This window comes from Pseudomonas sp. UBA3149, assembly GCF_002364655.1.
Lineage (GTDB): Bacteria > Pseudomonadota > Gammaproteobacteria > Pseudomonadales > Pseudomonadaceae > Chryseomonas > Chryseomonas luteola.
Map to the genome: position 1 here is coordinate 1 of NZ_DEYV01000012.1, position 114,664 is coordinate 114,664.

103 protein-coding genes and 1 pseudogene (1 of these 104 cut by a window edge) are annotated in these 114,664 nt (G+C 56.7%); 70 read left to right on the top strand and 34 right to left on the bottom strand.

Annotated elements, in window-relative coordinates:
* Positions 1-503: 503 nt before the first annotated feature.
* Entirely contained in the window at positions 504-2,504 is a 2,001-nt protein-coding gene (locus B3729_RS09475) for an autotransporter outer membrane beta-barrel domain-containing protein (protein WP_286787718.1), read from the top strand.
* A 49-nt stretch (positions 2,505-2,553) separates the two neighbouring features.
* Complete coding sequence (locus tag B3729_RS09480; protein WP_286787719.1) at positions 2,554-3,384, top strand: alpha/beta fold hydrolase; 831 nt, start codon at positions 2,554-2,556, stop codon at positions 3,382-3,384.
* A gap of 179 nt (positions 3,385-3,563) precedes the next feature.
* On the opposite strand, the gene B3729_RS09485 is transcribed toward B3729_RS09480, so the two are convergent.
* The 4 genes from B3729_RS09485 to B3729_RS09500 all read right to left on the bottom strand — a co-directional run bounded on the left by B3729_RS09485 (position 3,564) and on the right by B3729_RS09500 (position 6,848).
* Positions 3,564-4,352 (bottom strand): nucleotidyltransferase domain-containing protein, encoded by a 789-nt coding sequence (locus B3729_RS09485; protein WP_286787720.1) that lies wholly within the window; start codon positions 4,350-4,352, stop codon positions 3,564-3,566.
* Between the two features lie 491 nt (positions 4,353-4,843).
* Positions 4,844-5,602 carry an outer membrane beta-barrel protein gene (locus tag B3729_RS09490; RefSeq protein WP_122041516.1) on the bottom strand — a complete coding sequence of 253 codons (759 nt, stop codon included), beginning with the start codon at positions 5,600-5,602 and terminating at the stop codon, positions 4,844-4,846.
* A 491-nt stretch (positions 5,603-6,093) separates the two neighbouring features.
* Complete coding sequence (locus B3729_RS09495; RefSeq protein WP_286787721.1) at positions 6,094-6,528, bottom strand: hypothetical protein; 435 nt, start codon at positions 6,526-6,528, stop codon at positions 6,094-6,096.
* Positions 6,529-6,536: 8 nt separating this feature from the next.
* Complete coding sequence (locus B3729_RS09500; protein WP_286787722.1) at positions 6,537-6,848, bottom strand: hypothetical protein; 312 nt, start codon at positions 6,846-6,848, stop codon at positions 6,537-6,539.
* A 389-nt stretch (positions 6,849-7,237) separates the two neighbouring features.
* Here B3729_RS09500 and rtcR point away from each other — a divergent pair, with 389 nt between their 5' ends.
* Positions 7,238-8,845: an RNA repair transcriptional activator RtcR gene (gene rtcR, locus B3729_RS09505; protein WP_286787723.1), complete on the top strand. Its 1,608-nt coding sequence runs from the start codon at positions 7,238-7,240 to the stop codon at positions 8,843-8,845.
* A 55-nt stretch (positions 8,846-8,900) separates the two neighbouring features.
* On the opposite strand, the gene B3729_RS09510 is transcribed toward rtcR, so the two are convergent.
* The 4 genes from B3729_RS09510 to B3729_RS09525 all read right to left on the bottom strand — a co-directional run bounded on the left by B3729_RS09510 (position 8,901) and on the right by B3729_RS09525 (position 11,288).
* A complete protein-coding gene (locus B3729_RS09510) occupies positions 8,901-9,449 on the bottom strand; it encodes an RNA 2'-phosphotransferase (RefSeq protein ID WP_286787724.1) in 549 nt (182 codons plus the stop codon).
* A 96-nt stretch (positions 9,450-9,545) separates the two neighbouring features.
* Positions 9,546-10,223 (bottom strand): DUF799 domain-containing protein, encoded by a 678-nt coding sequence (locus tag B3729_RS09515; RefSeq protein ID WP_122041520.1) that lies wholly within the window; start codon positions 10,221-10,223, stop codon positions 9,546-9,548.
* Between the two features lie 10 nt (positions 10,224-10,233).
* Positions 10,234-10,593, bottom strand: coding sequence for a DUF4810 domain-containing protein (locus B3729_RS09520; RefSeq protein WP_074821817.1), 360 nt, complete (start codon positions 10,591-10,593; stop codon positions 10,234-10,236).
* Positions 10,594-10,616: 23 nt separating this feature from the next.
* Positions 10,617-11,288 (bottom strand): CsgG/HfaB family protein, encoded by a 672-nt coding sequence (locus B3729_RS09525; protein ID WP_286787725.1) that lies wholly within the window; start codon positions 11,286-11,288, stop codon positions 10,617-10,619.
* Positions 11,289-12,005: 717 nt separating this feature from the next.
* Between B3729_RS09525 and B3729_RS09530 the strand changes: the two genes are divergently transcribed.
* Together B3729_RS09530 and B3729_RS09535 are read left to right on the top strand one after the other, a co-directional pair.
* Positions 12,006-12,893, top strand: coding sequence for a manganese catalase family protein (locus B3729_RS09530; protein WP_286787726.1), 888 nt, complete (start codon positions 12,006-12,008; stop codon positions 12,891-12,893).
* Between the two features lie 198 nt (positions 12,894-13,091).
* Positions 13,092-13,625 (top strand): ankyrin repeat domain-containing protein, encoded by a 534-nt coding sequence (locus B3729_RS09535; RefSeq protein ID WP_074821821.1) that lies wholly within the window; start codon positions 13,092-13,094, stop codon positions 13,623-13,625.
* Positions 13,626-13,677: 52 nt separating this feature from the next.
* Here the strand turns inward: B3729_RS09535 and rtcA are convergent, their stop codons facing one another.
* Positions 13,678-14,694: an RNA 3'-terminal phosphate cyclase gene (gene rtcA, locus B3729_RS09540; RefSeq protein WP_074821822.1), complete on the bottom strand. Its 1,017-nt coding sequence runs from the start codon at positions 14,692-14,694 to the stop codon at positions 13,678-13,680.
* 58 nt (positions 14,695-14,752) lie between these two features.
* Positions 14,753-15,973: an RtcB family protein gene (locus tag B3729_RS09545; protein WP_286787727.1), complete on the bottom strand. Its 1,221-nt coding sequence runs from the start codon at positions 15,971-15,973 to the stop codon at positions 14,753-14,755.
* 471 nt (positions 15,974-16,444) lie between these two features.
* Between B3729_RS09545 and B3729_RS09550 the strand changes: the two genes are divergently transcribed.
* From B3729_RS09550 to B3729_RS09610, 13 genes are all read left to right on the top strand, one after another.
* Complete coding sequence (locus B3729_RS09550) at positions 16,445-17,590, top strand: pectate lyase family protein (protein ID WP_286787728.1); 1,146 nt, start codon at positions 16,445-16,447, stop codon at positions 17,588-17,590.
* A gap of 175 nt (positions 17,591-17,765) precedes the next feature.
* Positions 17,766-18,905 carry a pectate lyase family protein gene (locus B3729_RS09555; RefSeq protein ID WP_286787729.1) on the top strand — a complete coding sequence of 380 codons (1,140 nt, stop codon included), beginning with the start codon at positions 17,766-17,768 and terminating at the stop codon, positions 18,903-18,905.
* 260 nt (positions 18,906-19,165) lie between these two features.
* Positions 19,166-20,308, top strand: a complete 1,143-nt coding sequence (locus B3729_RS09560) for a pectate lyase family protein (protein WP_010795917.1) — start codon at positions 19,166-19,168, stop codon at positions 20,306-20,308.
* A 453-nt stretch (positions 20,309-20,761) separates the two neighbouring features.
* Positions 20,762-22,219, top strand: a complete 1,458-nt coding sequence (locus B3729_RS09565) for an alginate export family protein (RefSeq protein ID WP_286787730.1) — start codon at positions 20,762-20,764, stop codon at positions 22,217-22,219.
* 28 nt (positions 22,220-22,247) lie between these two features.
* On the top strand, positions 22,248-23,495 hold the full coding sequence (gene mhpT, locus B3729_RS09570) for a 3-(3-hydroxy-phenyl)propionate transporter MhpT (RefSeq protein ID WP_219650983.1): 1,248 nt from the start codon (positions 22,248-22,250) through the stop codon (positions 23,493-23,495).
* A 9-nt stretch (positions 23,496-23,504) separates the two neighbouring features.
* Complete coding sequence (locus tag B3729_RS09575; protein WP_286787731.1) at positions 23,505-24,068, top strand: DUF3237 domain-containing protein; 564 nt, start codon at positions 23,505-23,507, stop codon at positions 24,066-24,068.
* A gap of 172 nt (positions 24,069-24,240) precedes the next feature.
* Positions 24,241-25,071: a p-hydroxycinnamoyl CoA hydratase/lyase gene (locus B3729_RS09580; RefSeq protein ID WP_010795913.1), complete on the top strand. Its 831-nt coding sequence runs from the start codon at positions 24,241-24,243 to the stop codon at positions 25,069-25,071.
* A 106-nt stretch (positions 25,072-25,177) separates the two neighbouring features.
* Positions 25,178-26,629, top strand: coding sequence for an aldehyde dehydrogenase (locus B3729_RS09585; RefSeq protein WP_286787732.1), 1,452 nt, complete (start codon positions 25,178-25,180; stop codon positions 26,627-26,629).
* A gap of 122 nt (positions 26,630-26,751) precedes the next feature.
* The gene (locus B3729_RS09590; protein WP_286787733.1) at positions 26,752-28,650 is read left to right on the top strand and encodes a feruloyl-CoA synthase; all 1,899 of its coding nucleotides are present in this window, start codon (positions 26,752-26,754) and stop codon (positions 28,648-28,650) included.
* The gene (locus tag B3729_RS09595) at positions 28,647-29,168 is read left to right on the top strand and encodes a DUF3237 domain-containing protein (protein ID WP_286787734.1); all 522 of its coding nucleotides are present in this window, start codon (positions 28,647-28,649) and stop codon (positions 29,166-29,168) included. Before B3729_RS09590 ends, B3729_RS09595 begins: the two co-directional genes overlap by 4 nt.
* A gap of 9 nt (positions 29,169-29,177) precedes the next feature.
* Positions 29,178-30,425, top strand: a complete 1,248-nt coding sequence (locus B3729_RS09600) for a thiolase family protein (RefSeq protein ID WP_286787735.1) — start codon at positions 29,178-29,180, stop codon at positions 30,423-30,425.
* A 9-nt stretch (positions 30,426-30,434) separates the two neighbouring features.
* The gene (locus B3729_RS09605) at positions 30,435-32,171 is read left to right on the top strand and encodes an acyl-CoA dehydrogenase family protein (RefSeq protein ID WP_286787736.1); all 1,737 of its coding nucleotides are present in this window, start codon (positions 30,435-30,437) and stop codon (positions 32,169-32,171) included.
* Positions 32,172-32,438: 267 nt separating this feature from the next.
* Positions 32,439-33,857, top strand: coding sequence for a sugar porter family MFS transporter (locus tag B3729_RS09610; protein ID WP_074821845.1), 1,419 nt, complete (start codon positions 32,439-32,441; stop codon positions 33,855-33,857).
* 15 nt (positions 33,858-33,872) lie between these two features.
* Here the strand turns inward: B3729_RS09610 and B3729_RS09615 are convergent, their stop codons facing one another.
* Positions 33,873-34,310, bottom strand: coding sequence for a MarR family winged helix-turn-helix transcriptional regulator (locus tag B3729_RS09615; protein ID WP_230382266.1), 438 nt, complete (start codon positions 34,308-34,310; stop codon positions 33,873-33,875).
* A 438-nt stretch (positions 34,311-34,748) separates the two neighbouring features.
* Here B3729_RS09615 and putA point away from each other — a divergent pair, with 438 nt between their 5' ends.
* A complete protein-coding gene (putA, locus tag B3729_RS09620) occupies positions 34,749-38,726 on the top strand; it encodes a trifunctional transcriptional regulator/proline dehydrogenase/L-glutamate gamma-semialdehyde dehydrogenase (protein ID WP_286787737.1) in 3,978 nt (1,325 codons plus the stop codon).
* 55 nt (positions 38,727-38,781) lie between these two features.
* On the opposite strand, the gene arcC is transcribed toward putA, so the two are convergent.
* The 4 genes from arcC to arcD are packed head-to-tail and all read right to left on the bottom strand — an operon-like array spanning position 38,782 to position 43,466.
* Positions 38,782-39,711, bottom strand: a complete 930-nt coding sequence (gene arcC, locus B3729_RS09625) for a carbamate kinase (protein ID WP_286787738.1) — start codon at positions 39,709-39,711, stop codon at positions 38,782-38,784.
* 11 nt (positions 39,712-39,722) lie between these two features.
* On the bottom strand, positions 39,723-40,733 hold the full coding sequence (locus B3729_RS09630) for an ornithine carbamoyltransferase (RefSeq protein WP_286787739.1): 1,011 nt from the start codon (positions 40,731-40,733) through the stop codon (positions 39,723-39,725).
* A gap of 37 nt (positions 40,734-40,770) precedes the next feature.
* Entirely contained in the window at positions 40,771-42,027 is a 1,257-nt protein-coding gene (gene arcA / locus B3729_RS09635; RefSeq protein WP_286787740.1) for an arginine deiminase, read from the bottom strand.
* A 14-nt stretch (positions 42,028-42,041) separates the two neighbouring features.
* Positions 42,042-43,466 (bottom strand): arginine-ornithine antiporter, encoded by a 1,425-nt coding sequence (gene arcD / locus B3729_RS09640; protein WP_150346534.1) that lies wholly within the window; start codon positions 43,464-43,466, stop codon positions 42,042-42,044.
* Between the two features lie 260 nt (positions 43,467-43,726).
* Between arcD and B3729_RS09645 the strand changes: the two genes are divergently transcribed.
* Positions 43,727-44,086, top strand: coding sequence for a DUF5064 family protein (locus B3729_RS09645; RefSeq protein ID WP_286787741.1), 360 nt, complete (start codon positions 43,727-43,729; stop codon positions 44,084-44,086).
* A gap of 15 nt (positions 44,087-44,101) precedes the next feature.
* Here B3729_RS09645 and B3729_RS09650 read toward each other — a convergent pair whose 3' ends face one another.
* Complete coding sequence (locus tag B3729_RS09650; RefSeq protein WP_286787742.1) at positions 44,102-45,001, bottom strand: LysR substrate-binding domain-containing protein; 900 nt, start codon at positions 44,999-45,001, stop codon at positions 44,102-44,104.
* 147 nt (positions 45,002-45,148) lie between these two features.
* Here B3729_RS09650 and B3729_RS09655 point away from each other — a divergent pair, with 147 nt between their 5' ends.
* From B3729_RS09655 to B3729_RS09705, 11 genes are all read left to right on the top strand, one after another.
* Entirely contained in the window at positions 45,149-46,639 is a 1,491-nt protein-coding gene (locus B3729_RS09655; protein WP_286787743.1) for an aldehyde dehydrogenase family protein, read from the top strand.
* Between the two features lie 179 nt (positions 46,640-46,818).
* A complete protein-coding gene (locus B3729_RS09660; protein ID WP_010795896.1) occupies positions 46,819-48,099 on the top strand; it encodes an NAD(P)/FAD-dependent oxidoreductase in 1,281 nt (426 codons plus the stop codon).
* 279 nt (positions 48,100-48,378) lie between these two features.
* The gene (locus B3729_RS09665) at positions 48,379-49,500 is read left to right on the top strand and encodes a branched-chain amino acid ABC transporter substrate-binding protein (RefSeq protein ID WP_010795895.1); all 1,122 of its coding nucleotides are present in this window, start codon (positions 48,379-48,381) and stop codon (positions 49,498-49,500) included.
* Positions 49,501-49,599: 99 nt separating this feature from the next.
* Complete coding sequence (locus B3729_RS09670) at positions 49,600-50,514, top strand: ABC transporter permease subunit (protein WP_010795894.1); 915 nt, start codon at positions 49,600-49,602, stop codon at positions 50,512-50,514.
* Positions 50,515-50,518: 4 nt separating this feature from the next.
* Positions 50,519-51,796, top strand: coding sequence for a high-affinity branched-chain amino acid ABC transporter permease LivM (livM, locus tag B3729_RS09675; protein ID WP_286787744.1), 1,278 nt, complete (start codon positions 50,519-50,521; stop codon positions 51,794-51,796).
* Positions 51,793-52,668, top strand: a complete 876-nt coding sequence (locus B3729_RS09680) for an ATP-binding cassette domain-containing protein (protein WP_286787745.1) — start codon at positions 51,793-51,795, stop codon at positions 52,666-52,668. Before livM ends, B3729_RS09680 begins: the two co-directional genes overlap by 4 nt.
* Positions 52,665-53,381 (top strand): ABC transporter ATP-binding protein, encoded by a 717-nt coding sequence (locus B3729_RS09685; RefSeq protein ID WP_286787746.1) that lies wholly within the window; start codon positions 52,665-52,667, stop codon positions 53,379-53,381. The genes B3729_RS09680 and B3729_RS09685 overlap by 4 nt, the downstream gene beginning before the upstream one ends.
* A 90-nt stretch (positions 53,382-53,471) precedes the next feature.
* Positions 53,472-54,404 carry an ornithine cyclodeaminase family protein gene (locus tag B3729_RS09690; protein WP_181123619.1) on the top strand — a complete coding sequence of 311 codons (933 nt, stop codon included), beginning with the start codon at positions 53,472-53,474 and terminating at the stop codon, positions 54,402-54,404.
* A 734-nt stretch (positions 54,405-55,138) separates the two neighbouring features.
* Complete coding sequence (locus B3729_RS09695; RefSeq protein ID WP_286787747.1) at positions 55,139-55,900, top strand: SDR family oxidoreductase; 762 nt, start codon at positions 55,139-55,141, stop codon at positions 55,898-55,900.
* Between the two features lie 812 nt (positions 55,901-56,712).
* Positions 56,713-58,458 (top strand): glycoside hydrolase family 5 protein, encoded by a 1,746-nt coding sequence (locus B3729_RS09700; protein ID WP_286787748.1) that lies wholly within the window; start codon positions 56,713-56,715, stop codon positions 58,456-58,458.
* A gap of 1,034 nt (positions 58,459-59,492) precedes the next feature.
* A complete protein-coding gene (locus B3729_RS09705) occupies positions 59,493-60,425 on the top strand; it encodes a glycoside hydrolase family 5 protein (RefSeq protein WP_286787749.1) in 933 nt (310 codons plus the stop codon).
* A gap of 57 nt (positions 60,426-60,482) precedes the next feature.
* Here B3729_RS09705 and B3729_RS09710 read toward each other — a convergent pair whose 3' ends face one another.
* Complete coding sequence (locus tag B3729_RS09710; protein WP_286787750.1) at positions 60,483-61,106, bottom strand: hypothetical protein; 624 nt, start codon at positions 61,104-61,106, stop codon at positions 60,483-60,485.
* Between the two features lie 334 nt (positions 61,107-61,440).
* Between B3729_RS09710 and B3729_RS09715 the strand changes: the two genes are divergently transcribed.
* The 4 genes from B3729_RS09715 to B3729_RS09730 all read left to right on the top strand — a co-directional run bounded on the left by B3729_RS09715 (position 61,441) and on the right by B3729_RS09730 (position 65,609).
* Positions 61,441-62,727 carry an alanine/glycine:cation symporter family protein gene (locus B3729_RS09715; RefSeq protein WP_150348569.1) on the top strand — a complete coding sequence of 429 codons (1,287 nt, stop codon included), beginning with the start codon at positions 61,441-61,443 and terminating at the stop codon, positions 62,725-62,727.
* 132 nt (positions 62,728-62,859) lie between these two features.
* A complete protein-coding gene (gene dmeF / locus B3729_RS09720; RefSeq protein ID WP_010795883.1) occupies positions 62,860-63,810 on the top strand; it encodes a CDF family Co(II)/Ni(II) efflux transporter DmeF in 951 nt (316 codons plus the stop codon).
* A 59-nt stretch (positions 63,811-63,869) separates the two neighbouring features.
* The gene (chrA, locus tag B3729_RS09725) at positions 63,870-65,219 is read left to right on the top strand and encodes a chromate efflux transporter (RefSeq protein WP_286787751.1); all 1,350 of its coding nucleotides are present in this window, start codon (positions 63,870-63,872) and stop codon (positions 65,217-65,219) included.
* Between the two features lie 36 nt (positions 65,220-65,255).
* On the top strand, positions 65,256-65,609 hold the full coding sequence (locus B3729_RS09730; RefSeq protein WP_239383362.1) for a rhodanese-like domain-containing protein: 354 nt from the start codon (positions 65,256-65,258) through the stop codon (positions 65,607-65,609).
* Positions 65,610-65,695: 86 nt separating this feature from the next.
* On the opposite strand, the gene ahpF is transcribed toward B3729_RS09730, so the two are convergent.
* A complete protein-coding gene (gene ahpF, locus B3729_RS09735; protein WP_010795880.1) occupies positions 65,696-67,252 on the bottom strand; it encodes an alkyl hydroperoxide reductase subunit F in 1,557 nt (518 codons plus the stop codon).
* A gap of 121 nt (positions 67,253-67,373) precedes the next feature.
* Positions 67,374-67,937, bottom strand: a complete 564-nt coding sequence (gene ahpC / locus B3729_RS09740) for an alkyl hydroperoxide reductase subunit C (RefSeq protein WP_122041560.1) — start codon at positions 67,935-67,937, stop codon at positions 67,374-67,376.
* 465 nt (positions 67,938-68,402) lie between these two features.
* On the opposite strand from ahpC, the gene B3729_RS09745 reads away from it, so the two are divergent.
* Both B3729_RS09745 and nhaA read left to right on the top strand, forming a co-directional pair.
* Positions 68,403-69,491: an AI-2E family transporter gene (locus B3729_RS09745; protein WP_286787907.1), complete on the top strand. Its 1,089-nt coding sequence runs from the start codon at positions 68,403-68,405 to the stop codon at positions 69,489-69,491.
* A 36-nt stretch (positions 69,492-69,527) separates the two neighbouring features.
* Positions 69,528-70,703 carry a Na+/H+ antiporter NhaA gene (gene nhaA / locus B3729_RS09750; RefSeq protein WP_010795877.1) on the top strand — a complete coding sequence of 392 codons (1,176 nt, stop codon included), beginning with the start codon at positions 69,528-69,530 and terminating at the stop codon, positions 70,701-70,703.
* A gap of 33 nt (positions 70,704-70,736) precedes the next feature.
* On the opposite strand, the gene B3729_RS09755 is transcribed toward nhaA, so the two are convergent.
* Positions 70,737-71,030 (bottom strand): YciI family protein, encoded by a 294-nt coding sequence (locus tag B3729_RS09755; protein ID WP_010795876.1) that lies wholly within the window; start codon positions 71,028-71,030, stop codon positions 70,737-70,739.
* A 394-nt stretch (positions 71,031-71,424) separates the two neighbouring features.
* Between B3729_RS09755 and B3729_RS09760 the strand changes: the two genes are divergently transcribed.
* From B3729_RS09760 to B3729_RS09775, 4 genes are all read left to right on the top strand, one after another.
* Positions 71,425-72,489, top strand: coding sequence for a hypothetical protein (locus B3729_RS09760; protein ID WP_286787752.1), 1,065 nt, complete (start codon positions 71,425-71,427; stop codon positions 72,487-72,489).
* 135 nt (positions 72,490-72,624) lie between these two features.
* Positions 72,625-73,680, top strand: a complete 1,056-nt coding sequence (locus B3729_RS09765; RefSeq protein ID WP_286787753.1) for a hypothetical protein — start codon at positions 72,625-72,627, stop codon at positions 73,678-73,680.
* Positions 73,681-73,780: 100 nt separating this feature from the next.
* Positions 73,781-75,154: a hypothetical protein gene (locus B3729_RS09770; protein WP_286787754.1), complete on the top strand. Its 1,374-nt coding sequence runs from the start codon at positions 73,781-73,783 to the stop codon at positions 75,152-75,154.
* 157 nt (positions 75,155-75,311) lie between these two features.
* A complete protein-coding gene (locus tag B3729_RS09775) occupies positions 75,312-76,661 on the top strand; it encodes a hypothetical protein (RefSeq protein WP_286787755.1) in 1,350 nt (449 codons plus the stop codon).
* 21 nt (positions 76,662-76,682) lie between these two features.
* On the opposite strand, the gene B3729_RS09780 is transcribed toward B3729_RS09775, so the two are convergent.
* Positions 76,683-77,387 (bottom strand): aspartate/glutamate racemase family protein, encoded by a 705-nt coding sequence (locus tag B3729_RS09780; RefSeq protein ID WP_286787756.1) that lies wholly within the window; start codon positions 77,385-77,387, stop codon positions 76,683-76,685.
* A 209-nt stretch (positions 77,388-77,596) separates the two neighbouring features.
* Here B3729_RS09780 and B3729_RS09785 point away from each other — a divergent pair, with 209 nt between their 5' ends.
* The 6 genes from B3729_RS09785 (at position 77,597) to B3729_RS09810 (ending at position 83,773) form a co-directional block, all read left to right on the top strand.
* A complete protein-coding gene (locus B3729_RS09785) occupies positions 77,597-78,004 on the top strand; it encodes an ExbD/TolR family protein (protein ID WP_010795870.1) in 408 nt (135 codons plus the stop codon).
* A gap of 3 nt (positions 78,005-78,007) precedes the next feature.
* Entirely contained in the window at positions 78,008-78,796 is a 789-nt protein-coding gene (locus B3729_RS09790) for an energy transducer TonB (RefSeq protein ID WP_286787757.1), read from the top strand.
* A 22-nt stretch (positions 78,797-78,818) separates the two neighbouring features.
* Positions 78,819-81,101: a TonB-dependent receptor gene (locus B3729_RS09795; RefSeq protein WP_286787758.1), complete on the top strand. Its 2,283-nt coding sequence runs from the start codon at positions 78,819-78,821 to the stop codon at positions 81,099-81,101.
* 33 nt (positions 81,102-81,134) lie between these two features.
* Positions 81,135-81,785: a MotA/TolQ/ExbB proton channel family protein gene (locus B3729_RS09800; RefSeq protein WP_286787759.1), complete on the top strand. Its 651-nt coding sequence runs from the start codon at positions 81,135-81,137 to the stop codon at positions 81,783-81,785.
* A gap of 61 nt (positions 81,786-81,846) precedes the next feature.
* Entirely contained in the window at positions 81,847-83,091 is a 1,245-nt protein-coding gene (locus B3729_RS09805; protein ID WP_286787760.1) for a phospholipase D-like domain-containing protein, read from the top strand.
* A 58-nt stretch (positions 83,092-83,149) separates the two neighbouring features.
* Positions 83,150-83,773, top strand: coding sequence for a phosphatase PAP2 family protein (locus tag B3729_RS09810; RefSeq protein WP_074821944.1), 624 nt, complete (start codon positions 83,150-83,152; stop codon positions 83,771-83,773).
* On the opposite strand, the gene B3729_RS09815 is transcribed toward B3729_RS09810, so the two are convergent.
* The 5 genes from B3729_RS09815 to B3729_RS09835 all read right to left on the bottom strand — a co-directional run bounded on the left by B3729_RS09815 (position 83,745) and on the right by B3729_RS09835 (position 86,852).
* The gene (locus B3729_RS09815; protein ID WP_286787761.1) at positions 83,745-84,218 is read right to left on the bottom strand and encodes a hypothetical protein; all 474 of its coding nucleotides are present in this window, start codon (positions 84,216-84,218) and stop codon (positions 83,745-83,747) included. The genes B3729_RS09810 and B3729_RS09815 overlap by 29 nt on opposite strands.
* 49 nt (positions 84,219-84,267) lie before the next feature.
* Complete coding sequence (gene ureG, locus B3729_RS09820; protein WP_010795863.1) at positions 84,268-84,882, bottom strand: urease accessory protein UreG; 615 nt, start codon at positions 84,880-84,882, stop codon at positions 84,268-84,270.
* Positions 84,883-84,895: 13 nt separating this feature from the next.
* On the bottom strand, positions 84,896-85,567 hold the full coding sequence (locus tag B3729_RS09825) for an urease accessory protein UreF (RefSeq protein WP_286787762.1): 672 nt from the start codon (positions 85,565-85,567) through the stop codon (positions 84,896-84,898).
* The gene (gene ureE / locus B3729_RS09830) at positions 85,564-86,064 is read right to left on the bottom strand and encodes an urease accessory protein UreE (protein ID WP_019367365.1); all 501 of its coding nucleotides are present in this window, start codon (positions 86,062-86,064) and stop codon (positions 85,564-85,566) included. Before ureE ends, B3729_RS09825 begins: the two co-directional genes overlap by 4 nt.
* Before the next feature lie 95 nt (positions 86,065-86,159).
* Complete coding sequence (locus B3729_RS09835) at positions 86,160-86,852, bottom strand: TetR family transcriptional regulator (protein ID WP_019367364.1); 693 nt, start codon at positions 86,850-86,852, stop codon at positions 86,160-86,162.
* A gap of 222 nt (positions 86,853-87,074) precedes the next feature.
* Here B3729_RS09835 and B3729_RS09840 point away from each other — a divergent pair, with 222 nt between their 5' ends.
* The gene (locus tag B3729_RS09840) at positions 87,075-88,382 is read left to right on the top strand and encodes an MFS transporter (protein ID WP_286787763.1); all 1,308 of its coding nucleotides are present in this window, start codon (positions 87,075-87,077) and stop codon (positions 88,380-88,382) included.
* An 85-nt stretch (positions 88,383-88,467) separates the two neighbouring features.
* Here the strand turns inward: B3729_RS09840 and B3729_RS09845 are convergent, their stop codons facing one another.
* The 3 genes from B3729_RS09845 to B3729_RS09855 form a co-directional block, all read right to left on the bottom strand.
* Entirely contained in the window at positions 88,468-88,983 is a 516-nt protein-coding gene (locus tag B3729_RS09845) for a hypothetical protein (RefSeq protein ID WP_010795858.1), read from the bottom strand.
* 154 nt (positions 88,984-89,137) lie between these two features.
* Positions 89,138-90,037 carry an alpha/beta hydrolase gene (locus B3729_RS09850; protein WP_286787764.1) on the bottom strand — a complete coding sequence of 300 codons (900 nt, stop codon included), beginning with the start codon at positions 90,035-90,037 and terminating at the stop codon, positions 89,138-89,140.
* A 476-nt stretch (positions 90,038-90,513) separates the two neighbouring features.
* Entirely contained in the window at positions 90,514-91,044 is a 531-nt protein-coding gene (locus B3729_RS09855; RefSeq protein ID WP_286787908.1) for a GNAT family N-acetyltransferase, read from the bottom strand.
* Positions 91,045-91,162: 118 nt separating this feature from the next.
* Between B3729_RS09855 and B3729_RS09860 the strand changes: the two genes are divergently transcribed.
* From B3729_RS09860 to B3729_RS09925, 14 genes are all read left to right on the top strand, one after another.
* Positions 91,163-91,681 carry a Rho termination factor N-terminal domain-containing protein gene (locus tag B3729_RS09860; protein ID WP_122041579.1) on the top strand — a complete coding sequence of 173 codons (519 nt, stop codon included), beginning with the start codon at positions 91,163-91,165 and terminating at the stop codon, positions 91,679-91,681.
* Positions 91,678-92,061, top strand: coding sequence for a DUF3140 domain-containing protein (locus B3729_RS09865; RefSeq protein WP_239383347.1), 384 nt, complete (start codon positions 91,678-91,680; stop codon positions 92,059-92,061). Before B3729_RS09860 ends, B3729_RS09865 begins: the two co-directional genes overlap by 4 nt.
* A complete protein-coding gene (locus B3729_RS09870) occupies positions 92,061-92,489 on the top strand; it encodes a VOC family protein (protein WP_019367358.1) in 429 nt (142 codons plus the stop codon). Before B3729_RS09865 ends, B3729_RS09870 begins: the two co-directional genes overlap by 1 nt.
* Positions 92,490-92,663: 174 nt before the next feature.
* Positions 92,664-93,800 (top strand): gluconokinase, GntK/IdnK-type, encoded by a 1,137-nt coding sequence (locus B3729_RS09875; protein ID WP_286787765.1) that lies wholly within the window; start codon positions 92,664-92,666, stop codon positions 93,798-93,800.
* A gap of 65 nt (positions 93,801-93,865) precedes the next feature.
* Positions 93,866-95,143 carry a TRAP transporter large permease gene (locus tag B3729_RS09880; protein WP_286787766.1) on the top strand — a complete coding sequence of 426 codons (1,278 nt, stop codon included), beginning with the start codon at positions 93,866-93,868 and terminating at the stop codon, positions 95,141-95,143.
* 63 nt (positions 95,144-95,206) lie between these two features.
* Positions 95,207-96,223 (top strand): TRAP transporter substrate-binding protein, encoded by a 1,017-nt coding sequence (locus tag B3729_RS09885; protein WP_286787767.1) that lies wholly within the window; start codon positions 95,207-95,209, stop codon positions 96,221-96,223.
* A gap of 228 nt (positions 96,224-96,451) precedes the next feature.
* The gene (gene ssuE / locus B3729_RS09890) at positions 96,452-97,036 is read left to right on the top strand and encodes an NADPH-dependent FMN reductase (RefSeq protein ID WP_074821979.1); all 585 of its coding nucleotides are present in this window, start codon (positions 96,452-96,454) and stop codon (positions 97,034-97,036) included.
* 95 nt (positions 97,037-97,131) lie between these two features.
* A complete protein-coding gene (locus B3729_RS09895; RefSeq protein ID WP_286787768.1) occupies positions 97,132-98,106 on the top strand; it encodes a sulfonate ABC transporter substrate-binding protein in 975 nt (324 codons plus the stop codon).
* Positions 98,103-99,092, top strand: a complete 990-nt coding sequence (locus B3729_RS09900; RefSeq protein ID WP_286787769.1) for an aliphatic sulfonate ABC transporter substrate-binding protein — start codon at positions 98,103-98,105, stop codon at positions 99,090-99,092. Before B3729_RS09895 ends, B3729_RS09900 begins: the two co-directional genes overlap by 4 nt.
* Positions 99,089-99,229, top strand: coding sequence for a hypothetical protein (locus B3729_RS09905; RefSeq protein WP_286787770.1), 141 nt, complete (start codon positions 99,089-99,091; stop codon positions 99,227-99,229). Before B3729_RS09900 ends, B3729_RS09905 begins: the two co-directional genes overlap by 4 nt.
* A gap of 68 nt (positions 99,230-99,297) precedes the next feature.
* Positions 99,298-100,461: an FMNH2-dependent alkanesulfonate monooxygenase gene (gene ssuD / locus B3729_RS09910; RefSeq protein ID WP_010795842.1), complete on the top strand. Its 1,164-nt coding sequence runs from the start codon at positions 99,298-99,300 to the stop codon at positions 100,459-100,461.
* 9 nt (positions 100,462-100,470) lie between these two features.
* A complete protein-coding gene (ssuC, locus tag B3729_RS09915) occupies positions 100,471-101,262 on the top strand; it encodes an aliphatic sulfonate ABC transporter permease SsuC (RefSeq protein ID WP_010795841.1) in 792 nt (263 codons plus the stop codon).
* The gene (ssuB, locus tag B3729_RS09920; protein WP_286787771.1) at positions 101,259-102,062 is read left to right on the top strand and encodes an aliphatic sulfonates ABC transporter ATP-binding protein; all 804 of its coding nucleotides are present in this window, start codon (positions 101,259-101,261) and stop codon (positions 102,060-102,062) included. The genes ssuC and ssuB overlap by 4 nt, the downstream gene beginning before the upstream one ends.
* 19 nt (positions 102,063-102,081) lie before the next feature.
* Complete coding sequence (locus tag B3729_RS09925) at positions 102,082-102,297, top strand: TOBE domain-containing protein (RefSeq protein ID WP_010795839.1); 216 nt, start codon at positions 102,082-102,084, stop codon at positions 102,295-102,297.
* Between the two features lie 82 nt (positions 102,298-102,379).
* Here B3729_RS09925 and B3729_RS09930 read toward each other — a convergent pair.
* A pseudogene (locus B3729_RS09930) lies at positions 102,380-106,523 on the bottom strand (CheR family methyltransferase).
* Between the two features lie 252 nt (positions 106,524-106,775).
* On the bottom strand, positions 106,776-107,393 hold the full coding sequence (gene trhA, locus B3729_RS09935) for a PAQR family membrane homeostasis protein TrhA (protein ID WP_286787772.1): 618 nt from the start codon (positions 107,391-107,393) through the stop codon (positions 106,776-106,778).
* Positions 107,394-107,747: 354 nt separating this feature from the next.
* Between trhA and B3729_RS09940 the strand changes: the two genes are divergently transcribed.
* Together B3729_RS09940 and B3729_RS09945 are read left to right on the top strand one after the other, a co-directional pair.
* Complete coding sequence (locus B3729_RS09940; RefSeq protein ID WP_010795836.1) at positions 107,748-107,966, top strand: cold-shock protein; 219 nt, start codon at positions 107,748-107,750, stop codon at positions 107,964-107,966.
* Positions 107,967-108,046: 80 nt separating this feature from the next.
* Positions 108,047-108,397: a DUF3509 domain-containing protein gene (locus B3729_RS09945; RefSeq protein WP_286787773.1), complete on the top strand. Its 351-nt coding sequence runs from the start codon at positions 108,047-108,049 to the stop codon at positions 108,395-108,397.
* Positions 108,398-108,513: 116 nt separating this feature from the next.
* On the opposite strand, the gene B3729_RS09950 is transcribed toward B3729_RS09945, so the two are convergent.
* Positions 108,514-108,723, bottom strand: coding sequence for a cold-shock protein (locus tag B3729_RS09950; protein WP_010795833.1), 210 nt, complete (start codon positions 108,721-108,723; stop codon positions 108,514-108,516).
* 530 nt (positions 108,724-109,253) lie between these two features.
* Between B3729_RS09950 and B3729_RS09955 the strand changes: the two genes are divergently transcribed.
* A complete protein-coding gene (locus B3729_RS09955; RefSeq protein WP_286787774.1) occupies positions 109,254-109,463 on the top strand; it encodes a cold-shock protein in 210 nt (69 codons plus the stop codon).
* A gap of 54 nt (positions 109,464-109,517) precedes the next feature.
* The gene (locus B3729_RS09960) at positions 109,518-109,784 is read left to right on the top strand and encodes a hypothetical protein (RefSeq protein ID WP_286787775.1); all 267 of its coding nucleotides are present in this window, start codon (positions 109,518-109,520) and stop codon (positions 109,782-109,784) included.
* Positions 109,785-110,473: 689 nt separating this feature from the next.
* On the opposite strand, the gene B3729_RS09965 is transcribed toward B3729_RS09960, so the two are convergent.
* Positions 110,474-110,647, bottom strand: coding sequence for a general stress protein (locus tag B3729_RS09965; protein WP_010795829.1), 174 nt, complete (start codon positions 110,645-110,647; stop codon positions 110,474-110,476).
* Positions 110,648-110,920: 273 nt separating this feature from the next.
* Between B3729_RS09965 and B3729_RS09970 the strand changes: the two genes are divergently transcribed.
* The 4 genes from B3729_RS09970 (at position 110,921) to B3729_RS09985 (ending at position 114,263) form a co-directional block, all read left to right on the top strand.
* Positions 110,921-111,502: an alpha/beta hydrolase gene (locus tag B3729_RS09970; RefSeq protein ID WP_286787776.1), complete on the top strand. Its 582-nt coding sequence runs from the start codon at positions 110,921-110,923 to the stop codon at positions 111,500-111,502.
* 58 nt (positions 111,503-111,560) lie between these two features.
* Positions 111,561-112,199, top strand: coding sequence for a peroxiredoxin (locus B3729_RS09975; RefSeq protein WP_010795827.1), 639 nt, complete (start codon positions 111,561-111,563; stop codon positions 112,197-112,199).
* A gap of 231 nt (positions 112,200-112,430) precedes the next feature.
* A complete protein-coding gene (locus B3729_RS09980; RefSeq protein WP_286787909.1) occupies positions 112,431-113,873 on the top strand; it encodes an ATPase domain-containing protein in 1,443 nt (480 codons plus the stop codon).
* Between the two features lie 27 nt (positions 113,874-113,900).
* Positions 113,901-114,263 carry a response regulator gene (locus B3729_RS09985; RefSeq protein WP_074822007.1) on the top strand — a complete coding sequence of 121 codons (363 nt, stop codon included), beginning with the start codon at positions 113,901-113,903 and terminating at the stop codon, positions 114,261-114,263.
* Between the two features lie 12 nt (positions 114,264-114,275).
* Here the strand turns inward: B3729_RS09985 and B3729_RS09990 are convergent, their stop codons facing one another.
* Positions 114,276-114,664 carry the 3' end of a cation:proton antiporter gene (locus tag B3729_RS09990; protein WP_219651032.1) on the bottom strand. The gene runs 961 nt beyond the window's last position, so only the last 389 of its 1,350 coding nucleotides appear in the window; the start codon falls outside the window, past its right edge — the gene reads right to left on this strand; the stop codon is at positions 114,276-114,278.

The following is a 114,664-nucleotide window of genomic DNA, read 5'->3' on the forward strand; positions in this document are numbered from 1 at the left end:
GGTTTTGTTAGCGGCTCTTAGCTAATGGCTTCTATAGTTGGTCTTATGAGGGTATTGACTCACCTTTGAGTCTTAATGGTACTCGTACTTCAGCTAATAGCAGTGATGTGCTTGGTCTTTCTATATATAGCACTAATATAAATGGCTCATTGATTAGTAACGGAAACTATAATCTGTCAGGCTTTCGTGCAGGCGCAATAGCTTTGGATAGACTTCAGGATAGCGATTTTTATGGCGGAGCCAGCGTCATACAGGGAGATGTAGTCAATAATGGCGTTATAACAATTTCGCAATCTGATTATACAAGCGGTATAGAAATTGGTAATAGCAAGATATTAGGCTCTGTGATCAATGCTGGCACTATTAAAGTTATAGATCCGATAGAAGATGCTGACGCGGAGGGTCTTTATTTACATGGAACTGAGATAGCTGGCGATGTTATTAACAGTGGCTCCATTGATGTTACTTCAAGATATGCTTATGGATTGATTGTAGATTCTCATTTGGATCAATCGTTGAGTATTGGTGGAAGGCTATTAAATACTGGGATCATTCGTGCGCAGGGTGAGGATGCCTATGGTTTAACTATAGAGGCGCCAACCTTATCCTTAAGGATTGAAAACCAAGGGCTTATTCAATCTTTCGGTGAAAAAAGTAGAGCATTAGCGCTTTATGATGGACAAATTGATTCATTAGTCAACAGCGGTACTATTCAGGCGCTGGGCGCTGAATCAACAGGTATTTATATTGATGGCGTTCCCTTTACTCAAGCTCTACCTGTTACTCAACGCGACATTATCAATACAGGCACTATCGAAGCTGATGATGTAGCTATCCGTGTGACCAGTGAACAGGCTGTCCCGTTTGAAATCAACCAGCGCGCCGGCCTGATCAAGGGCGGTCAGACGACGATTAATGGCGGTAGCCTTGCAACCCTTAACTGGACCGGTGGGCGTATCGACGGCGATGTGCTGGATATGGCTGCTGTTAATGTTTTAGGCAGCGCTCAGTACAGTGGCGGGACTATCGCCGCGCCGCGTGTCGATATTGCATCGGGTGGCTCGTTGAATCTTGAGCAGGCAGGCTCGTCGATCAACGGCGATTTGCAGGTTGCCTCAGGTGGCACTATCGATATGCGTCTTTCCAATGCGGTTGATCCCAGCGCGGCGTACCTGACCGTTAACGGTAAGGCGGCATTTGCATCGAGTTCCAGCATTGCCTTAAGTGCAAAGCCGCAGGACTTTACGCCAAGTGCTTCGGGTACGCAGTACACCTTGGTCAAGGCCACGCAGGTGCAGGATAACGGGCTGCGTGTTGCCAGCGCGTCCTCCTTATTGAAGGTGGACAGTTACGCGACGGACGCCCAGACCGTTAACGCAGTGGTCAGCCTGAAGGAAGATAAGCAGGTCGACGCTGATCTGGCCAATGTGGGCGCATCGCAGAACGCGCGTGACGCCGTCAATAACTTCAAGAACAGCACTATCGGCGGGTTGACGGCAAGCGATCCGGTGTTCAAGGCGTTTGCCAATGCAGGGTCCGAGGAGGCGCTAGCACGCCTGGCTGAGCGGTTGAGCCCGGAGGTTAACCGTGGCTCTGTCCAGGCGGCGGTTGCAGGCCAGAACTTGGTCAATAGCGCTATTGGCAGTCGAGTCAGGGGTATGCGCTCGGGGCTTTCGTCCGGAGATGTGCTGACCGAGACAGGTGTTTGGGTTCAAGGCTTGAGCAATACGTCCGATCAGGATCAGCGTGATGGCGTTGCGGGCTACTCGGCTAACAGTTCCGGCATTGCTGTTGGGGCTGACGGTAAGCTCAATGAGCGTACAACGGTAGGTGTTGCCTATAGCTACCTCAACTCTAACGTAACGTCCGATACGGGTAATAAAACGGATGTGAAGGGGAATGCCTTTACGTTGTACGGCAGCTATGACTGGCAGAACTGGTTCGTTGACGGCAGTTTGACTTATGGTCGTAACGATAACGATGGCAAGCGCTATATCGCCGATACGGTTGCCAAGGGTAGCTACGACAGTGAACTGTTCGGACTGAATGCGCTTGCAGGTTATTCCTATACGTTTGCCGGGCAGTGGTTGCTCGAACCGCGCGTGGCTGCGCGCTATAGCAACGTCAAAATTGATGGCTATAGTGAAAAGGGCTCTTCAGCAGCGCTGCGTAATAACGCACAGCGTTATGAAGTAGGTGAGCTAGGTGCAGGTCTGCGTGTAGCGGCTGATTTCCCGCTGGCGCAAGGCAACCTTCAACCTGAAGCCACACTGATGGCCTACCACGATTTCATTGGTGATCGTGTCAGTGGTACTTCATCGTTCCTGCTCGGTGGTACGCCTTTCGTTACGACGGGAGCTTCTCCTGTTCGTGATACCTATGAGGCTGGTGTAGGGGTTAATTATCAGCTGGGAGCCGTCAGTGTGGGTGCGAATTACAACTACACGGCAAAGACAGGCTACCAGTCTGATACCTTCCTCTTGAAGGCGCGCTACGCATTCTAATGAGTACAGGCGGCCTGCTGATCCAGCAGGCCGCCTGATAGGTAGTTTCATGTTGGCGTCTTTTTACCGCACTTTGGGCGTATTGCTTGTTATCGCTCTGCTGGGCGGCTGCACAAGTCCACGAGAGCAGCTTGGCGGCCTAGCTGAACAAGCAGGCTATCGACTTGAGACACTCTCCACTCAAGCATTCCCTTTGCAGGCAGTCTTGCCTGCACATTTCAATCCCAGATCCGTTTTGCGTGTTTACCTTGAGGGAGACGGGCATGCCTGGGCTACCGCCTCCCAACCTAGTCTTGACCCCACCCCCCATGGGTTGTTGATGGCGCGCTTGGCGATGTCAGATCCCGGTGGCGCAGTTTATTTGGCGCGGCCGTGTCAGTTCATAATGTCTAATGGCTGCTCTACTGCAGTCTGGACGAGCCAGCGGTTCAGCCAGGCGGTTATCAGTAGCATGAGCGTGGCGCTGGATGCCTTGAAGGTGCGTACGCAAGCAACGAAGGTAGAGTTGGTAGGGTATTCAGGCGGTGCTGCTGTCGCGCTGTTACTGGCTGGGCAGCGTAACGATGTTGTGAGTATTCAGACATTGGCGGGCAATCTGGACCCTGTCGCCTGGACTGAGTGGCACCAATTAAGCCCTATGTCCGGCTCACTTGATCCATTGAGTTATAAAGCGCGATTACGCAGCATTCCGCAGCGGCATTTGGTAGGTAGTCGCGATACTGTTGTGCCCTGGCAATTGTCGAAAGCGTTCGCTGGCAAGTTTGGAAATCAAGCGTGTATCTCCATTATTACCGTTGAGGCTGATCATAATGAGGGTTGGGAAGCGGCCTGGCGAGCCTGGGAAGGAAAGCCGCTTCCTTGTCATAGGACTTCTGAATGACTTGGTTATATACCTACCGATCAGGACCGACTCCTGTCGGTAAGCATGGCGTCAACGCTAGACGTCCATGTGCTTAAAATAAGGTAGAGCGGTAGGGGAGATCGAGCGTATCTGGCATCTTGAATGAGGCGGCCAATGGGCCGCCTGCACGGGTGGTTCAAGAGCTGCGCCACCAAGTGTTATGCATGGCGCCTCACGACGTCCCGCAGGTAGTCATCCAGTAGGCGACTATCTTCTGCGGTTCGCTCCAGGACGGGCACAGGACGTTCCAGTTGCTCTTCGATGAAAGCATGCAGAGCGGGTCGGCGAGGGCCGTAAGTAGCCTCGTCGGCGTTTCGCTTCAGTGCAAGCAGCTCGTCTATTTCAGCAAGCAGAGCCTGGTCATCCACCGTACATAACAGCTCATGAAACGTCATAGGCGGTCGTCCGAGACCCTGATCGATCCAGCGTACGGCCAGTAGAGGACGCAGTACATAGAAGTATTTTTTGAAGCGAACCGTTTCATTCTGCAGATAGCCTCGAAAGTTTTTCTTGGCCATTGAAAGGTAATGGTTACGAGCTGCTGGTGGACTGTAAAACGCTTCGGCTAATGTGTTGAGCCGCGCTGTTTCCGCTGGCTCGCTACGATACACCAATGGTGAATCGAGCCATTCAAGCAGGGTTGGATTGGATTTGCGCAGAAGACCGAGTGCTTTGCGCAGCTCCCAGCCACTGATATCCAGTTCATCGCTCAAGGGGCGTTCAATAACGTCCCGCGGGGCGTCAACCTGTATGAACCAGTCGGGTTTTTCCACGTAGATAAAGCGTACATCGTAGTCGCTATCGCGCGAGGCAAAACCCCAGGCCCGACTGCCTGACTCACAGGCATACAAAACGGTAACGTTGCGCTCTCGCTCCAGCTGAGCAAGCTCTTGCAAAACGCGAGTACGCATTTCAGTGGATAGTGGGTGACGTTCAGTGCTTTCCATGGCAAGAGTCCTTCAGATGGGAGCTTTATGCTCGAGTGAATGCTCCATCAAATCCAACGGAAATAAAAATGTAAAGACCGAACGGAGCGTGTGTATGAGCAAGGCTGACCAAAGGCCATTACCTATACGTTAGGAAGGTAAGGGGTGTTATTGAAAAAAAACATTAAGAAACTTACCTGACTGAAAAGCTAAAGGCATGGACTTCTGGCTTAATACTGAATGAATAATGGTCTTGAGTTAGCCAGTATAGGAATCATTTGACAAGCAATTGTGGCCTCGGTAAGCCAGCACGCTGTTTATAAAGGTTGGCCAATCGATATCAATTAGATCGGCGTGTATTAGTGATGTACAACTTTTGTAATGTTGTTTGTAAAATGGTGATTCAATTAATTATTGATCGAAGTCTTTCGGCAGAGTAAGCGATATCTCATTAAGAACGAAACCCGAGTTTCCTCGGGTTTCGTCGAATACGATAGGCGTATAGCCAAACGTTAGAAAGCCAGCGCTACTTTTGCACCGTATTCATTGGCCTTGAGTTTGACATCGTCGGCGACGTCGAGGTTGTTCTTGAGTTTGTATTCATTATGAACATAGTAAACGCCGACCATGACAGGCATGGAGTTGGCACCTTGGTTGAACAGTACGCTCATCTCGGCGTATGGATTGGTGCGGTCGCGAAGATCAACGCGGTCGCTGCCTACATCTTCAACTTTGAGGCGAGCCCGGGCGTTGAGCGTGCGGCGTGCACCGGCTTCCAGGCGGAAGGTTGTCGCCTCATCAAATTGATGGTTATAGCCCAGTGCAGCCTTGGCAAATGCACCTTTGGTGGTCAGCTTGACATCTTCGCCACTGGTATCAGGCTCATAGCGTGTCCAGCCATAGCCGCCACCTACCAGAGCATCAAGATAGTTGGTGTTGTCGATGGCCATGCGCCAGCCAAGATCGACATCGCCTTGAGCTTCCTTGAGTTTATTGCTGTGTCTTTCACCAAACTTAACCTTGGCTTCGCCTTGATAAATGAAGCCTTCCTCACCGGTCATCTTGTTACCAAAGTTATAGAAGACGCCTCCTTTGCCCATATGGGTTTTATCGGAGCCTACGTCAGACTCAAGTTTATATTTGCTGTAGCTACCTAATACACCCAGATTAGAAATGGGGCCGGTATCAGCGGCCATTACATAGGATGAAGCAATGGTAAGAGCGGCTACGGCAGAGGTCTGAACCCAGCGGGCTCCAAAAAAAGGAAACATGATCAACTCTCCTAGGCAAAGCAGTAAATCGCAAAAGGCGCGTGTTACGAATAGCGGTTTTTCTATAAGTTCAAAAAACTAGACGATATGCGCTAATAATCAAGGTAATATAGTTAATATTTAACTTGTGGTATGGTTAAATAGGTTTCTGCTATTTATTTTGATGTCAAAATGATTTGCTCTGTACAGTTACATGCATGGCTGCATACACATTAAAATCAAGTAGAGTGCCGCTTATAAGCGGCTTATAAAAAGCAACATAATTAATGAATATTAGCCATGAACCGGACAGTTCATTTAAGTGCAAACACAAGCGGCAAAACGTTAACTAAAGGTAATCGCGCGACGAATGGCGCGAGAGGCTAACGGAGAGAAGCGGAATACCGGGGGTGAAGAAAGCTGAGGTTGAACAGAAAGAGTACGTGGTTGATCGGTATCGTTTCCTTTTGGATGCCACCGCTATGGTCAGCATCCAGAAGAGGACTGAAGCGTTAGAACGCTACGCCGACTTTTGCACCGTATTCGTCATGCTTGAGCTTGACGTTATCGGCCAAGGCCAGGCGATCCTTCAACTTGTCCTTGTGGTGCTCGTAGTACAGACCTGCTGTAATCGGCAGACCTTTGCCATTCTGGTTGAACAGCATATCCATCTCCGCATAAGGGTTGGTGCGGTCATGGATATCTACACTTTCGCTGCCTTCATGCTGGACATGCAAACGGGCGCGCTCATTCAGCTGACGACGCACACCGCCTTCCAGACGCACGGTGGTGTTGTCGAAGGCATGGTTATAACCCAGGGCTGCCTTGGCGAAAGGCCCTTTTGCACTCAGGCGTAGATCATTGCCGCTGGTATCAGGCTCATAGCGAGACCAGTCGTAACCTGCACCGACAAGCGCATCGACATAATTCTGGTTATCGATTGCCATTCTCCAGCCTAGATCAGCTGGCCACGACCTTCCTTGAGGCGATTGCTGTGCTTCTCGCCAAACTTGGCTTCAACGCCTGCCTGATAGATAAGGCCTTCGCCGCCGGTCATCTTGTTGCCGTAGTTATAGAACACGCCAGCTTTAGGCAAATGTCCATTTTGCGAGCCCAGGTTGGACTTCAGCTTGTACTGATCATAGCTGCCAGTGATACCGGCTGTAGAAATAGGGCCGCTGGTGTCTGCCATAGCGTGAAAAGAAAAGGCAGCCAATACAGAAAAAATAGAAGAATGAATCCAGCGATTGCGTGCTTTGACAGTCATAAAGACGCTCCTGAACATGATGCTATAATATTACATAGCAAGCTCGCTTTAATTTAGAATAAGGTTAATGACAATAATAGTTAGCTATCTAATTGATAAGTGGTTATCGATTGACTGGGTTAAGGTCGGCGCCTCCATACTGCTAGCGCCGAAGCGATAGCGCCTTGACGTAAGTGATACGAGAGTGGCGTTCGGCAGGAAACATTCCAAGTTTCTCTGCATCCCAGCAGTAAGAAAGCCAGAAGGTTATGATCCCGTTCTGCGCACAAACGACGGGTGCCTGACAGGCTTTGGGGACGGTTCTGCTAAGCCCGGCCGCTTGATCCATTGAGACGTCAGGGCCGGAACCTGTTTAGTATTGGTCACTTCGCTTAATAAATGAGATAGGGATGTCAGGCAAAAGAACAGTTGCCATTGGTTTTATCGGCTCGACGCTAGATCGGGTAGGCCAGGGCGCCAATCGCTGGAGTAAATGGCGTCCAACGGTTGGGCTATGCCAGCAGCAGGATCTGCTTGTCCACAGGCTTGAGCTGATTCATGGCACTGATGCGCGAGATGTGAACCTTGCCGAGCGGCTGAGAGAAGATATCCATCAGGTGTCGCCGGAAACCGAGGTGCACCTGCATGCCTTGTCGCTACGTAATCCCTGGGATTTCGAAGAGGTGTATGGCGCACTGCATGACTTTGCGGTGGGCTATGCCTTTGATACCGAGCATGAGGACTATCTCGTGCATATCACGACGGGCACACATGTCGCGCAGATCTGCTGGTTTCTGTTGACCGAGGCCCGCTACTTGCCTGCAAGACTCATTCAAACGTCACCCGCCAGGCGTCGTGATGAAAGCAATGAGGTATCAGGAACCCATGCGCTGATCGACCTTGACCTGTCTCGCTATGACCGTATCGCTACCCGGTTTCAGCATGAGCGCCTGGAGGGTCTGGCCTTTCTCAAGTCAGGCATTGCAACACGGAATATGGCCTTTAACCGGACCATCGAGCAGATCGAGCGCGTCGCCTTACGTTCCAAGGCACCTCTGTTGCTAATAGGGCCTACAGGGGCTGGCAAATCTTTTCTGGCGCGCCGCATTTATGAGCTCAAGCGCAGCCGACATCAGGTGGATGGACGCTTTGTCGAGGTCAACTGTGCCACGCTCAGGGGCGACGGTGCGATGTCTACCCTGTTTGGTCATGCAAGGGGGGCCTTTACTGGCGCACAGAGCGCGCGCGAAGGGCTACTTCGTGCGGCTGACGGCGGTGTATTGTTTCTGGATGAAATTGGTGAACTGGGCCTCGATGAGCAGGCCATGTTGCTCAAGGCGGTCGAGGAAAAGCGCTTCTTTCCGCTGGGCTCGGATAGAGAAGTGACCAGTGATTTTCTACTGATGGCGGGCACGCATCGGGACTTGCGCAGCCGCGTAGCGGAAGGGCTTTTCCGTGAAGATCTGTTTGCCCGCATCAATCTCTGGACGTTCGACTTACCCGGGTTGGCGGGGCGGCGAGAGGACATTGAGCCCAACATTGACTTTGAGCTGGAGCGTCACGCTCGGGAGCAAGGACGCCTGGTGCGCTTCAATCTGGAAGCGCGGCGTCGTTACCTGAATTTTGCCATTTCCAGCGAGGCTGCATGGAGCGGCAACTTCCACGAGCTATCCGCCTCCATTACACGCATGGCGACTCTGGCGGACAGCGGACGAATCGATGAGGCAAACGTGCAAGAGGAGATCGACCGGCTGCGCCGTGCCTGGGGGCTTCAGTCGTCAAGCGATGGGCTGGATCTGCTTCTGGGCGACCGGGCCGAGGAAATGGACCTCTTTGATCGTCTGCAGCTCGCGTCTGTCATCCGCATCTGCCAGCAGGCGGATAGCCTGTCTGACGCGGGGCGTCGACTGTTCGGCGTCTCACGACAGGCCAAGGCCCAGCCGAACGATGCCGATCGGTTACGCAAATATCTGGCGAAGTTCGGCTTGGAGTGGGGGCAGGTAAAAAAGGGGACGTGAAGCGGACATGTATTTCCCAAAATGAGCCGTGAGGCGTGTTATCAGCCAGCTGTGCTCATGGCTCTGAAATAAAATCAGCAGGCACATGCTCTACCAGCCAGACGCCATTGTCAGCCTGAAAGAATCGATGGCCCTGTTGATGCATATCCAGGGCTCTGATAACCAGCACTACCGGCTGGCCATAACGCTTGCCGACATTGATGGCAGTATCGGTATTATCAGAAAGATGAACGTGGTGGCGTGAGCCTGGAATCAAACCTTTCTTTCGTATCGATTCCAGAAAACGGACAGCTGTACCGTGGTACAAGCGTTCGGGCGGTACTTTTTGGATATGCTGAAGAGTGACCTGTGAGGTGGAGTGACCTTGAGCCGCCCGTATACGCGTTCCGTCGGGCGATAAGCTGAAGCGCTTTTTATCGTTGCCAACCACAACTTCTCGTATCAGGTGCTCGTTGAGTTCTCGGCCATGTCTGGCCGCGCCTGCGATCAACGTGGTGATCTCAACCCAACCTTCGCTATCGAGCGCTATGCCGATTGCCTGAGGCTCATGCCTGAGGACGTAACTCAGAAATTTGCTCGTTTCGATAAGCCTCTGATTGCTCATCGAGTCCTCCATTCAGCTGCGTGTATTTCAGCGTAGGCGGGGTAATACAGGCATTGGGCGGTATTGTCTGGCAATCCGCCCAATAAGAGGCTCTGACTAGCGTCCTGCCATGGGCTCATGGCCGTAGCTGGGCGAGTGCGGGCCTACCAGGATGCCGTTGGGACGGCCAGCCGACAGCAAACGAAGGCTAGTGATTCCGGCAATTTCATGGCCTTTATCGCTGATCGAGTTCGCAATCTGGTTTATAGCGGCTGTGATCAGTAAACCAATCAGACCGCCACCGCTGTTCTGCTGCTGCTCGGCTGTACTTGCGCTTGCTGCACCTTGCCAAAGCAATTTGCCGCTGCGCAAATCGACGAGTTTGGCGGAAGCCGTTACAACCGTCTCACTGCTGATGATGGCATATGTACTGCCATAGCGGCTGACCTCTACATACATGGCAGCATCTGCGCCAAAGATTTCACGAAGCTTGGCAGGCGGTGCCGCCTGCATTTCGTCAGGGGTTAGCAGGCCATTTTCCTTGAAGGTTTCATCCACGAGGGCGACAGGTAAAACGTAATAACCGGCTTCGGCCAGAGGGTAGGTCAGCTGTGAGAGTACACTGTATGTCGCCTTCACATCGGGCGACTTGTTTACGGGCGGCAGAATGACAATGGAAGCCGGTTTGCTTTCCTTGAAGGCCGTGTAGTCATAGGGCTGCTGCTGGTTAGCGCAACCTGCCAGCAAGCCGAAAGCAGACAGGATAAACAACGCTTTGAGATAAAAACTGCGCATGGGATAGCTCCTACTTCTTGAAGTTGCGCATCAGGAAGTCCATGTACGCAGTGGACTCTGGAAACAAGGTCTTTTCAGTTTCAAATTGCTGGCGGACCTGATCCATTTTGCCTACTTCGGCGTAGAGCATGCCTAGCTGTGCGTGATAACCAGGCGCAGGCGTTAGGCCTTTGGAGCGGGCTTGTTGCAAACCGGCCTCCATCGCGATGATTTGCTGTTCAGGGCCGGTTTCTTTGGTGAAGTGCTGATATACCTGATCCTGATAGCCAGGCCAGTAATAAAGCGATTTGGGCTGTTCAGCACAACCGCTCAACAGCGCGATCAAGGTAAGCGACAACAATGCAGCGCAGGGCTGTAAAACGCTTTTCATATCTATTCCTTAGAACGTAAAGCTTATTGCTCGGGCTTCCAGGCACCGCTATCAATCCCTTCAACCAGGCGGTTGACTGCTTCGCGAATGGCCAGGTCCAGTACCTTGCCGTTCAGCGTCGAGTCGTAACTGGCTGTCCCGCCAAAGCCAACCACTTCCCGGTTGGACAGGCTGTACTCACCGGCACCCTGGGTTGAGTAAACCACTTCGGACGTACGAACATTGACGATATTGAGGTTGACCTTGGCATAGGCAATTTGTGATTTGGCGCGACCAAGAATGCCAAAGAGCTGTTGGTCGCCTACTTCCTTGCGGCCAAATTCTGTTACGTCACCGGTAACCACATAATCAGCACCACGCAGTTGTTGGCCCTTTTTCGAGAGGGTACTTTCCTGCGCTATTTCACTCATGTTGTCACGGTCCAGTACATTGAACCGGTTGGACTGCTGAAGGTGAGTCACCAGAATGGTTTTAGCTTGACCGCCGAGACGATCGACACCATCTGAAAACAAGCCCCGCATATAGCTTGAGCGGTTGTCGAATTTACCTACGGAAACAGGCTGGCGTATGCCTTGGTAGACACTTTGAGCGGAGGTCACCTTGGCAACCTCCAAGGTCCGGGATTCTTCGGTTGCGCAGCCAGACATTAGAGCCGACAAGCTAATGGCGCTTGCAATCAAAACCTTCTTTTTCATGTACTTCTCTTTACTGAAGTTGAGGCTATTACCATCACTCCGTCTGTGCGTAGTAATAACCGTAGGCGAGCAGATCACACTGCTCTAGCGTTTGCCGTATGCAACGAAGAAAGAGAGGTAGGGATGTATTCGCTGGAATTGCCAGGGATAAGCGGCAATCGAGAATCAAGAAACCTGACCAATCCTTGGCTGATTAGCATCCTGCTAGAGAAGGGAATTTGTGAAGTCTATCAACCTTCTTAAAACATATTAGGTTGTGCTTCGACGAATGGAGCAGATGAAGTCATAGACGGAGCAGCAATAGGAGAAGCCGTGAAAGATTTGTCTCAATCAGTGACTGATAGGTCTGTTTTCGAACAAGTAAGTCACGAGGTAGGGAAAGATTTCAGCCGACCAGCGGCAGAGAGAATTAAAGGATAAAAAGCGCCATTTAAAGCCTGCTTATCATGACACGGAAACGCCTTGCAGGCTCCGAAAATACTGGCCTAAAGCCGCTTCGCTGCGTTTACTCAATAAGACTTTCTAATTAGCTTGATAGATAAAAGCATTCAGGCTAATGGTCGCCTGCTCTGAACTATCTGGAGCCAAACTGCCTCCACTTCTACAGAGCCTGTACATGACGTCGTTAAGCAGGCTCCTACACCATTGGTGTTATCAAAATCAAAAAGGAAGTAGTGGGATAAGGACAGCGTGATTAAATCTGGATAGGAGAGCTGTATGTTCGTTCATAACAAACGACTTCAGTATACCGTTCGTGTAGCTGGTCCCAACCCGGGCCTGGCCAATCTAATGCTTGAGCAGTTTGGCGGTCCTCAAGGCGAACTCGCGGCTGCGATGCGCTATTTCACCCAGGGTCTGGCCGAAGACGATGCAGGTCGTAAAGATATGCTGATGGATATCGCGACCGAAGAGCTTAGCCACCTGGAAATTATTGGCTCCATCGTCGGTATGTTGAACAAGGGCAACAAAGGCCAACTGGCCGAAGGCATCGAAGAAGAAGCCGAGTTGTACCGTAGCATCACCGGAGCGGGTAACGATTCTCACATTACATCTGTTTTGTACGGTGGCGGCGCACCGCTCACCAACTCTGCAGGTGTACCGTGGACAGCAGCTTATATCGATACCATCACTGAGCCGACTGCTGACCTGCGCTCTAACATCGCAGCAGAAGCGCGTGCGAAGATTGTGTATGAGCGCCTGATCAACCTCACTGACGACGTAGGCGTGAAAGATGCCTTACAGTTCCTGATGACGCGCGAAATCGCTCACCAGAAGTCCTTCGAGAAAGCTCTGCACTCCATGCAGCCGAACTTCCCGCAGGGCAAGCTGCCAGGCAAGCCGGAATTTGCCAGCGTGTACTTCAGCATGTCCCAGGGCGAAGGCGATATGCGTGGCCCTTGGAACCAGGGTGGCGAGTGGGAATACGTAGAAAGCCCGCAGCCTGCTGTTGATGGCGGTGATGGCCTGGCTACTGTCAATCTGCCTGCCAAAGACATGAAAGTGGTCGAGCAGCTGGTCAAGCGCACAGCGTCCGATCCGGCCAGCAACCCTCTGACTGGGGCTGATCTGGGCTCTGGTATGGCTACGCAGAAGAAAGAAGTCTGACGCTTTTCTGCCAGATGATTACCCGTGCATGGCTTGGCTGTGGTCTGACACCACACCCTGCCATGCAGGGTTCTTATGTAAAACCTTACGTGAGCCGATAGATACGTTCTTCACCCCGGCACTCATCAGGACGAATTAAAATGGCGGAACGCAGTCGCAATAAACGGCACTGTTATTACCGCATATCAAGGAAGCGAGATGACTGAAGAAAACCGCGACGCACAACTTTCCGAAGACCAGGCGATTGAGTTCGCCCATCAAGTACTCGATTTGGCGCGCAGTGGCGATGCAGTCACATTGGGCAAGCTGCTGAATAAGGGGCTGCCCCCCAACCTACGCACCAGTAAAGGTGACACACTGCTAATGCTGGCCAGCTACCATGGACAGCTTGATGCGGTACGTACATTGCTCGATCATGGCGCTGACCCGAATATCTGCAACGATAACGGCCAGAGTCCTATTGCGGGTGCAGCCTTCAAGGGCAATCTGCCAATGGTAAAGCTGTTGGTTGAGCAGGGTGCCGATGTGGAAGGCGTGTCCCCGGATGGCAAGACCGCACTGATGATGGCTGCGATGTTCAATCGGGCCGAAATCGCCGAATACCTGATCGAAAAAGGCGCCAATATTAACGCCCAGGATGCTAACGGTGTAACGCCTCTTGCAGCTGCACAACGTATGGGCGCGCCTGAAACGGTTGCGTTGCTGGAACGAATTCAAGAGCTGCAAAAGTAGGCAGCCTGTTTATGAAAAAGGCGCCTGTCAGGCGCCTTTTTTGGTTTCGGGCCTATGATTCTAACCGTACCTGATAGCACTCATCGCTCAATGGTTCGATTACGATGCGGACCGGGCAGAACCGCTGGATGACCTCGGCATTACTACGCAAATGCTCAGACGCATGCAGGCAGGTGAAACGGCCACTGCCCGCCAACAACAGGGGGAGCAAGAGCTGGTCCGCCAGATGTTCGCCTACGGCAGCGCCGCTGCGCTCGAAGGCGAGCAGTTCATCAATGGCGTGATTGGCGACTTGTTCTGCCCTGACGCGGCTTTGCCCGAACGCAGCAAACACCTCGGTAACCGCCTCGTACTGTTGCTCGATTAGCACTACATTTCCAGGCCCCTGCGCCTTCTGTAGCTGAACGGTATGCAGGTTGTCCTGAGACCAGCCCAAACGTTGTGTTACTTGGTTCAGCTCGCGCGTGCCTATCGACTCGGGCAGGCCCGCCAGAAGCGCTTGCGCCTGCTGGCTGACCAATTGACCACGGTCTTCCAATATCAGCGGACTCAACCTGCTGGGTTGGATCACTACCGTCATCTCACCTCCACCCGCAGGAGCAAAGCCATGACGGATTAGGTCCAGCTCTATATGGGCGCCCATCCGTTTCAGTAGCGGCAGCCATGCTTTTTGCAGGAAGTCGACTGGCGGTGCAGCAGGGTTGTGCGTTCCGCCTTTCAGTCTCAGGCGACTGGGAGCAGGTGCCTTGAGCAGGGCGGGCAACACGGTCTGCAGGACAAGTACACAGCTGCCTGCCGTGCTGATGGCAAATTCATAATTACCACCCTTGATTGCGCCAGGCTGAAAACGCAGACTCAGCGAGCCCAGCTCCGCACCCTCAAGCGTCGCATCGCATATCGCGGCGGCCGCTTGCACGGCCGTCAGGTGCTGGCGAAGCAAGCCAGGACGGCTCCGTTTCGCACGAATATTAATGATACTGAACGGCTGGCCGGTGATCATGGACAGGCTCAAGGCGCTACGCAGGATCTGACCACCGCCAATCGACCCGTCCAATTGTAGTTCTTCCATGGTTAAAACCTTCTTTGTCGTGCAGTTCAATCTGCTTTCATTCGTCCAGTGAAGCTGATCAGCCTTTGACGCATACCACCTGACGCAGAGTGTGCACCACTTCCACCAAGCTGCGCTGGGCTTCCATTACACGGTCGATGTCTTTATAGGCCATCGGGATCTCATCGATGACGTTGGCATCCTTTCGGCATTCCACATGTGCGGTAGCGCGTACCTGGTCCTCGACCGTAAACAGGTTCTTGGCCTTGGTCCGGCTCATGGTTCGTCCGGCGCCATGGCTGCAGGAACAGAATGACTCCTCATTGCCCAGGCCGCGAACGATAAAGCTCTTGGCACCCATGGAGCCGGGAATGATGCCCAATTCGCCCTTCTTGGCTGATACCGCCCCTTTGCGGGTAATCAGTACCTCCTGACCGAAATGCTGTTCTTTCTGCACGTAGTTATGGTGGCAGTTGACCGCTTCCAGGTTTGCCTCAAACGGCTTGGTGATGACCTTTCGGGCCGCATCGATCACTGCGTGCATCATCAGGGCGCGGTTCTGTTTGGCAAAGTCCTGCGCCCAGGCGACAGCCTCGACATAATCGTTGTAGTGCTTGCTGCCCTCCTCGAAGTACGCCAAGTCTTTATCGGGGAGATTGGCAATGTGCTGTTGCATGTCTTTTTTTGCCAGCTCGATGAACAGATTGCCAATGGCGTTGCCAACACCACGCGAGCCGCTATGCAGCATGAACCAGACCCGCTGGGCTTCGTCCAGGCAGACCTCGATAAAATGGTTCCCGGTACCCAAAGTACCCAGGTGGTTGCGGTTATTGGTCTTTTCCAGTTTCGGGTATTTATCGGTAATGGCCTTGAAACGCTTGGCCAGGCTGGACCAAGCATGATCGGCCATATCAGGTACGTTCTGCCAGGCGCCCTGGTCGCGGCGGCCAAAGGTCTTGCCGTGGGGAACGGCCTTTTCGATGGCGCTGCGTAGCGGTTGCAGATTGTCAGGCAGGTCTGAAGCCATCAGGGACGTACGCGCCGCGATCATTCCGCAGCCGATGTCGACGCCCACCGCCGCAGGGATAATGGCACCCACGGTTGGGATAACGCTACCGATAGTGGAGCCTTTACCCAGGTGGACATCCGGCATTACTGCCAGATGTTTGGAGATGAACGGCATCTTGGCTGTATTCATCAGTTGCTGTTTGGCATCGCCTTCGACCGGGACGCCTTCGGTCCACATCTTGATAGGCTTGCCGTTGGCTACTTCAAGAAGCTGATAGTTCTGCTTGTCCATTTCTACGCTACTCCATGGGTTGTCTGTGAGATGCAGGCAAACACGCTGCAACCTTCATATCCCTGGGTATAGCAGAGGGCGTGCCATTGTTTTAAAAGCGCTTGTCTTTAACTTTAACTTATTGAAATTTAAGGATTTTGTTGAAATTTTTTGAGAGAGGGCTGCTTGGTCTCTTCTGATTTACGATATTTTTATCTATCACCTTATAAATTTATATAGCCATGGCTTCCCTCTACCTTACGTCTCATGATTTAGTCATCCGGCATCTTGAGATGACGCCTCTGTTCGTTCATCAGCCGACCAGCTGTCGGTAAAACTTATCTTGGGCAGTTGCTTTACAAGAGATTAAGATGGACTATTGTGGTATGACGACATACAGAATATAACTATCGTCTAGAGTCACATCTAAGGTTTTATTGCGTAATTTTGTTGTAAGCGGCAATTCCATACTAATAAAAACAGGAAGCTGGTATGACAACTAAGTCTATTCTGCGGGCTAGATCTACATGGGTAACAGGCGCGTTATTGCTGGCAGTCAGCACGAGCAGTCTGGCAGCCCATATGCGCGAAGTGGCGACGTCCGGCTGGGCAACCCAGAACGGTGGTACACGTGGAGGCTCTGCCGCCATGGGAACCGATATCTATACCGTACGTTCTGCCACCGAGCTCAAACAGGCGCTAAGTGCAAACGCTGCAAGCAGTGGGCGCATCATCAAGATTGTCGGAACGATCGATATCAGCGACGGGAAACCCTTTACCAGTACCAGCGACATGGCCGAACGCGGCCTGCTGAATGTTCCGGGTAATACGACCATTATTGGTTTGGGCAAACAGGCCGGTATTGTGGATGGGTTCTTCATGATCAAGCAGAACAACGTGATCATGCGTAATCTCACGATCGAAAATGCCTGGGACCCTTCGCCTACCTGGGATCCGGATGACGGTGATCTGGGTAACTGGAACTCGGAATTCGATGGCGTCACGATCAGCGGTGCCAGTAACGTCTGGCTCGATCATCTGACCTTTACAGACGGCGGGCGCCTGGACGATCCGAATGAGATCGGCAATGGTGTTCATATCCAGCATCATGACGGCGCTCTTGATGTAGTGTTGGGTGCGAACTACGTCACTGTATCCAATACCGTATTCAAACTGCACGACAAGAACATCCTGATCGGTAACAGCGATAGCCGCGGCACTACTGATAGCGGCAAGCTGAAAGTCACTATCCACAATTCGGTTTTTCAGGATGTAGGCCAGCGCGCGCCACGGGTACGGTTCGGGCAGGTGCATCTGTACAACAACCTTCATCTTGGTAGCACCAAGGACGCTGTTTATCCCTTTGTTTACGCCCACGGAGTAGGTAAGTCCTCCGCCATTCTCTCGGAAGCTAATGTCTTCGCGATTTCCGGTGTCAGCGGGTGTGACCAGGTAACGGCCAATTGGGGTGGCACGGTTTACAAGGATGTCGGTTCGCTCATCAATGGTCGGAAAATGACCTGCTCGTGGGATCCGAATATCGGTTGGGCTCCGCCGTATCGATACACCAAATTACCAGCTTCACTCGTACCGCTTGCCGTGCCTGTAAGAGCCGGTGCAGGCAGGATCAACTTCTAGCGAGCCAGCGTTCGTCTCGATTGGCTTTAAACATCCTTTTGAACATTAAATGCCTGAGCGTTATGGCTCAGGTGTTTCTCCAAGATGTCTTTGTTCAGACTAATAGCAATATGCCGGTATTTAGATTGTTAGATTTATAAATGAGCGGCAGTGAACCCAACGTAGGAAAAACAAGATGAAGATGAAGTGTGGGCAACTCAAGGTATTAACGTTGAGCGCGGGTCTGTTGATGTCTGTCATGGCCTCGAGCAGCTTTGCCGCCGACGTACTGGAAGCCGCCAGTACCGGCTGGGCTACGCAGAATGGCGGTACGAAAGGCGGCGCGGCGGCGGCGTCGGTCAATGTCTACACCGTACGCAATGCAACAGAATTCAAGAATGCGCTGAAAGCCTCCGCCAGCAGCCGTATCATCAAGGTCTCCGGCAAGATTGATATCAGTGATGGCAAGGCCTACACCACGACCAGCGACATGAAAAGCCGCGCACAACTGAACGTACCGGCTAACACGACCATTGTGGGCCTAGGCTCTACTGCGCAGATCGTTAACGGGTTTTTCATGATCAAGGAAAATAACGTGATCATGCGCAACCTGACTATCGAGAACCCATGGGACCCAGTGCCGGTCTGGGATCCGGATGATGGTAGTCTGGGTAACTGGAACTCGGAGTTCGATGGCGTCACCATTGAAGGGGCCAATAATGTCTGGATTGATCATCTGACCTTTACCGATGGCAGCCGTCCGGATGATCCAAACGAGATCAAGAACGGGCGGCATGTACAGCATCACGACGGTGCGCTGGACGTGAAGAAAGGCGCGAACTATGTGACCATCTCTCATACCATCTTCAAGCTGCACGACAAGAATATCCTGATCGGCTCCAGTGATAGCGCCAGCTCGACGGACAGCGGAAAGCTCAAAGTCACCATTCATAACTCGATCTTCGAAAACGTTTCTCAGCGTGCCCCACGTGTGCGTTTCGGGCAGGTACATCTGTACAACAACCTGCATGCCGGCAATACGAAGGATCCCGTCTACCCGTTCTACTCGGCCCATGGTGTCGGCAAGTCTTCAGCGATTCTGTCCGAGGCCAATGCATTCAACATCAGTGGTATCAGCAGCTGCGACAAGGTCACTGCGCAGAACGGCGGCTCTGTCTACAAGGACGTTGGTTCATTGATCAACGGCGCCACGATGACCTGCTCCTGGGACGCCAATATTGGTTGGACGCCCCCTTACAAGTACACCAAGATGGCCGCTTCGCTGGTAGCTTCCAGCGTTCAGTCTTCTGCTGGCGCAGGCAAAATCAGTTTCTGATTGATTGCTGACGTTTCTGGCCCCTCTGGTGCTTTTGCTAGAGGGGTTTCTTGTCTACCACACAGGCCGTTGTGCGTCGTTTATCGGCCTGCATGTCATGGAACCTCGACGCGTCGACAGACGAAAGCAGAGACGCTACTCATTTTGGTTGAGAGCTATCTTTAGAAATCTAAAAATTCCAATATGACATTATTGCAGTGAAACTCATTTGCGTTGAGCCTGCGTGCGCGTTACAGACACTAAACAGTAAGGACGTGTACATGACCATGAAATCAGGCTCGCTCAAGAAGCCGGCTTTACTGGGCGCAGGCGTGGTGCTGTTGACCGCGGCCGCCAGTACCTTTGCAGCGGATATGCGTGAGGCGGCCAGTACAGGCTGGGCTACGCAAAACGGGGGAACAAAGGGCGGTGCAGCTGCCGCCTCCGCCAATATCTATACCGTACGCACCGCCAATGACCTGAAGAATGCGTTGAAGGCCTCGGCCAGCAGCCGCATCATCAAGGTCTCTGGCAAGATCGATATCAGTGAAGGCAAGGCCTATACCAGTACCAGTGAGATGAAAAAGCGCGCTGAGCTGGTTGTGCCTGGTAACACCACAATTGTGGGTCTGGGCTCTACTGCGCAGATCGTCAACGGGTTTTTCATGATCAAGGAAAACAACGTGATCATGCGTAACCTGACCATCGAAAATCCATGGGACCCCACACCGGTTTTCGACCCGGATGATGGCGATGCCGGTAACTGGAACTCCGAGTACGACGGCGTCACGGTGCAGGGCGCGAGTAACGTCTGGATCGACCATATGACGTTTACCGACGGTAGCCGCCCTGATGATCCGAGCGAGATCAAGAAGGGTCGCCATGTGCAGCATCATGACGGGGCGCTGGACGTGAAGAAGGGCGCCAACTACGTCACCATCTCCAACACCGTGTTCAAGCTGCACGACAAGAACATCCTGATCGGCTCCAGCGACAGTGCCAGCTCGACCGACAAGGGCAAGTTGAAGGTCACTATCCACAACTCGGTTTTCGAGAACGTTACGCAGCGTGCGCCGCGTGTACGGTTTGGCCAGGTTCACCTGTACAACAATCTGCACACAGGTAACACAAAGGACGCGGTCTATCCGTTCTATTCCGCCCATGGAGTAGGCAAGTCATCGGCTATCCTGTCCGAGGCCAATGCCTTCAACATCAGCGGCATTAGCAGTTGTGACAAGATCACCGCCAAGAATGGCGGCTCTGTCTACAAGGACGCCGGCTCGCTGATCAATGGCGTTTCCATGAAATGCTCATGGAATTCCAATATAGGTTGGACGCCCCCTTACAAGTACACCAAGATGGCGGCTTCCCTCGTGGCCTCCAAGGTGCCTTCCGAGGCTGGCGCAGGCAAGATCAGTTTCTGACCCGTCTGACCGCCATCTGCCTTTAAGGGGGTGGCGGTTTTCTGCCTATCTTCTCGCCTTTTCTATCCCTTCCTGTCTGGCATGCTGCTTTGCGCGCGATACATCCATTTGCATGCTTAGCCATCTAAATAGTTAATAATTATAACGTTCGATAATCGATCGTTAAGACCGTTAATGTCTTGACGGTAGGCAGGCTGACGTCAAGTATCCAGAAGGCAAGCACATAGAGATGAAGCCAACGGCATTCATCCAAAAGTTAATAATAAAAACAATATGGGGCTAGTCTATGTTCATTCGTACCGATTCACCCGCTTACCCTGCGTTATTCACCTTCCGTATTCATACCGTTTTTCGGCTACCTCGGCACGTTAACGACGTGTCGCTGCTCTCCGGCTGACCAAGACCTTTCGTTTCCCAGCACTGATCCACAACAACAATAAACAGGTATCGGTCATGTCCTTATCGCTTTCCTGGCGTGCCGGCGCGCTGGCGCCCTCATGCCTTGCTGTTGCGTTATCCGGAGTTTCCCTGGCGGCTCAGGCTGCCCCTTCAGTGGTACTGGAACAGTCGCGTCCTGCGCCGCTCGATAATGCTCTGGAAAAAGCACGTCCTCTACCACCCGGGCCGCCTCGCTGGGCGGAGGACTATCGGTTTCTGGACGATGCGTCCAAGCGGAGCGACTTTTTTGATCCGCTCCGTTATCAGCGGCTGTCCGATTCGGCTTGGGCCCAGTTTGGTGCGGAAGCGCGCTACCGAGCGGATACCATCAATAACCCCGTCTTTGGGCTGCGTGGTGTGAACAAGGATTCCTACATTCAGCAACGGCTTCAGGTCCATGGTGATCTGCATCTCTTGGATGACCAAGTCCGTGCGTTCGTCCAGCTGGAAAACACCCGGGCCTGGAACAAGGCACTTTACGGGCCGTATGACCAGAGCAGGACGGAGCTGCATCAGGCCTTTATCGACATCAATACCGATACCCTGGGCGGGCGACTTATGACGCGGGTAGGGCGCCAGGAGCTGGGTTACGGCAACCAGGCGTTTGTTACCTACCGTGATGCACGCAATATCCGGCTCAATTTCGATGGGGTACGCCTGAGCTATTCCCGTCCCGGCGGCTACAAGCTCGATGCCTTTGGCTTGCGTCCCGTCGAGACAGGCGAAGACAGCTTTGATGATGGCTCCAACAATAACGTCAAGTTTTATGGTTTGTACGGCACGCTACCGCTGACAGCCATCCTGAAAATGGATGTATACGGATTTGGCCTGGAAACCAACGAGCGCACCCTGGATGGGCTGACCGGAAGCGAAAAGCGCTACACCGGAGGCGTGCGGCTGTTTGGCAAGCAGGCCGGTTGGGACTGGACATGGGATCTGGCCTACCAGGGTGGTCATCTGGAAGGGGCGCGTATTCGTGCCTGGGGTATCAGCAGCGAGACGGGATATACCTTCAGGCAGCCCTGGAAGCCACGATTGGCGGTGCGTTTCGATGCCGCCAGCGGTGATGACCGCTTTGGTGATGACAAGGTTGGCACGTTCGACCCGCTGTTTCCCAAGAATGGTTTTTATGGAGATTCGGGACTGACCACCCTTTCGAACATGTATCTGATCGGCCCGCTGCTGACATTCGCCCCACGCGAGTACCTGCAGCTGGAGGCCGGTGCCTTTGCCGTCTGGCGTGAAAGCACCCGCGATGGCGTTTATCTGCCGGGCATGTCCTATGTGCCGGGAACCCCCAACAGCTCATCGCCCAAAACGGGCAACCTGTTTCGCAACAATCTGCGCTGGCTACCGACCGCCAACCTGACCGTGGACCTGGAATACAGCTATTTCCAGGCGGGTAAGGCCGTGCGGCAGGCCAATGGCTCGGATACCCACTTCGGCATGGTTTCAACAACGTTCCGTTTCTGATGCGCCTGACCCATGAGGAGGTTTCGCTATGACTACGCTCGGGATGGCTGATGCCCGTACACGCCTGACCATAGGGTTGTGCTTTGTAGTGGCTCTGCTGGAGGGAATGGATCTGCAGGCCATGGGCATCGCAGCGCCCAGTATGGCTGCCGCGTTTGGCTTCAAGCCGGCGCAGATGGGGCTGGTCTTCAGTGCCAGCATTCTGGGCTTGCTGCCGGGGGCTTTTTTAGGAGGTTGGTGCGCCGATCGGATCGGGCGCAAAAAGGTGCTGATTGCCTCGGTTGTGCTGTTTGGTCTCTTTTCGCTGGCCAGCGCTCATGTCTGGGATATGCAGAGCCTGTTGATCGCACGCTTCATGACCGGCATCGGGCTGGGTGGGGCACTACCTAACCTGATTGCCCTATCCTCCGAGTCGGCCGGCGAGCGTGCCCGCAATACAGCGGTAAGCCTGATGTATTGCGGTGTGCCACTGGGTGGTGCGCTGGCGGCCATTGTTGGTCTGCTGGAGACCGGGCTGGGCTGGCGGACGGTATTTTATGTAGGAGGCTTTGCGCCGCTTCTGGTGGCGCCCCTGCTGGGCGTGTATCTGATGGAGTCATCGGCATTCGTCAAAAGCCGGCAGGCGGCCCGGGCAACCGAGCAGTCCATTCGCACCTGGGATGGCCTCTTTCATCAGGTAAGGGCATCCACCACGCTGATGCTGTGGGTCAGCTACTTTTTTACCCTGACGGTGATGTACATGCTGCTCAACTGGCTGCCATCGCTGCTGGTTGGGCAGGGGTTCAGCCGCAGCCAAGCCGTGACGGTTCAGATCCTGTTCAATATCGGTGGCGGTATCGGCTCGGTCCTGTTCGGTCTGCTGATGGACCGCTGGAAACCCCGAATCGTCGTGGTCGCCATCTACGCCGGTATCTTGGCCGGACTGGCGGGGCTTGGGCTTTCGAGCAGCTTTGCCGGGGTCATCATGGCGGGATTCCTGGCGGGCCTCTTTGTAGTAGGCGGCCAGTTGGTGCTGTATGCGCTGGCGCCTCTGGTGTATCCGGCGGCCGTACGAGCGACCGGGGTGGGCTCAGCCGTGGCGATCGGACGATTAGGCGCCATGGCCGGTCCGCTCCTGGCCGGTCAGGTACTGGCCATGGGCGGCGCGGCATCGACCCTGGTCATCGCAACAGCCCCCGGCGTGCTGATCGCTGCGGCGTCTGTGCTCTGCCTGCTCAACCGACAGGCCGCCAAGCCGGTCAGCACAGGTGTGCTGGCAGGTGAACCGGCTCATTAAGGAGAAACCATGTTCAGATCTCTATGGGTAGCCGCCTTGTTGACGGCTAGCACGTTACTGTCAGGCGTCTCGCTGGCAGAGGAAGCACGGGAAAAGCCTGCCTTTGATCCGCCGCCGCTTGGGTTGGAAAGATTGGCCCGGTTTGAGGTCGATCTGACGGCGCCTGTCTGGGAGCTTGGCAAGACGAGCAAGCTGGGCAAGCGCCGAATCATCCCGATTACCGGTGGCCGCTTCGAGGGGCCATCGTTTAAGGGGGAAATTCTTAACAGCGGAGCGGATTGGCAGGTCGTGACCGACGATGGGCTGGCCGTCATCGATACACGCTATCTGCTCAAGACCGATGACGGCGCGCTTGTTTACCTGCAAACCAAGGGGTACCGCTACGGTCCGCCAGAGGTGATGAAGGATGTGGCCGCCGGTAAGCCTGTCGATCCGAGCAAATACTTTTTCAAGGTCACGATGACATTTGAAACCAGCGCCGAGAAGTATGACTGGCTCAATCGGGCCATCGGTGTTGGCAGTGCCATGCGCCTGGGCAAGGCTGTGGTGTATGACGCCTATCTTCTCAAATGATTGATTGGACTAACTATTTGGATGACGTCTCAAAACATGCCTATAGGAGACCGGATCTTGGCGGCATAGGAGGGGCATAAATAATTGTAAAAAGCTAAAAATAGTTAATTGACATAACTATTTTTCTGCCTTAGCTTGGACTCACAAGAAGCACAACAACAAGGGTTCCGCCATGAGCAATTACGAAGGTCGCTGGAAAACGGTAGAGGTAAAGGTTGAGGAGGGCATTGCCTGGGTGACCCTTAATCGTCCCGAAAAGCGCAACGCCATGAGCCCGACGCTGAACCGGGAAATGCGCGAGATTCTGGAAACGCTGGAACAGGATGCCGATGCCGGGGTAGTGGTACTGACCGGGGCCGGCGATGCCTGGACGGCAGGCATGGACCTCAAGGAGTACTTCCGCGAGGTGGATGCAGGCCCTGAGATTCTTCAGGAAAAAATCCGCCGTGAGGCCTCTGAATGGCAGTGGAAGCTGCTGCGAATGTACAGCAAGCCGACCATTGCCATGGTCAACGGCTGGTGTTTTGGCGGTGGCTTCAGCCCACTGGTGGCCTGTGATCTGGCCATTGCCGCCGATGAGGCCACGTTTGGTCTCTCCGAAGTCAACTGGGGTATACCGCCTGGCAATCTGGTGAGCAAGGCGATGGCGGATACAGTCGGCCATCGTGAGTCGCTCTATTACATCATGACAGGGCGTACCTTCGATGGGGTCAAGGCTGCCCAGATGGGGCTGGTCAACAAGAGTGTCCCGCTGGCGCAGTTGCGCGAGGAAACCGTCACCCTGGCGCGTGAGCTGCTTGAAAAGAATCCGGTGGTACTGCGGGCGGCCAAGATCGGCTTCAAGCGCTGCCGTGAACTCAACTGGGAGCAGAACGAAGACTACCTGTACGCCAAGCTTGACCAGGCTCGCCTGCGTGACCCCGAGCATGGCCGTGAAGAAGGCATGAAGCAGTTCCTCGATGAGAAAAGTATCAAGCCGGGTCTGCAAACCTACCGTCGTTAAACGCCGGATACCCTTGCGCCTGTGTAGCCACCGAGCTGCCCAGGCGGGCGTTCGGACGTATGCTGTATGTGCAGTTCCTGACAATTACAAAAACGAGGATCGCATCATGTACGAGGTTTCCCTGCTGATTGGTGGCCGTCACGTGCAGGCTTCCAATGGGCGTCAGTTCGAGCGTCGCAATCCGCTGACCGAGCAAGCCGTCACTCGCGCAGCCGCAGCCAGCCTTGAAGACGCTGATGCTGCTGTCGCGGCGGCGCAAGCAGCGTTCCCAGCCTGGGCGGCGCTGGGCCCTAATGAGCGCCGGACACGCTTGCTCAAGGCTGCTGAACTCATGGCCAGTCGCGCGGATCAGTTCGTGGCGGCTGGACAAGGCGAGACGGGCGCCATGCCCAACTGGTATGGCTTCAATGTTCATCTGGCCGCCGGCATCCTGCGTGAGGCGGCCTGCATGACAACCCAGATCACCGGACAGATCATCCCTTCCGATCTGCCTGGCTCGATGGCCATGGCAGTGCGCCAGCCCTGTGGCGTGGTCGTCGGCATCGCACCGTGGAATGCGCCGGTCATCCTGGCGACCCGTGCGATTGCCATGCCGCTGGCCTGCGGCAATACCGTAGTGCTAAAAGCCTCCGAACTGTGCCCGGCCGTGCATGCCCTGATCGGTGATGTGCTTCATGAAGCCGGGCTGGGTGACGGAGTGATTAACGTTATCCACAACGCACCAGAGGATGCGCCGGCTATCGTCGAGCGGCTGATTGCAAACCCGGCGGTACGCCGCGTCAATTTCACGGGCTCCACAAGAGTAGGCAAGATCATCGGGGAGCTGGCTGCGCGCCATCTCACCCCGGCTGTGCTGGAGCTGGGCGGCAAGGCGCCGCTTCTGGTGCTGGACGATGCGGACCTGGATGCTGCGGTAGAGGCTGCTGCCTTTGGTGCTTTCTTCAACCAAGGTCAAATCTGTATGTCGACCGAGCGGCTAATCGTGCACGAGTCCATTGCCGATACGTTCGTGAGCAAGCTGGCCGACAAGGCCAGAACGCTGCTTGCAGGCGACCCGCAGGCCAGCACCTCGGTCCTGGGGGCGTTGATCGACCGGGCCCCGGCCGAGCGCCTGCAAACCCTGATGGATGACGCCCTGACCAAGGGCGCGCGTCTGGCGGCAGGCGGAGAGATCAATGGCTGCCTGATGCAGGCCACTGTGATCGATGGCGTAACGCCCGACATGAAGCTCTACCGCGAAGAGTCCTTTGGCCCGATGGTGTCAGTCATTCGGGTAAAGGATGACGAAGAGGCGCTGCACGTGGCCAACGACTCCGAGTATGGCCTGTCTGCCGCCGTGTTCAGCCGCGACGTGAGCCGCGCACTGGGGCTGGCTCAGCGGATCGAGTCCGGCATATGCCATATCAATGGGCCGACAGTGCATGACGAAGCCCAGATGCCGTTCGGCGGTGTGAAAGGCAGCGGCTATGGCAGTTTTGGCTCGGCGGCTTCGGTCGAGCATTTTACCCAGCTGCGCTGGATTACGCTCCAGACAACGCCCCGACATTATCCCATCTGAACCCACGCTATTCCTGTCAACAACAATGACAACACCGGCCTGAAACAGGCTGGCCATGCATGGGGCCTGGTGCGCGAATTCAGTCGTGCTCGGCCCCTGCGTGCCAACAGGAGGTATGCGACGTGAACTGCGAGTCCGAGCTGTGCATTGAAAAGGTCGGTGCGGCCAAGCCCCGATACCGTTCGGTGTCGATCGGCCATCCGGCCGTAGACATCCGCCATGAGCAGAATGGCACTATCCGCATGCAGGCTCTGGAACCCCTAGCGCCGTTACCGCAGCGCTTGCTTGATCGCCTGGTCCATTGGGCCAAGGTACGGCCCGATCAAACCTTTGTAGCGGCACGTGAACAGGGCGGGGAGTGGCGGCACATCACCTACGCCGACATGCTCCAGCGCGCACGTGCCATCGCACAGACCCTGCTGGGGTTTGGGCTTTCTGCCGAGCGCCCATTGGTCATCCTGTCCGGGAACGATCTTGAACATTTTCAGCTGTGCATGGGCGCGCTCTATGCAGGTATTCCCTATTGCCCGGTCTCACCAGGGTATTCGCTGCTTTCCCAGGATCTGGGCAAGCTCAAGCATGTAATCGATCTGCTTGATCCTGGCATGGTGTTCGCCTGTGACGGTGAGCTGTACCGCCGCGCCATCGAGGCGCGTGTGCCAGCGGAGGTGCCCGTGATCCTGACGCGGGGTGATCTTGACGGGCGGCTCTGTATTGCGTTCGAGGAGTTGCTCGCCCAGCCCGGCGGCGCCGAGGCGGATGCGGCTTTTGAGGCCACAGGGCCGGACAGCATTGCCAAGTTTCTCTTCACCTCTGGCTCTACCAAGCTGCCAAAGGCGGTAGTCACTACTCAGCAAATGCTCTGCGCCAATCAGCAGATGCTGCTGCAAACCTTTCCCACCTTTGGCGAGGAGCCGCCTGTGCTGGTGGACTGGTTGCCGTGGAATCATACCTTTGGCGGCAGTCATAACATCGGCATCGTGCTGTACAACGGCGGCAGCTTCTATTTGGATGAGGGTAAGCCTACGCCGCAGGGCATGGCTGAAACCTTGCGCAATCTGCGGGAGATTTCACCTACCGCGTATCTGACCGTACCCAAGGGCTGGGAGGAGTTGGTTACTGCGCTGGAAAATGATCCTGAGTTGCGTGAGCGATTTTTCGCCAAGATAAAGTTGTTCTTCTTTGCCGCCGCAGGGCTTTCTCAAAGTGTCTGGGACCGTCTGGATCGTGTAGCGGAGCGGCATTGCGGCGAGCGTATCCGCATGATGGCCGGGCTTGGCATGACTGAAACGGCGCCGTCCTGCACCTTTACTACCGGGCCACTGTCCATGGCGGGCTATGTCGGGCTACCGGCGCCGGGCTGTGAGGTCAAGCTGGTGCCGGTGGATGGCAAGCTCGAGGCACGCTTTCGCGGACCGCACGTGATGCCGGGCTATTGGCGCTCACCAGAGCACAACGCCCAGGCCTTTGACGAAGAAGGCTTCTACTGTACCGGCGATGCGCTCAAGTTCGCGGACCCGCAGCAGCCGCACCTGGGGCTGATGTTCGACGGGCGGATCGCCGAAGACTTCAAGCTATCGTCAGGTGTGTTTGTCAGCGTGGGGCCGTTACGCACACGCGTGGTGCTGGAAGGCGCGCCCTATGTGCAAGATGCGGTCATTGTCGGCCCGGACCACGACTGCCTTGGCCTGCTGATCTTTCCCCGTCTGCCTGAGTGCCGAGCCTTGTCCGGCCTGGGTGATGATGCCTCGTCCGCCGATGTGCTGGCCTCACCTTCAGTGCGCGCCTGGCTTGCCGGGCTGCTCAGGCGGCTCAATCGGGAGGCAACCGGCAGTGCCAGCCGGGTGGAGTGGGCCTGCTTGCTCGATGAGCCGCCCTCTATCGATCGAGGTGAAATCACGGACAAGGGTTCGATCAACCAGCGCGCCGTGTTGCAGTGGCGAGCGGATCGGATCAAGACAATCTGCCAGGGCAATGACGCCTCGGTTGTTCGTTTCGAGGCGATGGAGGCAGCGCGATGAACAATTCTGTGGGGATCACGGCGCGTACCGTGATGGGACTCGTCACCGGATGGATGCTGTTATCGATGATGACCACTGCCCAAGCGGCCACCGGTGTGGCTCCCCAGACGGAGCTGGTTTACGAGGCGACCGTGGAGATTGCCGATACCGTGTCCCTGGGTAAAGGCCCCCTGGGGGAGCGTCGTATCGTATCGATTACCGGCGGGCGTTTCGTCGGTCCCAGGCTGCGTGGCAAGGTCTTGCCGGGCGGGGCGGACCGGCAGCTGGTCCGTGCCGATGGCGTCCAGCAGCTCGATGCCTTGTATGAGATGCGCACCCATGATGGCGCGATCCTGACGATCCACAATCAGGCCCTGATCCACGAGCTGGATACCAAGCCCTATGCCTTCTCGACGCTGACCATTACCGCTCCGGACGGCCCTTACGGCTGGTTGAATCGCTACGTTTATGCCGGAACCGTCGAAAGGGCACCCTTGCAGCGCAATGCCGTACTGATTCGCGTGTACCGCCTCAAATAGGGAACTGCCATGGCGCGACAACAGGGCTTGTATTCTGCATTCGACGACGTGGTGCTGCTTGGGGGTGTCCGTACACCCTGGGCAGATTACTGCGGCGCGCTGGGGCAGATTTCACCGATTGACCTGGGCATCAAGGTCGCGCGCGAGGTGCTAGCGCGCAGTGGCGTGGCGCCGGATCAGGTCGATAGCGTTCTGGCAGGGTCTGTCGCTCAGGCCAGTTTCGATGCTTACCTGTTACCCCGACACATCGGCCTTTATGCGGGCGTTCCCTTAGAGGTGCCGGCCCTGCAAGTCCAGCGTATCTGTGGCACCGGTTTCGAGTTGCTGCGTCAGGCAGGTGAACAGATTGGCTTGGGTCAGGCCGAGATCGCCTTGTGCGTCGCCAGCGAGTCCATGTCTCGCAATCCCATTGCGGCCTATACGCACCGGAGCGGTTTTCGCCTGGGAGCCTCGGTGGAGTTCAAGGACTTTCTCTGGGAGGCCCTGATGGACCCGGCACCGGGTATCGACATGATTGGTACCGCTGAAAATCTGGCCCGTCGCTACAGCCTTACGCGTGCCGAGGTTGATACCTATGCATTGGCAAGCTTCAACCGGGCGCTGGCAGCACAGGAGGCCGGTTGGTTTGCGGATGAAATTGTCCCTGTGCAAACAGAAGAATTTCGGCTGGAAGGGTATCGCACGCGGGGTATTCAACTGCCACGTCGTGTCGCTTCTGTCGCTGTCGACAGTCATCCGCGGCCTACGTCACTCGAGGCCCTGGCCCGGCTCGCCGCGATTCATGGGGGCGGTGTGCAGACGGCAGGCAACAGCTGTGCAGTGGTTGATGGTGCTGCGGCGATGGTCGTGGCCAGAAGGTCGAGCCGGACAGACGGGCCACCGCTAGCCAACCTGTTGGCCGCTACCGCGGTCGGGGTTGCTCCAGAAGTAATGGGCATCGGCCCGGCGCCGGCCATCCGCCTGCTGCTCGAGCGCAGTGGGCTGACGCTGGCGGAGATCGCTCGCTTCGAGATCAACGAGGCGCAGGGCGCTCAGGTGTTGGCTGTTCAGCGTGAACTGGATATCGATCCGGAAAGACTGAATACCTGTGGCGGTGCGATTGCGCTGGGACATCCCCTGGCCGCAACCGGCCTGCGCCTGACGCTTACCCTTGCGCGACAGCTACAGGCCAACCACGAACGCTATGGCATCGCCGCCGCGTGTGTGGGCGGCGGGCAAGGCATGGCGGTGCTGATTGAAAACCCGAACTATCGTTAAGAGAATGCCATGACCTATCACCCTCCGCTGCGCGATATGCGGTTCGTTATTAATGAATGGCTCGATGCTCCTTCGACTTGGTCTGTAATACCAGCCTTTAGCGAAGTGGACGCTGATCTATCTATGCAAATCCTGGAGGAAGCGGGGCGTTTTAGTGCCGACAAGTTGGCGCCGCTTAACGCCTCGGGCGATCGCCAGGGCTGCCAGCTGCAGGATGGACAGGTGACGACGCCGTCCGGATTTGCCGAGGCCTATCAGGCCTATGTCGAGGGTGGCTGGCCCGCCTTGGCTTGTGACCCGGCCTGGGGAGGGCAGGGCCTGCCACAGTTGCTGGACGCGGCGCTTCAGGAAATGCTGGTTTCCGCCAACCATGCCTGGGCCATGTATCCCGGTATTGCCCATGGTGCATACGAATGCCTGCGCGCCCATGCCTCAGAAGCGCTCAAGGATGCCTACCTTGGCAAGCTTGTAAGTGGCGAGTGGCTTGCCACCATGTGCATCACCGAGCCCCAGGCTGGCAGTGACGTTGGCCTGATTCGTACTCGGGCAGAGCCGATAGAGGGGGGACGCTATCTGCTCGACGGCAGCAAGCTGTTCATCTCGGGTGGCGAACATGATCTGACATCCAACATCGTGCATCTCGTACTGGCTCGCCTCCCTGACGCACCTGCCGGCAGCCGCGGGTTGTCGCTGTTCCTGGTGCCCAAGGTGCTTGAGGGCACGGCTAATGGCGTGTACTGCGAGAGCCTGGAGCACAAGATAGGTATCAAGGGCAGTGCAACCTGTGCCTTGCGTTTCAAGGGGGCCTGCGGCTGGTTGATTGGCGAGCCCCATCGGGGATTGGCGGCAATGTTTGTCATGATGAATTCGGCACGCCTGCATGTAGGGTTGCAAGGGTTGGGACATGTCGAGTCGGCCTATCAACAGGCACTTGCCTATGCCTCGGAAAGAAGGCAAATGCGCGCGCCGAAGCGCTCTGAAGAGACGGCTGAAGCAGCCGATCTGCTTGTCCATCATCCGGCCATGCGACGCGTTTTGCTGGAACTACGGGCTTGTAGTGAAGGAATGCGGGCGCTGGGGTATTGGGGAGCGCATCTGCTGGATCTGGCCGAGCATGCGACAGAGGCCGATGAGCGCGCCCGCGCCCATCAACTGGCATCGCTGCTGACACCGGTCATCAAGGCATTCTTTACCGAGCAGGGGTTTCAGCAGGCCAGTGCGGCGCTGCAGGTGCTGGGTGGTTATGGCTACGTGACAGACTTTGGCATCGAGCAGACCCTGCGCGACAGCCGGATCGCCATGATCTATGAGGGTACCAACGAAATTCAGGCCAATGACCTGCTCGTGCGCAAGGTTATCGGCGACAGGGGAGCAGCGCTGGGCAGGCTTCTGGAGCACTATCAGGCAGAAGCCGAGCGGTGTTTGGCAACGCCTTCGTGCAAGTCTTATGGTGCGGCGTTAAGACAGGCCTGCCACCAGACTTGGCAGGTGACAGCGGACTTGATGAGTTCTAGCGATTCGGAATGGCCCTACCGCGCTGCGTTGGATTATCTGCGCTTGCAGGGCTGGTTAGGATTGGCATTTGTCTGGGCACGTACGGCTCGGCTGGCCGAGTCCCGTCAGGAAGATGCATTTTATAGAACCAAAAGCGAAACGGCCCGCTTCGCGTTTGACTATCTGCTGCTCAATGTTGCGCAGACCGCGGACGCTATCAAGGTGAGCCGGGCACCTTTACCTGCTTTATAGGAGATAGTGGCGAAACGGTCGGGATCTGGCAGTAATTGGTGTGAAAACGGCAGGCATAATGGGGCGATGGCAGGCATTTCGTCAGCTTTTCTTTGTAGGGGGTTGTTTATCGTTTTATGGCCCTTGAGCGCTGAAAGCGCCATGTCTGAGCGGTTGTAAGACCCTGATCGTGTCAAGGCTGACCGCAAGCGTCATACGGCAGGCGGAACCACATGGGTAACGGCTCTCTCCATACCTTCATATCCCTCCCATATGACAGGTAACTTCATGGCAGACGCTGTTAGCTCCGCAACCGAGAGCCATATCAAGCCCAAGGCCTATATGGCAATGGTGGCTACCGTTGCAGCCATCGCCGGAGGGTTGTACGGCTATGATACGGGCATCATCTCCGGTGCCCTTCCACAAATTGCCCAGGACTTCGAGCTTAACCACCGCGCCCAGGAGCTTGTCACGGCTGCCATCTTGCTGGGTGCGGTAATCGGTGCCCTGAGTTCGACACGTATGTCGGCAAGGCTTGGGCGTCGGCTGACCATCGTGATCGTGGCGGGTATCTATTGTGTGGGGGTGGTTGCTGCTGCTATCTCTCCCAATGTCTGGTGCCTAGGGCTGTCTCGCCTGGTGCTGGGCTTTGCAGTCGGCGGCTCGACGCAAATTGTCCCCACCTACATCGCTGAGCTGGCACCTCCCGAAAAGCGGGGTCGCCTGGTGACCTATTTCAACGTTTCCATTGGTGTAGGGATTCTCCTGGCTGCAATTGTGGGGGTGGCCGGCCAGAACCTCTTTACCTGGCGTTGGATGATTGGGGTTGCACTTGTACCTTCGCTGGTGCTGTTGTTTGGCATGACCCGAATGCCGAGAAGTCCGCGGTGGCTGGTCGAGCAGGACCGTCCGAAAGAGGCCAGGCATGAGCTGTCCAAGGTGCGGGATACCACGGGGGAGGTGCGCGAAGAGATTGCGGATATTCAGGAGGTTGTGGACAAGAAGGAGGAGCATTCGGTAACAGGCTGGCGGGCCATGCGCCAACCGTGGTTACGACCGGCGCTTGTGGCCGGCCTGGGCGTAGCGGCGTTTACCCAGCTCAGCGGTATCGAGATGATGATCTATTACACGCCGACGTTTCTGAGGGATGCCGGCTTTGGCGCGTCCGCTGCGCTGTGGTCAGCCCTTGGCGTGGCAATCACTTATCTGGTCATGACGGTAATCGGTAAGCTGATTGTCGACAAGGTCGGACGTCGAACGCTGAGCCTGGCGATGATTCCGGGGGCAGTGGTGGCGCTTCTGGTATTGGGCGCCGTGCTGCACTTCAATTTGGCGGGCGATTCGCAGGGCTGGTGGGTAGTGGGGTGCCTGATCGTCTTCATGATCTTCAACGCAGGCGGCATCCAGGTGGTAGGCTGGCTGACCGGATCGGAAATCTATCCGCTGGCTATTCGGGATCAGGCGACCGGTGCTCATGCCGCCATGCTCTGGGGGTCCAATCTATTGCTGACCGGGACTGCCTTGACTATGACGCAATGGCTGGGTGTAGGCGGTGCGATGTGGGTTTACGCCGGACTCAATGTCCTGGGCTGGGTCTTCATCTTCTTCCTAGTCCCGGAAACGGGTGGACGAAGCCTGGAAGACATCGAGCGGTCACTGAAGGCCGGTTCCTTCCTGCCCCGTCGCACCCACAAGCAGCCCGCGTAAATGTAATGCGCCGGGCTACCGGTAGACCTTGTGCAACAAGTGCAGCAGTTGCTGCCGCTCCTCGGTACTCAGGGCGGCGGTGGCCTCGTTATCACTGCGGATAGCCACTTCCTTGAGCTGCTTGAGCAGGGTCTCGCCGGTTTTGCTCAGAAAGATGCCATAGGAGCGCTTGTCGGCCTTGCAGCGTATACGTAGCGCAAGGCCCAGCGCTTCCAGCTTGTTCAGCATGATAACCATCTGCGGTGGCTCGATGGCCAATGCACGCGCCAGCTCGGCCTGCATGAGGCCCGGGTTCTGCTCGATCAGCGTAAGGGCGGTGAACTGGGCGGGGCGAAGATCATAGGCTTCCAGCTCATTGATCAGATGCTGGAAGACTTTCAGCTGAGCCCGACGCAGGGCATAGCCGATCACCTCGTCCAGAAATGGCGAGTTGATTTCGCTGCTTTCTTCCATATCGGTCGTATCGACTGCAACCTGCTGTTTTTTATTCATTGAATGAGAAACGGTTTCGTCATGATCATCGAATAATGCGGGCAGACAATATACAAGTCACGTATTTTCTTATACATCGTAGGGGTATTGTCGCTACCACCAGTGCTTTCCAGAATGTCAAAGCAGGCTTAGGTGCAACCCGGCCTTTGCGGCTCGTCTGGCTCAGCATAAAAGCGGCAAATCAACATAACGCAAGAGTGAGCAAGCTATTTTGTACTGGCAGGCTTGAAGCCTTGATGTAGACAGGTTCTAACGAGATGAGGCGGCGTCTTCCGGCAGTCAAGAGACAGACGGTTGCGCCTTTGTCGGTTTCCTGGGTTGCACCTGGTTGCACCATGCAGAGGTAGCCTCTATGCTTGCCGCCACCGTGTAGCACTTCCAATTAAAAAAGGCTGTTCAATGGCAACTACTACTACGCTAGGCGTGAAACTCGACGAAGCCACCCGTGAACGTTTGAAAGAGGCCGCTCGCCTTATCGACCGTACACCCCATTGGTTGATCAAACAGGCAATCTACACGTACCTGGAGACATTGGAAAAAGGTGTAAGTGTCGACGAGTTGCAGAATATTGCGGCACGACTGGGCGAAGGTGACAACGAAGTAGTAGAAGCCCTGGCTGATCCGGTCTATCAGCCATTCCTTGAATTTGCCGAAAGCATCCTGCCGCAGTCTGCGCTGCGCTCTGCCGTGACGGCCGCCTATCGCCGTCCGGAAGAAGAGATGGTGCCCATGCTGCTTGAGCAGGCGCGTCTCCCCGCAACTACTGCCGATGCCGCGTACAAGCTTGCGTACAGCATTGCTGAAAAGCTGCGCAACCAGAAGGGCACTGGTGGCCGCTCCGGCATGGTCCAGAGCCTGCTGCGCGAATTTTCCCTGTCTTCTCAGGAAGGCGTGGCGCTGATGTGTCTGGCCGAAGCGCTGCTGCGTATCCCGGACAAGGGCACCCGTGATGCCCTGATCCGCGACAAGATCAGCAAGGGCAACTGGCAGCCACACCTGGGCAACAGCCCGTCGCTCTTCGTTAACGCAGCGACTTGGGGGCTGTTGCTAACGGGCAAGCTGGTCTCCACCCACAACGAGGCGGGTCTTTCCAGCTCGCTCAATCGCCTCATCGGCAAAAGCGGCGAGCCGGTCATCCGCAAGGGTGTGGACATGGCGATGCGCCTGATGGGCGAGCAGTTCGTCACCGGCGAAACCATTGCCGAAGCCCTGGCCAATGCCAGCGCGCTTGAAGCCAAGGGCTTCCGCTACTCCTACGACATGCTGGGTGAAGCGGCGCTGACTGAAGAAGACGCCCAGCGTTATCTGGCGTCCTACGAGCAGGCCATTCACTCCATCGGCAAAGCCTCTCATGGCCGTGGCATCTATGAGGGCCCGGGCATCTCCATCAAGCTGTCCGCCCTGCATCCGCGCTACAGCCGTGCGCAATACGAGCGCGTCATGGACGAGCTGTATCCGCGCCTGCTGAATTTGACCCTGCTGGCTAAGCAGTACGACATCGGTATCAACATCGATGCCGAAGAAGCCGATCGCCTGGAAATTTCCCTCGATCTGCTGGAGCGCCTGTGCTTCGAGTCCAGCCTGGCTGGCTGGAATGGGATTGGTTTTGTCATCCAGGCCTACCAGAAGCGTTGTCCATTCGTGATCGATTATGTGATCGATCTGGCGCGCCGCAGCCGTCACCGGTTGATGATCCGTCTGGTGAAGGGCGCCTACTGGGACAGCGAGATCAAGCGTGCCCAGATTGAAGGTCTGGAAGGTTATCCGGTTTACACCCGCAAGGTGTATACCGATGTGTCCTACATCGCGTGTGCGCGCAAGCTGCTGGCCGTGCCAGAAGTGATCTACCCACAGTTCGCTACCCACAACGCCCATACCCTGGCGGCGATCTACCAGATCGCAGGTCAGAACTACTATCCCGGCCAGTACGAGTTCCAGTGCCTGCATGGCATGGGCGAGCCGCTGTACGAGCAGGTCGTCGGCAAGGTGGCCGATGGCAAGCTGAACCGCCCGTGCCGCATCTATGCACCGGTGGGAACGCATGAAACCCTGCTGGCCTACCTCGTGCGTCGCCTGCTGGAAAATGGCGCGAACACCTCGTTCGTCAACCGTATTGCCGACCACTCCATCTCCCTGAAAGAGTTGGTGGCCGATCCGGTCGTAACGATCGAGCAGATTGCTGCGCAGGAAGGGGCCCTCGGCTTGCCGCATCCGCGTATTCCTCTGCCGGGTCAGCTGTATGGCGAAGGCCGCCTGAATTCCAGCGGTATCGACCTGGCCAATGAGCACCGCCTGGGGTCGCTGTCAGGCGCCTTGCTGGCGGGTAACAATACTGAATGGCGTGCAGCGCCCATGCTGGGCTGCCCGGCTGAAGTAGGCATTCCCCAGGCCATCCAGAATCCGGCCGATCACCGTGATGTGGTGGGTTATGTGCAGAACGCCAGCGTCCAGGACGTGGACAATGCGCTGAACAGTGCATTGACTGCTGCACCGATCTGGCAGTCCACACCGCCGGACCAGCGTGCCGCCGTGCTCGAAACCGCTGCCAACCTGATGGAAGCGCAAATTCAGCCACTCATGGGCCTGCTGGTTCGTGAAGCCGGCAAGACCTTTGCGAATTCCATTGCTGAAGTGCGCGAGGCCGTGGACTTCCTGCGCTATTACGCCGCCCAGGTGCGTCGTGATTTCGCCAATGACACCCACCGCCCGCTAGGGCCGGTGGTCTGCATCAGCCCGTGGAACTTCCCGCTGGCGATCTTTACAGGTCAGGTTGCGGCTGCGCTGGCGGCGGGTAATACCGTTCTGGCCAAGCCTGCCGAGCAGACGCCACTGATCGCGGCTCAGGCCGTTCGCCTGCTGCTGGAAGCTGGCGTGCCGGAAGGCGTGGTGCAATTGCTGCCAGGCCAGGGGCATACCGTAGGTTCGGCACTGGTCAGCGATGAGCGTGTGAAAGGCGTAATGTTCACCGGTTCGACCGAAGTCGCCAACATTATTTCCCGCAACATTGCCGGTCGCCTGGATGCCCATGGCCGTCCGATTCCGCTGATCGCTGAAACAGGTGGCCAGAACGCAATGATCGTGGATTCCTCGGCACTGGCCGAGCAGGTGGTAACCGACGTCGTGGCATCAGCGTTCGACAGCGCCGGTCAGCGCTGCTCCGCCTTGCGCGTCCTGTGTGTGCAGGAAGACGTGGCGGATCGCATTCTTGAGATGCTCAAGGGGGCGATGGCTGAGTGCCGCATCGGCAATCCGGATAACCTGCCGGTAGACATTGGCCCGGTGATCGATGCCGAAGCCAAGGCCAATATCGACAAGCACATCCAGGGCATGCGCGCCAAAGGCCGTACGGTTTACCAGATTGCACGCAACAACGATGGCGCGACTCATCGCGGCACCTTTGTGATGCCAACGCTGATCGAGCTGGAAAGCCTGGACGAGCTGGAGCGTGAAATCTTCGGTCCGGTGCTGCACGTGGTGCGCTATGCCCGTCAGGACCTGAACCGCCTGATGGATCAGATCAACGCTACGGGTTATGGCCTGACGCTGGGTGTGCATACCCGCATTGACGAAACCATTGCCCAGGTTGTGGAAAAGGCCCAGGCGGGCAACCTCTACGTTAACCGCAACATGGTAGGCGCAGTGGTCGGCGTGCAGCCTTTCGGTGGCGAAGGCTTGTCCGGTACAGGTCCGAAGGCCGGTGGTCCGGTGTACCTGTACCGCCTCCTGTCTACCCGTCCGGTAGACGGAGTGGCCCAGGCGTTTGCCCGTGACGATCAGGAAAGTCCGTCTGACCTGACCCTGCGTACTCAAATGGAGCAGCGTCAGGGCAAGCCGCTCGAAGCATTGCAGAAGTGGGCAAGCGAGCAGAACAACACCAGCTTGGTCGAGCTGTGCCAGGCATTTGCCAGGCAGACCGTCAGTGGTGTGACTCGCTTGCTGGCCGGTCCGACGGGTGAGCGCAACACCTACAGCCTGCTGCCACGTGAGCGTGTGCTCTGTCTGGCGGATGACGAGACGGATCTAATGGCCCAGCTGGCAGCGGTACTGGCAGTCGGCAGCACCGCGCTGTGGGTGCAGAACGATCTGTCCCGTGCGTTGCGTGGTCGTTTGCCCAAGGCTGTTCAGGCTCGTATCCAGACGACGTCCGACTGGACCAAGGACGAGGAACACTTCGATGCCATTTTGCATCACGGTGACTCCGATCAGCTGCGTCAGGTCTGCCAGCAGGCAGCCCAGCGTAGCGGTCCGATCGTGGGCGTTCAGGGATTGTCCCAGGGCGAAACCGCGATTCCGCTGGAGCGTCTGCTTATCGAACGCGCGGTAAGCGTCAACACCGCAGCAGCCGGCGGTAACGCTAGCCTGATGACCATCAGCTGAGTGCTCCGCTCATGAAAAGGCCCGGTTGATCCGGGCCTTTTCGTTTCTGCAGGATTTATCGATACAGGATGCCCTCCGCCGCCACTGTGACCCGTGTTCCGGCGCGACCCTGTGTGATGGCTTCGATATCCGACAGCGAGCCGATGACAGCCGTCTTTCCGGTCTTACGGGCAAACTCGCAGGCCGCCTGGACCTTGGGTCCCATGGAGCCTGCCGCAAACCCGAGCGCTTCCAAGGCCTCGGGGTGGGCTTGGGCAATCGCTTTCTGGTCGGGCTTGCCCCACTTGATATAGGCTGCGTCCACGTCAGTGGCAATCACTAGCAGGTCCGCGTCTAGCTCCTGCGCCAGCAGGGATGAGCAGAGATCCTTGTCGATGACCGCCTCGATACCTTTCAGGCGTCCGTGGTGGTCATAGCAGGTGGGAATCCCGCCGCCGCCTGCGCAGATGACAATGGTGCCTTTTTCCAGGAGCCACTTAATCGGGCGAATCTCGAAGATGCGTTTGGGTTGGGGGCTGGCTACCACGCGGCGGAATTTGTCGCCATCTGCGGCAATGGCCCAACCCTTTTCCGCCTTGAGCTGTTCGGCCTGCTCCCGACTATAAACCGGGCCGATAGGTTTGGTGGGATGTTGGAACGCTGGGTCGGCAGCATCCACCTCTACTTGAGTCAGCAGCGTAGCGAACGGTACCTCATACGGAAGCAGGTTGCCCAGCTCCTGCTCGATCATGTAGCCAATGGAGCCTTCGGTCTGCGCGCCCAGCACATCCAGAGGGTAGGGGCTTACATCCGTATAGGCTGCACCCTGCAGGGCCAACAGCCCGACCTGGGGGCCATTGCCATGGGCAATGACCAGCTCGTTGCCGTCCACGATCTTGGCCAGTTGCCCGGTGGCGATCCTGACGTTCTCCCGCTGGTTCTCAGCGGTAAGGGGGTCGCCTCGACGAAGCAGGGCATTACCCCCCAGAGCGACGACGATACGCATGGTGCGACTCCTTACAGGTCAGCGAGAGAAGCGACCAGAACGGCCTTGATGGTATGCATCCGGTTTTCTGCCTGCTCGAACACTATGGAGGCGGGCGACTCGAATACGTCATCGGTCACTTCGATACCATTGGCAAGGTGCGGGTATTTTTCGGCAATCTGCTTGCCAACCTTGGTTTCAGCGTTGTGGAAGGCAGGCAGGCAATGCATGAACTTGGTCCGTGGACTGCCGGTCGCCTTCATCAGCTCGCTGTTGACCTGGTAAGGCAGGAGCAGCTGAATGCGCTCACCCCAGGCTTCCACGGGTTCGCCCATGGACACCCAGACATCGGTATGCACAAAGTCGACGCCCTGAACCGCTTCCTTGGGGTCTTCAGTCAATGTAACGCGTGCGCCAGTCTCCTCGGCGATGGCCTTGCACTCCTTGATCCAGTCTTCGTGTGGCCACAACGCCTTTGGCGCGCCGATGCGTACGTCCATGCCCAGCTTGCAGCCAATCAGTAGCAGTGAGTTGCCCATGTTGTTGCGTGCATCGCCCAGGTAGGCGTAGCTGATGTCATGCAGCGGTTTGTCGCTGTTTTCCTGCATGGTCAGCACGTCGGCCAGCATCTGGGTGGGGTGGTATTCATCGGTCAGGCCGTTGTACACCGGCACGCCTGCATATTTGGCCAGCTCTTCCACCGTCTCCTGGCTGAAGCCGCGATACTCAATGGCGTCATACATGCGGCCAAGCACACGGGCGGTGTCCTTCATGGTCTCCTTGTGGCCGATCTGGGAGGAGGTCGGGTCGATGTAAGTGACGTGCGCGCCCTGGTCATGGGCGGCTACTTCGAAGGCGCAGCGGGTGCGGGTCGAGGTCTTTTCAAAGATAAGAGCAATGTTGTTGCCCTTGAGGTGCTGCTGCTCGTTGCCGGTGTACTTGGCGCGCTTGAGGTCGCGGGCGAGGTCCAGCAGGTAGCGGATCTCCCGCGGAGTATGGTGGGCCAGGCTGAGCAGGTTGCGGTTGCGAATGTTAAAAGCCATGTGATTTCTCCTGAGGTTCCGGTAGGGGCGGGTGGGATTAGTAATCGACAGGGTCACGTACGATCGGACAGGTCATGCAGTGGCCGCCGCCCCGGCCCCGGCCAAGCTCACTGGCGCTGATGGTGATGACTTCAACCCCCGCCTTGCGTAGCTGGGTGTTGGTGTAAGTATTGCGGTCATAGCCGACCACAACGCCGGGTTCCAGGGCGACCACGTTGTTGCCGTCATCCCATTGCTCGCGTTCAGCTTCGTAGCTGTCACCACCGGTCAGCACGACGCGCAACGCCTTGAGGCCCAGCGCTTCAGCCACAGTGTCGAGGAAGGGGTTGGGTTCGCGGCGGATGTCGATACCGCCCGGCTTGCTTTCATCCGGCCTCAGGCTGAACGGCACAATGGCATTAGCGACTTCCGGGTAGACAGTGACCAGATCGCGGTCGCAAAAGCTGAACACGGTATCCAGGTGCATGGCCGCACGTGATTTGGGGAGGCCGGCCACGATGATCCGCTCCACTGCGCCTGCCTTGAACAGGTTTTGCGCCAGTTGGCCAATGGCTTGCCGCGAGGTGCGCTCGCCCATGCCAATCAGCAATATGCCTTTTCCGATAGGCATGACGTCGCCGCCCTCCAGGGTGGCAAGGCCGTGGTCCACATCCGGGTCTCCATACCAGATGTCGAAGTGCTGATTGGCGAACTCTGGAGCGAACTTGTAGATGGCCGCTGTCAGCAGTGTTTCCTGGCGACGGGCTGGCCAGAACATCGGATTCAGCGTGACGCCGCCGTAGATCCAGCAGGTGGTATCACGGGTGAACTGGGTGTTGGGCAGGGGTGGTAATACAAAACTGGAGTGGCCCAGGTAATCCCGGAACATCTTGACCATCTCACTGCCGCTGGTGTCGGGAAGGTCCGAGCCGGACACGCCACCAATCAGGAACTCAGCCAAATGGCGGGGCTCTTGGCTTTCGAGCCAGGCGCGGGTTTCGTTGACCAAGCCTATGCCGACCTGATTGGGTACGATCTTGCGGTCCAGAATCCACTTCAGCGCTTCGGGATTTCTCACGGTCTCGGTGAGCAGATTGTGCATCTCCAGCACTTCCACCCCACGCTCACGCATTTTGGTGACAAAGTCGAAGTGATCGCGCTTGGCCTGATTTACCCAGATCACGTCGTCGAACAGCAGGTCGTCACAATTGCTGGGGGTCAGGCGCTGATGGGCCAGTCCGGGCGAGCAGACCAGTACTTTGCGCAGTTTGCCGACTTCCGAATGCACGCCGAGCGGGGTTGAGTTAACGGTCATGTCTGTTCTCCTTGTCACAGGGTCAGGAAGCCGGCGTACAGACCGTAGGCTGCTATGGCAGCGCCCAGCACGACGGCGGCGAAGATCAATTTTTCAACAGCGGTGAAAACGGGCTGGCCCAGCTCGTGTTTGGCCTTGGCGAACAGGATTGCGCCAGGGGCGTAGAGCAGGGCGGAAAGCAGCAGGTATTTCATGCCGCCGGCATAGAGCAGCCAGGCGCTGTAGAGGGTGGCAATGACGGCAATGATCAGGTCCTTGCTGCGTTCACGGGAGGCAGCCTCGTAGGACTCGCCTCGTACGCCGATCAGCAGGGCATAGGCTGCCGACCAGAAGTACGGCACCAGAATCATGGAAGTGGCCAGGTACAGCAGGCTGGTGTAAGTGCTGGCGGCAAACAGGGTAATCACCAGGAACAGCTGGATCAGCCCATTGGACAGCCACAGTGCATTGCTGGGCGCATGGTTGGCGTTCTCCTTGCGCAGAAAGCGCGGCATGGTGTTGTCGCGGGCGGCCGCATAGAGAATCTCGGCGCAGAGCAATGTCCAGGAGAGCAAGGCCCCGGCCAACGAGATCACCAGCCCTACGCTAATCAATACCGCACCCCAATGACCGACGATATGCTCCAGTACGCCTGCCATGGAGGGGTTCTTGAGTCCGGCCAGTTCCGGTTGGCTCATGACGCCCAGCGACAGGACGTTGACCAGCACGAGCAGCAGCAGCGTGCCAAGAAAGCCGATCACGGTTGCCTTGCCCACATCACGGCGTTTCTCGGCACGTGCGGAATACACGCTGGCGCCTTCGATCCCGATGAAGACCCACACAGTCACCAGCATCATGTTTCGCACCTGGTTCATGACGCTGCCTGAATCCGGTGTGCCCCAGAAGTCCGCTGTGAAGATATCCAGACGGAACGCTACGCCCGCGAGCACGATGAACATCACCAGCGGAACGATCTTGGCGATTGTGGTAACAAGGTTGATGAAGGCGGCTTCATGTACACCGCGCAGGACCAGGAAATGTACGCCCCACAGGACGACCGAGGCACACAGGATGGCCAGCGGCGTGTTGCCCTCGCCAAACGCCGGAACGAAAAGGCCCAGCGTACTGAACAGGAGCACGAAGTAACTGACATTGCCGAGCCAGGCGCTGATCCAGTAACCCCAGGCGGAGGAGAAGCCCATGTAGTCACCGAACCCTGCCTTGGCGTAGGCGTAGACACCGGCATCCAGTTCGGGCTTACGGTTGGCGAGGGTCTGGAAAACGAAGGCCAGGGTCAGCATGCCGACAGCGGTAATGGCCCAGCCGATCAGCACGGCGCCCGCGCCGGCACTTTGGGCCATGTTTTGCGGCAGTGAAAAAATGCCGCCCCCGATCATCGATCCCACGACGAGGGCAGTCAGCGCGCCCAGCCTTAACTGTTGTGTTTGTGCTGTGGTCATGACGGCATTTCCTTACGGGTTTGAGCCTATTAGGAACCTGCAGGAAAAATGGCCAATGACCTGGATCAAGGAGACGAACGATTGTTTGAACACGCGCTATTGGAGATCAATGCCTCAATAGATCGTTGTGGATTGACCTGAAGCAATGAAGTGCTCTGCGGCAAATAGTTTGGCCGTGCAGATCCATTACGCTAGCCAGAGGACCGCCAAACGGTCTGACGTGAACGCAATCTGCCAAGCGGCGGAAGGAATGAAAGATCATGTACGAGCCGGGTCGTCTTGACGTGCAGCGGCTGGGTAACCCGCAACAGCCAGCCTTTCGCCTGAGCCTGACCTATGTGGTGACGCCTCCGTCGCGCGAACAGGTCGTACGGTTCGACCTCAACGGTACAGTAGGTGAGCAGACCGTCCGCGAAACGTTCGAGTTGCGCCGCGATGTGGCCTGCAATTTTCTGTCAGTGATCAGCCGCCGCCTGCGGGGCTATGGACTGGCGCCGCGTACGGCCTGCGTCTTTTCCTGGCATCACGACTACGATCCGTTGTTCGACGATCTGCGTCAGCGTCTGCAGCTCGAGCCGGGCGACCCGGTGGACCTGGAGTGGTTTTTGAGCCGGGGATGATGGGTGGCCTATCATTCATACGATAGGCGTATCGATCCGCTCGCGTATCCAGGCGACGAACTTTCGGATCTTGGGGACTTCCGCGGCATGCTCGGGATAGCCGAGATAATACGTATGTGGGCTGGTCATGCTGTGCGGCCAGGCAATGACCAGCTTACCCTCGGCCAGCTCCTCGTCGATCAGAAAGCGTGGCACTAGGGCGACACCGCAGCCCACCTGCGCCGCGCGGATGCACATGGTAAAGGTATCGAAGCGCGGCCCGTGGTAGCTGTGTTCAGTGTGAAGGCCCTGGCTCTGGAACCATTCGTGCCACGCCTCGGGGCGAGCTGCATTTTGGAGCAGAATGTAATCGGCCAGCTGCGTCGGATCGCTCAGGTGCCCTTCGGGCCAGAGACCAGGTGCGCAGACCGGCACCATGTCCTCAGTCATCAACGGAATACATTCAGCACCGGGCCAGCGTCCCTGGCCGGCGAACAGTGCCACGTCACAGGCCGGCTCGTTGACATCCATATTCTTGACTTCATGACGCACGTCCAGGTGGATCATCGGATGCTGTAGCCGCCAGCCCTTGAGGCGTGGGATTAGCCAGCGCTCGCCAAAGGTCGGAGGCGTTGCTACACGCAGCACCTCGGTTTCACCTCCATAGGAGCGCATGTAATGGGTCGACATCTCGATCTGCGTGAGAATCTTGCTGACTTCAGACAGGTACAGCGAGCCGGCTGGAGTCATCTGCAACCGCTGGCGTACGCGTCGAAAAAGCGGATGGCCTAGCTGTTCTTCGAGCTGAGCCACCTGCTTGCTCACCGCGCTCTGGGTCAGGCTTAGCTCCTCGGCGGCACGGGTAAAGCTCAGGTGCCGTGCCACGGCCTCGAAACATTGCATGGCGGTGATCGAGGGTATGTGGCGACGGGACATGACAGCTCCAACCTGAGTCGGCGCGCAGGTTTAAGGCTGCGTGCAGAACGTTCATGAAAAAAAGGAATGATAAACCGAGCAAAGGTCGTTTGTTGAGCAGCCGCTTCCCGGCTAATACTGAACCCATAATGACTTAAGGAGCCAGCCATGATTGATGCACTGCTCAGCCGTCTCGGCGTTGACCCAAGCCTTTACCAGAACGGCAACCATGCCGTGTTCACGCCTATCGACGGCAGCCAGCTTGGCGCTGTCACGCTGGAAAGCGCCGCCGAGGTGGAGCAAAAGATCACCCGGGCCGACAAGGCTTTCCAGGCCTGGCGCGCCGTACCGGCGCCACGTCGCGGTGAGTTGGTCCGCCTGCTGGGCGAAGAGCTGCGCAAGCACAAGGTCGACCTGGGCGAGCTGGTGTCCTGGGAAGCGGGCAAGATCACGCAGGAGGGGCTGGGTGAAGTGCAGGAAATGATCGATATCTGCGACTTCGCCGTCGGCCTGTCCCGCCAGCTGTACGGTCTGACCATCGCTTCCGAGCGTCCTGGTCATCACATGCGTGAAACCTGGCACCCGCTGGGTGTCGTGGGCGTGATCAGTGCGTTCAATTTCCCGGTGGCGGTCTGGTCATGGAACACCGCCCTGGCCATCGTCTGCGGTAACTCTGTGGTATGGAAACCTTCGGAAAAAACGCCGCTGACGGCATTGGCCTGTCAGGCGCTGTTTGAACGCGCCGTCAAAGCCTTTGGCGATGCACCGGACTACCTGAGCCAGGTCATCGTAGGGGACCGAGCCAGCGGTGAAGCGCTGGTGGATGATCCACGCGTGGCCTTGGTCAGCGCCACCGGCAGCACCCGTATGGGTCGTGAAGTGGGGCCACGTGTGGCGGCTCGCTTTGGCCGTTCGCTGCTGGAGCTGGGCGGCAACAATGCCATGATCGTTGGGCCCAGTGCCGATCTGGACATGGCAGTTCGCGCCATCCTGTTCAGCGCTGTGGGTACGGCCGGTCAACGGTGCACCACACTGCGCCGCCTGATTGCCCATGAGTCGATCAAAGATGAGCTGGTGACTCGCTTGAAATCTGCTTATGCCAAGGTACGCATTGGCCATCCGCTAGAAGGTAACTTGGTCGGCCCGCTGATCGATGCGCAAAGCTTCCAGGCCATGCAAGGCAGTCTGGAACAGGCCAAAGGAGAGGGCGGTATTGTTTTTGGAGGCGAGCGCCAACTGGCGGACCAGTACCCGAACGGTTACTACGTCTCTCCGGCTATCGTCGAGATGCCCGAGCAGAGCGAGTCGGTTCAGACTGAAACCTTTGCGCCGATCCTGTACGTGATGACTTACCGTGAGTTCAACGAGGCCATTGCCATGAACAATGCGGTGCCACAAGGCTTGTCGTCCTGCATCTTCACGACGGACATTCGCGAGGCCGAGTCTTTCCTGTCTGCGGTGGGCAGTGATTGCGGCATCGCCAACGTGAATATCGGCCCGAGCGGCGCCGAGATTGGGGGCGCCTTTGGCGGCGAGAAGGAAACCGGCGGCGGCCGCGAGTCCGGCTCCGATGCCTGGAAGAGCTACATGCGTCGCCAGACCAACACGGTGAATTACTCCCGCGAGCTGCCATTGGCGCAGGGGATCGTGTTTGATTGAGGTGGGATTTAAGTGATGGGTATCGCTGCGCTCAATCCACCCTACCGGGTAGTTTTGTAGGGTGTTGATGCGGGACTGCCGGTACGGTCTCGTAGGATGGGTTGGGCCCTGGCGATACCCATCGAAACCCTCACCCTCAAGGTTAACGGTTCATATCGTCATTGTGTGAAGGAATACCTATGCCGCTCCGCCAGCAATGTCTGTGGGAAACCCTGTCACCTAATACCCTCAATGCACCACCCTTGAAAGGCGAATCCAGGGCTGATGTCTGCATCATCGGTGCAGGCATTACCGGGCTTTCGGCGGCCCTGCATCTGGCGGAGCAGGGCAGGCGTGTGGTGGTGGTGGAAGCCTATGAAGTGGGGCATGGCGGTTCCGGCCGTAACGTCGGGCTGGTCAATGCCGGTATGTGGATTCCACCGGACGAGGCGGTCGCTACGCTTGGGCCCGCGGTAGGGGAAAAGCTGCTCAAAGTCATGGGGAACGCACCCTATGAGGTCTTCTCCCTGATCGAGCGCCACGGCATCGATTGCCAGGCGCAGCACCAGGGCACACTGCACATGGCGCATAACGGCAAGGGCCTTGCTGACCTGCAACGCCGCGCCGAGCAGTGGCAACGGCGAGGCGCACCGGTTGAATTGCTGACCGGTACTGCCTGCATCGAGGCCTGTGGCACGGCGCATGTCTCCGGCGCGCTGCTGGATCGCCGTGCCGGCACGATCAACCCGATGGGCTACAGCCTTGGGCTGGCCCGCGCGGCATTAGCGCAGGGCGTTCAGCTCCATCAGCAGTCACCGGTTACTCGTCTTGAGCGTCAGGGCTCACAGTGGTGCGTCGTGACGAGGCAAGGGGCTGTGCTGGCCGAGCAGGTGCTTATCGCTTCCAACGCCTATACCGAAGGCGAGTGGACTACCCTGCGCAATCAATTCTTTCCGGGGTATTACTATCAGGTCGCCTCCAGGCCGCTGGGGCCTGAAGCCGATTTTATCCTGCCCGGCGCGCAGGGCTCCTGGGATACCCGCACGGTGCTCAGCAGTATCCGGCGCGATGCAGCGGGACGCCTGTTGCTGGGCAGCCTGGGCAATATGGCGAGCCGTCCGGGCTGGTTCATCGAGGCCTGGGCTGATCGCATTCAGCAGCATTATTTCCCTGCGCTTGGCAAGGTCGAGTGGGAATGCACCTGGACAGGATGCATCGCGTTTACGCCTGATCATCTGATGCGCCTGTTCGAACCGGCACCCGGTTTGCTCGCCATGACCGGTTATAACGGGCGCGGTGTAACGACCGGTACCGTTGTAGGCAAGGCCTTTGCCCATTACTTGTGCAGCGGTGACAGCGAAGTGCTACCGATGCCCTTTGTCCCCTGGGATCACAACCCGGTAGGGCAATGGCGAAGCCCGCTCTACGAAGCCGGTTTTAGTCTTTATCACGCGGGGCAGTGTTTGCGAATTGTGGTGTAACTCATAGTGTTACTTATTGGTGCAAGAGGTGAGGATGACAAGATCAGGACAGTGCATCTAGGCCGTTTCGCTGTCCTGAACGATGTTTCGTGAGTGACCTTATACATAGGCAAGCGCTGCTTTAGTCGCAGGCTGGCGGAGCATTTCGCCGATTTCTTACAAAATTCTCTGATTTTTCACAAAAACCTATGATTTTGAAGATTTTTAACGATATCAGAGCGCTGGCATGTGGATTGCTGTCTGGAGAGGGCCAACCTAACCCTCTGGAGCAAATCTCCCATGTCGACGATTTACAGAAAAGGCATTCTGGCTCTCGCAATTGGCTCAGCTCTTTCGTTTTCCGCTTTGGCTCAGGCCGATATCATCATCGGTGTTGCAGGTCCCTTTACTGGCGCTAACGCCGCTTACGGAGAGCAGTTCTGGAAAGGTGCAACACTGGCGGCTGAGGACATTAACGCCACGGGTGGTATCAATGGTGAAAAGATCAAACTGGTACAGGGCGACGATGCCTGTGAGCCCAAACAAGCGGTAGCGGTAGCTAACCGGTTGGTCGATTCCGAGGGAGTCAAGGCGGTGATCGGCCACTTCTGCTCCTCCAATACGCTGCCAGCGTCAGAGATTTACGATGAGGCAGGAATAATCTCCATCACGCCTGGATCAACCAATCCACAAATCACCGAGCGCGGTCTGGCAGGCGTATTCCGTATGTGTGGCCGTGATGACCAGCAGGGGGTCGTGGCAGCCAACTACATCGTGGATACGTTAAAGGCGAAAAAGGTAGCTGTTATCCATGACAAGGATGCTTACGGCCAGGGCCTGGCGGATGCCATGAAAGCTCAGCTGGCCAAGCGCGGCGTGAAGGAAGTGCTTTATGAAGGCCTGACACGCGGTGAGAAGGACTTCAACTCCCTGGTAACCAAGATTCGCTCCTCTGGGGCCGAGGTCGTCTACTTTGGCGGTCTGCACCCCGAAGCTGGCCCGCTGGTCCGCCAGATGCGAGAGCAGGGCGTAAACGCCAAGTTTGTTTCAGGTGATGGCATCGTCTCGGCTGACATGGTAACGACCGCCGGTGGCCCGCAATATACCAAGGGGGTGTTGATGACCTTTGGTGCCGATCCGCTGAAAAGCCCGGCCGGTAAAAGCGTAGTCGATAAGTTGCGCGCCTCGGGTTATGAGCCGGAAGGCTACACGCTGTATTCCTATGCCTCTTTGCAAGCCGTGGCGGCTGCCTTCAAGGGCGCCGGCAGCACGGATGGCGAAGCCGCCTCCGAATGGCTCAAGAGCCACACCGTTCCTACCGTTCTGGGTGAAAAGTCCTGGGATGGCAAGGGCGACCTCAAAGTCTCCGACTACGTAATGTACGAGTGGGACGATAAAGGCAAATACAACCAGTTGCCCTGATTCCCTTTCTGCGTTCATGCGTCTTTCACCTCCGGCTGACCAAGCCGGAGGTGATGTCCTGGCGCGTCTTTACTCAACCGCTTGCGCGAGAATGACATCGTGGACGGTATCTTCCTGCAACAACTCATCAACGGCCTGACCCTGGGCTCGGTATACGGGCTGATCGCCATCGGTTACACGATGGTGTACGGCATCATTGGCATGATCAACTTCGCTCACGGCGATGTGTACATGGTGTCTGCCTATCTGGCAGCCATCGGTATTGCCCTGTTGAGCTTTTTCGGCCTGCATTCCTTTCCTGTGCTGATCCTGGGCACGCTTATCTTCTGTGTAGTGGTGACCAGCCTTTATGGCTGGGCAATCGAACGAATCGCCTACAAACCGCTGCGTAACTCCACCCGCCTTGCGCCGCTGATCTCGGCCATCGGCATGTCGCTGATCTTGCAAAACTATGTGCAGCTGGCCCAAGGCGCCCGCCAACAAGGGGTACCAACGCTGCTCGATGGGGCGCTGCGCCTGCATATCGGTGAAGGCTTCGTCATCATCACCTATACCAAGATCTTCATCATCGTTGCGTCCATTGTGGGCATGGGCCTTTTGACCTATGTGATCCAGAAGACCACATTGGGCCGCATGTGTCGCGCGACCCAGCAGGATCGCAAGATGGCGCAGATTCTGGGCATCAACACCGACCGGGTGATCTCGTACGTGTTCATCATCGGTGCTGCGATGGCGGCGTTGGCCGGTGTACTGATTACCATGAACTACGGCACGTTCGACTTCTATGCCGGCTTCATCATTGGTATCAAGGCGTTTACTGCGGCGGTGTTAGGCGGCATCGGCTCGCTGCCGGGCGCCATGCTGGGCGGCATCATTCTGGGCGTGTCGGAGGCGCAATTCGCGGGTCTTGTGAACAGCGACTACAAGGATGTCTTCAGCTTCTCGCTACTGGTGCTGATTCTGATCTTCCGGCCCCAGGGGCTGCTTGGAAAGCCGCACGTGGCGAAGGTGTGATGCTATGACCCAGACTTCTTCCTTCGATTTCAAGGTCATCCTGCGTGATACCTTCATGGTCGGGCTGGTCTCGCTCATCCTGTTCGGGCCCATCGTAGGTATTGTGCTCGACGGTTATGGCTTCAACCTGGAGCCTCAGCGCGTCGGCATCATGGTGGCGGTGGTGATGGCGGGGCGTTTTCTGCTCAGCCTGTTCGGCCAGACGTCCAGGGGACGTACCTGGATCGAGTCGTTCAAGCGCAACGATGGGGGCGTGCATGTGCTGCCGCCCGAACACAAGTCGAATCTGCGGTACATCCTGCCTGTCGTGATTCTGGTCGCGCTGATCTTTCCCTTCCTGGCCACCAAGTACTGGCTGACCGTGGTCATCCTGTGCATGATCTACGTGCTGCTTGGCCTGGGGCTGAACATCGTGGTCGGGCTCGCCGGTCTTCTGGACCTGGGCTATGTCGGCTTTTATGCCATCGGTGCCTATGGGCTGGCGCTGGGTTACCAATACCTGGGGTTGGGCTTCTGGACGATGATTCCCCTTGCTGCAGTCATGGCTGCGGTGGCCGGGGCAATTCTTGGCTTTCCGGTGCTCAGGATGCACGGCGACTACCTCGCCATCGTGACCCTGGGCTTTGGTGAAATCATTCGTCTGGTGCTCAACAACTGGCTGGAGTTCACCAACGGCCCCAATGGAATTTCAGCACCGTCCCCTACGTTCTTTGGTATTGAGTTCGGTCGGCGGGCCAAGGAAGGCGGCGTGCCTCTCCATGAGCTGCTGGGAATCTCCTACAACCCCAACGCCACGATGATCTTCATCTACAGCGTGCTATTCCTCATCGTGCTGCTGGTGCTCTATATCAAGCATCGCCTTACCCGCATGCCTATTGGCCGCGCCTGGGAAGCGCTGCGCGAGGATGAGATCGCCTGCCGCGCCATGGGCCTTAACCATGTTCTGGTCAAGCTTTCCGCCTTCATGATCGGTGCGTCCACCGCCGGGATTGCCGGGGTGTTTTTCGCTACCTACCAGGGCTTTATCAACCCGGCCTCGTTCAACTTTTTCGAGTCCGTTCTGGTGCTGGCCATTGTGGTGCTCGGCGGGCTTGGCTCGACCGTCGGGGTGGTCATTTCGGCCTTTGTCATGACGCTGCTGTTCGAGGTGCTGCGTGAGTTCGGCGACATCCGCATGCTCGTGTTTGGTGTGTTGATGGTCGTGATGATGATGTGGCGCCCACGCGGGTTGATCCGCATCAGCCGCAGTGGATTCGCGATTCGCAAGGGAGTAGCGCCATGAGCGACAACATTCTTACCGTTGACGGATTGGGCATGCGTTTCGGCGGGATCAAGGCGCTTTCCGATGTGGCCTTCAGCATTCGCCGCCATTCCATTACTGCCCTAATCGGTCCCAACGGGGCGGGCAAAACTACAGTCTTCAACTGCCTGACCGGATTCTACAAGGCCACCGATGGCCGTATCGTGTTAAGCAACGCTGACGGGCGCGAAACGGACGTGGGCAGAATCATGGGGGAGCCGTTTCAGCCCACCGATTTCGTCAACCCTGCCCAGTTCGGCAGTCGCCTCTGGTACAAGATGTTTGGCGGGACGCACCTGGTGAACCGTGCCGGCCTTGCACGGACGTTCCAGAATATTCGCCTGTTCAAGGAAATGTCCGTGGTCGAGAATCTGCTGGTAGCCCAGCACATGTGGGTCAATCGCAACCTGCTGGCGGGCGTCTTCAATACGCCGGGTTTTCGTCGGGCAGAGGAAAAGGCACTCGATGTAGCCTTTTACTGGCTGGAGGTGGTGGGGCTGACCGAGTGCGCCAACCGCCTTGCTGGGGAAATGTCCTACGGTCAGCAGCGCCGTCTGGAGATCGCCCGCGCCATGTGCACCCGGCCCGAGCTGATCTGCCTGGACGAGCCCGCTGCCGGCCTCAACCCCGCAGAAACCGAGTCACTGTCAGCCATCATCAGGCACCTGCGTGACGAGCACAGGATCACTGTGCTCTTGATCGAGCACGACATGGGCATGGTCATGAGCATTTCCGATCATATCGTCGTGCTGGACCACGGCAATGTGATTGCCCAGGGCCTGCCGGATGAGATCAAGAATAATCCGAAGGTCATTGCCGCCTACCTGGGCGCGGATGAGGAGGAGGTGGCATGACTACGCCCTTGCTGGAATTCAGAAACGTCGACGTGTTCTACGGGCCGATCCAGGCGCTCAAGGGCGTTTCGCTGCATATCAACGAAGGTGAGACGGTCAGCCTGATTGGTGCCAATGGGGCGGGCAAATCCACCTTGCTCATGTCCATATTTGGACAGCCGCGGGCGCGTAACGGACAGATCATCTACCGAGGCGAGGAAATTACCCAGAAAAGCGCCCATTTCGTTGCTTCCAACGGTATCGCGCAATCACCGGAAGGGCGACATGTCTTTCCTGATATGAGTGTGGAAGAGAACCTGCTGATGGGCACCATCCCCATAGGCACCAAGCACGTGGACGAGGACATGCAACGTATGTTCGAGCTGTTTCCGCGCCTTAAGGAGCGGCGTAACCAGCGGGCCATGACTATGTCTGGAGGCGAACAGCAGATGTTGGCTATTGCCCGGGCCCTCATGAGCCGACCCAAGCTGCTGCTGCTTGATGAACCAAGCCTGGGACTTGCGCCTATCGTGGTGAAGCAGATCTTCCAGATCCTGCGTGAGCTTGCGCAGTCCGGCATGACGATCTTTCTGGTCGAGCAGAATGCCAACCATGCGCTCCGTTTATCGAACCGGGCTTATGTCATGGTGACGGGAGAGATCCGCATGACGGGCAGCGGCCAGGAACTGCTGGCTGATCCTCAGGTGCGCGAAGCCTACCTGGGCGGCCATTAAGCCGCCGTTCAGCCTGCGTCAGGCTCCATGGTACTGACGCAGGCCGTTGCCGCGTGCCGTCGAGTATGTGTTTCCAACAGGGGAGTTCCCATGTCATCCATCCGCTTTTTCACCAATGCTGAGGTGGCCGCTGTTCTGGATTATGCCGGGCTGATCGATGCGCTTCGCAGTGGCTTGGCCCACCCTGGCACTGCACCCAACCGGCAGGCTTACGCGCTACCCGAGGGACAGGCATCGCTGTTGAACATGCCGGTCTGGCAGAAAGGGCAGGGCATTGGCGTCAAGCTGGTGACTGTGTTTCCGGAAAATAGCCAACGCGATCTGCCTTCGGTTGCGGCAGTGTTTGCCTTGTTTGATGATGTGACAGGCCAGCCCCTGGCCTTGATGGAAGCCTCGGAACTGACAGCTCGGCGTACCGCCTGCACGTCAGCGTTGGCGGCTGACTATCTGGCCCGGCGGGATGCGTTGAGCCTGACCATCGTAGGTACGGGAACGCTAGCTGCCCACATGGTGCGTGCCCATACGGCTGTGCGTGATTACAGCCGGATCGAAATCTGGGGGCGTGATTACAGCAAGGCCAAAGCCCTTGCTGAGCGCCTGCAGGGGGAGGGCTATCCGGTTTCAGCAAGCGATAACCTGGCGCAGAGCGTAGGGCATGCCGATGTGGTTACGTGTGTTACCACCTCTCGAGAGCCGCTGGTGTTGGGCGAGTGGCTCACCCCCGGTTGCCACCTGGACCTGGTCGGTGCCTTTCTTCCCTCTATGCGTGAGACCGATTCAGCAGCCGTTGCGCGGGCACGCATCGTAGTGGATACCCGCGAGGGTGCTTTGGAGGAGGCAGGCGATTTACTGTTCGCGCTTGGTGATGGCGTGATCCAGGAAAGCGATCTCAACACAGAATTGAGGCACGTTCTGCAAGGGGATGGCGTACGCAGCGATGACCAGGAAATTACCTTGTTCAAATCCGTAGGCTATGCGGTAGAAGATCTGCTAGCTGCGCAGTACCTACTGCATAACATGTGACCTGTGAACAACACCCTTTAGCGCCATGTTTTAGCAGTTAAAGTCTGCTCTATTGGGCCAAGGTCCTGACTTACCCACGTTACACGTGGAGCACCTTGTGGATAACCCTAGGATACCTGTCTGCTGCCCTTAAAATATAAGGCTTACAGATAGATGGTTACTTTTTGATCAATCGTACAGAGGGTAGTAGTAACCAACCTCAGATAGTTATCAACATACCCACTAATAATATGAGCAAGCCTGTTGATAACACTTGGAAGACTCCACGCAAGCCGCATGTGGCAAGGCCTAGCGAGAATTGGTTAAAAAATGAGCGGTTATTTTCAAATGCAGGATGCTGGTTTTATACACGTTTTCGGCGAGCAAGGTTGTGTATAACCTTGGGGTACATGGCCAGACGCCATGTACCACCGTCTCTCTAGAGGCATGCTCAAAAAATGATCAACGCTGGAGTACGTCCGTTTATCCACGCTCCTAGGGTCGCTACGCCAGGTTTTTCATGCAGAAATCGCTGGGTTCAACGTTATGCACGGTTAACGCGAGTAAGCCTGTGAATAACATCTGAATGGTTGTACACAGCCCTTATACTGTCTGGCTCTTGAGAGGTCGATCAAAAAACAACCAGGATGCCAATAGCTGATTTTAGAGCTGTTTCGCTATAACTGTACCGCCTCAAGCGACAAAGAGTGCGTTACTCTCCGGGTATTTCCTTTCGACCTCAAGGAGCTGCATCGATGACTTCGACTTTGTTCATTACCGGCGCAACATCCGGCTTTGGCGCGGCTACTGCGCGCCGCTTTGCCAAGGATGGGTGGTCCCTGATCATTACTGGCCGTCGCGAGGATCGCCTGAGCGCGTTAGCAGAAGAGCTTTCTGCGCACACCAAGGTGCATCCGATTGTGCTGGACGTTCGGGATCGTGCAGCTGTCGAGGCGGCAGTCAACGGGTTGCCTGAAGCGTTTTCGGCCCTGCGTGGTCTGGTCAACAATGCGGGGCTGGCCTTGGGTACTACACCCGCTCAGCAATGCGATCTGGATGACTGGGACACCATGGTCGATACCAATATCAAGGGTGTCCTGTATTGCACGCGCTTGTTATTACCCAGACTGATCGCTTACGGTGCGGGCGCTGGCATCGTCAATCTGGGCTCGGTTGCCGGTAACTGGCCGTACCCAGGTAGCCATGTCTATGGCGCTACCAAGGCGTTCGTCAAACAGTTTACCTTGAACCTGCGCTGCGATCTGCAGGGCACAGGCGTCCGTGTGACCAACATCGAGCCGGGGCTTTCCGAGACTGAGTTCTCCGTGGTGCGCTTTGGTGGCGACAAGAGCAAAGCCGACGCCGTATATGCCGGAACTGACCCACTGACACCGGATGATATCGCCGAGTCGATCCATTGGGCTTTGAACCAGCCCAAGCATGTCAATATCAATCGGATCGAGCTTATGGCGACCTGCCAAGCCTGGAACGGGTTCAATATTCATCGAAGCGAGTGACAGCATAATGACGGCAGAGTATGTCTCTGCCGTCTACGATAGCTGTCGATACAGCTGAAACGATATAGCGCCGCTTATTGGCGTGTCCCATGCTTGAGAGCTTATACGCTCAAGGTCTTTTTGAAAGAGCTTTTCGTCTCATGCTGGCAAGGAGTCAGCATTCTGACACATAGGAGCAGAATGCCAGAATGATGACGCAGTAATAGCGTCAGGAATAACCATAATGCCATCATGGGTTGCGGCTCAATGGCCTTAGTAACCGGTTATCTTCTTTTCTTCCATCTCCTCGCTAAACCTCTTCCTTGAGGCGCTCAATTAAACGGGCGACGAACGGTCATCGCTTTGGCTGGCCTGTTTCTTGGTAATTGGCACGCCCCTTGAATAAGTACTGACGTGACGCCGCGTTAGGGTCACCGGGAACATTCAACTTTTGAAGCCTTATTAAGTTTAATAATTATTAATAAGGCACAGTTAATTAGTTTAAAGAAGAATGTTTTCATCGCCATTCCTGGTATTGGCATTTCATTGCCGACTGAACTTTTCGCATTTTGCAAAAAGTTCATAAGAGTGCAATGCCCGACAATAACGGTTTAGTACGCTGTTTATTGTTGCTGCTGGTTTTGACCGGCAAATACTTTCCATAGCTCAGGGTTGAGTGCAGGGAAGTTCATTCGGAAGGATGAAGTTAATCCCGTGCCAGTTATTGGCTCGGCCTAAATACAACTCAACGTGAAACGCGACTGTTGCGCCAGCCCTTCAATAATGGGCTATGGAACGCTCGTGCTAAAAAACACTAGCAGTTTGGTGAATAGATGAAAACTTCTGCTTCTTTTGTTTTAAATAAAATCAGTTCTACCCGTTTTTTTAAGAAAGTTCTTCCGTTGGCTGCTGCCGTAGTCTTGGCCAGCCCTGCTGTACATGCAGAACAGGTTGATCTGGTAGGTTTAAACCTGTCAGGTGCAGGCTTTGCTGCCCAGGTATTGCCAGGTATTGACGGTACCAACTACATCTTCCCGGTTGAATCCTATTTCCAGCAGTGGAACGCCAAGGGTATCAAGCTGATCCGCTTTCCCATCATCTGGGAGCGCCTGCAGCCGACCCTGGGTGGCGCACTGGACCCTACCTATACCGCGCTGATCGACCGTACGTTCGGCTATGCCAACAAATACGGTATGAAGATCATCCTGGACCTGCATAACTACACCATGTATCGCGGCACCATCATTGGTACGGGTAACGTGAGCTACAACCACTACCAGCAGATCATGACCTTGATCGCCCAGCGCTGGAGCGGCCAGCCGTCCCTGTATGCCTATGACATCATGAACGAGCCGCATGATTCGATGACCCAGTGGCCCATCATGGCTCAGTACGGCATCAATGGCGTTCGTTCGGTGGACAAGGTCAAGCCGATCATGATCGAAGGTAACGGCTGGTCCGAAGCGACCCGTTGGCCATGGTGGAACGATTCCCTGCTGAACCTGAAGGATCCGTCCAACAACCTGATCTTCCAGGCGCATTCGTATTTTGACGAGGATGCCGGTGGTAACTACACCGCCATCGACGTGAACAAGCTGGACGCCAACTACGGCGTCGAGCGTGTGAAGCCGTTCGTGGAGTGGCTGAAGAAAAATGGCAAGAGGGGCATGATCGGCGAGTTCGGTGTACCGGATAACAATCCGCGCTGGAATCTGCTCATGGACAACATGCTGGCTTATTTGAAGCAGAACTGTATTCCTGCTACGTACTGGGCTGCAGGTCCAGGCTGGGGCAGCTACTTCCTGTCGGTCGAGCCGATCAATGGGCAGGATCGTCCTCAGTGGCCGACCCTGAAGAAGTACATCGATAACACTACCTGTACAGCGATTGGCCCGTTCACGGCACCGGTTGCGACGACGCCTACTCCGGCTCCGACACCCACCGTGCCTTCAACCAGCACAGGCTATTCGAGCGCTATCAACAACTTCACCAATGCAGACTGGCTCAACGGTGTATACAGAAAGGCAGCAGGCTTCTCCGTAGCGGCGACATCAGGCAACACGGCAGCATTCAAGGTAGGTACTTCGGTACGTCTGGCGAATGGCCTCGTAACCAAAATCTTGTCCGTTCAGGTAGTAGGTAGCAACATGAGCGTCTGGGTAAACAGCTCGGCACTGGATGGCGCCGTTGTGGGTTACCCGAACAAGCTGACCGTGGCGGACGCGGCAGGTACGGGGGCGACTACCCCTGCGCCGACGCCAGCCCCGAATGCACCCGCACCGACGCCTGCGCCAACCGCTCCGGCCGTTGTTGCGACCAGTACGATGAACAATTTCACCAATACTGATTGGCTGAACGGTGTCATGCGCAAGGCGGCTGCGATTTCGCTTCCGGCAACGACAGCCAACACGTCAGCCTTCAAGACCGGTGCTTCGGTACGGTTGGCCAATGGGCAGGTCTACAAGATCAAGTCAGTACAGATGGTGGGTAGCAACATGAGTGTTTTCCTGGACACCCCGACGCTTCTCAACGGTTCCGCCGTTGGTTATCCAAACGCGCTGACGGTAGTTAGCCAGTAACCGATCCGGGAACACAGAACGGGGACGTTTAAGTCCCCGTTTTTATTAAGTCCGACTCTTCATCCCAGGCGTTTTCCTTACGTTGGTAAGGCGATGCCTTAGGGCAAATTGTTCTTGGATAACATGCTGGCCTATTTGAAGCAGAATTGCGTTCCAGCCACTTATTGGGCAGCCAGCCCGGTTGGGGACGCTGAAAAGTACACTAACACCGCTAGCTGTACATCGTACGGTCCGTTTTAACAGTCGATACGGTTACAAGTGCATAAGCCCGGCCTACTGGTCCGGGCTTTTTGCTGTCGGGCCCTTTTGGGTTCAGATCTAAATCCTTGATCCAGTAGATAAATTTCCCTTCTCTCGACGAGCGGTCGCCCTGATCACAGCGCAAACGCTTATGGTTGCGTCCCCCCGGTTAACACGACCCGGATGATGGCTAAAGGCCGCATGCTGGCTGGGTTTTCCCAGGACCGGTCCCTGTATCGATATTGGCCTGCGCAAGGTATTTCTCGGGTCAGCCAACGTGCTGTAAAAGGCTTGGCGGGCACTGAATGTCCTGCGTTTTCGATGCCATGCGATACCTCTCGGCGGGCGTTTTCATACCCCCCGTTCATTATTCGCCATTCCTGGTATTGGCAAATAGTTGCGTTTCGACTGTGCGGGCAATGCCTGTTCACCGATACGCATGCCCTCAATGGCGGCTTTTTAGGCCGTTCATTGTTGTCGCTAGCTCGATGATTAGCTGGCAAATACTTCCATCACTCAGGGTTGAGGTCGGGAAGTTCATCGTAAGGATGAAATAACCGTCGGCTAAAACAATATAGCCGGTCAATTGGGACTTTTTTATATGGCTCTTTTGAGTCAGGGCATTGCTCGCGCGTAAAAAAGTTACTGGCAATTTGGTGAATATGATTTTTTTATCTGTAACCCAACACTTTGGTATAACGCGAGGCATATCGAAGGCACTTTCATTAACTGCGTTACTGGCTTTGGGAAGTACAGCGGTACAGGCTGAGCAGGTTAATCTCGTCGGACTTAATATGGCAGGTGCCGAGTTTGCAGGTACGGTTTTGCCGGGTATTAATGAGAAGAACTATATCTTTGCCAAGGAAGAGACTTTCAAGAACTGGAGTGCAAGAGGAATCAGGCTGGTCCGCTTTCCCATTCTGTGGGAGCGGCTTCAGCCGGGGCTGGGATATTCCCTCGATCAGACCTACGCCTCACTGATTTCCCGTTCACTGGACTATGCCCACAAATACAACATCCGGGTCATTCTGGATCTGCATAATTATGCGCGCTATCGCGGCCATATCATCGGTACGAGCAGCGTACCGTATTATCGCTTCGAGAATGTCTGGAACCGGATCGCTCAGAAGTGGGGTAGCCATCCGGCCATTTATGGCTACGACATCATGAATGAGCCCAACGGCGCCGTGGCGTACTGGCCTACAGCGGCGCAGTACGCCATCAACGGGATCCGGCAGGCTGACAAGGCTCACCTGATCTTTGTGGAAGGCAATGCCTGGGCCAGCGCCGAACGGTGGCAGGTGTGGAGCGACTCTCTCAAAAACTTGAAGGATCCTATCAACAAGTTGATCTATGAGGCGCACGTCTATTTCGACGCCGATGGCGGTGGTTCCTACACCCAGCTGAGCGCTGACAGTTTGTCTGCTCAGGCTGGCGTCAATCGGGTGAAGCCCTTTGTGGAGTGGCTCAAGCAGAACAACAAGAAGGGCTTTATTGGAGAGTTTGGCGTACCGGATAACGATTCCCGCTGGAATGTGGTCATGGACAACATGCTGACCTACCTCAAGCAGCATTGCGTACCGGCTACCTACTGGGCCGCCGGTCCGGGTTGGGGTAATTACAGTCTGTCCGTCGAGCCTATCAATGGACAAAGCCGTCCGCAGTGGCCCACATTGAGAAAGCATCTGAACGACACCAGTTGTACCGCAATCGGTCCGGGTCGGTAAAACCGCTTCAACGAGACTATACAGCCGGGCGTTGGGAGGGCCCGGCTGTTGATAACGTCAAGGCTCCACCTGCTGCTTCAGCCAGCCGGGATAATGGTTGCGTGTAGCCTCAGGCCATCTCGGTGGGCAGCGAGTACCCAGGTAGGCTGCCACCGCGTTCAGCTGCGCCAACAGAACGTGCCGATCACCAAGGGCCTCAAGCCCCAGCGTCCAGCCGGCCGCATGGCCATCAACCCAGAGTTGAGTCAGTTCTACGGTACAGCCTGCGGACGGCATGGCTTCGTAAGGGGATTCGTTTTCATCCAATGCGATTTCACGCAGAGCGGCCTGCTCGACCGTAAACAGGCGAAGCCAGCGCTGCTTCTGAACGGCAACCGTAGGATGCGGTGTCAGCGTCAAGGCCTCGGAATGCCATTTATGCCATAACTCGACAGGCCCCCTGAACGGCGAGACGTCCAGAGTATGCCAGTCAGGTATGACCAGCCCCTTTACCTCAACTGTTGAGTCTCCACGGGTTTTGATACCGAGGTCGGATTGACTGGCATCCCTGAGGTAGTGGTGCATCTTGCGTATTCCGCCTCCCGGTGGCTGATCCCACAGATCGGACTGGTGAAACCAGTCGATCAGATCAGTACCCGGCAGTGCGGGCCAAAACCAACGGACTTCAGCGGAAAGCGGCATGGCGTGCTCCTGGTATGAAGAGAGGGCGGCGGACGTGCTAATTTCCGACCCGTTCCGAAAGACACGTGCTAGCATCCGTCCACGCTCCGGATGACGTTTTACCCATTGATCCGGGGTGCCGCATTATTGCTAGCCTCATTGAGCACCGCACAGGCGTTTCTTCCCGCTGAGTTGTACTCGGCTTTCCTGGCGTGGTTTCCAGCGCGCGACGCTCATTGGCTAGACCTCATGGCTCAGCGCCCGTTTCCTGGCGTTGAATGAATGTAAGGAGTTCTACGTGCAATTTCTCCATACCCTGGTCAACGACCTCAATGGTCTTGTCTGGGGCGTGCCCATGCTGGTACTGATCCTGTGCACGGGTCTTTATCTGATGCTACGCCTCAAACTGATGCCGATCGTAAGACTGGGCACCGGCTTTCGCCTGTTGTGGCAGGGCCGGACCAAGGATGACGACGAAAGCGGTGAGATCAGCCCTTTCCAGGCCTTGATGACCTGCCTGGCTGCCACCGTAGGAACCGGCAACATCGCGGGTGTTGCTACCGCGATCTTCCTGGGCGGCCCCGGCGCGCTGTTCTGGATGTGGTGTACGGCATTGGTTGGCATGGCTACCAAATATGCCGAAGTGGTATTGGCTGTGCATTTTCGTGAAAAGGACGAGCGCGGCGAGCATGTCGGCGGCCCGATGTATGCCATCCGCAACGGCCTGGGCAAGCGCTGGGCCTGGCTAGGCGGCGCCTTTGCCCTGTTCGGTGGGTTGGCCGGGTTCGGTATCGGCAACATGGTGCAGGTCAACAGTATGGCGCAGGCCCTGGAGACAACCTTTTCCGTGCCCCTGTGGTTGACCGGTGTCGTGACGATGGTGGTTGTGGGGCTCGTGATCCTGGGCGGCATTAAGCGGATCGGGGCGGTCGCCTCGTCCCTGGTCCCTGCCATGTGCATAGGCTATATCATCGCGGCCATTGCCGTGCTGGTGACCCATGCGTCCGAAATTCCTCATGCGCTCAGCCTGGTCTTCACCCATGCCTTCACGCCGGCGGCGGCGACGGGCGGCTTCGCAGGGGCGGCGGTCATGGCTGCCATTCGCTTCGGGGTGGCGCGTGGCGTCTTCTCCAACGAAGCCGGGTTGGGCACCGCCGGTATCGCCCAGGCAGCCGGTACGACCAACAGCGCTGTACGCTCAGGCATGATCGGTATGCTCGGAACGTTTATCGATACCCTAATCATCTGCACCATGACGGGTCTTGCCATTATCTGCTCCGGCGTCTGGACGAGTGGGCAGAGTGGGGCGGCCTTGTCAGCGGCGGCCTTCGAGACGGCGCTGCCCGGTTTTGGCGGCATCATCCTGACCATCGCCCTGGTGGTATTCGCCTTTACCACCATCCTGGGGTGGAGCTATTACTGCGAGCGCTGCTGGGAGTTTCTTGCGGGTACCAAGACCATTCTGCCGTTCCGGATCATCTTCGTGCTGGCAGTTCCCTTTGGGGCAATTGCACAGTTGGACTTCGCCTGGCTGCTGGCCGATACGCTCAATGGTCTGATGGCCATTCCTAACCTGATCTCGCTGCTGTTGCTCAGTCCGGTGGTGCTCCGGCTGACGCGAGAATACTTCGCCAGCAAATAAACGAAGGCTCGCTGCGGCGAGCCTTTTTCATTGAGGCTCGCGAGGCCCGGACCTGGAAAATGGGTGAAAATCGCGATGCTGTGGTCCAAACGATAACGCTGTTTTCCTGGCCTTTCTGGATAGAGCATTCCGATGTCCCGATCTTCGCTTGAGCATTCCTGTTCTCACCCGCACGTCTTCAACGAGGGAAACCCGCTGGCGGAAAAGAATACCCGCCGCGCCGTGATTTTCACCGCCATCATGATGGTGATCGAGATTGCGGGCGGCTGGGCCTTCAACTCCATGGCACTGCTGGCGGATGGCTGGCATATGAGTTCCCACGTGCTGGCGCTGGGGCTTTCGCTGTTCGCCTATGCGGCGGCCAGACGGTATGCGACCGACGCACGCTTTGCCTTTGGAACATGGAAAATGGAGGTGCTGGCTGGCTATACCAGTGCGCTGGCGCTGATTGGCATCGCTCTATTGATGCTGTATGAATCCGTGATCAGGCTCGTGACACCTGCTCCGATTCACTATACGCAGGCCATCGCCATCGCCATTCTGGGACTGCTGGTCAATCTGGTGTGTGCGTGGCTGCTCAAGGATTCTCACGGGCATGATCATGGCCATGGTCACGATCATCATCATGGCCACGGTGAGCATCAGGACCTGAATCTGCGTTCGGCCTACATCCATGTCATTACTGATGCGGCAACTTCCGTCCTGGCTATCGTCGCGCTGATTGGCGGCATGCTTTGGGGGGCCAGCTGGCTCGACCCGGTCATGGGAATCGTAGGCGGCATACTGGTCGCCATCTGGGCCGTTGGGCTCATCAAGCAAACCGGGCGTGTGCTGCTGGATGCGCAGATGGACGATCCGGTGGTACAGGAGGTCAGGGATGTGATCGCAGAGAGCCCTATCGAGGCCAAGATCTGTGATCTGCATGTCTGGAAGGTAGGTAAGGGCAAGTACGCCTGCATCGTCAGCATCGCCACAACCAGTGATGCCTCGCCTGAAGACTTCAAACAGCAGCTTTCCGTCCATGAAGAGCTTGTCCACATCACGGTTGAGATCAACAGAGACGGGATCTGTCCGGTACGCTGAGGAGGTAGGCGACAGCGGCAAGTGATATAACCGGGTCTTGGTCAACGACAGGATTCAACATGCCTTCTTCCGAGCCTCGCTTGCCATCTCCTGTCCCGGTAGGCCTGTTTCAGGCGTTTCTATTCTGGCTCAAGCTGGGCTTTATCAGCTTTGGCGGACCGGCTGGACAGATCGCAATCATGCATCAGGAGTTGGTGGAGCGCCGACGCTGGATTTCCGAGAGGCGCTTTCTCCATGCGCTCAACTACTGCATGGTACTGCCCGGACCTGAAGCCCAACAGTTGGCGACCTATATTGGCTGGTTGATGCACCGGACCTGGGGTGGGGTGATCGCCGGAGCGCTCTTTATATTGCCTTCGCTGCTTATCTTGATCGCCCTGTCATGGATCTATCTGGCCTGGGGCAACGCTCCGGTTGTGGCAGGTATCTTTTACGGCATCAAGCCAGCGGTGACCGCCATTGTCGTACAGGCGGCCCATCGCATCGGAACACGTACCTTGAAAAACCATTGGCTCTGGTCCATTGCGGCGGCTTCGTTCATCGCCTTGTTTGCCTTCAACGTGCCGTTTCCCCTGATCGTACTATCTGCGGCGGTTATTGGCTTTATTGGAGGCAGGTACGCTCCGGAGCGGTTCAGGGTAGGGGGAGGGCATGCCAATCAGGCGGCTTCGTTCGGACCCGCGCTGATCGATGATGACACGCCGCCGCCTGAGCATGCCCGTTTTCGCTGGTCGCGGCTGGCGCAACTGTTAATCATGGGTATATTTCTCTGGATCGTGCCGATGCTGACCTTGGTCTATCTGTTTGGCTGGACTCATACCTTCACCCAGATGGGCTGGTTTTTTACCAAGGCTGCACTGCTGACCTTTGGCGGTGCCTATGCGGTATTGCCCTATGTATATCAGGGTGCCGTCACACACTACGGCTGGCTGAGCCCAAGCCAGATGATCGATGGTCTTGCCCTGGGTGAAACCACACCCGGACCATTGATCATGGTGGTGGCGTTTGTCGCGTTTTTAGGCGGATATGGGCAGGCGGCGTTAGGGAGCGAGCACATGTTTGCCGCCGGGGCATTGGCTGCTGTGCTGGTGACTTGGTTTACCTTTCTGCCTTCGTTTCTTTTCATTCTGGCCGGCGGGCCTCTGGTGGAGTCCACCCATAATGTGGTGGGCTTCACAGCTCCGCTCACCGCTATTACCGCGGCGGTCGTCGGCGTAATCCTGAATCTGGCCTTGTTCTTCGGCTACCACGTATTCTGGCCGCAGGGCTTGAGCGGATCGTTCGACCTACTCTCCGCTCTGATCACACTGCTGGCAGCGATAGCGCTCTTCCGGTTCAAGCGCACAGTTATGGAAGTGCTGCTAGCCTGTGCAACAGTAGGGTTGTTAATGCACGTCGTATTCATGTGACAAGGAGCAGCTTGGCTGCAGAAGAGAGGATGCACTATGGCTAACCATTCAGACGATTTTCTCAAACTTGCAGCCGACGCCAAGTCTCGTATTCGGCAGGTTTCGCCCGTTGAGGCCGAGCAACTGGTCGATCAGGGCGCGCTGCTTCTGGACGTTCGGGAGCGGGACGAGTTCGAACGGGGACACCTGGACGGCGCGACCCACATGAGCCGGGGGATTCTTGAAATGCACATCGGCGAGCTGGCAGCCAGCAAGGCCACACCGATCGTCTGCTATTGCGGTGGCGGTAACCGGGGAGCGTTGGCCGCTGAAAGCCTGCAGCGCATGGGATACACCCAAGTCGTCTCCATCGAGGGAGGCCTTGCGGCCTGCAATACCCAGAAAGACTGATCAACGAGCAATAAAAAACGCAGGGCATCTTAGATACCCTGCGTTTTGAGAAGGCTGTGTACCGGCAGAGCGGTACACAGTCAGACTTACACCTGGCGGATCAGATAATCGAATGCAGCCAGGGAAGCCTTCGCACCTTCGCCGACCGCGATCACGATCTGCTTGTACGGTACGGTTGTTACGTCGCCAGCCGCAAAGATACCCGGCAGCGAGGTTTCGCCACGACTATCTACAACGATCTCGCCACGGGGTGACAGCTCGACGGTGCCCTTGAGCCATTCGGTGTTGGGGACCAGACCGATCTGGACGAAGATACCTTCCAGGTCGATGGACTTGAACTCACTGGAGTTGCGGTCCTTGTAGGTCAGGCCAACCACTTTCTGGCCGTCGCCTTTCACTTCGCTGGTCAGGGCGCTGGTGATCACGGTCACGTTCGGCAGGCTGTGCAGCTTGCGCTGTAGTACCGCATCCGCACGCAGCTGGCTGTCGAACTCGATCAGAGTCACGTGTGCCACGATACCGGCCAGGTCGATTGCCGCTTCCACACCGGAGTTGCCGCCACCGATAACTGCAACGCGCTTGCCCTTGAACAGCGGGCCGTCGCAATGCGGGCAGTAGGCTACACCACGGTTACGGTATTCCTTCTCGCCCGGGACATTCATTTCACGCCAGCGAGCGCCGGTGGAAATGATCAGCGTCTTGGACTTGAGCGAAGCACCATTGGCAAACTTGACTTCGTGCAGCTGGCCCGCCTCGGTGGCAGGAATCAGTTGCTCGGCACGCTGCAGGTTCATGATGTCGACGTCGTACTGCTTCACGTGCTCTTCAAGGGCTACGGCCAGTTTCGGGCCTTCGGTTTCCTTGATGGAAATGAAGTTTTCAATCGCCAGGGTATCGAGTACCTGACCGCCAAAACGCTCGGCTGCAACACCGGTACGAATACCTTTACGGGCAGCATACACCGCCGCAGAAGCACCGGCAGGACCACCACCGATAACCAGTACGTCAAAGGCGTCCTTGGCGCTGAGCTTTTCAGCGTCACGGGCACTGGCGCCGGTATCGAGCTTGGCCAGGATTTCTTCCAGACCCATGCGGCCCTGACCGAACGGTTCGCCGTTCAGGTAGATGCTGGGCACAGCCATGATCTGGCGCTCGGTAACTTCGTCCTGGAACAGCGCACCGTCGACCGCAACGTGGCGGATGTTCGGATTCAGTACGGCCATCAGGTTCAGCGCCTGAACAACGTCAGGGCAGTTCTGGCAGGACAGCGAGAAGTAGGTTTCGAAATTGAATTCGCCCTTGAGCGAGCGGATCGCTTCCAGAGTATCTGCACTGGCCTTGGACGGGTGACCGCCCACTTGCAGCAGCGCCAGAACCAGCGAGGTGAACTCGTGGCCCATGGGCAGACCGGCAAAGCGCAGGCTGATGTTTTCACCCGGACGGTTCAGGGCAAACGAAGGTGTGCGAGCATCATTGCCATCGGTGCGCAGGGTGATCTTGTCAGTCAGGCTGACGATGTCCTGGAGCAGACCCAACATTTCTTGAGATTTAGCGCCGTCATCAAGGGACGCGACGATCTCGAAGGGTTTGGTAACCTTTTCCAGATAGGCTTTAAGCTGAGTTTTAAGACTGGCGTCCAACATGAGGCATTACCTCTCGACAAATTTCGGGAATAAAAACGCCCGGACGTATTCCGCCCGGGCGTTCGGGCACTAGAGGGAGCCGGAAGCCGGCTCCTAAGCGCAGATAACCGTGTGTTGGCGTTTAGATCTTGCCAACCAGGTCCAGAGACGGGCTCAGAGTAGCTTCGCCTTCTTTCCACTTGGCAGGGCAAACTTCGCCCGGGTGGGAGGCAACGTACTGAGCAGCCTTGACCTTACGCAGCATTTCGGACGCGTCGCGGCCGATGCCGTTGTCGTGTACTTCACACAGCTTGATCTGGCCTTCCGGGTTGATCAGGAAGGAACCACGCAGCGCCAGGCCTTCTTCTTCGATCAGAACGTCGAAGTTGCGAGCCAGAGTTGCAGTCGGGTCGCCAACCAGGGCGTACTGAACCTTCTTGATAGCGTCGGAAGTGTCGTGCCACGCTTTGTGAGCGAAGTGGGTATCGCACGATACGCCGTAGATCTCTACGCCCAGCTTTTGGAATTCAGGGTACAGGTCAGCCAGGTCTTCCAGCTCAGTCGGGCAAACGAAGGTGAAGTCAGCTGGGTAGAAAACAACCAGGGACCACTTGCCTTTGAAGTCAGCTTCAGTCAGATCGATGAACTTGCCATCCTTGTACGCTGTAGCTTTAAACGGTTTGATCTCGGAATTGATCAAAGACATCACTGAATCTCCATCAGGGGTTAAGAATTGGCGAGGGATAAGATACTCGCTTATGCACATTAGACTTAATTGAATGTGGGCATCAATCTCATAAGTTTGACCTATCCACGCATTCAGGATCATTAAGTCTTTCTTTCAGGCGGAGCGCTTGGAGGTATCTGAGGTCAACAAACACTGCCGCAAGCGCTAGTGGTATGGCTGAATTATCAGAATTCAAGCGCCTAGACGCACTAGCTCGGACATTTTGTGAAAAACAGCTGTTGAGCATTGGGCTGAAAAATATGGTTTCCTTGCCGATCGTGTTCGTTAAACAGGATGACGAAGGAGAAACATGTCAGGAGCCGCATTCGTCCAGTTGTTTCCTGAGGGCTTCGACTTCCCAAGCAGATTCACTTCACTGTTGATCGCTGTCTTTTCAGGTTGCCGACCTGAACCTGCCCAGCGTGGAGGGCATTAGTCATGGCGATCAGGCGCGTCATTACCCAGTGGTTTGCCCGCTATTTCTCCCAAGATGAAGCGGTGGTTCTCAGCGTCTTGCTTATCCTGGGCTTTGCTCTGGTCATGTTGTTGGGCAAGCCCCTGGCGCCGTTCCTGACGGCGCTGGTCGTCGCCTTTCTCCTACAGGGTGGCGTCAGCCGTCTGGAGCACTGGAGAGTACCCAGGCTTTGGGCAATATCGCTCATGTTCCTGTCTTTTTTAGGCATATTCTTGGGCCTCTTGTTGTTTGTGCTCCCGCTGGTATGGGATCAGCTGGTGACGCTGTTGCAGGAGTCGCCCCGGATGTTTGCCCAGGCTCAGGTCCTCTTGGATGAGCTTCAGCAGCGCTATCCCAGTGTCGTTACTCATGAGCAGATTCAGGGCTGGATCGGGACGGCAGGCAGTGAGCTGACTGCCCTTGCGCAGCGAGCGGTCCGGCTGTCGTTGACCTCGCTGGGCAATATCATCGCCTTTGGTACGTTTCTGGTACTGGTGCCGATCCTGGTGTTTTTCATGCTCAAGGACAAGGACCTGCTGGTGGGCTTCTTCCTGTCCGTACTTCCCCGTAAACGGACCCTGATGACCCGAGTCTGGAAGGAGGTCGACGAGCAGATCGCCAACTATGTGCGCGGCAAGGTCATCGAGATTGTGATCGTGGCGGCGGTTAGCTACGCCACGTTTTATATCCTGGGGTTGCCCTATGCCATGTTGCTCGGGCTGGTGGTCGGTCTGTCCGTGCTGATTCCCTTCATCGGTGCTGCCGTCGCGACCTTGCCCGTTGCGGCTGTGGCAGGCTTTAGCTTTGGTCTGGGCGATCAGTTCCTGTATGCGATTCTGGCTTACACCATCATTCAGATACTGGATGGCAATGTTCTCTCACCGCTGCTGTTTTCAGGTGCCGTCAATCTGCATCCGGTAGCCATTATCCTGGCCATTCTCTTTTTTGGCGGCACGCTGGGCTTTTGGGGAATCTTCTTTGCGATCCCGCTGGAGACCCTGTTCAAGGCGCTTTGGAGCGCCTGGCCGCGGGATGCCGTGGTCGTATCCGATAACAACACATCAGAGAAAAGCCCTTAAGGCTTCGATTACATTTTCAGGAGTGAGGTTGAAAAGATGCAAGACAACAAGATCCGGGGCTCGAATGGCCTTCAGGCCTTTTACAGGGCCTTTCTGACAAGCGAGGCCTCAGGCGGATTGCTTCTGATGGCAGTGGCAGCCATTGCTTTGATTGTGGCGAATTCGCCGCTGGCCAGTGTGTACTTCAGCACCCTGGAGCGCTACGTGCTGGGCATGAGTGTCCTGCACTGGATCAACGATGCGCTCATGGCCGTCTTCTTCCTGCTGGTCGGGCTCGAAATCAAACGTGAAATGCTGGTCGGGCAGTTGTCCACTTGGGGACGGCGTGCACTGCCAGGGCTGGCGGCATTAGGCGGGGCGGTCGTGCCAGCGGTGATTTATGCGGCACTCAACCATGACGATGCGCATTTACTTCAAGGCTGGGCGATTCCCACGGCGACCGATATCGCCTTTGCACTCGGGGTACTCTCCCTGCTGGGCTCGCGTATTCCGGTATCGCTCAAGATCTTTCTGACCGCGCTTGCGATTCTCGACGACCTGTTCGCCGTGTGCATCATTGCGGTGTTCTACACGGCAGATCTGTCCCTGCCGATGTTGGGACTGGCGGGTCTCACCCTGCTGGTGCTGATTGCCATGAACAAGCTGGGCGTAACGCGAATCCTGCCATATCTGCTGGTCGGTATCGTGTTGTGGTTCTTCGTGTTCAAATCGGGCGTACACGCGACACTGGCCGGGGTAGCGCTGGCCCTGACCATCCCGCTGCGTACCGGCTCGAAGCATCCGCCGCTGGAGCGTCTTGAGCATACATTGCACCCTTACACCGCGTTTCTGGTCATTCCGATCTTTGGATTCGCCAACGCTGGTGTCTCGTTCAATGGCGTGAGCCTTGCCTCCGTGATGGGCTCGGTTCCGCTGGGGATCGCGCTGGGCCTCTTGGTTGGCAAGCAGGTGGGCGTATTCTCGTTTGCCTGGTTGAGTATTCGCCTGGGACTGGCCGAACTGCCGGAACATGCCACCTGGAAGCAGCTGTACGGGATCGGCCTGCTGTGTGGAATCGGCTTCACGATGAGCCTCTTCATCGGCCTGCTGGCATTCCCCAATTCGCCAGAACTGGTGGATGCGGTCAAGATCGGTGTACTGCTGGGGTCGATTACGTCCGGCTGTCTGGGTGCGCTTATGCTGATTGCGGTCGGCAAAAAGAAAAACGCCTAAGAGCAAAGGGCACCGGAAGGTGCCCTTTTTGCATCATGTGGTGATGTTAACGAGCTTAATTTCTCGTACATCTATCTCATTCCAGACGCGACCCGTGACATAGGGGTCGCTCTTCAACCAGAGGTCCAATGCCTCGCGGTTCTCGAATTCGACATGTACGGTCGAGCCTACCATTCGACCTTCATCGTTCAGAATGGCCCCGCCGCTGATAAATGTTCCTTCTTTGGCCATGGCTCGAATTCCTTCCAGATGAGCCTGGCGATTTTCCAGTCGACGATTAAAGGCCTCTGGATCGGTATGGTCGTAGGCGGTTACTACAAATTGCATGGTGGCTCCTGTTTTTAATTGTGTTGGTGGAGATCAGTCCAGGCGATTCGAGTGCCTGACAGTTCTGTCTTATAAACCAGCGCAAGTGTCTAGGATGAATACCATTCATCGTATTACACCGTTCGATGGATATTCGTAAAGACGGATTTGCACGAATCTTCGCCTCCGTATCTGCAGGCCTTGAGATCAGGTTGTTACCGCAAGGTGCGCTGGTTGCGCCGCACGGGTGAGTTGGATGATCCATTGCCAGGATGCTGGACATCAAACCTGCCGACCAACTGTTACAGGAGTCACCAGGGTACGCCTTCGCGCGGCCTTCATGAGTAGTTAATGGTTTTACAGCTTTGCCTTTTGCTCAGCTTATCGGCCTTACGACTAATCAAGGAAAGTACTCATGTCTACGCTCAAGCCTTTGGCATTAATTCTTCTCGTCTCCCTTGGTACTACCGCCTTTGCTGCCAGCCATAGTGCCACCCAGGCGCAGGATGGCGATAACAACGAAGTTATCCTTGAACAGAGCGGGCAGGGCAATACTGCGACGCAGACCCAGGCTGGCTCAGCGCATCGCTCCGCCATTACCCAGAATGGGTCCATTAATTCGGCTGAAACGACGCAGCTAGGACTTGAAAATGCGGTCGCTCTCTACCAGACGGGTGATAGCAACAGAGCTCAGGTCTACCAGGAGAGCTTTATCTATGGGCATAGCGCTACCGTTACCCAGTTGGGCGATACGAACCACGTGACGCTGTACCAGCAGAACGGTAATGGCTCCGTGGCGACTCTGTACCAAGAGGGCAACAACAATATCCATGACGTTGAACAGAACGGTGAAGGTTTCAAGGAGCTGGTAGCGCGTACGGTAGGTACCAGCAATAGGCTTGATGCTATTCAACGCAATGAGGGTGTATTTGCACAGACTATCCAGACCGGAGACAACAACCTCATCAGTCTGGATCAGACTGGCAGTATGGGCGGAAGCTGGACCACGATTACCCAAGACGGCAACAGCAACCTGGCGTCGGTAACGCAGACCTCGGGCCGCTACCCTGCTGGGCGAGTGACGCTGACGCAGGACGGCGATGCCAATACGTCGACCATCAGTCAGCGTGGCGGCTTTGACGTCGTTGAGTTTACCCAGGAGGGTAGCAACAACGAGTTGAATGTCGATCAGTTCAGCACTAACGGAGCCATTTCCGGGCGTTCAGTCGGTGACAACAACGTTGCCAGCATCATGCAAGGTGACTACTACACGAAGGTAGATCTGGTGCAGGAGGGTGATGCCAACCTGGCCACGATCAACCAGGGCGGCAGTGGAAGTATCGCAACCGTCAATCAAATGGGCTCTGCCAATCAGGTTGCGCTGACGCAAACCGGTATAGCTGGTGTATTCGGTGAAGGGAGCGCAGCGACCGTCATGCAGAGCGGTACCGGCAACGTGGCCAGGATTACCCAGCAGTAGCAGTCAGTAGAGTATTTGGGGCTGTTACTGCCTGCCCAAGCGTAGCGGTCCCATTTACCTAACTAGGCGTAGGGATCATTCCCTGCGCTCGGTATGGGCCTTAGTGGTTAACTTATACGTCTAGAGGGATCTCTCATGTTCAAACTCAAACCCCTGGTTGTAGCATTGCTGATGCTCTCCGGCAGCTATGCCCTGGCTGCAAACAACACCGCTACCCAAACGCAGGACGGTAATTACAACGAAACGACACTGGAGCAGACGGGCGAAGGCAATACCGCTACCCAAACTCAAGAGGGCAACGGACATCGCTCGGCTATTACTCAGAATGGGGCCACCAATGCGGCTGAAACAACGCAGCTGGGGCTTGGGAATACGGTTGATCTTTATCAGACAGGAAATAGCAACGTAGCCCAGGTCTACCAGCAGAGCTTCGATCTAGAGCATAGCGCCACTGTTACCCAGTTGGGCGATACAAACACCGTAGCGTTGTATCAGCAAGGCGGTAATGGCGCTGTCGCTACGCTGTATCAGGAAGGCAGCAACAATACGCACAATGTTGAGCAGAACGGCTATGGCGGCAACGAGCTGACAGCACGTACGGTGGGTAATGGCAACGCTCTGAATGCTATACAACGGCACGGAATGCAGGCAGAGGCGATACAGACAGGCGATAACAATGTTATCAACCTGGATCAAACCGGCGGCTCCTCAGGTGGTACAGCCACAATCCAGCAGAACGGCAATGAAAACCTGGCTTCCGTTACCCAAAGCTCAGGTCGCTATCCTGCGACCAGTGTGGCATTAGCGCAGGAAGGTGATACCAATACCGCCACGATCAATCAAAACGGCGGATTTAGTACGGTTGATTTTGCCCAGCAGGGCAATAATAACGACCTGACAATTGATCAGTTTAGTATCAGCGGCACCATTACAGGACGCTCTACGGGCAATGACAACGTGGCTGCTATTACCCAGGACCTGTATTTCGCTCGTGTAGATCTCGTACAGGAGGGTGACGGTAACCTCGCCACAATCGACCAGTCTGGCAACAACAGCCTGGCTGTGGTCAGCCAGATAGGCTTCTCCAATCAGGTTGCCATTACTCAGGCCACGCCAGTAGATATAAACGGCAACTCAGCTACCGTCCTGCAGAACGGTACAGGAAACATTGCCAGGATTACCCAGCAGTGATGTAAGCAGCTGGCGCTGACATGGTTAGCGCCAGCCCTGAGTACTGGGCTGGTAAGGCCAGAGTTCGCCCGTTCGTGTGACCTCATAGAGGTACTTCTACATGTTTACGCTCAAGCCCTTGGTTATGGCACTGCTGATACTCTCAGGCAGTTATGCCCTTGCCGCAAATAACACTGCTATCCAAACACAAGACGGTAACTACAACGATACTCTTCTGAAGCAGGCCGGTGAGGGTAATAACGCTGCCCAGATTCAAAGGGGTGACTTCAGTCGCTCGGAAGTTGTGCAGACCGGTAACGGTAATTCAGCTCAAATCGAGCAGGTATCCCAGGCTTCTACCCCTGAAAACAGTCTGCGGCTTGAACAGATTGGCAATCAGAACACCGCGCTGCTCAATCAACAGAACCTGGGATACGGACATCAGGCTACTGTTTTGCAGCGAGGAGATGGCAATGACATAACGCTTTACCAACAGGACGGCAATGGCTCGGTTGCCAGCTTGTATCAGGAGGGGAATGGGAACATCCATAACATCCAGCAGCTGCGCTACGGCAATGAATTAAGCGTAACGAGTGTGGGTAATGGAAATAGCGCAACCACTACGCAGTATGGAGGCGGACCTGCGCATGCTGAGCAGCGAGGCGAGGGTAATTCGGTTGAGCTGACCCAAAGTGTAGGCTACGCCGGGGGCAATATCGAGGTCTACCAAGAGGGTACAAACCAGGCGGCGACGCTTTATCAAACCTCGTCGCGGTATGGGCAAATCGACTTGATCCTGAATCAGGTAGGTGATGGCAATACAGCCAACTTGGCTCAACGTTCCGATATGGCAACGCTTGAGTTCGTTCAGGATGGCACTGGCAATGATCTGGTTGCAGACCAAGGCATCTGGCGAGGCTCTTTGGGCGGCGCCATGGTTGGAAATGGCAACGTCATAGAAGCCAGTCAAGTGGGGACATACTTGAATGCATGGCTGGAGCAGAACGGTGATAACAACCGTATAGCTGTCTCTCAAAGAGGGCTTGGTCATACCGCGTCTGTTCGTCAGACCGGAACAGGAAACGAGACTGCCATTACGCAAGATGATTACGTTAGTGATTACGAGCCTAACAGCAGTGCCTATGTCCTTCAGGAAGGAGAGGCAAACAGCGCTGTGTTGAACCAAAGCTTTGGGCCTTTGGCGAGAGGTTTTATCGAGCAAGCCGGAGCAGCCAACCAGGCGACTATAGATCACAGCAATATTGAGGGTTGGACAACAGCCGGCATTCAGCAGACTGGGGATAACCATAAGGCCTCGATTACTCAACATGACACGGTAGGGTTCGACGAGGCCACAATTACCCAGCAGGTGGCAGGTAATGTAGCGAGTATCACTCAAGGCGGCCTGCTCAATGGCGAAGTAGTGGTCGGTGAGCGTGTAGCCACTATCTCTCAAACCGGTATGAACAATGTGGCTTCGGTTATTCAGCAATAACCGACGGTGCAGGTGTTGTCCTGAATGAGGCAGCACCTGTTGTTCTAGCGTCTGGGCCTGAAAATTACTGCCGTAGTCCAGGCGTGCGTTACCGCCTGTCCGATCCTGTGAGATACAGGCCCGGACAACAACAATAACGCTATTGAGGGACGTGCATATGTTCAGGTTAAAACCCTTGGCTGTTGCCTTGATGTTGGTTATTGGCAGCCATGCCTATGCTGAAAGCAATACCGCTACCCAGAGTCAGGCAGGAGACAACAACGAGGCTACGCTAGAGCAGCAGGGCGCAAGAAATCAGGCGACGCAAACACAGACGGGAAGTTTCGGCCGATCTGCCATTGTCCAAAACGGCGATGACAACGTCGCGGAGACTGTTCAGGACACTGCGTTTTCTTCCAACACTATCGATCTGGGCCAGACCGGTAACCGGAACACGGCCTATCTTTATCAGGACAGCGGCTCACAATCGGCTACTGTAACCCAGGCAGGCGATGACAACAGCGTGTCGCTGTATCAGCAGGATGGGCAGGGTTCCGAGGCCACGGTCTATCAGGAAGGCAACAACAATACACATACCATCCAGCAACAGTGGTACGCCAATACCGTTAATACTTCCAGCGTGGGTAACGGCAACGCCACTCAGGTGACTCAGACCGGCTATGGTGTTGGACAGACTACCCAATTAGGCGATAACAATACGATTATCCTGGAGCAGGGCAGTAGCGATTCGGGAGCTGTTGCTACGGTTACCCAAAACGGTAACGAAAATCTGGCGTCTGTCACTCAGAGTACCTCACGTTATCTTTCCGAGATGACATTGGACCAAGTGGGTAACGGCAACTCCGCGACGGTTGATCAAGGCTCGAATGCGTCGTTCATTTTCCGCCAGGAAGGTAACGCCAACCAGCTGACCAGCGCGCAGAGTGGGCTCGGCGCCACGGTGCGTGGCAGTTCCATTGGTGATGAGAATACCGTTTCGATTAATCAGGATGGGATTACCAACACCATTAATCTCGATCAACTAGGTTCTACCAATAGCGCAACACTAAGCCAACAGGCAGACCGTAGCGTGATCGATGTCAGTCAAACCGGTAATGCCAACCAGGCCGCGGCCGCCCAAGGTGGTGGTGGGCCTATGGTATATGACAGTGTGGCGCGGATTGCCCAGGAGGGTGATCGCAACACTGCTTCGATTGACCAGTTCTGGGGCAGCCGGCAGGCCGAGATTACCCAGACTGGCAATGACAATGAGGCCGACATCACCCAGGCCAACCCCACTGGGACGGCCATGGCTGAAATCACCCAAAGCGGTGACCTCAACAGCGCCAGCCTGACGCAAAGCTGGAGCAATGGCGGTAACGAGGCCAGTATCAGCCAAAGCCTGAGCGGCAACGTGGCAACGGTAGTGCAGGGCGGGTTGGTCAATGGCGACTTCAACAGCGGAAATGACTCGGCCACCGTTGTTCAGAATGGCTTGAACAACGTGGCCTCTGTGCTTCAGCAATGAGGGAGCAGACGCTGCCGTGCGTTACGGCAGCGTCTCGTTACCTAGAGCAAAATCCATCGCGGCTTCGGCGTGAATTTCGGTCGTATCGAAGACAGGAAGGGCGAGGTCATTCTGGCTGAGCAGTAATCCGATTTCCGTACAGCCCAGGATTACGCTATCGGCGCCCTGGTCGGTCAGCTTGCCGATTTCTGCCACATAGGTCTGTCTGGATCCGTCCCGAACCACGCCTTGGCACAGCTCTTCATAGATGATCTGGTGAACCCGCTCGCGACCTGGGGCGTCCGGGATACGAGGGTCCAGGCCGTGGGCGCGCAAGTGGCCGACATAGAAATCCTGCTCCATGGTAAAGCGTGTGGCGAGCAGGGCGGGGCGTTGCATACCGGCTTTCGTTAACGCTTTTGCGGTCGCGTCAGCGATGTGGATCAACGGAATATCAATTGCCGCCTGGATAGGTTCGGCCAGCTTGTGCATGGTGTTGGTGCAGATGAGCAGACCTTCGGCGCCTGCCGTTTCCAGGCGGCGTGCTGCATCTACCAGCAGTCTGGCGCAACCGTCCCAATCGCCGTGATGTTGCAGCTCGGCAATCTTTGCAAAATCGACTGACCACATAAGCAGTGGTGCCGAGTGCAGACCACCAAGGCGCTGTCGGGCGATTTGATTGAGAAGGCGATAGTACGTGACCGAGCTTTCCCAGCTCATGCCGGCAAGAAGTCCTAGCGTTCGCATGATTCTGCTCCTTGATGAGGGAGTGGAACCGTCTCACAGGCCAGTCCAACGCAGCAAGGCAAGAGGCCACTGTACCGATCCGATAGTTAACAGCTGTATCGATTGTTCAGTAAAAAGCCCGATCTAGAGCTTTAAATGGTCAAGAATACTTAACCCCGCTGTCATTTTCGGTTGTTAGCGTGCCCCCATCATTTTGGAGGGCAGTCATCATGAGAACCTGGGAAGAACCCAAGAAGCGCAAGGCTCATATCGAGCTTATCCCGATGATCGACGTGATGATGTTCCTGTTGGTCTTCTTTGTACTGGTCAGTCTGAACGTAATCCCGGCATTGGGAATGAAAACCCAGCTCCCTAGCGCCAGCAGCGCGCAACAGCTCAAACCGCAGAACAAGGCCATCCTGACGCTGGGCGCTAACGGTGAGCTGCAGCTGGATGGTCAGGACATTCAGGTCGATGCCCTGGTCGTGGCGCTCAAGGCGCAGGAGAAACCAGACAGCAAGACCACCATCATCGTCAACAGCGACAAGGGCGTGGAAGTGGCCCGGTTGGTCGAGGTGATGGACACCCTTCGTTTAGGCGGTTTTACCTCCGTCTCCATCGCCACGCGCAAGTCCTGATCCATGTATACGTTCTATCGCTCCCGCCATGTGTTGGGCTGGCTACCTGCGCTTGCTGCGCTGGTACTGATTGCCCTGTATGCCCAGCGTACGCCGCTGAAAGTTCAGTCGGTATACGACGAGTCGGCCGTGGAATTGGCTTTGGTTGAACCGGACCCTGTTCAGGAACCCGAACCGGTCGTTACACCGCCGGAGCCTGTAGCCGAACCGGTTGATGCGCCACCACCGGAGCCTGTCGTGGAGGAAGAGGAGGCTGCCTTGCCACCACCTCCCAAGCCGCAGCCCAAGCCGGAACCCAAACCTGAGCCCAAGCCAGTGCCGAAGTCGCAACCCAAGCCTCAGCCGAAACCACAGCCAAAGCCAGTGGCCAAGCCTGCCGTGGCCAAGGTCGAGCAACTGGTAGCCAAGCCGACGCCTGCTTCGGCACCTGCTCCGGTCGCAGCCAAGCCGGCACCGGCTACACCGCCCAAGCCGACCGTCAATGCCCAGGCACTGGAAGGCGGCTACGTACAGGGGTTGCGCGCCGAGCTGGATCGTTACAAGCAGTACCCCACCGGACGCCAGGCATCGCTTGAGCGGCCACACGGTGATGTCGTGATCTGGCTGTTGGTTGACCGCGCCGGACGCGTACTGGACTCCGGCATACAGGACAAGGCCAGCAGCATGCTGCTCAACCGCGCGGCCACCAACAGCCTGAACCGTATCAAGAGCGTCAAGCCGTTCCCGTCCGAGGCCTTTGCCGGCAAGGACCAGCTCCGCTTTACCGCCACCTTCAGTTACAGCATGCAGTGATTATCCGATTCGAGGAATTCCAATGAAGTACACAAGGATTTACCTGGCGCTGGTTGCCTCTGGTCTTTGCCATGGTGTGGCCATGGCGCAGGAAACCGGTGAGCGTGATGTCGGCACCATCGGCGTCGAAGGAAAGGCTACGCTGGGCAGCGGGTACATGACCCCTGAAGAAAGCCCCAAGTCGCGCTCCACCCTCACCCGCGAAGCCATGAACAAGCAGACGGCAACCGCTAATGCCGTTGACCGTCTCAAGTACACGCCGGGACTGAACATCTCCAGCGAAGACGCCACGGGCCTGTCGGGCTTTCGCTTCACCCTGCGGGGGCTTAACTCCGATCAGGTCGGCATGTCTGTTGACGGGATGCCTATCAATGACTCGGGCAACTATGCGCTGTATTCCAACCTGCTGGGCGATCCGGAAAACATCGACCAGATCTCCGTAGTACAGGGCGCCTCGGATGCCGACGGTCCGCACATCGGCTCCAGTGGCGGCAACATTACCCTGACAACTATCCGGCCAACCAAAGAGACCGGCGCATTTGTTAAACAGACTGCAGGCAGCAACGGTACTTACAAGACCTTTGCCCGTCTGAACACAGGCGAGTGGAATGGCCTGTCCAACTGGCTGTCTGCCTCGCATACCGAAGGTCAGATGTGGCGCGGTCACGGTGCCGTTCGGGCCGACAAGGTGGAATGGAACAGCTTTTTCGACGCCGGGGATGGCAATACGGCCAACCTGATCCTCAAGTACCATGAGCAGGACAACAACAGCTATAGCCAGCTCACCAAGAGTGAATTCACCCAGTACGGGCGCAAATACGATCCTAACCCCAATCCGCCTGCGCTGGGTTCCAACGGTAAGATTTCCAAATACTACGAGCTGGCACAGAACCCGTTCAAAACCTTTACCGGCGTGCTCAACACCCAATTCCGCCTGCGCGATGACATGTCCCTGTCGGTCATCCCCTATTACTACTGGGGGGACGGCAGCGGCGTAGGCAGCACCGCGTATTCGCTCAACCGCGGAACCAGCAGCAATGGTGTCTACGACCTGGGCAATCTGCCTACGGCCAGCAGCTACGCCAATGACGGGCTTTCCTATACCGGCGTTTATTATCGGCCGTCTCGTACCCAGACCTGGCGCCCCGGCATCACGACCAAGCTGAACTGGGACCTGGGCGATCACAGCCTGCAATTCGGTTATTGGTATGAACGCGCCCGTCAGCGGCAGACCCAGCCGTTCATTGCACTCAAGTCCAGTGGCAAGCCTGAGAGCGTCTGGTCAGACTCGGACGAGACCCGCGACGCCAACGGCAACATCATCCAGGGACGCGACCGTTACACCGTTACGCCAGCCCATAAGGTATGGGTACAGGATACCTGGTACATGAACCCGGACTGGACGCTCAACGCCGGCGTGGCCTACATGGATGTCGATCGCAAGGGGACCAACCATGGCAGCCTGACCGAGCTGCCGGAGAAGCGTCACCAGAACTACAGCAAGGTGCTGCCGACCTTTGGTATCGGCTACCGCTTCGACGAGCAAAATCAGTTCTTCTATAACCTGACCCGTAACATGCGCATACCGTACAACTACGTGCTGTACGATCAGGGTGAGGGCTCGATCAATCTCAATCCTGAAACCAGCTGGAGCAACGAACTGGGCTGGCGCTACACCCAGGAAGACATGGCCCTGTCGGCCACCCTGTTCTATCTAAAGTTCAAGGACCGCCAGGTTTCCTCGCGTGACGAGAACGGTGACTACGCCGATATCAACGCGGGTGACGTAGACAACATGGGGCTTGAGCTGGAGTGGAGCGGCCTGCTGCCGCACAACTTCAATTACTACACCTCCTACACGTACACCCGTGCCAAGCAAAAGGACGACGTCACTGCCTACAATAATGGCGTTGCGGTGGAGCTGCCTACCAGCGGCAAGCAGTTTGCCAACGTGCCCAAGAACATGCTGGCAGCCAATATCGGTTATGACGACGGCCGTTATTACGGCACTTTCGGCGCCAAGTACACAAGCAAGCTCTACGGTGACCTGACCAATGACGAGAGCATTCCGGGGCGCACAATCTTCAACCTCGGAGCTGGTGTATACCTGCCGGTAGACAAGCACATCGTCAAGGACGCCACCCTGCGTCTGAACGTCGACAACCTGTTCGACAAGAAGTACCTGGACGGTGTGTACACCTACAAGACCAACGCAGCGAGCTACAGCGGCTACCGCGACGGCGATCCGGCTTACATCGTGGGCGTCGAGCGGACCGTAACGGTGTCCCTGGAAGCCAGCTTCTGACCTTCGAACCTTCTTTAACGAGGTGTGTTGAACATGAATACCGACTTGCTCCATGACATCACGTTTTATGTCATGTACGGCGCTATCGCCATTGCCCTGTTCGTCATCATCGAGCGGAGCCTGTACTTTGCCTATACCCGCAGGCAGGCGCGTCAACTGGAGTCATTACTGACGGCTAAGGTGCGTAGCGACCGTGATCTGCCGGAGTCCTTTACCCGCCGCGAAAGCTTGCCGCTTACCATGGTGCGGCCGGTACTGGCGCAAAAGGCGCAGCGCGGCACTCGCAAGGAGCTGGACGAGATTATCGAAGCGCAGTACCTGGCGACCCGTGCACCGCTGGCGCGTAGCCTGTGGATCGTCGAAACCATTACGACCGCAGCGCCGCTGCTGGGGCTGCTCGGGACCATCCTCGGTATTATCGATACCTTCAAAGCGCTGGCTTCGGCGGGTGTGTCCGACCCGGGTCAGATCTCAGCAGGCATCGGAACGGCGCTCTTTGCGACCGGTTTGGGTATTGCCATCGCGCTGGGCTGCGTGGTCTTTCATAACTTCTTCCAGGATCGCCTGGAGCGCATCAACGATCAGCTCAAGATCCTGCTGATTCGCGCCAGCATGGGGGCTCAGCCTGTGGATGAAGCCCACGTTCAATCTGCAGAGCCAATGGCGCAGTACCGTACCGCCTGATCGGTTGCGGCGAGGGCCAATCGGTCCTCGCCCAGTCTTTTCCTTCTTGTTTGAGACCTCCATGTCTGTATTGTCCCGTTTGCCGATCCGTGGCGCTCGACGCTTGTGTTTTGGGTTTTTCCTACTCAGCGCCAGTACGCTCAGTTGGGCCGATTTCAAGATTCCAGGGTTCGAGCTGGTGCATACCGTGCCGGTGGCGACCGATCTGGCAACGAATGACCTGCGTAACCCGGTCGAGGTCTGGAGCGAAATGTTCGACCGGGCCCAGCACCGTATCGACATTGGCCAATTCTATGCGTCCGGTCAGCCGGGTTCGCAATTGGATACTGTGATCGAGCATTTGCAGGCGGCCGGGCAGCGCGGCGTGACGATTCGCTTCCTGCTGGAAGAGAAGGGGCTGCGGATGTCGGACCCTGCCACGCTGGACCGCTTACGCAGCATTCCTAATCTGACCTTGCATGTATTGCCGTATGGCCAGCTGACCGGGGGAATCATTCACGCCAAATATCTGGTCGTGGATGGCCGCGAAGCCTTTGTGGGTAGCCAGAATTTTGATTGGCGTTCCCTTACGCATATCCATGAAACAGGTGTGCGGATCAGCGACCGCACGGTAGCGGGTCAAATACAGGCTATTTTCAACCAGGATTGGCAGGCACAGCAGGCTTTGGCGGAGGGCAAACCGACTCCGCAGCCGCGACAGGACTCCAGCAGGGAGCCAGCGCCCACCGGCAATTACTTGGTCGCCAGCCCTGCGCGCTACAACCCGCCCGGCGTGCGTGACTCCCAGATAGAGTTGCCGCGTTTGCTTGCTCAGGCCCGGCATGAGGTGCGTGTGCAGTTGCTTGACTATGCGCCGTTATCCTACGGACCGGACAAGAGCCGCCCGTATTACCCGGTGATCGACAATGCCTTGCGCGCGGCGGCCGCCCGAGGGGTATCCATCAAGCTGATGGTGTCCCACTGGAACACGGGCGCACCGGAGATCGACTACCTGAAAAGCCTGGCCGTGCTGCCGAATGTACAGGTCAAGATCGTCACGCTGCCGGCCGATCCGGGCGGTTTCATTCCCTTTGCACGGGTGATTCACAGCAAGACGATGGAAATCGATGGGCGCCTCGCCTGGGTAGGCACCAGCAACTGGCTCGGCGGCTATCTGGATAACTCCCGCAACCTGGAGGTGGTGATGCAGGATCACGCCATGGCCGAGCGCATTCGTCAGCTCCATGAGCAGTTGTGGAACAGCTCCTATGCCGACATGATCAGCGTGATGCGTACTTACCCGGAGCCGCATCCCGGTACGCCGTGATTGCTAACGGGACGGGTATCGGGCTGAATGCCGCTCACCCTGGAAAGGAGTCTGTACCGTGACACGTAAACCGCTGCTGATCGCTTGGGCAGGTGGCCTTGTGCTGATCCTGCTGGGATATGGCGTGATCGACCAGCCCATTGCCTATTGGGCCCATGCAGGCGACCTGCGCCGTCTGGCGTGGCCCAACCTGATGACCCATGTGGCGGACTGGCTGACGGTGCTGGCGGTACTGCTGATCATTGTCCTGGGCATCGGTCAGCGATTGTTGCCCGTGCATCGTCACCGCTGCTTCGTGCTGGCCTTCAGCGTCCTGGTCGCCAAGGGCGTGAAGGATTCGCTCAAGCCTGTCTTCGGTCGTTATTGGCCGGAGACCTGGACCCATGGTAATCCCTCGCTGATCCATAATCAGGCTTATGGCTTCAACTGGTTTCACGGCGGAGACTGGTACGCGTCCTTTCCTTCTGGACATACCACAGTTGCCTACGCTGCCGCCGTGGCGATTGCCCTGTGCTGGCCCCGCCTGAGGGGACTTGCGGTAGTAATAGCTGCGGTAGTGCCGGTGGGGCTTTTGCTGTGTAACTACCATTTCTTTTCCGATGTGGTCGCCGGTGGCTTGCTTGGCGCCAGCGTAGCGGTACTCGTCACCAAGGTCATGGGTGTGGCGTCGAAAGGGCGATAAGATCTTCTGTATCCACCTCGCGTCCGAGCATAGCTTTGTAGGCGGCCAGCTCATCACGGTCCATTACCTGAAGGGCTACGCCCAGCAGCGTTGCGGGGCGGGCTTTGGCCAGGTTGGCCTCAAGGTTTCTCCAGGTTGAGTGGCCCTTATCGAAAATCCGGGCACCGGGCGTGCCGCCTATCTCGATCTTCACGCCTTCAACCTTGAACTGCACGTACTCCACATCCCAGCCTTCCTCGCAGCGGCGTTCGAGGGGCTTGGTCGTGACAGCAGCGCCGGCAGCGGCTATTTCTTGCAAATGGTCTGCTGGAACCAGGAGATCAATATCGTTCAGCGGGCGTCTGGCGCCATAAACATGGGCCGCCAGACCACCGCATAAAAGAAAAGGGATGCGTCGCTGGTTCAGCTGATCGACGATCCAGTGCAAGACAGCAGCGTGACTCATGGGAACCCCTTTTGGCTCTACTGCGTATCTGCCTTGCAGTATAGAGGCGCTACGCAGCCGTCAGCATGCCCTGCTTTTCGATAAAGGCGATGATGTCCTCCAGGCCCTGGCCCACTTTCTGGTTGCTGAACACGAACGGCTTCTCGCCCCGCATCTTGCGGGCGTCACGGTCCATCACCTCAAGTGAGGCACCGACCATTGGGGCAAGATCCACCTTGTTGATAACCAGCAGGTCAGACTTGCAGATGCCCGGGCCGCCCTTGCGGGGGAGCTTGTCGCCCGCAGACACGTCGATCACGTAGATAGTCAGGTCGGACAGCTCCGGGCTGAACGTGGCGGAAAGGTTATCGCCGCCGGATTCGACCAGGATCAGATCAAGACCAGGAAAGCGGCGGTTGAGCTGGTCTACCGCTTCCAGGTTGATGGAAGCATCCTCACGGATGGCCGTGTGCGGGCAGCCACCGGTTTCCACGCCGATGATGCGCTCAGGGGCCAACGCCTCGTTGCGCACGAGAAAATCGGCATCTTCACGGGTATAGATATCGTTGGTGACAACCGCCAGGTTGTAACGATCACGCAGGGCACGGCAGAGGGCGAGGGTGAGGGCCGTCTTGCCGGAACCGACCGGGCCGCCAATACCGACGCGCAGGGGTTGAGTGTTCATCGCGCTTGTTCTCCTAGGATCTGAAAAGACGGCTGTATTGTTGTTCGTGGGCCATGCTGGCGAGCGCCAGGCCAAACGGTGCGCTGCCCCAGAGGGTTTCCGGCAACGCGCAGGCAGTTGCGAGGGCTGCGTCCAGGGCTGGCAGGAGTTCAGAGGTCAGTCGCTGTGCTGCCTGCTGGCCGAGGGGCAGGGTTTTCATCAGAACGGCCAGCTGATTTTCCAGCCACCCCCAGAGCCAGGCTGAGACGGCCTCTGCCGGGGCAATGGCCCAGGCACGCGCGGCAACCGCCCAACCCAGGGCAAACGTTGGCTCGCTGGCCAGGAGGTGCTCGCGTGCCTCGGGGTCCAGTTCGGGCAAGTCCTTGAGCAGTTGCGTCAGGGAAAAACCGGTCTGGCGGCTCTCCAGGCGCAGCTCTCGGGTTTCTCGGCTGGCTGAGTGGCGGCCTGCTAATTCAGTTAGCCGAAGCCAGTCGCCTGAGGCTGCGGCTTGACAGTGAGCCAGCAGCAGAGGTGCTTCGAAGCGGGCAAGGTTAAGCTCCAGCTGATCTTCGAGCCAGACGCGAGCCGAGCTTGAGTCGGTTACGAGGCCGGTCTCGATGGCCGCCTCTAACCCTTGGGAGTAGCTATAACCGCCGATGGGTAACTGCGGGCTGGCCAGACGCATTAACGCCCAGGCCGGGCTCATATCCGCACCCCGAAATGGTGCAGCCGAGGGCCGTAATTGAAATCAGCCTCACCGTGGTGCGAATGGTGATGCCCACCACCATAAGCGCCATGCTCAGGTTGGAAAGGCGCCTGGATCGATTCACACGTAGCGCCCAGTTGATCCAGCATGGCCTTGAGTACGTGATCATCCAGAATGCGTAGCCAGCCATCGCCTACTTGCAGCGCAACATGACGGTTGCCCAGGTGGTAGGCAGCGCGGGTCAGCTCATGGGCATTGGCGCAGGTGATGTGCAAAAGAGCCTCGGGGCGGGCGCAGACGCGTACGATACGGCCGTCCTGGGCACGCAGCCCTTCACCGTCAAACAGGGGCGGCTGGCCGCGCTCGAGAAACAGCCCGACATCTTCGCCACTGGCCGTCACGGTTCGCAGCCGGCTCTTGCTGCGCGCCTCGAAGCCAAGGTGAATTTCTTCGTGCCAGGTATCGGGGGAGGGCAGACGGGTATGAATGACCAACATAAGGCAGTATCCGCTGTGCTTTATGAAGACTACAGCAAGCGGCCTGCCAGAACGCAACGGCTCGTTTCACCGGCGTTGCACAGGGGATCGTGCGCTCAGTTTGCCTGATTTCGGTGCAACAGCGGGTCGGAGGGCAGGGGTTCGCCCTGATTTGGTGCGAACAGCATGTTAAGGCCGCGCCAGTGCTTGGCACCGATCATGATGAAGCGTAGCTGATGAATGATCTTGGCCTGGGGCGTCTTGTGCGGCTCCAGTCCCTCATCAGGCACATCAATCAGCTCGGGCAGAGTGGCGAATACGGTCTTGACCACCAGATCCGCCAGAACATCGATGTCCTGACACGAAAGGTGGGGCAGCCGGTTGAGTTGGGACAGGTCTAATGCAAGGTCATCAGTAATGTGCTGGCGCAGTTCACTGATGGCCTGACGAATCGACAACGAACCGCCGTATTGCTCCCGGGCGAGAAAGATGAACTGGCTACGGTGTTCGGCGACGGCTTCGATAAAGATGCCGACCGAGGCATCAATCACACCACGCAGCTCGATTTCGTTATGACGTACCCGGCGCAGGGTTTCGCGAAAGGTCTCGCCCACTTCGGCAACCAGCGCAAGTCCAAAGGCATCCATATCGGGAAAGTGCCGGTAGAACCCCGCCGGAACGATACCGGCGCTGCGGGTCACTTCTCTAAGACTCAAACTGCCGAAGCCGCGGCCACTGCTCATGAGCATACGTGCAGCATCCAGCAGGGCATGGCGGGTTTGCAGTTTTTGCTCGGCGCGGGAGGACATGGCGGTTTTCCAATCAGGCAAGGGGGTACTCTATCAAATACCCGCACGTCCGGTTGAAACACTTGTCGTGTGACAAAATCCGGGCGCCGGTAGTCTGTCTGCATATGGCGCACTATCCAGGTGATAATCGATGCGCTTAAAGATGAAGCACCCACGGCCGATAGCCGTGCCTTCGATCGCTCTCTTCCCGCCAGGATTGGCTCAGCTCAAATCAGACGACTCATGTTCAGCCCGCTTGTCACATTTCCCGCGCTCTATATTGCTACGCTCCTGATGCTGGCCGGTTCCGGCCTCTTCACCACTTACATCGGCCTTCGCCTGACGGAACAGGGGGCGGGCGATCTGTGGGTCGGCTGCCTGATGGCGGCGTATTATTTCGGGCTGGTCTGCGGTGGCAAACTCGGCCACCGGCTGATCGCCAACGTAGGGCATATCCGCTCATACGTCGCCTGCGCCGGCGGCGCGACGGTGACGGTACTCATTCACGCCCTGACCGATCATCTGGGCGTCTGGCTGGTGCTGCGCTTCATCATGGGTATTCTGATGATGAACCAGTACATGGTGATTGAAAGCTGGCTCAACGAGCAGGCCGAAAACCACCAGCGGGGCAAGGTGTTTGCCGGCTACATGGTGGCGGTGGATCTGGGACTGGTGGTCGGACAGGCCTTGCTGGCCGTACACCCGGCACTGGATTACAAGCCGCTGCTGCTGGTGGCAATCTGCTTTGCGTCCTGCCTGATTCCCATCGCCATGACGCGTCGCGTACACCCGGCCAAGCTGGTCGCCGCGCCCCTTGAAATCAAGTTCTTCTGGCAGCGCGTACCGCAGTCACTGGTCACGATCTTTGCCGCTGGCCTGATGGTCGGTGCCTTCTATGGTCTGGCGCCGGTATATGCCAACCGCAATGGGCTCGATACGGCGCAGTCGAGTATGTTTGTAGGTATATGCATCGTGGCAGGTTTTTGTGCACAGTGGCCGCTAGGCTGGTTGTCCGATCGGGTCGACCGCTGCAAGTTGATCCGCGCCAACGCCGTGCTGCTCTGCCTGGCGGCAATTCCGATGTGGGGATACATCACCTTGCCCTATGCCGGACTGCTCGGCACCGGCTTTTTGACTGGCATGCTGCTGTTCACGTTGTATCCGTTGTCAGTGGCCTATGCCAATGACCATGTGGAGCCCTCGCGCCGCGTGGAGCTTTCCGCCATGCTGCTGACCACCTATGGCGTAGGCGCTTGTATTGGTCCGCTGCTGGCCGGTGCGCTGATGAATCAGTTTGGTCCCGGCATGTTCTACATTCTGGTGTCGATCTATGCCGTCATTTTGATCATCTGGGTTCAGCCTCGCTTCGTAACAAATGAGCATCTCGTGGATGAAGCACCACTGCATCACGTGGCGATGCCGGATACAGTTAGCCCGATGGCCGCAACGCTCGACCCCCGCGTGGAGGAAGTGCCCGAGGAGCTGATGGTGGATACGCCGCCTAACATTGGCCGCTCCGATGGCCTCCCGGATGAAAAGCCGGTCGCCTGACAGGTCGCATGAAATAGTCGCGTAAAGCAGTCGCTATAAATAAAAAAGCCCGATCAACTGGTCGGGCTTTTTTATGGGGCCGGCATCAGACAATCCGGTGCATGCGGTGATGCGAGCGGTCGATGGTCTGCTGTGAATCATCGGCAGCCAGCTGCGGCTGAATGTGCTCCTGTTGACGCTGGATCATCCGGTCAATGGTCTGCTCGGTACCGTCTTCGGCTACCTGAAGCTGGTGCTGCTGGCGATGGATCATCTTATCAATGGTCTGCTCGGTACCATCTTCGGCTAACTGGATCTGATGTTGCTGACGATGAATCATCTTGTCGATGGTCTGCTCAGTACCGTCTTCGGCCAGTTGGGCAGGAGTATTCAGGCGGTTTTGCTGGCGCTCGATCAGGCGGCCCAAGGTCTGGTCGGAGCCGTTCTCGGTCAGCAGACGTTCTTCAATGCTCTTGGTTTGACGGTTGATCATCTTGTCCACGGTGTACTGGCTGCCATCTTCTGCGTACAGCTGAGCGGCTTGGGGCAGGGATTGAGCAGCAACCAGAGTGTTGAATGCCAGGGCGGTGAGGCCGATACCGAATGCGATAGTGCGTTTCATGATCTGTTTCCTCGATGGGATCGTTTCGACAGATTCAGTATCGGTTCGAGTTGATCGATTAAAAAATGGATCGTAGGCATACCAAACATCACCGGAAATGATGCCCAATCGAGGTGGCATATGTTCTCGTTGATAGTGCAGGGCGCGCTGATCTCTAGTACGCGCCTTTCAGCCCAAAGAGATCCCGTACTGCCCGGGCATATTCCTGGCTTCCGATGGGCATGCTGTTGGTGTGGTTGCCTCCCTCAATGAGCAATAACCGCTTCGGATCCTGAGCTTTCCTGAATAACTCCTCGCTGAAGCGGGAGGGTACGTACTGGTCACCTGTTCCATGGACGATCAGTACCGGCATATCAACCTGGTCGATCTTGTCGATGGAATTGAATTTCTCCGACATGATCCAGCGGATCGGCAACGAGGTGTCGACCACGGCAGCTGCTGCATCCGCCAGGCTGGTAAAGGTCGACTCGATGATCAGGCCGGCTGCGGCGGCGGGGTCGCCCTCCGGGTCTTTCTGTTTTGAAATCTGCTGAGCCAGGTTGACGGCTATTGCCCCGCCCAGCGAGTGTCCGTAGATGTAGCGTTTTTCAGGGTCGGGCTGCAGCTCAACGAGGCGCTTCCAGGCCACCCGGGCATCCTCATACACCGTGTTTTCCGAGGGCAGATCGCCAGGGCTTTCACCAAAGCCCCGGTAGTCGATGGCCAGAACGGAATAGCCCAGGCTGCGCAGGGTAGTGATGCGACGCACCTGGGCGGTCAGGTTCCAACGCGTCCCATGCAGGTACAGGGCAGCAGGGGCATCTTTCTTTGCAGCAGGCCACCACCAGGCATGGACATATTGCGTCGTGCTGATCCCTGTCGTGACGGGGATGTTGAACTGCTGGACGCCGGCGGGCACGCCCGAGAACCAACTGGCAGTGCCGGGTTCGATGTTGAACACCAACTCACGCTCTTTGTGGGCGAGTTCAGAACAGCCAAACGGCAGACCCACACCCAGCAACAAGGCAAGAAAGGCCAAGGGGCGCCAGCGGCGGCGAATCAATGTGGTAGACATGAACAGGGCTCTTGCGAAATGCGGATGGACCGTTGGAGGCGCGTTACCTAAGAGAGACTGGAAAACCTGCCTGGCCGTTCGGCAGAAGCCTTTAATGGATATTTCAGCGAACGTCTGCGAACAACTGGCGTCTTAATAAGTGAACGCACTTAATCAAGGAGCATGGGTATGTTGAAGTTTATTGGGGGCACTGCCGGCGTTATTTTCATCATCGGCCTGATCGTGGTTATCGGCATCATCAAGTTGATCTTCTGATGCGAGGCTCATGAAAAGCCCACCTGAGCATGCGGTGGGCTTTTTTATGGGCGTATGCGTTACTCTTCTTCGTCCTCAGGCATTTCTTCAAAGTCATCCGGGGACAGTTCCGCTTCCTGGCGCTCTGGTGCTACTGGCGATTTATCGGCCATGCTAGGTCTCCTCTGAGTGGGTGTACCTGTTGTGAGGAGCCGAAGTAACCGAAGTTCTGTACAGCCGACTTACGGTGTATCGCTGCTGCCTTTACCCAGATTTTTCTGCATCATCACCACATCATGCCACTGGCCGAACTTGAGGCCGACCTTTTCCAGAATACCTATCTGACGAAAGCCCAGGCTGCGATGGAGCCCGATGGAGCCTGCGTTGCTGCTGTCGCCGATAAGCGCCACCATCTGCCGCCAACCTCCCGCTTCGCAGCGCTCAAGCAGTGCACTCAACAGGGCTTTACCCAGGCCGCGGCCATGCCAGCCTTCCTCCAGATAAACCGTGTCCTCCAGGGTGTAACGATAGGCCGATCGCGTGTGATAGAAGTTGGCATAGCAGTAGCCTCGTACCATGCCATCCAGCTCGGCGACCAGAAACGGCAAGGAGGCTTCCTGAAGGGTCCGCAGGCGTCGTTTCATGCCGGCTTCATCGGGTGGAATTTCTTCGAAGGTGGCCGTTCCATGCAGAACATGATGAGCATAAATGGCCTGGATAGCAGGAATATCCGACTCGGTGGCATCACGGATTTGAAGCGAGGGTAGCGGCATGACCATGTCCTTCTTGAAGCGTCCTTCTTGATACACCCCGTCGCCTGGCTAGAACAAGCGTCTCGATAGGTGGTCCCCATTTCCGAGGGGTCCGAAACTCTACTGAGGAGAAAGACAGATGTCTGCTACCGCCAGGAAGACCGATCCGGAATTGTGGAACAGTGTTAAAGAGGATGTGACGCGTGGCTCGAAGGGTGGTCGTGCCGGCCAGTGGTCGGCGCGAAAAGCGCAATTGGCGAGCCAGGAATACCAGAAGCGGGGTGGGGGTTATGAGGGCGGCAAGGGCCCCGATAACCATCTCCAGCAATGGACCGAGCAGGACTGGGGGACAAAGTCCGGCGAGAAGTCCACCGAGACGGGTGAGCGCTATTTGCCTAAAAAGGCACGAGAGCAGATCAGCGACAGCGAATATGCCCGCAGCACTGCCAATAAGCGGCGCGACACCCGTCGAGGCAAGCAGCACTCCAAACAACCGGAGGATGTTGCCCGCAAGACGGCGTCTGCCCGTAAGACCGCTCTCTCCGATATGACCAAGACCGAGCTGATGGCGCGTGCAGCACACCATCAGGTCCGTGGGCGCTCGCGAATGAAAAAGGACGAGCTGATTCATGCACTTAAGCAGGCAGGTGAACAATGACGGCCAAAGCCCTTACCGAAGCGGACAAGAAAGAACTGCGCAGTGAATTCAAACAGGTGGTCAACATGCCGCCTGCCCGGCTGCGCAAGTGGTTGCAGGGCGAGGAGAGCCAGTCTGTCGGCATGACGGCCAAAGGCCAAAAGGTCAAGGCAAAGGCTGACGGCGAGGCGGTTGGCCATGAGATGGGCGAGCGTATCCTCGAGATTAAACGCAAGCGGCAGGCTGAGCTGAGCGAAGATGACTACCTGGCCATGCGTAAGGTCATCGGCTATGTACATCGGCACATCAAGCAGCGCCCGGATGGTGAGGTAGGTGATACGCGCTGGCGCAAGTCCCTGATGAACTGGGGGCATGATCCCTTGAAGCAAAAGGCCGGCTGATGACATCCCCAACCGCTCCGCCCCTTGGTCCAGTACTGGAAACCGGTCTTTATGTGGCTGACCTAGAAAAGGCTCGCCGTTTCTATGAGGAACTGCTGGGCCTGAGCGTCATGTTTCATGATGAGCGTGTCGCGGCCTATGACGCCGCACCGGGTAGTGTTTTACTGCTTTTCCAGCAGGGCACGACCGATACGCCTGCTCAGCTTCCCGGCGGCACCATTCCACCCCATGACGGTTCAGGCAGACTTCATTACGCCTTTTCCATTGCTCCTGAATATCTACAGCCGTGGCGTGATCATCTGGCGACTCACGGGATTGTGATCGAAGGTGAAGTGCGATGGCCGAAGGGCGGAGTGAGTCTGTACTTTCGTGATCCTGACGGTCATTTGGTTGAGCTGGCAACGCCGGGGCTGTGGGAAAACTACTGATCTGCCCGCTGCTCTAGTGCAGGGTATGCCGCCCGGTTCATGAAATATCTTGTTACGTCTATACGGGGCGCGTTCGACTGGTGGCCTTTCAGTCTCATTGCTCAATCGTGATGTTAGCGCTAACATCACGCAAAAATAAGAATGAGCGCATCGAGAAGCGCTCTGGAGAGCGCCATGACTTCACCCGTCAGTACCTCCGCCACACCCGCTCAGGCCCTTGTCATCATGGGCGTTAGCGGTTCAGGGAAGACCGAGACGAGCCTGGGCGTTGCCCGCTGTCTTGGTTTTCGTCATATCGAAGCCGACCATTTCCATTCCGCTGAAAACGTGGCCCGCATGCAGGCCGGTACGCCATTGACCGATGCCGACCGTATCGAGTGGCTCGATCGCCTGCGGCTTGAGATGCAAAAGGCCGTTCAGGATGGCACGGGATTCGTCCTGTCCTGCTCGGCACTGCGTCGCAGCTACCGGGACCGTCTGCGTGATGCCGTACCCGGCCTGCGTTTCGCGTATCTGTCGGTCGATTACGAAACGGCGCTCCAGCGCGTCGGAGAGCGTTCTGGCCATTACATGCCTATGTCACTCGTCAAGAGCCAGTTCGACACCCTCGAATCTCCCAGAGGAGAGCCAGGGGTGTTGTATGTCGATGCCTCCAAGGCCAGCGATGCGGTTGTTCAGGAGGTAAGCGCCTGGATGCATGCGCCAATTCCAAGTAGCGAAATGGCTGCCTTGATCAGCCTGGCCTCAAAGATGCCCGATGCACCTTCTCCGCGGAACGAGCCGCCCCTGACCAGCGAGCCGATCTATAACAACCGCACGGCCCAGCGCTTCGATAAGCTCACCGACAGCTTGATGGCCATTCTGATGGCCTTCATGGTGAGCGCTGTCTTTGTCAATGTGGTGCTGCGTTATGCGTTCGGCTCCGGATGGGCCGGGGCCGAGGAGCTGTCCCGGCTGGCCTTCGTCTGGCTGATCTTTGTTGGCGTTGCGTCCAGTATGCGTCGCGGCGAGCTGATGAGTTTTACCCTGATCCGTGACAAGTTTCCGCGCATTGCCCGGCGGCTTGTCGATTCGGTCAGCGCCTTGCTGATTGCCACAGGCAGCGGCCTGTCTGCATGGGGCGCGTGGTATCAGATGCAGTTTGGCTGGCAGAACGCGAGCCCCGTGGTGGGCTACCCGTTGGCTATCGCCATGCTGCCGGTGCTGGTCAGCATGATCGCACTCGCGGTGCTGGCACTGGTGCAACTGCTCAATGCCTGGCGTACCGAGCGGGAGGTACCGCCGGCCCTGGCAAATGTCACGGCAGACTGAGCCCGGTGTAATCAGTCGATTCCAATAACAAGACTACGAGGCACTGCCTCCCTTAAGGGCTGATCATGACCGTTGCTGTCTTTCTTTCCTCCCTGTTGGGCTTCATGGCGTTCGGGATGCCGATTGCGTTTGCGCTTCTGCTGACCGGCGCGGTGCTGATGTGGTACCTGGACTTCTGGGATGTGCAACTGCTGGCCCAGAATCTACAGGCCGGTGCCGACAGCTTTCCGCTCCTGGCTGTACCGTTCTTCATTCTGGCTGGCGAGCTGATGAACGCAGGCGGCATTTCCCGACGCATCATCACCATGGCCCAAGCCTTTGTCGGCCACAAGAAGGGCGGGTTGGGTTACGTTGCCATTGCCGCCTCGGTGCTGCTGGCCAGCATGTCGGGTTCGGCCCTGGCCGATACCGCGGCGTTGGCAACCCTGCTATTACCCATGATGCGTCAGCGCGGCTATCCGCTCAGCTCTTCCTGCGGACTGGTGTCGGCGGGCGGCATTATTGCGCCGATCATTCCGCCGTCGATGCCCTTTGTGATTTACGGCGTTGTAACCAATACCTCGATCAGCCAGTTATTCCTGGCGGGTCTGGTTCCTGGGCTCATCATGGGGGCCGGACTGATCATCGCCTGGACATTGATCGCCCGAAGCATTCACGAGCCGCCGCAGCCCAAGGCTTCCTGGGCGGAACGCCGTCACGCCATCGTGGATGGCATTGCCGCCCTGATGCTGCCGGTGATCATTGTAGGTGGCCTGCGGGGCGGTATCTTTACACCCACCGAGGCAGCCGTGGTCGCGGCGGTGTATGCGCTACTGGTGTCCACGCTGCTGTACCGGGAACTGAGCTGGAACGCACTGGTTGAAGTGCTGACCCGGGCCAGCCGCACCACGGCCTCGGTGATGTTCCTGTGTGCGGCCGCGACCGTTTCGGCCTACATGGTCACACTGGCCCAGCTCCCCGATGAAATTGCTGCCATGCTGGGACCGGTTGCCGACAATCCCAAGCTGCTGGTAGCCGCCATCATGCTCTTGATGGTGGCCATCGGCATGGTGCTGGACCTTACGCCCACCATCCTGATCCTGGGACCTGTCCTGGCACCCATTGCAGCCAAGGCGGGCGTCAACCCGGTTTATTTTGGCGTGATGTTTGTGCTGATCGGCTCAATCGGCCTGATTACGCCGCCGGTGGGCACGGTATTGAACGTGGTCGGAGGGATCGGACGCATCCGTATGGAAAAGCTGGTACAGGGCGTGTTGCCCTTCTTCTTTACCTATATCGCCATTGTTGTCCTGCTGGTGATCTTTCCCGAGATCATTACCGTACCGCTGAAGTGGTTGCATTGAACGGCCTGGGCCCTTGTAGCGCCCAGGCATCAGGCTTTATCAACAACAATAAAAGGAACGCCCATGAAACGCTTTCTCTTCGCAACCCTGGCCACGGCTGTGCTCTGTGGTCCGCTGGCCGCCCTGACAACCCAGGCCGCCGATGATATTCGTCCCCGCATGATCCGCTTCGGCTATGGCCTCAACGAAGACAGCAACCAGGGACGCGGCGCCAAGGTGTTTGCGGAGGAGGTGGCCAAGGCGTCAGGCGGCAAGCTCAAGGTGCGCACCTTTGGCGCCGGTAGCCTGGGCCCGGATGCCCAGATGCAGAATGCGTTGATTGGCGGCGCGCAGGAAATGATGGTGGGCTCTACCGCGACCCTGGTCGGCATCACCAAGGAAATGGCGATCTGGGATACGCCCTTTTTGTTTTCCAATGCAAAGCAGGCAGATTATGTGCTCGACGGGCCGGTCGGCCAGCAGATCATGGACAAGCTTCAGGATAAGGGCCTCGTCGGCCTCGTCTACTGGGAGAACGGCTTTCGCAACATGACTAACAACGTTCGCCCGATAAACAAGCTGGAAGACTTCTCTGGCATCAAGGTGCGGGTGATGCAGAGCCCGGTCTTCATGGATACCTTCAAGCAGCTGGGTGCCAATGCCGTGCCGCTGCCGTTCTCCGAACTCTTTACCGGCCTGGAAACCAAGGCCGTGGATGGGCAGGAAAACCCGTTCAACACGATTCTGTCATCCAAGTTTTATGAGGTGCAGAAGTACCTGACCGTGACCAACCACGTCTATAGCCCCTGGATCATGATGGCCTCCAAGCGCTGGTGGGATGGGCTGTCCAAGACCGAACAGGACATCCTGATGGCGGCAGCCAGAAAGGCACGTGATGCCGAGCGGCTGGACACACGCGCCGAAGGCGAAAAAGCCCTGGAAGAGCTGAAGGCCCACGGAATGCAAATCAACCAGGTAAGCGCAGAAGAAACCCAGCGCATGCGTGAAAAGGCGCAGCCGGCCATCCAGTCGGTTATCGATACCGTGGGCAAACCGCTGTTCGATCAGGTGCAGGCTGAAATCCAGAAAGCGCCGCAGTAAGGGCGCTTCACCCTGTAAATCGAGGGTGCAGTACCGATCTTCCGCATTCTGCTTGCAAGCCTTGCAACACCAGAAAACCCCAGCCTGCGCGCTGGGGTTTTTCGTTTATACAAAAAGTTATAAGCAAATGAATAAAAATGATTTTTAGGTATAAGCTAAGGCTTGCTATGGTTCGCTACATACCTGAAGGGCATACCGACCCTGACAGGATAGTTGAAGGGGAACGGCATGCTAGTGGTTTCGCTGGCGGGCAGCCCGGGGGCCAGATCCCGATCGAGCGTACTGCTCGGCGAGGCCCGGCAATGGCTGAACGCACATGGGGTCGAGGTAGCCTCCTGGCGCATCCAGGATTTCCCGCCCGAAGATTTGATCCAGGCGCGGTTCGAGAGCCCTCAGGTCAAGGCCTTTGTCGAGCACGTGCACAATGCGGATGGTCTTGTGGTGTCCACACCGATCTACAAGGCCTCGTTTTCCGGGGTGCTCAAGACGGTACTTGATCTGTTGCCGGAGCGGGCACTCAGCCACAAGGTAGTGCTGCCGTTGGCAACCGGCGGTTCGATTGCACATATGTTGGCGGTGGACTACGCACTCAAGCCAGTGCTGGCTGCGCTCAAGGCGCAGGAGATCCTGCCCGGCGTGTTCGCCGATGACAGCCAGGTCAGCTATGAACGCGAGACACCGCTCTCGCCTGCACTGGCGGAGCGCTTGGACGAGTCACTGGAGCTTTTTCTGGCCGCACTGGCTCGTCGACCGAAGCCGGTCGAGCCACATGTTTTGACAGCGCAGCTGACACAGGCACGCTGGAGCATCTGATGTAACCACTCCCACACGGGAGAACAGATTACCCACCTTACTGACCCGACAACGGGGCAGCAGGCAGGACACCACTCGAAGCCAAGGAGCACGCGATGCGCGTCAAACCCTTGCATCGAAGATGGGTTGCCGCGCTGCTGCTGGCCCTGTCGCTCGATGCCACCGTTCAAGCCGCCGAAACCTTACGGGTCGGCTATCAGAAATACGGCACGCTGGTGCTGCTCAAGGCCCGTGGCACGCTGGAAAAGCGCCTGGCTGAGCAGGGCGTTACCGTGCAATGGACTGAATTTCCCGGCGGCCCCCAATTACTGGAAGGGCTGAATGTTGGCAGTATCGACTTTGGCGTTACTGGTGAGACCCCACCCGTTTTTGCTCAGGCAGCAGGTGCTGACCTCGTATATGTCGCCCATGAGCCGCCCGCGCCGACCAGCGAAGCGATCTTGGTGCCCAAGGATTCTTCCATCCAGACGCTGGCCGATCTCAAGGGCAAGAGGATCGTCCTGAACAAGGGCTCCAATGTTCATTACCTGCTGGTTCGCGCGCTGGAAAAGGCAGGCCTGAAATACAGCGACATTCAACCAATCTACCTGCCTCCGGCAGATGCCCGCGCCGCTTTTGAGCGCGGCAGCGCCGATGCCTGGGTTATTTGGGACCCGTATCAGGCGGCTGCGGAAAAGCAGCTTCAGGCGCGCACGCTTACCGACGGTACCGGGCTGGTCGACAACCACCAGTTCTATCTCTCAACACGCCCTTACGCCCAACAGCACCCGCAAGTCATTGCCACGCTGGTCGAAGAGGTTCGTTCAGTAGGGGAGTGGGCAAAGGCCAATCCTGAGGAGGTCGCCAAGCAGGTCGCGCCGCTGCTCGGCTTGCCGGAAGACATTGCCGGTACGGTCGTGGCGCGGCAGGGCTACGGGGCCCAGTTCATCACTCCCGTGGTGGTAACTGCGCAGCAGAAGATTGCCGATGCCTTTACGCAGATTCGTCTGATTCCCAAAACGCTGGCGGTTCGTGACGTAATCTGGACGCCGCCTGCCAACCTTGCCCAGCGCGCGGAGGTAAAACCATGAAGCCTGCTTTCCTGACCCGCAGCCTGATCCTGCTCGGCACGCTGGCAGCGTTCGCGTTCCAGGGCGCCTCGGCCGATCCCGCCGAGTTGCGCATCGGTTATCAGAAGAGTGCCGTGAATCTGGTGGTGGCGCGGGAGAAGCGCTTCCTGGAGAAGCGCTTCCCGAACACGCAGGTTCGTTATGTGGAGTTTCCGGCCGGGCCGCAGCTGCTCGAAGCCCTGAACGCAGGCAGCATCGATTTGGGTGCGACAGGTGATATCCCGCCGATCTTTGCCCAGGCTGCCGGAGCCGATCTGCTCTATGTTGGCACCGAGCCCGCCAAGCCGTTGGCCGAGGTCATTCTGGTGAGCAAGGACAGCCCGATCCACACCCTGGCGGATCTCAAGGGGAAAAAGGTAGCCTTCCAGAAAGGCTCCAGCTCCCATGCGCTGCTGCTTCGAGCGCTTAATCAGGCAGGCCTCAACTACACCGATATCCAGCCGGTTTACCTGCCGCCTGCCGATGCCCGTGCAGCCTTCGATCAGGGCAACGTGGACGCCTGGGCCATCTGGGATCCCTTCTATTCGGCGGCGCTGTTAACCGGTCAGGTGCGTGTGCTGACCGATGGCCGTAACGGGCTTTCCAACTCGGGTTCCTTCTACTTGGCTGCCCGTCCGTTTGCCGAGCGCAATCCAGACCTTATCACGCAGATCTTCAATGCGCTGAACCAGGCCGAGGCGCTCACGCGGGCCAATCCCGAAGGCAGTATCGAAATCATGACGCGCCAGCTGGGACTGCCGCATGCCGTGGTGGACTCCTATTTCAGCCACCGCCCGGATTCGCCCATCAGTCCGATTACCGCTAAGGACATTGAGAATCAGCAGCAAACCGCTGACCTGTTCTACCAGAACCGCCTGATTCCCAAGCCGATACGCGTGGCCGACGTTGCGACGCCCGCCGTACCGGTTACTGCGCAACGCCAAACCAACACCGAGGTGACGCCATGAGTACCAAGCCCCTGCCTACGATCGCCAGCCGTCTGGTCGAGCGCTACCTGAATGGGATGGATCAGGCGATGGCACGCGTCATGGTGTGCCTTTGTCGACGCTCATGTGCAGCCCTTGCCCCTGGTGCCCACGGCTGATGCCGCTGAAAGCACCCTGAAGCCCACATTCGAATTAACCCAGATTTCCATCTGACGGAGCACTGTACATGAGCAATCTCAACGTTTTCTGGTTTCTACCAACGCACGGCGACGGCCATTACCTCGGCACAGCAGAGGGCGCCCGCGCCGTTGACCACGGCTACCTGCAACAGATCGCCCAGGCGGCGGACCGCCTCGGGTTTGGCGGCGTACTGATTCCTACCGGCCGCAGCTGCGAGGACTCCTGGCTGGTAGCGGCCTCGCTGATCCCAGTGACCCAGCGACTCAAGTTTCTGGTAGCGCTGCGCCCCGGCATCATTTCACCCACCGTTGCTGCTCGTCAGGCCGCTACGCTCGATCGCCTGTCCGGCGGGCGGGCATTGTTCAACCTCGTGACCGGTGGCGACCCGGAAGAGCTAGCCGGAGACGGGTTATTCCTGAGCCATGAGGAGCGCTACGAGGCCTCGGAGGAGTTCACCCATATCTGGCGTCGTGTGCTGGAAGGCGAGACGGTCGACTTTAACGGCAAGCACATCAAGGTCAAGGGCGCCAAGCTGCTTTATCCGCCGCTGCAACAGCCGCGTCCGCCACTGTACTTTGGAGGCTCGTCCGAGCCTGCCCAGGAGCTGGCTGCCGAGCAGGTCGAGCTGTACCTGACCTGGGGTGAACCGCTTGAGGCGGTGCGTGAGAAGATCGAGTCCGTACGTGAAAAGGCGGCTCGCCATGGCCGTACCGTTCGCTTTGGGATTCGCCTGCACGTCATTGTCCGCGAGACGAACGAAGAGGCCTGGAAGGCGGCCGACCGGCTCATCGCCAATCTGGATGATGCCACCATCGCCAAAGCCCAGGCTTCGTTTGCGCGGTTCGATTCGGTTGGTCAGCAGCGCATGGCTGCGCTGCACGGCGGACGACGCGACAAGCTGGAAATCGCGCCCAACCTCTGGGCCGGTGTAGGGCTTGTGCGTGGTGGGGCAGGGACTGCCCTGGTCGGTGACGGCCCTACGGTGGCCCAGCGGATGAAGGAGTATGCCGAACTGGGGATCGATACCTTCATCCTGTCCGGCTATCCGCACCTGGAGGAGTCCTATCGCGTGGCCGAACTCCTGTTCCCGCACCTGCCGCTCAGCCGGCCCGAGCAGCCGGCGGGTGCCAATAACATCAGCCCCTTCGGCGAGATCGTGGCCAACGACATCGTGCCATCCTCAACCACGAAGTATGCCGCGCAGAGCTGAGGAGGCGGTATGAATCATACGATTAACACCTCCCTGCAACGCGTAGCGCCCTGGGTGCTGCCCGTGCTGCTCCTGACCGGGTGGCAGGTGGCCGTGGAAACCGGCCTCTTGTCCAGCCGTATCCTGCCGGCACCCAGTGCAGTGTTGGAGGCAGGCTGGAGCCTGGTGCGCAGTGGCGAACTCTGGCAACACCTCGCCATCAGCAGCTGGCGCGCCAGTATCGGCTTTGCTATCGGAGGTGGTATCGGCCTGCTCCTGGGCTTTATCACAGGGCTTTCGACCTGGGGCGAGCGCCTGCTCGACAGCTCCGTGCAGATGGTCCGCAACGTACCGCACCTGGCGCTGATCCCACTGGTCATCCTGTGGTTCGGGATCGACGAGTCGGCCAAGATCTTCCTGGTCGCCCTGGGTACGTTTTTCCCGATCTACCTCAATACCTATCATGGCATTCGCAACGTTGATCCGGCCCTGGTGGAAATGGCGCGCAGTTACGGGCTCTCTGGCTATCGATTGTTCACGCAGGTCGTGTTGCCCGGGGCGCTGCCGTCGATCCTGGTGGGGGTGCGCTTTGCGCTTGGGTTGATGTGGCTGACCCTGATCGTGGCGGAGACCATCTCGGCCAGTTCCGGCATCGGTTACCTCGCCATGAACGCCCGTGAATTCCTGCAAACCGACATCGTGGTTCTGGCGATCGTGCTGTATGCCGTCCTCGGCAAGCTGGCGGATCTTGCGGCCCGCGGCCTTGAGCGTGCATGGCTGCGCTGGCATCCCGCCTATCAGAAAACAGGAGGTGCAGCATGACGGCCTTGCACAGTCTCCCTTACAAGCGGGGAACAGCCCTGACCCTGGAAGGGGTCGGCAAGCGGTTCGGTGAGCGCGACGTCCTTCAGGGCATCGACCTGACGATTCCCTCTGGTCAGTTTGTGGCCGTGGTGGGGCGCAGCGGTTGCGGCAAGAGCACCTTGCTGCGGCTGGTGGCCGGGCTGGATAAGCCGACTGGCGGGCAGCTGCTGGCGGGAAAGGAGCCGCTTGCCCGGCATCAGGAGGCGACTCGCCTCATGTTTCAGGATGCCCGTCTGCTGCCCTGGAAACGCATCATCGATAACGTCGGCCTGGGCCTCAAAGGCCATTGGCGGCAGAAGGCGCTAGAGGCGCTGGATGCCGTGGGGCTGGCTGAGCGTGCCCATGAATGGCCGGCTGCGTTGTCGGGTGGACAGAAACAGCGTGTGGCCCTGGCGCGGGCTCTGATTCATGAGCCGCGCCTGTTGCTGCTGGATGAGCCCTTGGGTGCGCTGGACGCCCTGACCCGCATCGAGATGCAGCAGTTGATCGAACGTCTCTGGCAGCAGCATGGATTCACCGTCCTGCTGGTCACGCACGACGTGGGTGAAGCCGTAGCCATGGCGGATCGCGTCCTGCTGATCGAGGAGGGCCGGGTCGGCCTGGACCTCGGCATCAATCTGCCGCGTCCGCGCAACCGCGGCTCGGCCGGGCTTGCCGCTCTGGAGGCCGAGGTGCTGGCCCGCGTACTGGCCCAACCTTCACTGCCCGGCCATCACGACACCGACTACCGTCCCACGCAACTGCGCTGGGCACTTTGATCACTTGAGGAGCACAACCATGACCATTAAAGCCATCAACGTTCGTAACCAGTTCAAAGGCACCATCAAGGAAATCATCGAAGGGTCGGTGCTTTCCGAAATCGACGTACAAACCGCTGCCGGGATCGTTACCTCCGTTATCACCACTCGCTCGGTCAAGGAGCTGGAGCTGGTGGTCGGCAGCGAGGTGATTGCCTTCGTGAAGTCCACGGAGGTCTCGATCGCCAAACTCTGATTGCCACGCGGTCACCCACGTCACGCTGCCTGTAGTTATTCCCCTATAAGGCACCTTTAGCCCGCCGCAAGGCGGGCTCTTTTTAAGACCGACGCCGATTGACCGTTTCAAGCGTGTGCTGGATAAGCGTATCGAACTGGATGGGCTTGCTTAAATGAGCGTCGAAGCCCGCCTGCATGGCCTTGTCGATGTCCGTCTTGCTGCCGTAACCCGTCAAGGCAATCGCTGGCGTCTGCTGGTTGAGACTGTCCTGACGCAACGCGATCATCAGCTCGTGTCCATCCATGCCCGGCATGCCGATATCCGACAGGATCAGATCAAAGACCTGCTCTTTGGCAAGTGCCAGTCCCTGCTCACCGCTGCAGGCCGGTGTAACCTCGGCCCCTTCGCTTTCAAGCAGCATCTGCATGGTTTCGACAATGTCTTCGGAATCATCCACCAGCAGCAGCTTGAGCCCCTGCAGTTGTCCTGCCTCCGCGCAGGTGTCGATACACTCGCAAGTCGTCTCGTCGTAGCTGCATTTCGGTATCCAGACCGTGAAGCGTGAGCCTTGGCCCAAGCCGGCCGATTCGGCTTCAATCCGGCCGTTATGAGCCTCGACCAACTGCTTTACTAGGGCCAGGCCAATGCCCAGGCCATGCCGGGCGCGCGCCGTATTGTGCATTTCGGCCTGGCCAAACATGTCGAATACCTTGGGTAGAAACTCAGGCGCGATGCCTTGTCCGGTATCGATGACATCCAGCCGGACGCTGTCGCCGTCTTCGCTCAGGCGGAGCGTAACGGTGCCGCCAGCAGGCGTGAACTTCACTGCGTTGTTAAGCAGATTCCATACGATCTGTTCCATCCGGGTGCGATCCGCCTCGATCAGCAAGGGCTGCTCGGACACATTGGGACCCTCCAGGCGGATAGACTCGGCAACTGCCGTAGGCCGCAGGACATTGGCAATTTCCTGCAGCAGGCTGACAACATCCACTATTGTGCGATCGAGCTTGAGTTTACCGGTTCGCACACGCGAGAAATCGAGCAGATCATCGATGATCTGGGCCTGACTGCGTACCGAGCGCTGGATCGTTTCGGCGGCGCGCAGCGTGGCGGCGGAGGCACGAACCGAGGGCGCGCGAGCAATCAACTCAACGTTCAACTGAATCAAATTCAACGGATGCTTCAGTTCATGGGACATGACGGCAAAAAACTCGTCCTTGAGCTGGCTGCTGGTTTCCGATCGGACCAGTTGATCGTCCTTCTCGCAGGCACGCTGATACTCTTCTGTGGTGTCCTGGGCGATCTTGGCATAGCCGCGTAGCTCGGTATCTCGCATAGGGTAGGTGACACCACTGCAATACAAGCGGCTGCCATCCTTGCGCTGATGCCAGCGTTTATCAAGGGAGTGACCTTTCTCCCGGGCAATTTTAAGCTCCTCAAGGTGTATGCCCTTGGCCCGCTCTTCAGGCGTGAAGATGGTCTCGATGCAGTGCCCGGTCACCTCCGCCTCGGGATACCCGAACATGATTTCGGCGCCATGGTTCCAGGTGGTGATGAGTCCGTTTTGATCCATGGTGATGATGGCGTAGTCACCGACGCTTTGTGCCACCAGCTTCATATGGTTTTCGCTGGCGCGTACCTGCTCTTCAGCTTCGCGTCGCCCGGTTATATCGATAAAGGTGAGTACCGCGCCTTCTATTCGGTCATCCGCCGTGCGGTAGGGCAGCATCCTGGCCAGATACCAATGCCCATTCGAGGCGCAGATTTCACGCTCGATCAGGTGCAGGGATTCGAAGACCCGGGTCGCGTCCTCAGCCAGTTCGTCGTAATCCAGCCGATGTGTAATATCGAGCAGGGAGCGTCCGGCATCGTTGGCTATGATATTGAACAACTCGGTTGCCCGGGGCGTGAACCATTTGATACGCATGCGACGGTCCACGAATACCGTGGCGATATCCGTTGAGGTGATCAAGTTCTGGAGGTCATCATTGATCTTGCCGGTTTCCTCAATCTTGCTCTTGAGCTCAGCGTTGACGGTAATCAACTCTTCGTTGATTGACTGCAACTCCTCCTTGCTGGTCTCCAGCTCCTCGGTGGCTGACCGCAACTCTTCATTGATGGCCTGAAGTTCCTCGTTTGATGCCTTGAGCTCTTCCGTCGAGGTTTCGGAGTGTTCAATGGTGAGCTGCAACTGTTCCTTGGTGCGGTGCAGCTCCGCTTCGAGCTGGGTGAGTACACTGTCCTTGGCTTCGTTATGCGGTGTGCTGGACTCCATGCTCATCACATCCTCGACTTCATCGAAGATCACCAGCATGAAATCGCTGTTGGCCTCATCGTCGCGGAAGGGGCGCACGACCATGTTGATGTAATACGTCCGATCGTCACGGGTGATTCGCACCCGCCGTGCCTCGACGCTCTTATTGGACTGTATCGCCTGGAAGAGCGCAGTCCGCAATTCAACGCGCAGTTCGGGTAGTACCAGGGTTGGCAAGTTGTGAGACGGCTCGCCGCCCACATAGCGCAGGAACCGCCCGGCACGGTCCGACATGTGCACAATGTTCGATTCGTGATCGACGATTACGCTGGGTGGCGCATACTGCTCCAGTACCCGGCGATGCACTTCGGCAAAAGAAACCTTCTTGCTGCGGCTCCCCTGATGTTGGGGCAATTGTACCGCTGGATAGCCTGTGCTGAGTTGCAGTACCGGGCGGGACCGAAGGATCCCGGCCGTGTTTTTGGCCTGATAGATACGGTTCTTTTTATCGACTGGCGTAAACAGGTTGCTGCACATGTCGGCTGATTCGGAGCTGCCTAGAAAAAGATAGCCCCCTGGCTTCAACGCAAAGTGAAACGTTTGCAGGATTTCACTCTGCACTTCACGGTCCAGATAAATCAGCAGGTTGCGGCAGCAGATCAGGTCCAGCCGGGAAAAAGGGGGGGGCGCTCAACAGGTTATGCGCCGCAAACAACACCCGCTCGCGAAGCTCTTTCTTGATCCGGTAATGTATCTGCTCTTTCGTAAAATGCTGGCGCAGACGGGGCGGAGGAACGTCCGTGACAATGGCTTGTGGGTATAGGCCTGCACGCCCTGTGGCCAGTGCCTGATTGTCGATATCGCTTGCAAACACCTGGACTTTGGCAGGCGAGCCTCTTAGCTCAGCCTGTTCGGTGAACAGCATGGCCAGGGAATAGGCTTCTTCACCTGTCGAACAGGCAGCAGACCATATCCGCATTTCACCGTCTTCGCTCTCTGTCGCAGCGAACTGCTCGAACAGGTCGGGAATGATGTCTCGCTCAAGCGCCTCGAAGGCTTCGCGATCCCGAAAAAAGTTGGTCACGCCTATCAGCATGTCTTTAAGCAGCGCCGGCGTTTCCTCGACATGATCATGCAGAAATGTTGCATAACTGCTCATATCCGGGATGGAGTTGACCTGCATGCGCCGTTCGATACGGCGCAATATAGTGGCGGTCTTGTATTGCTTGAAGTTATGGCCGGTGCGCGTTAGCAGCAGCGTCAGGATATCCCGAAGGGCCAGCTGATTCGTTCGATTCCTGATCTGAGGATCGATCTGCGGCTCGTTCTCTTCACGGGGATCGTTGATCGGTATCTGGATGTTTACCAGATTGGCAGCGACTTCCAGCAACTTTTGTGGCATCTCAACCACAGGCAGGACGATATCCACCACACCGGTAGAAATGGCGCTGTTAGGCATCGAGTCATATTCAGCATCCTGCGGGGACTGGGCAAGGGTAATACCGCCTTGCTCCTTTATCCGGGCAAGCCCCACCGAGCCATCGGCTCCGGCACCCGATAGCACGATGCCAATGGCCCTGCTCCGATGAACATCGGCCAGTGTCCGAAAGAACAAATCGATTGCTACCTGATCCCCGCGGGTACGCTGCGGATCTCCCAGACGCAGGTAGCTGTCGTTCATGCTCAGGTCTTTGCCCGGCGGTATCACATAAACGTGATTCTTCTCGACTGGGACAGGACTTGTGACCTGCTTTACCGGCATCTTGGTTACGTTTTGCAGGATACGGTCAGCCGCGCTCGTGTGCTTGGGCGACAGGTGCATTATGACTACAAATGCCATGTTGCTATCGCTGGGCATGTGTTCAAAGAACTTCAGAAGGGCTTGCAAACCGCCTGCCGAGGCGCCGATACCTACCACCGGAAAATCAATAGTGCTGCGAGTCAGGTTCTTCTGATTATCAGGAACCGATGGTTGGGTAGTAGTGTTCATATAACCCCGTACGATCCAGCGACTCGCCTATAGGTGAGGCGAAATGTAAGTAACAAGCCTTGCGCAGGAGTACTGTCAGGCAAACCTGTTAAAGCTTTTATATGGTCCAAGACAGCGCTCAAAAATTAGAAACAATGCGGTGAACAAAGGCCTTCAAGCATAGCGCCTGATTCAGGTCTTTTTCAGTAACAGACGAGTGGCCTGACTCCGGCCTGATACCTGTGTTCGCTGAATACTACTGAATTGAAGGTATCACACCACATACAGGGCGATGGTAATAAAGTGCAGCAGGCTGCCCCCCATGACGAATAAGTGCCAGATGCCATGCCAGTGGCGAAAACGATGATCGAACGCGAAGAAAACGATCCCTAGTGTATAAAGGCAACCCCCTGTGACCAGCCAGGTAAAGCCTGCCGCGCCCAGCGACGCCAGCAATGGATTGACCGCGACCAGAACGATCCAGCCCATCACGGCATAAATTACAACGGACAGAACGCGGGCCTCTGAACGGGGTTTGATCTCCTGCAGCATGCCGATGACCGCCAGCCCCCAGACGATAGCGAACAGCGTCCAGCCCCAGGGGCCTTTCAGTGTCACCAGGCAGAAAGGCGTGTAGCTGCCAGCAATCAACAGGTAGATGGAGAGGTGATCCACCTTGCGCATGACCGTTTTCGCACGGCCCTGCACACTGTGGTAAATCGTCGAGGCGCTATAGAGCAGCACCAGCGTGACGCCATAGATAATGATGCTGATGACCTTGGCTGGTGAGCCGTCCAGGCTGGCCCGTACCAGTAGCCATACCGCACCTATGAACGCCAGGGCTGCGCCGATCAGGTGCGTCCAGGCGTTGAATCGCTCTCCGTAGTACATAGTTCTCCCAGGCTGAATGCCTTCGGTTCATATCAGTACCGCGCCTGCGCCTGCATCATCGACAAGAACCCGTCTGGCATGGGCTTTCTACACGTGCTCAATCAGGCCTGCCGCTGTGCTGAACAGTTTGTCGCTTTGATCGCATGGCAGAGCAAGGATTCCCACCCGTCGCCGCACAGCTAAATAGCCGCACACCCCAGGCCGAATGCGCCTATGGTGAAGTAACTACGTTGCTATCATGCTGCCATGACCCCTTGAGGGTGTTTTATCTACACCCCAGCCTCTCTTTGGATCACTGCCGCCTCGGCTCGCACGGGATGTTTCCCTGCGGCCTACCTTATCCAGGAGCCTTTCATGTCTGATCGTCAAACCGGCACCGTCAAATGGTTCGACCGTGTCAAAGGGTATGGCTTCATTGTTCAGGCCCAGGGGCCTGAATTGTTTGTGCACCACAAATCGGTCAACGGTGGTCATGCGGTCAAGCAGCTGATCGCGGGCCAGCCGGTTTCCTACATTGCCGCTGAAGGCAAATTAGGGAAGGGTATGCAGGCTGAACATGTCGAGGCACTCTAGGTGCCTCGCACTGGCTTGTGGAGCCATAAACGCAGCGCTGGCTGCCAATATCTACCATTCTGCTCGGCGAGGTGTTTCACATGAAGGCGTATCTCAAGACCCTGTCATCCTCCTTTGAGGTTAACCGGCCCGTCATTTCAGCCGTTCGACCTGACGGCAGTCTGACGCTAACGTTTTCAACGCAAAACAAGGATGTGGTGGCCATACGTGTGATTTCCGCAGCCGATCTGGATGATCAGGAGCGGTTACATACGGTTATTGATGGTATCAAGACGCAGCTCGCGGTTATGGCTGGGAAAATGAACCGAAAAGCCGCCACCCGCAGCAACATGGTGTACCTCAGCCGATTCCGCAGTGAGTGGGCATTGGCACCGTTGGCACCGGGTTTTACAAAGCCATCTATATCACCGGATGGGCCCGTGCCTACCTGATCATTGTCCAGGTGCAGGCATGCCCACGGGGTATGCCTTGGGCGAATCGGTTGGCAGGCTATTTTCCAAGGCAATAAAAAAGCCCCGCAGTGCGGGGCTTTTTTGGATCAGGTGTCTTAAGCGACTTGAACCTGATCAGCTTGCATGCCTTTCTGACCTTTGACGGCCACGAAGGACACTGCTTGACCTTCGCTCAGGCTCTTGAAGCCTGAACTTTCGATCGAGCGATAATGGACGAACAGGTCCGGACCACTCTCAGGAGTGATAAAACCAAAACCTTTTTCATCGTTGAACCATTTGACGGTGCCATTTTGACGACCAGACATGATGTATCTCCAGGGTAAAATAAGGCTGCGGCGCTGAAACATTCAGGCCGAGACTGAGGTGCGAAAGTAAAACGAGCCGAGGAGATGAAACGAAAAACAGAACATCAAGCCAGGTATCGAAGTAGCAGTTGCAAAGCAGTGAGATCACAATACGCTTTTTTCAGCTCTTGTATACCTTTATTTTTATTTTCTCGATTATTTTTCTCTGCTAAAAACGATTTAAATAAAACTTGCCTAATAAAATCAGGGTGTTAGACCAAATAAATGGCTGTCCTATAATATTTGGGAGGAATAAATAATGGAGTAGTAATAGTCATATCTATTTTCATTTATTCCGTCCGTCTAGGTTCAGTATAAAAGCAACACATGGACGTGAAAGAGAGTACAGTGGTCTTACTGTATAGCTAATTGTCACCGCGATGCTGACTTGATGGCCTGTCTGAAATCATCTCCTCGGTTCCTCTGCCCGTTAGGTGCAGTCTCGGCGCATTTCAAAGGCTGCCGTGATTCATATGCCCAGGAGAAAAATCATGTCCATCAGACATCAAGGCACTATCAAGTGGTTTAGTGAAGATAAAGGGTTTGGCTTTATTATTCCGCAAGAAGGACCAGACCTTTTCATTCATACGAGCTCTTTTGAAAACCGAAGCTTCAGAGGCCCGAATGAAGGCCAGCTTGTGAGTTATCAACTGATCGTAGGGCCTAAGGGCTTCGAAGCGGGACAGGTCAGAGAGCGTTGAGATAAGGCCCCGCCAAGCCGGGGTTTTTCACGTTTATTAGCGTAAGGAAAATTCATGTCAACTGACGTATCAGCCCCTGTTCTTACCTATATGAAGTCGCAGTTTCTGCCCTTGGGTTTCCAAGTGCTGGAAGAGAGCGAAAAAGGCTTTGCCGTGCGCATCTTCAATCAGCAAAGCGGTATTACCATTCTAGAAGCCAGACGAGATAGTTCACCTTATCAAATGAGCCAGGGTGAGGCGCAAGTGTGGGTGACGGGCATCAAGCGTGAAATAGATAATCAGTTTGATACTCGAAGAAAGAATAGTCTGGCCAAAGTTTAACGAGGCGCAACGGTTATTCATTAACTATACAGGTACTTCATGACTGCCTGGACGATCAAGACCAGTGACGGAAGAACGCTACATAGCTGTTCATTACGAGGAAAGTTGGTCACGGTGGTATGGCAGGAAAGAAACATACCGGCTATGTGTACTGAATCCCAGCGGCCGTCTATTGAATTTCGCCATGAACATCAGGCTCATGCGTTTCTCGCTTCGCTGAAATTGTTGCGGATGGAAGAGTTCAGCGATGCCGCTATTGTGCAAACCATAGGAAGATGAAATCGGCTTTTTACCGGTATTGTTTTTTAAGCTCTGGTTATCGGTGTGTCTGTTCTGCCAATTTAATTCATAAGCCCTCCGGCAATTCCCAATTGCCCTCATCAGGTTATTACCTTTACACGCTTAAGGCAGATGTCTCTGTGTAGCTCTATTTTAGAGAGGCTATACCAGACCCTCATGCGCTTGAGCTCTTCTGGAGGCCGAAATACTCCAGGTAGCAGGTTCTTTCTATCGCTCAGGCAGATACGTCTGAAGCGAGCGATCAGGCCATGTCAGGAAGGGTGACGATCAAAGAGGGGTATTAGAGGTTGGTAAAAGCGTGGATTTACTCAAACGGTAGGAAGCGTCTTCAGCAGCGCCTGAAAACAGAGCTTGAGCGGAAGCTGGGCCTCCGCTCAACCACTCAGCTGCTAGCTGCGGCCGCCGCCATGGCTATTCTGGCCACCTTTTTTGCCTGCTTCAGAGGCTTTCTCACGATCATTGGCAAAGTTACCGCCGCTGTTCTGACCCCCTTTCTTGCCTGCTTCGGAGGCTTTTTCGCGGTCGTTGGCAAAATTTCCTGGGTTGTCGTTTTTAGCAGTCATTTGAATTCTCCAGGGGGAAACCCTGATTCGGCTATTGATGATCAACAGCCTTCCTAGGTAAGGAGAGGGATATCCGCGGGGAGTTCAGATATTACGGGCTGACGGTAATAAAAGAGACCAATGGCGCAGGGGCGTAATCATTCAGGTTAAAGCGCGGCAGCTTATCGAGGAACGAACCATATTCCATTAAAGAATAAATAAATTATTACTTATTCTTTGTGCGTATTTTAGGCGTACGTACACTGCTGACATGACTCCTGTAGAGGCATCGCCATGGGCACCACCCCGATACAGTACCTGATTGTTCCCGGTTGGCAGGGCTCGCCTGCCAATCATTGGCAAAGCCACTGGCAGCGTGTTCTGCCTGATTGCTCTTGGGTAGAGCAAAAGGATTGGTTCACGCCGCAACGTCAGGAATGGGTGGATGAACTGGAGCGCAGCCTGAAGGCCTGCCACGCTCCGGTTATCCTTATCGCTCACAGCCTGGGCTGTGCAACCGTGGCCCATTGGGCCCAGCAGGCCGACCCTGAAACAAGACAGCGTGTAGTCGGTGCGTTGCTGGTTGCACCCGCAGACGTAGAGCGGCCGGCCTGTCCCGCGCCGCTAAAGAATTTTGCGCCATTGCCTCGGCAGGCTCTGCCGTTTCCGGCGCTGCTTGTCGGCTCCGGTAACGACCCGGCTGCCACACCGGAGCGCGCGCGTTATCTGGCGAATATCTGGGGCGCCGCTTCAACGATCCTGGCCGATGTCGGTCACATCAATGTGAAGTCCGGTCATGAACGCTGGGAGGACGGTTTCACATTCCTGTACCAGCTGCAGCATCAAATCGAGCGAACGTCACGATACCGGGCTTAACTTATCCGGACCATCTGTCCAGGCAGGTGGCCCCTTGAACCGATACAGGAGGATCACCATGAGCCTTAGATTGGGCGATATAGCACCCGATTTCGAACAGGATTCCAGCGAAGGCCGTATCCGTTTTCACGAGTGGCTGGGCGATAGCTGGGGCGTGCTGTTCTCGCACCCGGCCGATTTCACGCCCGTCTGTACGACAGAGCTTGGGTTCACGGCCAAGCTGAAGGACGAATTCGCAGCCCGAAACGTCAAGGTCATTGCCCTGTCGGTCGATCCGGCCGATTCTCACCGCCGCTGGATCGATGACATCAACGACACTCAGAAGACCACCGTCAACTTTCCCATCATTGCCGATGAAGATCGGAAAGTGTCGGGCCTGTACGACATGATCCATCCGAACGCGAACGACTCGCTGACGGTTCGCTCGTTGTTTGTCATCGACCCGAACAAAAAGGTCCGGCTGATCATCACGTACCCCGCCAGCACGGGACGTAACTTCAATGAGATCCTGCGGGTGATCGATTCGCTGCAGCTGACCGATAACCATAAGGTGGCTACGCCAGCCAACTGGGAGCAGGGTGGCGATGTGGTGATCGTGCCTTCGCTCAAGGATGAAGACGAGATCAAGCAGCGCTTCCCGAAAGGCTATCAGGCGCTGCGCCCCTACCTGCGCATGACGCCTCAGCCAGACAAGTAACATTCTCCTCAGGGAGCGGCAGCTACCGCTCCCGTCTCTACAGGCGTGGTGCCCCAGGCGTTGCCGTCTGAGAACTCCTGCTCATTTGTCATCTCTGATAAGTACCCTGGGCCTCTCTCCGAAGCATTCATCTGGATATTTCAGGCGCTGAGCCATAGTCTTGTCGACCTGTTCAGACCGCCACGGTGTGGTCGATCAATGATCTTTTACTCTCTGGCAGGGCCAATCGAATTGAAGCAACTAACGCGCCTGGAAAGTGGAATCGAGGGGCTGGATACCTTATTACGGGGCGGCTTTGTGGCCGGCGCGTCATATGTCATTCAGGGCCGTCCGGGTTCCGGCAAGACAATTCTGGCCAATCAGATTGCCTTCAACCATGTGCGCAAGGGTGAGCGTGTCCTGTTCGCCACGTTGTTGTCCGAATCCCATGAGCGGATGTTCCAGTTTCTTTCCACGCTCAGCTTTTTCGATCACAGCCAGATCGGCGGTGATATCCAATACCTTAGTGCGTTCGACACCATGGAGCAGGAAGGGCTGGAGCCGGTCGTCAAGCTGCTGCGCCGGGAGATCTCCCGACAAAAGGCGACGCTGCTGGTGGTCGATGGACTGCTCAATGCCCGCTCCAGAGCCGAAACGCCTTTGGACACGAAGCGATTTATTGCCGAATTGCAGGCCCATGCCGCCTTTGCCAATTGTACGGTTCTGTTCCTGACCAGCTCACGTCTCGATGACGGCAGCCCCGAGTTGACCATGGTCGACGGTGTGCTGGACGTGGGCGAGGAGATTCGTGGCGTGCGCTCCATTCGTCGCATGAGCCTGCGCAAGACGCGTGGTAGCCCTGCGATTGCCGGGCTGCATGAGTATCAGATCACTGAAGATGGGTTTGTGGTCTATCCAAGGCTCGAGGCTGTCTACAACACGCCTTATCGTCCGGAACAGATTGATGAGCGCCGAGTCGGCACAGGGCTGACCAGTTTTGACCAGATGCTTGCAGGAGGCCTTAGTCAATCCTCCATCTCCTTGCTGATGGGGCCGTCAGGCAGCGGCAAAACCTCCATGGGCCTGAGCTTTATTGCCCAGTCCTCTCTGGAGGAACCCGGCCTGATCTTCGGGTTTTACGAGACGCCAGACCGGCTCCGCATCAAGGCACGCAGTATAGGGCTGGATCTGGGCGGCCTGATCGATAGCGGCGCTGTACATATTCATTGGCAGCCAACGGTTGAGTTGCAGCTGGATAAAGTAGGCCATCAGATTATTGATGAGGTCCGCCGATTGAAGGCCAGGCGGTTATTGATTGACAGCCTCGGCGCCATTGCTCGCATGGCCAGCAAGGAGGATCGACTCATGGAATTCTTTACCGCGCTCACCAACCAGCTCAGGTCTATGGGTGTCACAGTGTATGGCACGTGGGAGATGAAAGACCTCTTCGGGTCGGATATTCATGCGCCTGCGCCTGAACTGTCAGGCATTACAGACAATCTGTTCATGATGCGCTTTGCGGAAATGAATGCCGAACTCAAGCGGGTTATTTCCATATTGAAGGTGCGGGACAGCCACTTCGACCCGTCACTTCGTGAAATTGTTATCAGTGACAGTGGTATTGATTTAGCTAAGGCTTTCAGAAATGCGGAGATGGTTCTTTCAGGCTCAGCAACGTCGAACAGTCAGGGCTGATGTCGTCATTACAGGGAAGGTAAATACATGACGACGATTCTGGTGGTCGATGACGAGTTTTTAATCGCTGAAATTCTCTCGTTCGCGCTTGAGGATGCGGGGTTCCAGGTCAAAACGGCCAGCAATGGCCAAAAGGCGCTGGATGCCTTGCTGCGCGAGCAGCCTGCGCTGGTCATTACGGATTTCATGATGCCCTTGATGAATGGCATGGAGTTGGCCCAGGCCATTCACGACCATCCCGATCTCAAGGCGATACCCATCATCCTGACCACCGGTGCGCAGGCGCATATCGCTCAGCAGAACCAGCATCTGTTCAATGCCATCTTCGAAAAGCCTTTCGACGTCTTCAAAGTCATCGACACGGTCAAAGCACTTACCGACACGGTATAAGCCCGCGCCAGCTCATGCCTGTTCTTTCGCATGTTTACGCTCATAGCGATCCAGCAAGGGCTGGGTAGTGACTCCGTGCAGCAGGATGCTGATAGTCACGACGGTCAAAGTGATGTCGATACTGTCCTTGAGTGAGCCTTCCGTAAGGCCGTGGTTCAGGGCATAACTCAGGTAGTACAGGCTGCCGATCCCTCGTATGCCGAACCAGCCGATCAGTGTGCGCTGGGCAGGGGTCGCCCAACGTCGACCCATCAGCAAGTACACGCTTAAAGGGCGGATCACGCAGAACAATATCAGCGCCAGCCCTGCCGCGCGCCAGTCCCAGTGGGGGTAGAGCAATACGCCCAGCAGCGTGACCAGCAACACTTCCAGGGAGCGTTCCAGCAGGTTGCCAAAGGCCA

What these genes read in the sequence shown, in the direction of transcription:
- B3729_RS09955 (WP_286787774.1), top strand. Translation starts at nt 109,254, where the DNA reads ATGTCCATCAGACATCAAGGCACTATCAAGTGGTTTAGTGAAGATAAA.
- B3729_RS09495 (WP_286787721.1), bottom strand. Translation starts at nt 6,528, where the DNA reads ATGGCAATCGATAACCAGAATTATGTCGATGCGCTTGTCGGTGCAGGT.
- B3729_RS09870 (WP_019367358.1), top strand. Translation starts at nt 92,061, where the DNA reads ATGACATCCCCAACCGCTCCGCCCCTTGGTCCAGTACTGGAAACCGGT.
- B3729_RS09615 (WP_230382266.1), bottom strand. Translation starts at nt 34,310, where the DNA reads ATGGAAGAAAGCAGCGAAATCAACTCGCCATTTCTGGACGAGGTGATC.
- livM (WP_286787744.1), top strand. Translation starts at nt 50,519, where the DNA reads ATGACCCAGACTTCTTCCTTCGATTTCAAGGTCATCCTGCGTGATACC.
- ssuD (WP_010795842.1), top strand. Translation starts at nt 99,298, where the DNA reads ATGAGCAATCTCAACGTTTTCTGGTTTCTACCAACGCACGGCGACGGC.
- dmeF (WP_010795883.1), top strand. Translation starts at nt 62,860, where the DNA reads ATGTCCCGATCTTCGCTTGAGCATTCCTGTTCTCACCCGCACGTCTTC.
- B3729_RS09555 (WP_286787729.1), top strand. Translation starts at nt 17,766, where the DNA reads ATGAAGATGAAGTGTGGGCAACTCAAGGTATTAACGTTGAGCGCGGGT.
- B3729_RS09500 (WP_286787722.1), bottom strand. Translation starts at nt 6,848, where the DNA reads ATGACTGTCAAAGCACGCAATCGCTGGATTCATTCTTCTATTTTTTCT.
- B3729_RS09715 (WP_150348569.1), top strand. Translation starts at nt 61,441, where the DNA reads ATGCTGGTACTGATCCTGTGCACGGGTCTTTATCTGATGCTACGCCTC.
- B3729_RS09855 (WP_286787908.1), bottom strand. Translation starts at nt 91,044, where the DNA reads ATGCCGCTACCCTCGCTTCAAATCCGTGATGCCACCGAGTCGGATATT.
- B3729_RS09610 (WP_074821845.1), top strand. Translation starts at nt 32,439, where the DNA reads ATGGCAGACGCTGTTAGCTCCGCAACCGAGAGCCATATCAAGCCCAAG.
- B3729_RS09595 (WP_286787734.1), top strand. Translation starts at nt 28,647, where the DNA reads ATGAACAATTCTGTGGGGATCACGGCGCGTACCGTGATGGGACTCGTC.
- B3729_RS09905 (WP_286787770.1), top strand. Translation starts at nt 99,089, where the DNA reads ATGAGTACCAAGCCCCTGCCTACGATCGCCAGCCGTCTGGTCGAGCGC.
- B3729_RS09575 (WP_286787731.1), top strand. Translation starts at nt 23,505, where the DNA reads ATGTTCAGATCTCTATGGGTAGCCGCCTTGTTGACGGCTAGCACGTTA.
- B3729_RS09765 (WP_286787753.1), top strand. Translation starts at nt 72,625, where the DNA reads ATGTTCAAACTCAAACCCCTGGTTGTAGCATTGCTGATGCTCTCCGGC.
- rtcA (WP_074821822.1), bottom strand. Translation starts at nt 14,694, where the DNA reads ATGGAAGAACTACAATTGGACGGGTCGATTGGCGGTGGTCAGATCCTG.
- B3729_RS09970 (WP_286787776.1), top strand. Translation starts at nt 110,921, where the DNA reads ATGGGCACCACCCCGATACAGTACCTGATTGTTCCCGGTTGGCAGGGC.
- B3729_RS09530 (WP_286787726.1), top strand. Translation starts at nt 12,006, where the DNA reads ATGTTCGTTCATAACAAACGACTTCAGTATACCGTTCGTGTAGCTGGT.
- B3729_RS09515 (WP_122041520.1), bottom strand. Translation starts at nt 10,223, where the DNA reads ATGCGCAGTTTTTATCTCAAAGCGTTGTTTATCCTGTCTGCTTTCGGC.
- B3729_RS09580 (WP_010795913.1), top strand. Translation starts at nt 24,241, where the DNA reads ATGAGCAATTACGAAGGTCGCTGGAAAACGGTAGAGGTAAAGGTTGAG.
- B3729_RS09700 (WP_286787748.1), top strand. Translation starts at nt 56,713, where the DNA reads ATGAAAACTTCTGCTTCTTTTGTTTTAAATAAAATCAGTTCTACCCGT.
- B3729_RS09965 (WP_010795829.1), bottom strand. Translation starts at nt 110,647, where the DNA reads ATGACTGCTAAAAACGACAACCCAGGAAATTTTGCCAACGACCGCGAA.
- ahpF (WP_010795880.1), bottom strand. Translation starts at nt 67,252, where the DNA reads ATGTTGGACGCCAGTCTTAAAACTCAGCTTAAAGCCTATCTGGAAAAG.
- B3729_RS09940 (WP_010795836.1), top strand. Translation starts at nt 107,748, where the DNA reads ATGTCTGATCGTCAAACCGGCACCGTCAAATGGTTCGACCGTGTCAAA.
- ahpC (WP_122041560.1), bottom strand. Translation starts at nt 67,937, where the DNA reads ATGTCTTTGATCAATTCCGAGATCAAACCGTTTAAAGCTACAGCGTAC.
- B3729_RS09550 (WP_286787728.1), top strand. Translation starts at nt 16,445, where the DNA reads ATGACAACTAAGTCTATTCTGCGGGCTAGATCTACATGGGTAACAGGC.
- B3729_RS09790 (WP_286787757.1), top strand. Translation starts at nt 78,008, where the DNA reads ATGTATACGTTCTATCGCTCCCGCCATGTGTTGGGCTGGCTACCTGCG.
- B3729_RS09510 (WP_286787724.1), bottom strand. Translation starts at nt 9,449, where the DNA reads ATGAGCAATCAGAGGCTTATCGAAACGAGCAAATTTCTGAGTTACGTC.
- B3729_RS09680 (WP_286787745.1), top strand. Translation starts at nt 51,793, where the DNA reads ATGAGCGACAACATTCTTACCGTTGACGGATTGGGCATGCGTTTCGGC.
- B3729_RS09805 (WP_286787760.1), top strand. Translation starts at nt 81,847, where the DNA reads ATGTCTGTATTGTCCCGTTTGCCGATCCGTGGCGCTCGACGCTTGTGT.
- B3729_RS09850 (WP_286787764.1), bottom strand. Translation starts at nt 90,037, where the DNA reads ATGTCTACCACATTGATTCGCCGCCGCTGGCGCCCCTTGGCCTTTCTT.
- B3729_RS09650 (WP_286787742.1), bottom strand. Translation starts at nt 45,001, where the DNA reads ATGTCCCGTCGCCACATACCCTCGATCACCGCCATGCAATGTTTCGAG.
- trhA (WP_286787772.1), bottom strand. Translation starts at nt 107,393, where the DNA reads ATGTACTACGGAGAGCGATTCAACGCCTGGACGCACCTGATCGGCGCA.
- B3729_RS09960 (WP_286787775.1), top strand. Translation starts at nt 109,518, where the DNA reads ATGTCAACTGACGTATCAGCCCCTGTTCTTACCTATATGAAGTCGCAG.
- B3729_RS09480 (WP_286787719.1), top strand. Translation starts at nt 2,554, where the DNA reads ATGTTGGCGTCTTTTTACCGCACTTTGGGCGTATTGCTTGTTATCGCT.
- B3729_RS09975 (WP_010795827.1), top strand. Translation starts at nt 111,561, where the DNA reads ATGAGCCTTAGATTGGGCGATATAGCACCCGATTTCGAACAGGATTCC.
- B3729_RS09825 (WP_286787762.1), bottom strand. Translation starts at nt 85,567, where the DNA reads ATGAGCCCGGCCTGGGCGTTAATGCGTCTGGCCAGCCCGCAGTTACCC.
- B3729_RS09925 (WP_010795839.1), top strand. Translation starts at nt 102,082, where the DNA reads ATGACCATTAAAGCCATCAACGTTCGTAACCAGTTCAAAGGCACCATC.
- B3729_RS09705 (WP_286787749.1), top strand. Translation starts at nt 59,493, where the DNA reads ATGGCAGGTGCCGAGTTTGCAGGTACGGTTTTGCCGGGTATTAATGAG.
- ureG (WP_010795863.1), bottom strand. Translation starts at nt 84,882, where the DNA reads ATGAACACTCAACCCCTGCGCGTCGGTATTGGCGGCCCGGTCGGTTCC.
- ssuE (WP_074821979.1), top strand. Translation starts at nt 96,452, where the DNA reads ATGCTAGTGGTTTCGCTGGCGGGCAGCCCGGGGGCCAGATCCCGATCG.
- B3729_RS09490 (WP_122041516.1), bottom strand. Translation starts at nt 5,602, where the DNA reads ATGTTTCCTTTTTTTGGAGCCCGCTGGGTTCAGACCTCTGCCGTAGCC.
- B3729_RS09900 (WP_286787769.1), top strand. Translation starts at nt 98,103, where the DNA reads ATGAAGCCTGCTTTCCTGACCCGCAGCCTGATCCTGCTCGGCACGCTG.
- B3729_RS09885 (WP_286787767.1), top strand. Translation starts at nt 95,207, where the DNA reads ATGAAACGCTTTCTCTTCGCAACCCTGGCCACGGCTGTGCTCTGTGGT.
- B3729_RS09795 (WP_286787758.1), top strand. Translation starts at nt 78,819, where the DNA reads ATGAAGTACACAAGGATTTACCTGGCGCTGGTTGCCTCTGGTCTTTGC.
- B3729_RS09565 (WP_286787730.1), top strand. Translation starts at nt 20,762, where the DNA reads ATGTCCTTATCGCTTTCCTGGCGTGCCGGCGCGCTGGCGCCCTCATGC.
- B3729_RS09835 (WP_019367364.1), bottom strand. Translation starts at nt 86,852, where the DNA reads ATGTCCTCCCGCGCCGAGCAAAAACTGCAAACCCGCCATGCCCTGCTG.
- B3729_RS09560 (WP_010795917.1), top strand. Translation starts at nt 19,166, where the DNA reads ATGACCATGAAATCAGGCTCGCTCAAGAAGCCGGCTTTACTGGGCGCA.
- B3729_RS09535 (WP_074821821.1), top strand. Translation starts at nt 13,092, where the DNA reads ATGACTGAAGAAAACCGCGACGCACAACTTTCCGAAGACCAGGCGATT.
- B3729_RS09860 (WP_122041579.1), top strand. Translation starts at nt 91,163, where the DNA reads ATGTCTGCTACCGCCAGGAAGACCGATCCGGAATTGTGGAACAGTGTT.
- B3729_RS09645 (WP_286787741.1), top strand. Translation starts at nt 43,727, where the DNA reads ATGTACGAGCCGGGTCGTCTTGACGTGCAGCGGCTGGGTAACCCGCAA.
- B3729_RS09985 (WP_074822007.1), top strand. Translation starts at nt 113,901, where the DNA reads ATGACGACGATTCTGGTGGTCGATGACGAGTTTTTAATCGCTGAAATT.
- B3729_RS09585 (WP_286787732.1), top strand. Translation starts at nt 25,178, where the DNA reads ATGTACGAGGTTTCCCTGCTGATTGGTGGCCGTCACGTGCAGGCTTCC.
- ssuC (WP_010795841.1), top strand. Translation starts at nt 100,471, where the DNA reads ATGAATCATACGATTAACACCTCCCTGCAACGCGTAGCGCCCTGGGTG.
- B3729_RS09665 (WP_010795895.1), top strand. Translation starts at nt 48,379, where the DNA reads ATGTCGACGATTTACAGAAAAGGCATTCTGGCTCTCGCAATTGGCTCA.
- putA (WP_286787737.1), top strand. Translation starts at nt 34,749, where the DNA reads ATGGCAACTACTACTACGCTAGGCGTGAAACTCGACGAAGCCACCCGT.
- B3729_RS09800 (WP_286787759.1), top strand. Translation starts at nt 81,135, where the DNA reads ATGAATACCGACTTGCTCCATGACATCACGTTTTATGTCATGTACGGC.
- B3729_RS09755 (WP_010795876.1), bottom strand. Translation starts at nt 71,030, where the DNA reads ATGCAATTTGTAGTAACCGCCTACGACCATACCGATCCAGAGGCCTTT.
- mhpT (WP_219650983.1), top strand. Translation starts at nt 22,248, where the DNA reads ATGACTACGCTCGGGATGGCTGATGCCCGTACACGCCTGACCATAGGG.
- B3729_RS09865 (WP_239383347.1), top strand. Translation starts at nt 91,678, where the DNA reads ATGACGGCCAAAGCCCTTACCGAAGCGGACAAGAAAGAACTGCGCAGT.
- arcA (WP_286787740.1), bottom strand. Translation starts at nt 42,027, where the DNA reads ATGACCGTTAACTCAACCCCGCTCGGCGTGCATTCGGAAGTCGGCAAA.
- B3729_RS09845 (WP_010795858.1), bottom strand. Translation starts at nt 88,983, where the DNA reads ATGAAACGCACTATCGCATTCGGTATCGGCCTCACCGCCCTGGCATTC.
- ssuB (WP_286787771.1), top strand. Translation starts at nt 101,259, where the DNA reads ATGACGGCCTTGCACAGTCTCCCTTACAAGCGGGGAACAGCCCTGACC.
- B3729_RS09710 (WP_286787750.1), bottom strand. Translation starts at nt 61,106, where the DNA reads ATGCCGCTTTCCGCTGAAGTCCGTTGGTTTTGGCCCGCACTGCCGGGT.
- B3729_RS09730 (WP_239383362.1), top strand. Translation starts at nt 65,256, where the DNA reads ATGGCTAACCATTCAGACGATTTTCTCAAACTTGCAGCCGACGCCAAG.
- B3729_RS09760 (WP_286787752.1), top strand. Translation starts at nt 71,425, where the DNA reads ATGTCTACGCTCAAGCCTTTGGCATTAATTCTTCTCGTCTCCCTTGGT.
- B3729_RS09655 (WP_286787743.1), top strand. Translation starts at nt 45,149, where the DNA reads ATGATTGATGCACTGCTCAGCCGTCTCGGCGTTGACCCAAGCCTTTAC.
- rtcR (WP_286787723.1), top strand. Translation starts at nt 7,238, where the DNA reads ATGTCAGGCAAAAGAACAGTTGCCATTGGTTTTATCGGCTCGACGCTA.
- B3729_RS09630 (WP_286787739.1), bottom strand. Translation starts at nt 40,733, where the DNA reads ATGGCTTTTAACATTCGCAACCGCAACCTGCTCAGCCTGGCCCACCAT.
- B3729_RS09605 (WP_286787736.1), top strand. Translation starts at nt 30,435, where the DNA reads ATGACCTATCACCCTCCGCTGCGCGATATGCGGTTCGTTATTAATGAA.
- B3729_RS09600 (WP_286787735.1), top strand. Translation starts at nt 29,178, where the DNA reads ATGGCGCGACAACAGGGCTTGTATTCTGCATTCGACGACGTGGTGCTG.
- B3729_RS09945 (WP_286787773.1), top strand. Translation starts at nt 108,047, where the DNA reads ATGAAGGCGTATCTCAAGACCCTGTCATCCTCCTTTGAGGTTAACCGG.
- chrA (WP_286787751.1), top strand. Translation starts at nt 63,870, where the DNA reads ATGCCTTCTTCCGAGCCTCGCTTGCCATCTCCTGTCCCGGTAGGCCTG.
- ureE (WP_019367365.1), bottom strand. Translation starts at nt 86,064, where the DNA reads ATGTTGGTCATTCATACCCGTCTGCCCTCCCCCGATACCTGGCACGAA.
- B3729_RS09695 (WP_286787747.1), top strand. Translation starts at nt 55,139, where the DNA reads ATGACTTCGACTTTGTTCATTACCGGCGCAACATCCGGCTTTGGCGCG.
- B3729_RS09525 (WP_286787725.1), bottom strand. Translation starts at nt 11,288, where the DNA reads ATGAAAAAGAAGGTTTTGATTGCAAGCGCCATTAGCTTGTCGGCTCTA.
- B3729_RS09895 (WP_286787768.1), top strand. Translation starts at nt 97,132, where the DNA reads ATGCGCGTCAAACCCTTGCATCGAAGATGGGTTGCCGCGCTGCTGCTG.
- B3729_RS09840 (WP_286787763.1), top strand. Translation starts at nt 87,075, where the DNA reads ATGTTCAGCCCGCTTGTCACATTTCCCGCGCTCTATATTGCTACGCTC.
- B3729_RS09780 (WP_286787756.1), bottom strand. Translation starts at nt 77,387, where the DNA reads ATGCGAACGCTAGGACTTCTTGCCGGCATGAGCTGGGAAAGCTCGGTC.
- B3729_RS09785 (WP_010795870.1), top strand. Translation starts at nt 77,597, where the DNA reads ATGAGAACCTGGGAAGAACCCAAGAAGCGCAAGGCTCATATCGAGCTT.
- B3729_RS09685 (WP_286787746.1), top strand. Translation starts at nt 52,665, where the DNA reads ATGACTACGCCCTTGCTGGAATTCAGAAACGTCGACGTGTTCTACGGG.
- arcD (WP_150346534.1), bottom strand. Translation starts at nt 43,466, where the DNA reads ATGACCACAGCACAAACACAACAGTTAAGGCTGGGCGCGCTGACTGCC.
- B3729_RS09770 (WP_286787754.1), top strand. Translation starts at nt 73,781, where the DNA reads ATGTTTACGCTCAAGCCCTTGGTTATGGCACTGCTGATACTCTCAGGC.
- B3729_RS09545 (WP_286787727.1), bottom strand. Translation starts at nt 15,973, where the DNA reads ATGGACAAGCAGAACTATCAGCTTCTTGAAGTAGCCAACGGCAAGCCT.
- B3729_RS09950 (WP_010795833.1), bottom strand. Translation starts at nt 108,723, where the DNA reads ATGTCTGGTCGTCAAAATGGCACCGTCAAATGGTTCAACGATGAAAAA.
- B3729_RS09520 (WP_074821817.1), bottom strand. Translation starts at nt 10,593, where the DNA reads ATGAAAAGCGTTTTACAGCCCTGCGCTGCATTGTTGTCGCTTACCTTG.
- B3729_RS09775 (WP_286787755.1), top strand. Translation starts at nt 75,312, where the DNA reads ATGTTCAGGTTAAAACCCTTGGCTGTTGCCTTGATGTTGGTTATTGGC.
- B3729_RS09875 (WP_286787765.1), top strand. Translation starts at nt 92,664, where the DNA reads ATGACTTCACCCGTCAGTACCTCCGCCACACCCGCTCAGGCCCTTGTC.
- B3729_RS09690 (WP_181123619.1), top strand. Translation starts at nt 53,472, where the DNA reads ATGTCATCCATCCGCTTTTTCACCAATGCTGAGGTGGCCGCTGTTCTG.
- B3729_RS09660 (WP_010795896.1), top strand. Translation starts at nt 46,819, where the DNA reads ATGCCGCTCCGCCAGCAATGTCTGTGGGAAACCCTGTCACCTAATACC.
- nhaA (WP_010795877.1), top strand. Translation starts at nt 69,528, where the DNA reads ATGCAAGACAACAAGATCCGGGGCTCGAATGGCCTTCAGGCCTTTTAC.
- B3729_RS09815 (WP_286787761.1), bottom strand. Translation starts at nt 84,218, where the DNA reads ATGAGTCACGCTGCTGTCTTGCACTGGATCGTCGATCAGCTGAACCAG.
- arcC (WP_286787738.1), bottom strand. Translation starts at nt 39,711, where the DNA reads ATGCGTATCGTCGTCGCTCTGGGGGGTAATGCCCTGCTTCGTCGAGGC.
- B3729_RS09880 (WP_286787766.1), top strand. Translation starts at nt 93,866, where the DNA reads ATGACCGTTGCTGTCTTTCTTTCCTCCCTGTTGGGCTTCATGGCGTTC.
- B3729_RS09485 (WP_286787720.1), bottom strand. Translation starts at nt 4,352, where the DNA reads ATGGAAAGCACTGAACGTCACCCACTATCCACTGAAATGCGTACTCGC.